This window comes from Actinacidiphila bryophytorum, from assembly GCF_016916835.1.
GTDB lineage: Bacteria > Actinomycetota > Actinomycetes > Streptomycetales > Streptomycetaceae > Actinacidiphila > Actinacidiphila bryophytorum.
In genome coordinates this window covers 1-115,343 of sequence record NZ_JAFFIX010000015.1, presented here as the reverse complement: position 1 = coordinate 115,343, position 115,343 = coordinate 1, and the positions used below count along the sequence as shown (strand labels likewise).

The window sequence follows — 115,343 nt, the reverse complement described above, 5'->3', positions numbered from 1 at the left end:
CCGGGCCGAGCGCGCGGTATCCGCCGCCGAGTGCCGCTTCTACGCCGGTGACGGAGCCGGCGCCCGCCACATGCTGGAAAAGGCGGTCTCGGACTTGCCCGCAGGGCAGCGGCGGGCCCGCGCGCTGCTGCGGCTGGCACCGGTGGTCTCCCACGACGGCGGCCCAGAGGACGCCGTCGCGGTGCTCCGCACGGCGCTGCGGGAGGCCGCGGGCGACCGGTCGCTGACCGGGATGGTGCACCTGCGCATCGCCTGGCTCGCGGACTTCGACACCGGATTGCAGCTGGCCGCCGCCGAGGCGGCCCAGCGGCTGCTGTCAGGGGAGGGCGACGCCGAGGCACGGGCCTGCGCGCAACTCGCGGCGGCCTGCTTCGGTTTCGCCGCCGGCCGGGCGCCCGACCACGCGGCGGTCGAGCGCGGACGGCGTCAGCTGCCCGCCCGGGACTTCTGCTGGGACGGCGCGTCCGCCCGTGCCGTGCTCGGCCTGTGGCAGATGGGTTCCGACCCGTCCCGCGCCCGCGCGGACCTGCTGGCCGCCTACCGGCGTGCACAGGAGGTCGGCGACGAGTCCGCGATGCCGCGTCTGCTGCTCCACCTCGCCGAGATCGAGTGCCGGCTCGGTGACACGGACCTCGCGGCCCGCCATGCGGCCGAGGCGGCGCAGACCGTCCGCCAGACGGGCCAGAGGCGCTACGCCGGCCATGCGCTCCATGCGGCGGCGCTGGTCGCGGCCTACCGTGGGGACCTGCGCCGGGCGGCGGCGGACGCCACGGAAGGCCTCGCCCTCGCGGAGGCACTGGAGGACCCGGCGGCGTCCGTCCTGCACCTGTCGGTGCTCGGCTTCGTGGAGCTGTCCCGCGGCCGTCCCGGCGACGCCGACCGGTATCTGACGCGGGCCCACGACCTGGTCGAGGCGATGGGCATGAAGGAGCCGGCGCGCTACTTCTTCTTCGCCGACCAGGTCGAGGTGTGCCTCCAGCTCGGTGAGCTGGACCGGGCCGAGGCCCTGGTCGTCCGGCTCGAACAGCGCGCGGCCAGGTCCCCTTACCCGTATCTGGAGTGCACGGCCGCACGCAGCCGCGCCCTGCTCGCGCTGGCACTGGCCGACCCCGACGGCGCCCAGGCGGCGATCGAGGCGGCCGTCCGCGCGCACGCCGAGCTGCCCATGCCGTTCGAACTGGCCAGGACGCAGCTGGTCCAGGCCCAGGTCCTGCGGCGGGTGAAGCGGAAACGGGTGGCGCACACCGCGCTGGGACAGGCCCACGCCGCCTTCGTCCGGTTCGGCGCCACGGCATGGGCGGAGCGCGCGACGGCGGAGCTGCGCAGCCTGGGAATGCGCCGCAACTCCCCGACCGAGCTGACGGCCGCCGAGGAACGGGTGGCGGACCTGGTGACGGAGGGCCGCACCAACGACGAGGTCGCCGCCGCCCTGTTCCTCAGCCGCCGCACCGTCGAAGCGCACCTGGGGCGGATCTACCGGAAGATCGGCGTCCGGTCCAGGACCGAGCTGGCCAGGGCGCTGAGCGGAGGCGGCGGGACCGGGCGGGCGCGGCGGCGGGCAACGTTAGGGGGTTACCCGGATTCCTCCGCGGCGAAGGCTCGCGAGGCTGACGCCCGTGACTGACAGCGATACCAGCCCTTCCCCGCAGCCGCCGCCGAGCGGTGACGACCCCCCGCCCGCGGTCCCCGCGGATCCGACGGGCAGTCGTCACGCGCCGCGGCCGGCGCCGTTGTGGCGGAACCGGGACTACAACCTCTGGTGGTCCGGCACCGCGGTGTCCGGTCTTGGCACCCACATCTCCGCACTGGCCTTCCCCCTGCTGATCCTGGCCGTCACCGGATCCGCGGCCGACGCCGGGATCGCGGGCACCTGCGAGGCCGCCGGCCGGGTCGCGGGCCTGCTGCCCGCCGGAGTGGCCGCCGACCGCTACCCGAGACGCGCCCTGCTGGCGGGGGCCTCACTGGTCCAGGCGGCCGCCATGGGAGGGGTCTTCTGGGCTGTGGCCGCCGGCAGCCCCGGGCTGCCGCTGATCGCCGCCCTGGCGCTGGCCCAGGGCCTGGCGGCGGCGGCCTTCACCGGCGCGGCGGCGCCGATCGTGCGGCGCATCGTCCCCGCAGGGCAGCTCAAGGCCGCCTACGCCCGGGTCCAGGCGCGCGACTACGGCGCCCAGCTGGCCGGGGCGCCGCTGGGGGCCGCGCTGTTCACGACGGCGCGGTGGGCGCCCTTCCTCGCCGACGCCCTGTCCTTCGGGGCCGTGACGCTCGCCTGCCTGTTCGTCCGCACCCCCCTGGGACCGGACACCCCCGGGCGGACCGCCGCGCGCCCCCCGGTGCTGAGCGACCTCCTCACCGGACTGGCGTACATCAGGAGCAGGGCCTTCCTGCGGTACGCGATGCTGTGGTCCGCGGTGACCAACCTGCTCCTGGCCGGGCTCGGCTTCATGTTCGTCGTGACGCTGCGCAGCCACGGCGCCTCGCCCTCGACGATCGGCGGGGCCGAGGCGCTGGCGGCCGCCTGCGCCCTGGGCGGCGCCCTCGCCGCAGGACAGGTCGTCCAGCGCGTGCCGGGCCACCGCATCGTCCTGACCGTGTCCTGGCTGCTCGCAGGCGGTGTCGGCAGCCTCGTGCTGCTGGCGTCCCGGCCGTGGCTTGCCGCCCTGTGCCTGGGCGCCAGCCTCGTCCTCGTCACGCCGCTCAACGTCGTGTTCACCACCGGCGTGACGGAGAACGTCTCGGACGCGATGACCGCGCGCGTGCTGACCACGATCGGCACGGCCGCCCAGTCCCTCGCCTGGCTCGCTCCGGCCGCGAGCGGGGCCCTGGCGGACTCCTTCGGGGTCGACGCCCCCGTTCTGGCCATCGCGGCCGGCCTGGCCCTGCTCGCGGCCGCCAACCACGCCGTCCCCGCGGTCCGCCGGCTGGGCGCGGCGTCCGCAGGAAACGGCGAAGCGGCCCCGCACGGCCAGGAGCGCTGACCGGCGGGGCCTGCGGGGTCAGGGCACGACTGTGACCTCGGCGCGGACAGCCCGTCGGTCCTGGCCCCTCCGGCGAGGTGGACCTCCCACACCCGCTGGGTCATCGGTGGATCAGCGGCCGGTCGCCGCCTTGAAGCCGGCGATGGCGTCCTCCAGCAGGCCGGTGCTGCCCGACGCGCAGCCTACGCAGATGATGCCGATCTGCGGAGGCGCGTCGACGGTCAGCTTGTTCATGGGCGCTCCTTCTGACGGTCCGTCGTACGACGGGCGGGATGCGGGGCCGCATGCCGCCCCGCTCCGTCAATAGCGTCGGGAGTTACACCCGCGAGGTGCCCGACCGCGGGGGCGGCGACGGCGGGCGTTCGCAACGGCGCATGAGTACTGCCTGCTCTAGGCGGGCCTCCGACCGCCACGTGAGAATCACCGTTCCGTGACCCCATTCGAACCGTACCGACGTGACGACGTGGACAGCTCGCCCGCCCAGTGGTCGGTGAGCCCCGTCGCGCTGTTGCGGTACGCGGGCTTCCCCTTCGCACTCCTGGAACCGCTGGCGGACCCGGAGTTGGCGGCGGACTTCGACAGACTGCTCGGCCGGAGGCGGCTGCTGGCGGAGCACGCGGCGGCGCTCAAGGCGGCGCTCCGTGCCCACGAACACGGCGTTCAGGGGGCCACCGCGTCGTACGTGGGAATGCTCAGGCCGCTCCCGGACACCGTCCTGGACACGGTGCTCACGGTGCTCCCTGAACCGCAACAGGCCGTGGCACTGCGCTACCAGGCGGCCGTCGTCCGTCTCGACGCCGCCTGGCAGGCCCGGGTCCGCGAGCACGACGCGGCACTGGATCGCGCCCGCAGCGCGGTCGTCGCACTCTTCGCGGCCCCCGAGTTGCGGGAGGTGCTGCTGCTGTCCAACGACGCCCGGTATGCCGAGTTCGAGGCGTGGCTGGACCGGGCGGAGGACAGCTCACCCGGCCATCGGCGGCGTATGACCGACCTGCTGGCCATGTACCTCCAGCGGGTCGCCACCAAGAACGAGAGCCATTCGCACTTCGGCCCGATATCGGTCGCCCGGTTCGGGCCAAGGCCGGGAGGTGCCCACTGGCGGCCAGGACCCGTGGAGCGCCGCAGCTTCTGGTCCCACTGGGCGGGCGAGGAACTGGCCGCGGTCTTCAGCCGCCGGCCGGCGGTCCGGGGCGCGGTGTGCCCGCGGCGCCGTCCCCTCGCCCTGCACCACCGCGGCGAGCTGCGGCTGTACGCCTCGACCACGGCCACCGGTACGGCCGACGGCTGGACGTTCGCCGAGCAGGACCGCCGTGTCCTGACCGACGACCACCGCTGGCTGTGGGAGCGCTGCGACGGCGCGACGAGCATCGCGGACCTGCGCAGGGCCTGGACCCTGCGCGACGGGTCGCCGTCGGCGCGGCGCTTCGACGCCGCCGTGTCAGAGCTGGCGGAGGCCGGGTGGATCGTCGACCGCTGGGAGATCCCGGTCGGCGCACCCGACCCGCTGGGTGTCCTCGACGCGCTGCTCACCGGCGCGGGTCAGGAGAACAGTCCGGAAGCGGCGACGGTCCGCCGCCTGCAGGAGGGGCTCACGGCCTTCTCACGGGCGCCGCACGCCTCGCGCGCCCGGCAGTTCGCCGCGCTCAAGGATGACTTCCAGGCCGCCACCGGCACCGCGCCCAACCGGTCCCGCGGACGGCACTACGCGGACCGCAGCGTCCTCTACGAAGAGGCACTCGGCCCGGTGCGCGAGCTGACCTTGGGCAGCGAGGTCGCCCGGGCCGTCACCACGGAGCTGTCGGCGGTGTTCGACCTGGTCCTGCTGTCCCCGCGGCTGCGGATCCGCAGGGAGACCGACATCCTCGGCCGCTGGATGACCCGGTGCTTCGGCGCCGGCACCGAAGTGCCGCTCCGGGACTTCTACGAGGGGTTCTTCGCCGACAAGCCCGCCCTGGACGAGGAGTGCCGGCAGGTCGACGCGGAGGTCGGCGCGCTCGACCGGGAGGTCACAGCCGCGCTGCTGGGGTCCGCCGACCGCGCCGTACACGAGGTCCTGATCGAGCGGGCGGACCTCGACAAGGTGATCGCCCGGTATCCGAGGACCCCTGCGGCGCTGTGCAACCCCGACGTCATGATCGCCGCGGGAAGCGCCGCCGACATCGCGGCAGGCGACTTCCGCCTCGTCGTCGGCGACTGCCACGCCGTACGGGACGTCCTCACCCACTCCAGCTTCGCACCGCTCGTCCAGGAGCTGGCCCCCGACCTGGTCAGCGGCATCCACGCGGGATACCGCTCCCTCCTGGACCCCGACGAGATCCTGCTCGACCTGTCCCGGGCGCATCTGGACAAGACGGGCGCCGCGCTCCAGCACCCCTGCCCGGACCTCGAGGTCTTCGGCCTGTCACCCAAGCCCCGCGACCAGGTGATCCAGCCCTCCGCGCTCTTCCTCGTGGTCCGCGCGGGACTCCCGCAGCTGCGGGTGCGCCCGGACGGGCGGCGGGTCCGGCTGATGGCGCCCCTGGCCGGCGGTTCCGGCCTCCGCCAGGACCCGCTGTCCCCGTTCGCCTTCCCGCGCCACTACGGGGGCGTCGGCATCGGCGCACTCGACCACGGCCACCTGCCCCGTATCCGCTGCGGCCGCGTCGTCCTGCACCGCGAGCGCTGGCGGTTCGCGCCGGGCGCACTGAGCGGCTGGAGCCCGGGGGCCGGCAGCGCGCGCGGCGCTGCGGCCGAGTTCGCCGCCGCACGCCGGCTGCGCGGCGACCTCGACCTGCCGCGGCACGGGTTCGCGAAGATCCCCGGCGAGCCCAAGCCCGTGTACGTGGACTGGGAGTCCCCGCTGCTGGTGCACCAGCTGTTCCGCCTCGCCCGCGGGGCGGCCGGCCCGGTGGAGTTCTCCGAGATGCTCCCCGGCCCCGGCGAACTCTGGCTCGACGTCGACGGCGCACCGCGCACCAGCGAGCTGCGCTGCGCGGTCTTCTCCGGAGGGACCACGCCATGACACCTGCCCGGCAAGCGGGGGATGTGTGGGGAGCCCGCGGCATCGACCTGCATCTGCACAGCACGGTCTCCGACGGGTCGCTGGCCCCGGGCCGGCTGGCCGAGACCGCGTCGGCGCACGGCGTCACCGTGGCCGCCTGCACCGACCACGACAGCTTCGCGGGAAGTGCCGAGTTCCGTGCGGCCTTCGAAGGACTCGGCGGCAGGGCGGTCACCGGCTGCGAGGTCAGCGCCACCTGGAAGGGCCACGAGGTCCACTGCCTGGTCTACGCCACGTCCGACGCGGACTTGGTGGCCCGGGTGCACTCCCACCACGCGCGCAGGCTGGCCTGGTTCCACCGGTCGGTGGACGTCGTCGCCGAGGCCGGCCTCCCCCTGACGCGCGCCGCCGTGGAGTCCGCGGTGGGACCGGACCGCGTGCCGTACTACGGCGTCTTCCTGCGGCTGTTCCTGGAAGCGGCCGCAGACGACCCGCGCTTCGCCGGTCATCGGGCCGACGACCTCATGGCCCTCCAGCGGCAGTGGTTCGAGCCCGGCCGCCCCTTTCACGTCGAGGAACCCGCCAGGCCGCACCTGGTCGACGTCCTGGGCTGGGCGCGGGACGCGGGCGGCGTCCCGGTGCTCGCCCACCCGGGGCGTGTCCTGCTGGGCGCCTTCGACCCGCGCGCCGATCTGCGCACGCTCCGGGACGCGGGCCTGGCCGGGCTCGAGGTGTGGACCACCTGGCACGACACGGCCCAGGTCGAGGCCCTGGCCGGGCTGTGCGCGGAACACCGCATGGCCGCCACCGCGGGCTCGGACTTCCACGGCACCGACGTCAAGCCGTGGGCCACCGCCCCCGGCCGCCTGCCGAGCGGCGGACCGGCTGCCGACGACCTGCTCGCCCGCCTCCTCGCCGCATGAGCGAGCGCGGGGCGGCACCGCCCCCACCCCAGGACACGAGAGAGGCACCCATGGACCACCCCGCAGCGGCGACGGCGTCGCAGTGGTCGCTCCTGCCGGTCGCGTTCCTCCGCCAGGCCGGGTATCCGCATGCGCGTCTCGACGGGCTTCGTGCCCCGTCGCTGGCCCCGGCGGTCGCCGAGTGGGAGCAGGCCGCCCGCGATCTGGCGGCGGCGCGGCAGGACCTGCTCGCCGTCCTGTCCGACGACGCCCCGTCCGACGACGCCCTTTCCGACGACGCCCCGTCGGCGCGGTTCGACGAGGCGGGCACCAGGATCGGCCAGGGACGCACGCCCCGTCCGCGCGATGTCCTGCTGCTGCGCGAACTGGCCCGCACGCGCCGCACGATGCGCGGCTGGGAGGCCGCGCAGGAGCGCTGCCGGGCGGCGCAGGCCGAATTCCGCGCCCGGTACGAGACGTCGGCCCAGGCGGGGCGGCTGGCGGTGGTCGACGCGTTCTCCGACGAGACGCTCCGCGACGCGCTGCTCCTGTCGAACGACGCCGCCCACCGCCTCTTCGTCGGCTGGCTGGACACGAAGCCCACCGACTTCTCGGGACCGGCACGCCGGCGCGTCGACACGTTGACGCGCTACCTGCAACGGGTCGCCACGAAGAACGAGACCCATGCGCACTTCGGCCCGTTCACACCCGGCCGGCTGGGACGGGGGCACGGCCTCCGCCTGGGCGCCGGCACCGGGCCGGTGCGCACCGTGTTCCTGAGCCACTGGGCCGCCCAGGCGATCGCCGACGCGGTGGCCGCGCACCCGGCGTTCCGCGACCGGGTCCGGCCCAGGCTGCACCCCTTGGTCTTCCTGGACCGGGACCGCGCCGTCCGCTACGACTTCACCTCCGGCGGGTCCGGCGGGTCCGGCGGGTCCGGCGTCTTCGAGGAGTGGAGATTCCGCCGGGTGGACGAGCGGACACTGACCGGCGCCGAGCGCTGGCTGCTCGGCCGCTGCGACGGCCGCACCCCGCTGGCAGCACTGCGGCCGGCGTTCGAGAAGTGGCTCGGGGCCGAGCAGCCGTCCGGGCCTGCCCTCCTCGACGACCTGCTGCGGGACCTGGTGCGGGGGCAGTGGGTCAGCTCCGGTTTCGAGATCCCGACGGGGACACCGTCCGCGGTGCACGACCTGCGCGAACTGCTCGCCGAGGGTCTCGCCGACGCACCCGAGGCGCGGATCCTGCTGGAGCACGTCGAACACTTCCTCACGGAATTCGCCGAGGCCGGCCCTGCCCGGCGCCCGGCGCTGCTGGACGATCTGAAGTCGCTCTTCGAGGCGTTCACCGGCCGCGCCGCCAACCGCGGCCACGGCCGTATCTACGCCGACCGCAGCATCGTGTTCGAGGAGTGCCGCAGCGGCCTGACCGGACTCACCGTCGGCACCGACATGGCGGCCTTCCTGCAGCAGGAACTGGCTCCGGCGTACGACCTGATGCTGATCGGGCCGCGCCTTCGCATGCGGCTGGAGTCCGGCATCCTCCACGACTGGTGCCGCGACCGCTACGAGGCCGGCGCCGAGATACCGCTGTTCGACTTCTACGAGCTTTTCGCCGCCGACTCCGGCTCCGTGGCCCGCGCGTGCGCACAGGTCGACCTGCGCCTGGCGCAGGTCGAAGAGCGGATCGCTGCGCAGCTGTACGGGGAGGACCTGGGCCGCCGGCGCGTGGAGGTGTCCGCCGCAAGCGTGCGCGAACTGCTCGGCGCGTACCCCTCCTGGCCGTCCGCGGTGATCAACCCGGACGTCATGTTCGCCGCCTCCGGGGCCGGGGCGCTCGCGGCCGGCGACTTCCAGGCGGTGATCGGGGACTGCCACGCCGTACGCGACCTCCTGACGCACACCAGTGTCGCCCCGCTTCTCGCCGCGGAGCAGCCGGACCTGCCGCACCTCGTCGCGGACCACTACGCCCGGGCGGCCGACCCCGACGAGGAGGTCGTCGACCTCGTCCGCGTGCACTCCTCCAAGACCTCCGCCCAGGTGCCGCTGCCCCTGGCGGACCTGGAACTCCTGGGCGTGTCCCGCAAGTCCCCGCAGGACGTGATCTCGCCCGCGGACATGTACGTCCGCGTGACGGACGAGCGGCTGGAGCTGCGCGCCCGCGGCCGCCGGCGGCGGCTGCGGCTGCTGGCCGCACCGGCCGGCTCGGCGAGCATCAGCGGCGATCCGCTGGCGGTGTTCGCCTTCCCCCGGTACTTCGGCGGCGGCGTCGTGGCACTCGGCGGGCGTACGCACCTGCCGCGCCTCACCTGCGGGCGCGTGGTGCTGGCCCGCGAGCAGTGGTGGCTGCCCGCCGCTGCGCTGGCGCCGGGCAGCGGCGGGGACGACGCCGCCGACTTCGCCCGCCTGCACAAACTGCGGCGTACGGCGAGGCTGCCCGACCAGCTCTTCGCCAAGGTCGCCGCCGAGCCGAAGCCGCTGTACGTGGACCTGGACTCCCCGCTGCTGGTCCGCCAGCTGATGCGGACGGCCCGGGCGGACGGGGGCCTGGTGCACCTCATGGAGATGCTTCCGGCGCCCGACCGGCTGTGGCTCGACGTCGGCGGCGCCCGCCACACCTCGGAACTGCGCTGCGCCCTCTTCTCCCGGGGACAGCGGTGACGGCGGAGGCCGTGCCAGGGGCGCGGCCGCGGCGCACGCAGACCGCGCTGGGCGGCGGCTTCCGGCGCACCTGGTGGGCGTCGGTCGTCTCGGCTGCCGGCACCGGCGTGCACTTCGCGAGCTTTCCGCTCCTTGCGGCGCAGATCACCCGCTCGCCCGGGGAGCTGTCCCTGGTGACCGCCGTCGGCAGCCTGCCGTGGCTGCTCCTCGCCCTGCCGGCCGGGGCCGTCGTCGACCGGGGCGACCCCCGCAAGGTCATGGTCGTCTCGGACGCGGGCCGTGCGGTCGTCGTCGTGCTGCTGGCAGCGGCGCTCGCCGGGCACCGGCTCGGACTTCCCGCGCTGGTCACGGCGTCGGGGCTGCTCGGCGTCGGGGAGGTCTTCTTCGACTGCGCCTCGCTGGCGCTCCTCCCGCGTCTGGTCGCGGCCGCGGATCTGGAGCGCGCCAACGGCCGCCTGTACTCCGGCATGCAGGCGGGGCAGAACTTCGCCGGCCAGCTCGTGGGGGGCGGCCTCTTCCGGCTGCTGCGAGCGCTGCCCTTCCTGGTGAACGCGGCGTCCTTCGTCGTCTCCGCCGTGCTGCTGCAGGGCGTACGCGGCACGGAGCCGGCGCGGGGCCGGCAGCTTCCGGGCGGCTTGCGGCAGCAGATCGTCCACGGCGTCCGCATCTGCCTGGCGAACCGGCCCTTCGTCGCCCTGACCTTGGTCTCCGCCCTGATGAACGCGGTCTACCTGGGCGAGCTGGCGCTGCTGGTGCTCTTCTCCACCCGGATACTGCACCTTCCGACCGCCTTCTACGGAACCCAGTTGACGGCCCTGGCCGTGGGGGCGCTCCTCGGCGGGGTGCTCACTCCACGGCTCCTCGACCGCTTCGGCCGGCTGCGGCTGCTGGCCGCCGCCCCCGCGGTCGTCGGCGCGACATCGGTGGCGCTGGGACTGTCCAGCACCTGGTACGCGGCGCTTGCCGCCTTCCTCGTCATGGGGGCGGCGTCCATGGTGTGGAACGTCGTCGCCGTCTCGCTCCGCCAGACCCTGATGCCGGCCGACCTGCTCGGCCGTGCCACCAGCGTCCACCGCCTCGTGTCGTGGGGGGCGATGCCCCTGGGCAGCGTCTGCTTCGGCCTCGCCGCGGACGCGTGGGGGCTGCGCGCCCCCTTCGTCGCGGGCGGAGCACTCCTCGCCCTGGCCACGCTGCCGGCCGTACCCACCTTCCGCTCGCTCCGCGTCCTGCCCGACGCGGGCTCCTACGAAAGACAGGCGGTGACATGACGGACCCCGTGCTCCTGACGCCGGTCGGTGACGGCATCATGGCCGACGACGCGCGCTGGACCTTCGGCGACGGCGTCGCCGAGCATTTCGACGGCCACGTCAGCAAGAGCATCCCGCTCTACCAGGAGGGCCACGACCTCGTCGCGCAGCTCTCCGACTTCTTCGTCAGACCGACGTCGCGGGTCTACGAGATCGGCTGCTCGACCGCGACCCTGACACTCGCGCTCGCCCGCCGCCACCGGGATCCCGGCATCCGCTTCGTGGCCGTGGACATCGAGCCGGCCATGGCCGAGGTCGCGCGGCAGCGCTGCGGCACCGATACCCGGATCGCGGTGCTGCAGGCGGACGCCTGCACGATGGGCTTCGACCGCATGGAGTTCGTCGCGCTGTACTACACGCTGCAGTTCATGCCCCAGGACCGCAGGCAGGACCTGCTCCGGCAGCTGTGCGCCGCCCTGCCCAAGGGCGGCGGCCTGGTGCTCTTCGAGAAGGTCAGATCGCCGACCCCGGTGCTCCAGGACCTCATGCAGCAGACCTACGTGGAATACAAGATGGGCCGCGGCTACAGCCCCCACGAGATCATCGGCAAGTCCCGCAGCCTGAAAGGCGTTCTCGATCCGCTGACCTCCGAGAAGAACACCGAACTGCTGCGCGCCGCGGGCTTCTCACAGGTGATGACCATTCAGAAGTACGTGTGTTTCGAAGGTTTTCTCGCCATCAAGTAAGGCGTCCCCCGAAAGGTGACCCGTGGACATGAGATTCCCCCGGCCCGACCAGTTCGTCGACTGCTCGCCCCTGCTCGGCCCGCGCAACCGCGGGCAGGCGGCGGCGGACACGGCGGCAGCCGCGGCCTCGCAGGTGGAGCGGCACGGTTTCGCCGTCTTCCGGATCGGCGCGCTGCGCCTCGACGAGCATCCGAGCCGCGACATCGCCCGCCTCCTGGTCCACGAGCTGCGCAACGCCCTGGTCGCCGCCGGAGCCCCGGAACGTCTTGAGGTCGAGATCGACAGGGCGCAGCAGACCCCGGTCGCCGCCGACTTCGCGGTCCGCTCGCTGCTCCCGCACCATGACGGCCAGCACGCCTCGTACCTCACGCCCAGCACGCTCGACGTGCCCGGCTGGACGCCCGCGCAACGGACCTTCTCCGACAGCGGGTTCACGACCACGCACGTGCACAAGCTCTACCAGGGCATCTTCGTATCCGCTCCGGGAACGGGCCTGAGCGCCACCACGTACTACGACTGGCTCCGCATCCTGGCGGACGTACGCGCCTCCCGGGGAGGCGAACGGGCCGGCTCCACACCCGAGTGGCTGGCCGCGAACCTCCGCCGGTGCCTTGCCGCCCGCGAGACGCACGGCACGGCCTACCCCACACTCGCCGGGATGCTCGGAGTCACCGAGGAGGCGCTGGTCACCACACCGCTGCTGCACTGCGAGGATCTGCTGCCGCAGGCGGCGGTGCGGCGCTTCCCCCTCCTGTCCGGTCTGGCTGCCGGGTGTGCCTGCGGACGCTGCGCGGGCCCGGTGGAGCGGGTGTTCTGCCATGCCGTCATGCTGGCCGCCGGCCTGTCCTGGCCGGACTTCAGGAACCGCTACGAGATCATCGCCCCGAGCGAGCGCTTCGACCTTCTCGTGGGAAACAACCTCACGATGCTGCACGGCGGTTTCGCCGGCGGGCGCGACCGTGTCATCGAGCCGCTGTGCCTCACCCTGGACCGGCCGGAAGGGGCCGCGTACGAACAGTGGCTCAGCCGGGCCTGGCAACGCCGGGACCGGCTCGGGTCGGACCGCCCCGCGTCGGAGCAGCTCGTCGCGGAGAGCGCATGACCGGCGGACCTGCGGGGCACGCGGCGCAGGCGTCCGCGGCAGCGGAACTGGCCGCCCGGCGCGGCTGGGAGACGCCCCGTCCGCTGGCGCAGGGCGTCGAGTTCGTGGTGTTCGAGACGACGGCACCGCAGATCGGCCGCGTCGTGCTCCGGGTCCCCCGCGTGCGCGTCTTCCGGACGGCCAACAACGTCGGCGTCAGCGCGGAAAGGCTGCTGGAGCAGGAGTACGTGCTGGGGCACTGGCTGCGTGACCGCGGTTTCCCCGCCGCGGCACCCGTCGAACTGCTCGACGGGCGGGACGGGCTTCCCGTCCTGGTCTCCCGCTTCGTGGAGTCCGACCTGTCGGCCCCGCGCTGGGACGAGTTCGGCGCCCTCCTGGCCCGGCTGCACCGGGAGAGACCGCCTGGCCTCGCGCCGGTCCTCCAGTACGGCCTGGAACTGCCCGAGTTGATCGCCCGGCGGCTTCCCGAACGCCACGCGCGACTGCGGGACCTCGATCCGGCGGTGCCGGAGATTCCCGCCGCCGAGGAGATCGCCGACCGGCTCCGGGCGGCCTCACCGGGGAGGAGCCTGCTGCACCTGGACCCCCGCCGGCAGAACCTGCTGTGCCGGTCGGGCCGCCTGGCCGCGCTGATCGACTGGTCGAACACGCTGGTCGGCGATCCCCGGATGGAACTCGCCCGGCTGACCGAATACGCCGCCGTCGAGGAGAACGGCCTCGACGCGCCGTCGGTCCTGCGCGGCTACGCGGCCGTCGCAGGACTGCCGGACCCCTCGCCCGCCGCCGACATCCTCTACCGGCTGGACACGGCGGTCATGCTCGCCCTCGTCTTCCGCTCGGTGGCACCCGACCCGCTGCTCGGCCAGGCCCAGGTGGACCGGGTCCGCGCCCTGGCCACAGAACTGGAGACGGACTGGTGACGGCCGGGGACGACAAGCGGCTGCGGGCGGGGTCCGACCGGATCACCGCCGCGTACCTGGAGGAGTTCGGCGGTCAGCCGGTCCGCCCGGTGCCGGAGACTGAGGCCGCACGCACCATGTACGGCGGCCGGTACCTGTCAAGGCCGGTCTTCCTCGGTGCTGCGGAACAGCAGCATCTGGAATCCGACCTGGGCCTGCTGCGGGAGTGCCTGACCACGCTGCCGGACCGGCTCTTCGACGGCGACACCGCCGCCTTCGCGCGCGCGATCGGCTTCGACGACTTCCAGGTCCGCTGCGCCCTGCGCAGCCGTTCCGCACGGCACCAGGCGCTGACGCGGATGGGGCGCGCCGACCTGTTCAGGGACGCCGGCGGCTTCCGCCTCCTGGAGTGGAATCTCGGCAGCAGCACGGGCGGCACCGAGAACGCGGACATGTGCCGTGCCGTGCGGGAGCAGCCGGGGATGCGCGGCTTCCTGGCCTCCCAGCGGCTGGCGTTCGCGGACACGCGCCGGGAACTGGTCCGCACCCTGCGGGAGGAGACGGGTTTCCCCGAGGGCACGGCGCCCGTCGTCGCGCTGGTGGAGTGGCCGGACAGCTACCCCTTCATGGAGCGCTACCTGCGGCGCTTCGCCGCGGACTGGGCCCGTTTCGGCTTGACCACCGTGACAGGCCACCTCGGCGAGCTGACCCGCAGCGGCGGCCGGCTGCGGCTGGGCGACCGGCCGGTCGACGTCGTGTACCGGTTCTTCATGATCGAGGACGTGGTCCGTCCCGGGGCGCAGGCGCTGCTCGAACCGCTCCTGCAGGCGGCAGAACACGACGAGGTGCAGGTCTTCACGCCCCTGGACGCGGAACTCTTCGGAAGCAAGGGCGCCTTGGCCCTGCTCTCGACGCCGCAAGGACAGGACGGGCTGACGCCCGCCCAGCGGGAGGCGTGCGGTCGGCTGCTCCCCTGGACGAGGCTGGTCAGGCCCGGCCCGGCGCTGCTGCCCGACGGCCGGGTCGGGGACCTGTTCGAATACGCCGCGGAGCACCGGCGCGGACTCGTCCTCAAGCCCACCTCGCTCCACGGGGGCAAGGGCGTCGCCCTCGGCTGGCTGCCTGACGTGACGTCAGAGGTGTGGGGCGACCGGCTGGCGGAGGCGGCCGGCGGCCCCTGGGTCGTCCAGCAGGCGGTCCAGCCGGTGCCGGAGTGGTTCCCCGACCCCGAGGGCGGCCCTGCGCTCCCGTGGGCGGTCGCCTGGGGCGTCTACTCGATGGCCGCAGGCCACGCCGGGATCCTCGTCAGGGCGCTGCCCGCCTCCGGCCCGCTGCCCGTGGTGAGCCTCGCCAACGGCGCGCACTTCGGCTGCGGATTCCACGCGTCCGCCCCAGAGCCGCCGCCTCCTTCCGGCTCGGTCACCGCCTGAGCAGTCCGGGCACCTCGCCCTCCCCCGTCACTCCGACAAAGGATCTCCATGAGCGACCGACACCTGCATCCCGCGACCGGTGATGCCTCCCACGACGAGATCCGGCTGCGCCACGCAAAGCGCGAACTCGTCGCCGGGCAGGACGGGATCACCATCGGCGGCCACGAATTCCCCCTGCACCTGGTCGACCGCGTCGTCTACCGCGCGGCGACGCGCATCAACCAGGCCAGTTACGTCATCGGCCTCGCCCAGGGCGCGCGCACGCACACCTTCGCCTTCACCGCCTACCGCAAGGGCACGGAGTTGGAGGACGCCGCGGTGACGTGGCGGCGGCTGGTGGACCTGCTGGAGAGCACGGTGTGCCCCCGCATAGCCGAGAGCGCGGTCCGTACGGTGTCCGCCGGGACGACCGTCACCTTCGGCGGCCCCAGGTCCTCCCGTGTCGACGTGAGCCCCGAAGGCGTCCGTCCCCGCCGCCCTTTCGCCAGGACGATCCCGTGGGCGCGCGTCACGACAGCCGACCTCGCCGGGGGTCTGGCCCGCGTCTGGGCCGCGGGAGCCGACGGCACGCCCGCCCGGAAGCCGGCTCTGTGCATCGACATGACCGGGTGGAACGCGGTCGTCCTGCCCAGGGTGGTCAGGCATTTCGCCGCCTGACCGGCCCGTCCGGTCCCCCGCACGCCGGGGGACCGGAACGGCGCTACAGGCTGGTACGGGTGATGATGGTGATCGTCTCGCTCCCGCACGTGTGGCCGCACGACCGGTGGGCGGCGGCGAAGGCGTCCTCCTCGGTCTCTGCGGGCAGGTGCTCGAGTGCGCTGATGTCGTTGTCCACGGCAAGTCCTCCTGGGTGTGGTCACTGTGACGGCATGGCGGCGGTGGCGATCGCGGTTGCGGCCGGCGGCTGCCCCGCCCGTCGGGTGTCGGCCTGGCCGGCCCTCACCTCCCTTCTGCTGTGAGGAGTTCGTCGGTCATCCACAGGCGCGGGCCGCCGTGCCGCAGGCGCAGCAGGAAGCCCAGCGCGCCGGCGAGACCCGTACCGTGGCCTGCGGTGACCGCGGCGCCGGACTCGTCCGGCAGGACGGTCCGGCCGTCATGCACCGCGTGCCGGGCGTACATCACCGCGGCCAGGTGGCCGGCCCACTCGCGGTAGCGCCCGTCGCCGGTGAGATCGGCGAGGTCCAGCAGGAAGTCGCCGTCCCCGGCCAGCCCGTGGCAGGCGGCGGTCGAGGCGTGCCACCGGTCCCGGTGGACCGCGGCGGCACCCGCCTGCGCCAGTTCCCTGAACCGCGCCTGGCCGGTCACCGCCCACAGGCGGACCAGGAACGTGCCGACCCCGGAGGAGCCGCTGCACCGGTGCAACTGCCCGGCCACGCCCCGGTCGGCCCCCTCGCCGGGCGGCCACCACGCCAGGCCGCCCTCCCTGTCGGCCACCTCGTCGAGCGTCCTGCCCGCGCGAAGGGCGCCGTCCAGGTACTCCGCGCGGCCCGTCGCCGTACCCGCGCAGAGCAGGAACGCGCCCACTCCCGCCACACCGTGGGCGAACCCGTAGTGCACCGAGCCGGCGAGCGCCGAGTCGAACGTCTCCGGTACCGGCCACACGTGCCGCCCTTCCCGCTCCCGCGCCGCACGCAGCACGCCGTCCGCGGCCTCGGCCGCCCGGTGCAGGAACCGCTCGTCGCCGGTCGCCTGCCAGAAGTGGAGCTGGGCCGTCCCGGCACCGGCCGCCCCGTGGCAGACGCCGGGACTCGGCCACAGGACAGGCACGCGCAGGGCCAGGTCGGCCGCCGCACGGGAGAGCGGGGCGTCGTCCAGCAGCCCGGCCGCGTCGTGCAGTGCCCACGCAGTGCCCGACCGCCCGGAGTACAGGCCTGGCAGCAGAGGCGAAGCCGCGGTGAGCCGCTCGCCGACCCACCCGGCGGTCGCGGCCACCGCGGCGCGCAGGGGAGCGCCGCCGCGCAGCCGTGCCGCGCGGGTCAGCACGCCCAGGACGCCGGCCGCACCGTGCTGGACGCTGCACGCGTCCTTGGTCGCGCCCTCGACGTCGGGCTTCCAGAGGCGCTCTCCTTGGGGTGTCATCGTGGCCACCAGATAGCCGAGACCGTCCTCGACCAGCTGCTCGACGACGGCGTCCGGCAGGGTGTCCGCGGCCGGGCGGCCGGGGCCGGCGCTGGTGCGGCCGGCGGGGAGGGCCGGGGTGTCGGGCGGCGGCGCGGCCAGGAACTCCCGCGCCCGTGCCAGTGACCAGCGCCGCCCCGGCTCGTCGCGGGTCAGCCCGAGCACCAGCGGCGAGAGCCGGCGCAGGGTCTCCATGTGCGTGCCCGCGGCGCCCACCAGGGCAGCCAGCCGCCCATGGCCGGGCCGCAGGGCGGGCTCGTCCAGGGGCAGCAGCGGATCAACACCGGTGACCAGGAAGAAGATCACCGCGCCGAGGCCGTAGAGGTCCGACGTCCGCGCGGGTGCCACCGCGAAGATCGGCGCGGACGTCTGCTCGGGGCTGGCGTAGGAGAGGGTGGACACGCGGTGGACCCGGGAGCCTTCCGCCACCGCGTGTTCCAGGCCGACCAGCCGCAGCCGGCCTTCCGGGGTGACCATCAGGTTGTCGGGCGTCAGGTCGCGCAGTACCAGGCCGTGCCCGTGCACCGCGGCCACGACGTCGACCAGCTGCCGCACTGTCCGCACGCCCTCGGCCCACGGCACGCCCGCCCCCCGCCAGGCCCCGACGGCCCGCTCCGCCGCCCAGGCGCGCAGCGTCACACCGGGGACAAGTTCCTCGGCGAGGAAGACGTTCTCCTGCTGGGTGAGCAGTGCCACCTTGCGCGGCGCAAGGCCCGTCGTGCCCAGCAGGTCGAGGACCGCCGCCTCGTGGCGCAGCGTGTCGCGCGCGTCCTTCCCGCTGAGCCACCCCATGACGTGCGGCCTGGCCTGCTTGACGACGACCTCGGCGCCGGTCTCGTGGTCGAGCGCGCGGAAGACGCCGCCCCGGTAGGAGTGGCGCACCGCCCCGCGGACGGCGAAGCGGCCCCCGAGCAGGACCGCGGACGGGGCCTGCTCGGGGGCGGGTGCGGGTCCGGGAGCGGCGAAGGGCGGTTCTGCCCAGGCCGGCGGGCTGAACCACGCCTGCCGCAGGTCCTTCTCCCGCCGGCCGTCCGGAGCGGTGAGCACCGACTGGAGGCTGCCGTCGTTGTCGAGCACCGGTTCCGCGCCGAACACCCCGAAGCGGTAGTGCACCAGGCTGCCGGGCCGCACCGCGCGGTCGGAGAGCACCTCCGGCCCCGGCAGACCGTCCGTCACCCGGTCGAGGTCCACGGCCAGTCGGCGCAGCTGGGCGTCGTCACGGGGATAAGCGGTGAGGAACTTCCCGCCGCTGCCGCGGTGGACGGAAGCCGACAGAAGCTCGCCGAGTTCGTTCAGACCGCGCGCGAACTTGAACGCGCACCCCGCGCGGACCAGGACCTCCGCGGCACGCGACAGCACCACAGGGGCGCTCAGCTGCGTCGCCGACACGTGCAGTTTCCAGCCCTGCGCCCGGCGGTCGTGCCGGGGCGGCGTCACCCTGCACCAGAACCCGTCGCCTCCCACGGTCCACTCCCCCGCGGTGGACCGTGCGAGCACGGCACGTACCACGTCGGTCAGCAGCGCGGAGTCGTCCGGCCATCCGTCCGCGTCCGGTCCAGCGGCGCCGGCGTTCACCTGCGGCCTCCTGTGTCGGTGGCTCTGCCGACGCACACCCTGCCAGGCCGGGTTCACACCTGCCGTGAGCAACCGCTACTCAAGCCGGACCCGGCCCGGGCGGGCCGGATGCCTACTTCCCGGCGCCGCCCTCCGGGCCGTGGTGCCTGGTGCCGGCCGCGGCGCTCAGGTCCTGCTGGAGCGTGGAGTACGCGGTCTTGGGCTGCAGGTGCACGTCGTAGAGCAGGCCGAAGCCCTCACCGGCGAACGTGCCGGGGATCCAGGAGTCACCGTCGTACACGCCCCAGGCCGTGAAGGAGATGCACTGGCTGACCAGCTCGCAGCCCTTGAGCAGCTCGGAGAACTCGTAGGGCTGCGCGAACTCGGCGAGCGAGTCGGTGGGCACCTGGTCGGTGGCGTTGTCGACGAAGGTACGCACGTCGGCCTCGGTGACGGCGACCTTCAGGCCCAGGTCCCCGAAGGCCTGGAGGTCGGCCTGGTAGCGCTGGGCGTCGAAGCCGAACTGGGTGTCGAGGTGGCCCTGTTCACCGATGCCGTCGATCGGGACGCCCTGCTTGCGCAGGTTCTTGACGAAGTCGTACACGGCCTGGAACTTGGCGTTCGTCCCGTCCTCGCCGGTGATGTTGAAGTCGTTGTACATCAGCAGGGCCTTGGGGTCCGCCTGGTGCGCCCAGCGGAAGACGTCGGCCAGGACGCCGGGGCCGAGGTGCTGGACCCAGAAGTCGTCGGCGTTCAGCCCGTCGGCCCGCGGGGTCTCCCAGGAGTTGGCGAAGACCTCGTTGGCCACGTCCCACTGCCACACCTTGCCCTTGAAGTGCGTGACTTCGTCGGTGACGTGCTTGCGGAGGAGGTCGCGCAGCTGCGCGTCGGTGATGGAGCCGTTCGCAACCCCGGTGGTCAGCCAGCCGGGGATCTGGTTGTGCCACATGAGGGTGTGGCCGCGGACGGCCTGCCCGTGCTGCTGGGCGAAGGCCACCAGGTCGTCTGCGGCCTTCCAGTTGTAGACGCCCCGGGTGGGCTCGACGGAGTCCCATTTCATGGCGTTCTCGGCCGTGACCGAGGAGAACTGGTCGGCGACGATCGCGGTGTAGGGCTTGTTGCTGCCCAGTTGGGCCGCGTCGACGGCCGTACCGATACGCAGCCCCTGCTTCGACGCCAGCCCCCGCAGGGAGGTGTCGGCCGCGTCCCCGCCGCGGGCGAAGGCGACTGCGGCAGGAACGAGCAGGAGGGTGGCGGCGGCACTGGCCGCGACGACAGCGGATCTGCGGCGGAGCTTCACAGGGACTCCCAGAGGTAGGAGGAGGAGGAAACCGAAAGTTTCGGTCCCACGTCCGATCGGATCGGAGTTGAAGCTAGGCCGCGCCTTCTGACCACGTCAAGGTGTCGGGAATTAGGCGGATTTATTGAGTACCTCTTACTCACGCCATCGGCGCGACCGGGCAGCACAGTCGTCCGCGTCCCACGCCACGCCATGAGGCCGGGCACTGCGAACACCGGGTATGCGCAAGGAGTTTCCCGATGCCCCATCACGAACCGCTGTGGTCCGATTCCGTCTATCCGCTGACCGCCTACCTGATCGCCCTGACCGGGTCCTCGCTCGGCTTGTCGTGCGCCCGAAGAGTGCAGCTGATGGGGCACGTGCGGGGGCGCGGCTGGCTCACAGGCGGGGCCTTCTCCCTGGGTACCGGCATATGGGGCATGCACTTCGTCGCGATGCTCGGGTACAGGTCCTCGGATGCCGGGATCCGCTACGACCCGGTCCTCACCCTGCTGAGCTGGGCGGTGGCCGTGACCTTCGTGGGAATCGGCATGCTGCTGGTCAGCCGGCATACCACCCGGCGGTCGCTGCTGTTCTCCGGACTGCTGGCCGGAGCGGGGATCGCCGCCATGCACTATCTCGGCATGGCCGCGCTGCGCATGTCCGGCCGAAGGGTGTTCGAGGGCGGGACCGTGGCGCTCTCGGTGGTGATCGCCGTGGTGGCGGCGACCGCGGCGCTGTGGGCCACCCTCCGGCTCACCAGCAGGACGGCCAGGTTCGCGGCCTCGCTCGTCATGGCCTTCGCGATCAGCGGAATGCACTACACCGGCATGATGTCCATGACGTCCGCGGGCGCTGCCGGCGCCGAACGGGCCGGCGGCCTGTCCCCCATCAGTGTCGTCGTGCCGCTCACCATCGGGCTGACCTTCATCGTCTTCGTCGTCTCCTTCGCGGTTCTCATGAATCCGGTGGGCGACCTGGCCCGCGAACTCGCCCGTCAGCAGGTTGCCCCCGCCCAGGCGGGCAACTGACCGGCGATTCCCCACGGACGCCGGGCGCCCGCATGAGTAATTCCTACTCGTGTGCTGCGCGGACCGGCCGCATAGCCTGCTCGCGACACGTCCTGAGGCGGAAGCAGCCCGGACGGGACAGCCGGCCTCGTGTGCATCGCCGAGGCCGTCGCGGCCACGAGGCGGAAAGAACTTACGCGTGCACAAGGACATGTCGACGGGGACCGCGGGCGGCGGCGAGCCCGGCCGCGGCCAGTGGGTCGTACCGGGCTGGACCCACGTACGGGAACTGGGCCGGGGGGCGGCGGGGCGGGTGGTGCTCGCCCGGGACGACCGCACGGGCCGGACCGCGGCCGTCAAGTACCTGAGCGCGGAGCTGTGCACGGACGGCCGCTTCCGCGAGGCCTTCCGCACCGAGGCCCGGTTGCTGGGCGCCCTGGACTCCCCGTACGTGGCCCGGTTGTACGAGTACGCCGAGGCCGGGCCTGGCGCGGCCATCGTCATGGAACTCGTGGACGGCATCGCACTGCACACCCTGCTGGACCAGGAGGGCGCCACCGGCCCGGAACCGGCCCTGGCCGTCCTCAAGGGCTCGCTGCTCGGCCTGGCCGCGGCGCACGCCGCCGGTGTCGTGCACCGCGACTACAAGCCCGCCAACGTCCTGGTCACCACCGACGGCCGCTCCAAACTCGTCGACTTCGGCGTCGCGGTCCGCAGCGGCCAGGGCGGCGGCATGGTCGGCACACCTTCCTACATGGCCCCCGAGCAGTGGTCGGGCGCCCCCGTCACTCCCGCCACCGACGTCTACGCCGCCACCGCCACCTTCTACGAGTGCGTCACCGGCACCAGGCCCTACACCGGAACGACAGCGGTCGAACTGGCCGTCCAGCACACCGAGGCGCCGATACCCGACGCGGACGTACCGGAGGAGCTGCGCCGGCTGGTCCGCCGCGGGCTGGCCAAGTCCCCCGCGGAACGTCCCGGGAACGCGCTGGAGTTCGTCACCGAACTGGAGTCCGCCGCCGCAGCGGCCTACGGCCAGGACTGGGAGGAGCGCGGACAGCGCAAACTCGCCGCACTCGTCGCCCTCCTGCCGCTCCTCCTCCCCTCGGCCACGGAGCCGGCTCCTGTCACGACCGTGCTGGCCGAGAGCCAGTTCGGCCCGCCCCCGCCCGGGTTCGCGGAAGGCAGCACGCAGAGCCTGCGCGGACGCGGACGGGGACGCCGCCGCAGGCTCGTCGCCGGAACCGTCGCGGGCGCCGTCCTCGTCGCCGGCGGACTCGCCGTGGTGGCCGAGGCGACCGGCGGCAGCGGCCCCCGGGAAAGCGTGTCCGCACAAGGTCCTTCGGCGCAGGGCTCCCCGGACGCCGGGGCGTCGGCGGACTCGGCGGGGACCGCCGCCCCCGCCGACCACGGGTCCGGCAAGGCTGTGCCGTCCGCGTCCGGCCGCGCCACCACCACGAACGCGCCCGGAGCGCCGCAGACCACACCGGCGGCAGCCGGGGCCGGGCAGCCCGCCCCGGGCGGGACGTCGCCGACCCCGGCCGGCACCGGCGCACCCCCCGCGAGCGGCGCACCGGCCCCCGCACCGTCGGCGCCCGGCGGCGGCACTCCACCGGGACCCGCCCCCACCTCGGCCCCGCCGCCCGCGACACTGCACGTCACCTCGGTGTCGGTCACCCAGGCCCTGTGCTCCGGCGCCGACGGCATGCAGGCCCAGGTCACCGTCGACAGCGACGGCGCCGCGGCCGGGACGCTGGTGCTCACGTGGTTCCACAACATGACACCGGACATGCAGGGCGCCACCACCGTGGCGACGGTCTCGGTACCGCTCGCCGCGGGGCAGCGGACGCTGTCGAAGACCTTCTCCCACGTCTTCGGCACGGCGGACACGTTCGACGTCTGGGGGCTCCAGGTCTCCACCAGCCCGGCGGCAGGCTCCGGGCAGAACTCCTTCCAGGTGGTCGGCGAGTGCGGCCGGGTCATCTTCTGATCCACCGCCAGGAAGCCGGAGAGAGGAGGCTGACCGTGCCGTACGAACAAGATCCGCGCCTGGCCTTCGGCCGCACACCCGAGGTCAGGGACAAGCCGCAGGAACAGCCGCTCGGGGCCGACCACAGAACGCTGCGGCTCGGCGCCCCGCGACCGCCCTGCGAAGAGGCCACCCGAGCCACCATGATGGACCCCGACGCCTGGCCCACCGATGTCGGCGCGGCCCCGACACCCGCCACCGCCTGGCACGGCACCACGGTGACCGGCGACCAGGTGGCCGCGGTCCGACCGCGCCACCGCCGCGCGCTGCGCGGCTGGCTGCTGCCCGCGGTGGTGCTCACCGCGGTGCTGGCCTACCTCGGGTGGCAGCGGCTGGGCGGCACGGTGGAGCTGACAGGGGTGGCGGCCCGCAGCACCGCAGCGCAGGTGGGCTGCCACACGACGGTGCGGATCGTCGGCACCCTGCGCACCACCGGCGGCGCCGGCACGGTCACCTACCGCTGGCGGCGCAGCGACGGCACCGTCTCGGACGTCGTGCGCCAGCACGTGCCCAAGGGCGACCACCAGACCGACGTGGTCCTCCTGTGGACCCTCGAAGGCCGGGGCACCTACACCGCAACCGCCACCCTCGACGTCCTCACCCCCCAGCAGCGCTCGGCCTCCTCCACCTTCGGCTACCGCTGCCGCTGACCGCCGCGAAGAGCGCTCGCAAACAGTGCACGGGTGCGGGATGGCCTCGCGGACCGGCGGGCGGCCGGGGCGATCGTCCTCCTGGCGTCGAGTGGCAGGCACACGCCCGCTGAGCTCAGTGAGTGCCACCACCGGCTTCGTGCGCGTGCCAAAGGTCGAACAGCAGATGCTCCACGAAAATGCCGTGCAGTTCGTCGATCTTCATCATGCGCCTCAGCACTTCGGCAGCGCGGTCCTGATCCATCTCGTGCAGGAGCTCTGCGGCTACCTCCCCCGGCTTGTCGAACATCAGCTGTGCGGCCCGCGCCGGTTCCGTCCAAGCCAGGTATTCGGCGGCATCCGTCAAGTCCAGCGCGCCGAGACTGTCCTGATCCATCCTGTCCAGCGCCTCGAAACCTGTGGCGTCTCCCATATACGACACGACACCGCCGGCCGACTCCGGGTCCATCTGTGCCAGGATCTCGGCGGCCGTGCCCGAGTCCATCCGTGCCAGGATTTCAGCAGCCGCGGAGTAGTCCATCCGGTCCAGGATCTCGGCGGCCTGACCGGGATCTGTCCGGCCCAGGATCACCACGGCCTGTTCCCGTTCGATCAGGCCCACCGCCCCAGCCGCCCACAACTCCCCGGCCAGGGCCAGACAGACCGCATCGGCCCACTCGACCGGGCGCACCACAACCTGGGGACGCAGGGCGCCAGGTGGCCACAGGGACAGCGCACGAACCCGGTGCAGCGGGTAGCCGAGCAGGCCCCCGGGCACGTGCAGCGGCTCCGGCTCCCGGAACCGGGGGCCGTCCCCCGGCGTCGGGTCGGCCGGGAGCGGGATCGGCCGGCATTCGCCGGAGGCCGCTGTCAGGGCGTGCTGGGCCAGTTGCACGTAACGGGCCTCGGACGCCCGGGCGCGGTTCTCGCTCTCCGCAACTGCCGCGTCGACCGGATCGATCGCAGCATCCGCGCGCGTCTCAGCGGTCGGAGGTCCCGGCCGGCCTCGGACCCGGTCCAGCGCATGCGCGGCAGCGGTGGCGGCGGCCCGATCGACGAGCAGTACCAGCCGGGCGTCAGCCAGAGCCGCCAGCACCTCGCCCCAGCCCGGGGCGAGCGCCTCCTCGGCCGCCAGGCGGGCCAGCGACGCAAGCACCTGCTCGGCTTCTGTGACGGGTGGTTCGGTGCCCGTGGACATGCCGTTCACGGTAGCGCCCACCTGCGGCGGGCAACAGCGGTCCGTAGCTCAACCGGCGTGACAGGAAGGGCACTTCGGCGGGACGCGGGCCGGGACGCCGGGCGAACCGAGCACACGACCTGGCCGGCGCCCCCGACATGGCGACGCGTTCGCGTCGATGACGCTGCGGGTGGACACCGCTGCGGATAGCATCACGCTGGTCGTCGGCCTGCGCCTGCCCGGCGCCGCCGCACCGTACGCGAGACGCTGCGACCTGCCGAGGAGGCGGAGCATGGCCTATCAGCCCACCCGACGGACCGTTCTGCACAGCATGGCGGCTGGCGTGGGGGTGATCGCCTTCGACCCGTCGGCCCGCTCCTGGGTCGCAGGCCCGGCCCGCCCGCACCCCGCGGACACCGCGGGCAACGGCCTGGCCGGCGTGCCGAAGCTGGACGGCACGCTGCTGACCGACCCCGCATCGCTCGCCGCCGACGCGGACGACTTCGGCCATTCCGTGCACCACCTGCCGGCCGCCGTCCTGCGGCCCGGGTCCGTCGCCGACGTCGTGGCGATGGTCCGGTTCTGCAACACCCACCGCATCCAGGTCGCCGCCCGCGGCCAGGGCCACGGCACCAACGGCCAGGCGCAGGTGGCGGACGGGCTGGTCATCGAGACCGCGCCGCTGGACGCGATCGGACCGGTACGCGCCCTCGCGGACGGCACCGGAACCGTGACGGTCGGCGCCGGCGCCGTGTGGAGCGCGGTCGTACAAGCCACCCTCGTGCACGGCCTCACCCCGCCGGTCTTCACCGACTACCTGGAGCTGTCGGTCGGCGGCACCCTGTCGGTCGGCGGGCTCGGCGGCCAGTCGCACCGGCACGGCGCCCAGGTGGACAACGTCGCCGCGCTCCAGGTCGTCACCGGCGCAGGGGAGCTGGTCAGCTGCTCCCCGACCCGCCGCCCCGACCTCTTCCGGGCGGTGCTCGCCGGACTCGGCCAGTGCGCCGTCATCGTCTCCGCAACCCTGCAGCTGGTCACCGCGCCCACGTCCGTACGGCACTTCCTGCTGCCGTACACCGACCTGGCCACGTACCTCGACGACCAGCGGCGGCTGGTGGACGACCGGCGGTTCGCCTACGTGGAGGGCTCGATCGCCCCCGACGCGACAGGGGCGTTCACCGGTTACGTCATCGAGGCGACCGCCTACGGCCCGCCCGCGGGACCCGAACCGGACGACACCGCGCTGCTGCGCGGCCTGCGCTACGACCGGTCCGGCGCGGTCACCGCCGAGACCCTGGGCTACTTCGACTTCCTCAACCGGCTGGCCCCGGGCGTCGCGGCACTGGAAGCGGCCGGCGTGTGGGCGTGGGCGCACCCCTGGCTGAACCTGCTGCTGCCCGGCGACCGCGCCGCCGCACTCGCCGGAAGCGTGCTGGACCAGATGGCCGGGCAGGACACCGGCCCCGGCGGCGTCGTCCTGCTCTACCCGCTCTCGGCCGCCCGGCTGCACACCCCGCTGCTGCGGATGCCCGACGACCCGGTTCCGTACCTGCTGGCGGTCCTGTGGACGCTGGACCCCGCCGACCCCGCGGCGGTCGCCGCACGCGGGACCGCCAACCACGCGGTGTACGAGACGGTACGTGCCGCCGGCGGCACGCAGTACCCGGTGGGCACCATTCCCATGAGCGCCGCGGACTGGCGCAGTCAGTACGGCGAGGTCTGGGCGGAGTTCGCAGCCGCCAAGCGCTGCTACGACCCGCGCGGACTGCTGACCCCCGGCCAGCACGTCTTCCCGTCCTGACCGACGGCCCCACCGGGCCGATGCGGCCCCGGAGGCGCCGGACTGCGCCTCCGGGGTGGGGCGGGCGCTCAGGGGTTCTGGGTGAGCAGGTGGGCTCTGTAGCCCTCGCCATAGGTGCTGGTGGGCGTGCCGTCCCAGTCGGTGATCAGCACGTTGCCCTGGCTGCAGCCCCAGGGGTTCCAGGTCCAGGCGGTGTAGCCGACGCCGTTCTTGTCGGCCCAGTCCACGACCTGGTCGACGTAGTCGTGGGCACAGGTGTTCTGCCCGATCTCACCGGCCTGTACGGGGACCTTGGCTGCGACGGCGCCGATCTGGCTGTCCCAGCAGGACGCCGTGACGCAGGCGTTGAAGTTGTACGAGTGCCAAGAGGCCATCAGGTTGCCCGTGGGGTCGACGGGCTTGTAGGTGAGCCACTGGGTGAGGTCGTTGGTCCAGGTCAGGCCGCCGGTCATGATGACGTTGGTGGCGCCGGTGGCACGCACCGCGTCGACCAGGGTCTGCATGCCGGCGACCTGGTAGTCGATGCCGGTGCAGGTTCCGCCGTCCCGCAGGCAGGTCCATGCCTCGGTGGCGTCGGCCCAGTTGTCCGCCGCGTCCGGGTAGGGCTCGTTGAACAGGTCGAAGACGACCGCGTCGTCGCCCTTGAAGACGGTGGCCACCTGGGTCCAGAACGTCGGGGAGTACTGCGCGTCGGGCATCGGCTTCTGGCAGGTGGCCTTGACGTCGGAGCAGCCGGCCCCAGGACCGCCGTACTGGCCGTAGTTCCAGTGCAGGTCGAGGATCACGTTGATGCCGCTTGCGACCAGCAGGTCGGCGTAGTCCTTGACCGCTTTCCGGTAGGCGGCCCCGCTGGTGCCGGCCGCGGGTACGTCGGCGGTACCGAGCCAGCACTCCTCGTTGAGGGGGATCCGAACGGTGTGGATGTTCCATGCCTTCATCGCGGTGACCGTCGCCTGGTCGGCCGGCCCGTCCCACATCCCGTTGCCCTGGATGCAGGCGAACTCCCCGCTGGAGCGGTTGACGCCCAGCATGCGGTAGGTGGCACCTGAGGCGGTGGCCAGATGGTTGCCCGCCACGTGCAGGGCGGGGGCGGGGCCGTCGGCAGGCGGGGTGGTGGGGGGTGTGGTCGGCGGGGTCGTGGGGGGTGTCGTGGTCACCGTGCCCGTGCAGGCCGTGCCGTTGAGCGTGAAGGAGGTCGGCACCGGGTTGGTGCTGCTCCAGGCGCCGTTGAAGCCGATCGCGGTGGAGCCGTTGGTGGCCAGCGAGCCGTTCCAGCTCAGGCTGGCCGCCGTCACGCTCTTGCCGGACTGCGCCCAGGTGGCGTTCCAGCCCTGCGTGACCGACTGGCCGGCCGCGGGGAAGTCGAAGCCGAGCGTCCAGCCGCTGACCGGTGCACCGAGATTGGTGATCGACACGCTGGCTCCGAAGCCGCCGGACCACTGGTTCTGCACGGTGTACGTCACCGAGCACCCGCTGCCGGCGGCGGAAGCCGTGCCTGGCAGCACCGTCGCCATCAGCCCGGCTGCCGCCACCATCCCGGCGGCACTGGCTGCCGCCAGAATTCTGCGTCTGATCATGGAGGTGTCTCCTGCGTCGTGGGGGGAATGATGCCAGGACAGCGTTGGGCACTTAACCGGGTAAGTCAATGGGCGCCCACGACAGCCGAGGCCGGGGACGGTGTCGTAGTCCTGACCGGCCGCGCGTTCGGCCCAGCGGGCTCCGCCGGAGCCCGCTATGACATCGCCGAGCCTGCCGCCGGGTGCGCAGGCGTCCGCGTGGGCGGTTCGACACGGGCCGGGCGTGTGGCGAGAGCGCGGACCGCCGTCGTGCTGCCATCATCAGAGCGCAAGGCATCGAGACCGCGGGGCCTGCCTGCGCTCCCGCATGACGGCCCCGGAACGACCCTGGCGACCGGAACGGAACAGCGGCATCCTCGGAGAGGCGGAACACCATGCCCATTGTTTCCCGCGGGTTCCACGGCAGGAAGCCCGATCCGGGCCGCAAGCTTCCGCCCGGACAGTACGAGACCTTCGACTTCCCGGTGCTGTCGGCGGGTCCCACCCCCCGGGTGAGCCGTGACGACTGGACGTTCACGGTCACCACCGAGAGCGGTACCCGGCACCAATGGGACTGGGGCCGGCTGATGGCGCTGCCCGCCGAGCACCCGACGGTGGATCTGCACTGCGTGACGAAGTGGTCCAAGTTCGACACCCACTGGGAGGGCGTCTCGCTCGACGTGCTGCTCGAAGACGTCGAGACCGAGGCGGAGTTCGCGCTCGTCCACTCCTACGGCGGCTACACCACCAACCTGCCGCTGGAGGACCTGCTCGACGGCAAGGCGTGGATCGCATACCGCTACGACGGCGAGGAACTCGCGGCCGAGCACGGCGGCCCCGCCCGGCTGCTGGTTCCGCACCTGTACCTGTGGAAGTCGGCCAAGTGGGTGAGCGGGATCCAGTTGATGCTGGAGGACGAGCCGGGATTCTGGGAGAGTGCCGGCTACCACGAGTACGGAGACCCATGGCGCGAGCAGCGGTATCAGGGCGACTAGCGGCGCGGCTGCGCTGGCAGGCCGCGGCACTGGTCGAGCGGCGGGAGGAGTCGCCCACGGCGCGGACCCTCGTCTTCGACCTCCCAGGCTGGGCCGGCCACCTGCCCGGCCAGCACGTCGACGTACGGTTGACCGCCGAGGACGGCTACAGCACCCAGCGCAGCTACTCCATCGCCTCGGCGCCCGACGCCGACCGGGTCGAACTGACCGTCCAGCGCGTGCCCGACGGCGAGGTGTCGCCGTATCTCGCGGACGACCTGAGGGTCGGCGACGCGGTGGAGATCCGCGGCCCGGTCGGCGGCTGGTTCGTCTGGCGGCCGGAACAAGCGGAGCCTGTGCTGCTGGTCGCAGGTGGCTCCGGCGTGGTCCCGCTGATGTCGATGATCCGGGTCCGCGACATGATCGGGAGCAGGGTTCCCTTCCGGCTGCTGTACTCGGTGCGCGACCCCGCCGACCGGCTGTACGGACCCGAACTCGACCGCGGCGCGCCCGGCCTGGACACGACATGGGTCTACACCCGCGGGACACCCGACGGCTGGACCCGGCCCGCCGGGCGGCTGACGCCCGACGATCTGGTGCGGTGGGGCTGGCCCGCCGACTTCGAGCCGACCTGTTACGTCTGCGGGCCCACAGGCTTCGTGGAGGCCGCCGCCGGGATGCTGGTGGCGCTCGGCCACCACCCGGACCGGATCCGTACCGAACGCTTCGGCCCCAGCGGAGGATGACATGGACCCCACCGGCGGAACAGCGGCAGACGGCGTCCAAGACGCCTACCAGGACGGCAACGTGCTCGCGGGGCCGCTCTCCGAGATCTTCGCGGTCGACCTGACCGCCGCGATGTCCCGCTGCGCACACTGCGACAGCACCGGCGCCGTCGCCACCTTGCGGGTCTACGGCCGCCCACCGGCGCTGGTGGCGCGCTGCCCCTCATGCGGCGAAGTGGTGCTGCGCATCGTGCGCTCCCCCACGAACACCTGGCTGGACCTGCGAGGCACCGTCACCCTGAACATCCCGATGGACACCCGGTAAGGCCCCCACCACATCACGCGGCACGACCGTGACAGCGGCGGCGGCGAGGCAGGGGCGGATCTACGCTGGAAGGAGCCGCTGGTAGCCGGTCGTGGCGGGCATGGCTGTCCGGATGGAGGCGTGGTGCGTGGAGATGGCCGGAATGCAGGACGCACCCGTCGCCGTTGCGGTGGTGGGCACGGACGGCGTGGTGAGCGGGTGGAGTGAGGGCGGACGGCTGCTGCTGGGCTGGACGGCGGAGGAGATCGTCGGGCGCCCGGTGACACGTCTGCTGGTCGACCCGACGCCCGGCTTCCCCGAGGACTACGACACGGTCACCGACCCCACTGGACCCGTCACCCTGCGTCACCGGGTCGGTTCCACGATGGACGGCGTGGTGACGGTTCGGCCGATGCTCGGGGCCGGCGGACAGGTGCTGGGCCACGCGATGACCGTCCAGCGCTGGGGACGCCGCCCGGTGATCGCCGACCGGGCCTTCGAGCAGTGCCCCTTCGCTCTGGGCGTCTACGATCCCGATCTGCGGTTCCAGTGGATCAACGCCTCCTCGGGCCGGGTGATCGCGCACACCGAACAGCAGGTCCTCGGCAGGAAGTACCGCGAGGTGCTCCCCGAACTCGACCGCTCGCTGTTCCCCGAGAGGGACGACAAGCCCTACACCGACGCGCTCGCCGAAGTGGCGAGGACGGGCGAGCCCGCGCGTCTCATCACTGTCTTCCGCCCGCGCGGCAGCGACTACGCCAACGCCTGGGCCACCAGCATCTGGCCCGTCCGCGACGCCGGGGGCAGGGTGTGCGCGATCGCCAACTGGGGATTCGACATGAGCGCCGAGTACTGGGCCCGGCAGCGCCTGCTCATCCTCAACGAGGCCAGCGGCGGCATCGGCCGGGCACTCGACGTGATCGGTACCGCCCAGGAACTGGCCGGAGCGCCGGTGCCGGGATTCACCGACCTCGTCACGGTCGACCTCTTCGAGGAGGTGCTGCGGGGGGAGGAACCGCCCTCCGCGTCCGCGTTCGCCCCCGGCGAGACGGTCGTGCTCGGTCGCGCCGCCCGGCACGCCGCGACCGAGGACACCGACCGGCCCGCGGAGCCCGCGACGCCGGTCAGCCACGCTGCTGATTCCGTCGTCGCCCGCTGCATGGCCGCCGGCAGGTCCACCGTCGAGCTCGCCGCCGAGCCGGGCCAGGGCGGCGAATGGGCCTTCGGACCCGGGCTCGCCGCCGATCCGGCCCACTGGCCACCGGGCAATCCGCTGATCGACGGGTCCCTCGCCGCGGAGGGGCTGACCGGCCGGATCACCGTGCCGCTGCGGGCGCGCGGCGCGCTGCTCGGCGTCGTCACCTTCTCCCGCCTCGACCGGCCCGAGGCCTTCACCGCCGACGACCTGATCCTCGCGGAAGAGCTGACCGCCAAGGCGGCCGTCGCCATCGACAACGCCCGCCGGTACTCGCGCGAGCGCACGACCGCGCTGACCTTGCAGCACAGTCTGCTGCCGCAGCGGCTGCCACGCCAGGAGGCGATCGAGGTGGCATCCGGCTACCTGCCCGCCGGGACCGGTGCGGGCGTGGGCGGCGACTGGTACGACGTCATTCCGCTGTCCGGCGCCCGGGTCGCCCTGGTCGTCGGCGATGTCGTCGGCCACGGCCTGCACGCCTCGGCCAGCATGGGCCGGCTGCGTACGGCGGTGCGCACCCTGGCAGACGTGGACCTGCCCCCGGAGGAACTGCTGACCCACCTGGACGACCTGGTCCTCCACGCCGAGGACGGGCAGCCCGCCGGCCAGGTCCAGCCGGCCGGCGAGTCCGGGGCAACCTGCCTGTACGCGGTCTACGACCCGGTCTCCCGCCGCTGCGCACTGGCCAGCGCCGGTCATCCGCTGCCACTGGTCATCGCCCCGGACGGCAGCCCGGTCCCCGTCCCGGTACAGCCGGGGCCGCCGCTGGGCATCGGCGGGCTGCCGTTCGAGGCGACCGAGCTGCAGCTGCCCGAGGGCAGCCTGCTCGCCCTCTTCACCGACGGACTGGTGGAGGGCCGGGAGCGCGACCCCGACCGGGGGATCGCCGACCTGTTCCGGGTGCTCAAGGAGCCGGCCGGCTCGCTGGAGGCCCTGTGCGGCACGGCGATGGACACCATGCTCCCCGAGCGCCGCACCGATGACGCCGCCCTGCTGCTCGCCCGCACCCACGCGCTGTCCCCTGACCGCGTCGCCGACTGGCCCATCGTGCCCGACGCCGCGCAGGTGCCGCACGCCAGGCAGTTCGCCATGGACCGGCTGGAGGCCTGGGGCCTGGGGGAGGCCGCGTTCGTCACCGAGCTGGTCGTGAGCGAGCTGGTCACCAACGCCATCCGGTACGGCGAGCCGCCGCTGAGGCTGCGGCTGATTCGTGACACCTCCCTGATCTGCGAGGTCTCCGACTGCAGCGAGACCAGCCCGCACCTGCGCCGGGCGCGCGCCTTCGACGAGGGCGGCCGCGGCCTGCTGCTCGTCGCCCAGCTCACCCAGGGCTGGGGCACCCGGTACACCACCGGCGGCAAGACGATCTGGTGCGCGCAGACCCTGGCGTGATCTGCGACGCGACGGCCGACGCACTGCCATCTGAGGGGGTGCCCTCGGGGAGCGGTGGGGGGTGTCCCGCCCGGGTCAGCGGCCACGCCGCCCGCGAAATACGGCAACCCGAATGACTCCGGCGATGACGGCAGCGACACCCCCCAGCTGACGAAGCGTCGAGCCGGCGGATGAGGAGACGCCGGAAAAGTGGACGACCGCCAATACCGCGAGGAAAACGGCACCACCGACCAGCACACCCGAAAGGATGGCGGCGCCGACCTCGACGACCTCCTGATCGCGCTCTTCCTTGGCCCGAGGCCTCATGTGAACCGAACCCCCGTCCGCACGACGTCAGGACGAACCGTCAGGCTCCCAGCCTGGGCCACGGGTAAGCCGTTCCCACGGTCCAAGGAGCGCCGCCAGTCGTCCGCGTGCACCGCCGCCCACCCCAGGGCCGCCGACCTGGCCATATGATCGTCGTGGCCTTGTGGACATGACCGGCAGGTGAGATCGTGAGTCTCCAAAAGGGGAGTTCACGACATCGAGGAGAATCATGCAGCGTTTACTTCTGACCCTATTCGGTGCCACAATTCTGGCCATAGGGGCGGGATCAGTTCCGGCCGCTGCGGCTTCCTCTCAGGCTGCGAGGGCTTCCTCCCCCGCGCAGACGACAGTCAACGAGCAGCAGTGCACCGCTGTTGACTCCTCCGGCAGCAGGGTTTGCCTGGCCTTGGTCAGCTCGACCTTCATCGGTCAGGCAACCGTCCATTCGTATCCTTCGAGCTGTGCCGGCTACCGCGTCTCCCTCTACGATCCGTACACCGGCAAGGCCGTGGTATCCACCAGCCTCAGGCCCTGCGGCGAGACCCCCTCGAAGCAGGCGACCGCGGACGCCTCGCGCTTCACGGAGTTGACGGCATACGCTGAATTCGCAATGTATGACAGCAGTGGCGCCGTGCTTGAACTCGCGTATACCGGCGAGATCACATACCCGTGAGCATGCGGGCCGAGAGCTGTCCCGCAACGGCCGGTCTCGCAAGACCGGGCGGCCAGGTCACCGTCGAGGAGCCGGGCGTCAGTCTGAGCATCACCGGCGCCGTCGCCCGCCTTGACCCATCTGCTCGGGCACTCTGAGCATGACGGTCCACAACGGCAGCAGCGTTCCCGAACACCTCTCCGCCGTCATCCCCGCCTGGTAAGGCTTCGGGCGAATCGCCGACCACGAAGCAGTCCGCTCGTTCGGCCGGCGGCGTCTGTCCCCTGGCCAAGGCTTCGGCGTGGCAGTCGCGGTCTTCGGCGGCATCTACCGGACGCTGCCCATCTGTCCGGCGAAGGCGAGTGGATCGCTGTCGAAGCCGCGGACCATCTCGCGAAGTCCCCACCCTCCGGAAGCATTCCTGGTGAACTCCGCGACGGTCGCGGCGGTGGACCCGGCGACCTGCGCCAAGTCGTCCACCAGCAACTCCTCGTAGCGCTCGACAACAACCACCTTGGCGTTCGATATGTCGCCGAAGGTCTTCCTGCCCCGATCCTGATGGATGGCCACGCCCACGACGACACGCGCCAGGGAGGATGCCATCCGGTCGAACTCCAGGACCATCACCTCGACGAACCCGAGACCCAGGCCCGTCTCACTGTGCCGGCTCATGGTGATGGTGCCGTCCGGTGACCGGCTCTCGGAATGCACCACATACAGGGGCGGCCCGTACGGTTCACCCACCGAGTAGGTCGCGGCGACGATGTCGAGATGCCGCGGCGGCTCACCAAAGGGGCTCGGATCCCACTTGAGTCGCACCTCGACCCTCGCCACCCCGTTGCTGACACCGCTCACCTGACATTGCCTCCCTCGCATCCCACAACGACCCCCGAGGGCTTCCCCCATGGCGAAGTATGGTCACCGACCAGCGCCTGGACGTTTCCCTGGCGGACCCACCGCAAACCGGATCCGCCACCCCACCCGGGAGGGAACATGGCCGACGCCGGCACCGTTTTCCGCGCCCTGCCGTGATGGTGAAGGGCGACCTGATGGCCGGCATGGAGCACCCGCTGACGGTCACGATCACCAAGGACGGCAAGCCCGTCACTGACCTTCAGCCCTACCTGGGCACCTCCGCCCACCTGACCGCGTTCCACTGCGGCGACGCCGCGTTCGCGCACTTGCATCCCGCGTCGATCTCTCCGAGGAGGTGCGGAGATCGGCACGCCGTCGGGAACCTGTTGCGAACCACGGCGTGGCCTTCTCAGCGCGCCGGCCGTAGTCCGGAGAGGGTGACGGCGACGAGGCGGTGGACGGCCTCTTCGGAGCGCAGCCCTCCGGCGGCCGACAGGGCGTGCAGGCAGTAGTCGGCCAGTTCCTCCGGGGAGACGTCTTCGCGCACCGCGCCCACCGCGGCGGCTTCGGCGACGACCTCGCGCACCAGGTCGTGCAACTGCTGCTGTGCCTGGACGACATGCCGGTCCCGATGCACGAAGGCAGCGATCTCGCCGCCCTGGGGCCGCTTGTGGGTGATGTGCGCGTACCCGAGCAGCACCGCTTCCAGCCGTTGCGACGGCCCGTCCGCGTGGTCCCGGGCCTGGGCGAGCCGCTCCAGATGTGCGGCGACGTGCCGGTCGTGCCAGGCGATCAGCACGGACTGGACGTCCGGGAAGTATTTGTACAGCGTCGCGCGCCCGATCCCGGCCTCTTTCGCGATCTGCGACATGGTCACCGACGCCAGGCCGTGTTCGGTGACGAGCGCGACGGCGGTCTCCAGGACGGCGTCCTGTACCGCGCGGCGATGCGCCTCCATCGTCTCGTCCCACAGCTTCGGCATGCACCAAGGATACACAGCGCCGATATCGTAGACGCTCTGACTTGACATAGACACAGTGTCTCGATAAAGCTGAAGTGGTCGGCCCCGGCGAGGAAGAGGGGTTCCCATGTCGGACGCACCACCCACCCATACCGCCCTCCCGGCCGATGCCGGGCAGCCGTCCCTGGACGCCCTGTACGCGGTCCCGCCGCCGTGGGACATCGGCCGGCCCCAACCGGCCCTGCTCGACATCGCCGACCGCGGAGTCCTCCGCGGCCGGGTGCTCGACGTGGGCTGCGGGACCGGCGAGCACACCCTCATGGCCGCCCGGCGGGGCCTGGAGGCGACCGGAGTCGATCTCGCCGCCACGGCCCTGGCGGCCGCCGAACGCAAAGCCCGGGAGCGGGGTCTGACCGCGCGGTTCCTGCGGTACGACGTGCTGGAACTGAGCGCTCTGGGAGAGCGCTTCGACACAGTGCTCGACTCCCTGGTCCTCCATGGGTTCCACGGCCGAGATCGCGACCGCTACGTCGACGGCCTGCATGCGGCGACCGCGCCGGGCGGGCAGTGCTTCGTGCTCTCCTTCCGCGACGAACCCCCGAACCGCTCCGGGCGCGTGCACCGGCTGACCCCGGACGAGATCCGTGGCGCTTTCGCCGACGGCTGGCTGCTCCATGCCGTCGAGCCGGTCACGGTCGACAGCTCTCTACCCGCGCCCGCGGGCGGAATCCGCGGCTGGCGCACCCGACTGACCCGCCTGTGACGCAACGCCCCAGCTGAAAGGAGTCGGTCATGCCGACCGCCGAAGCCCGGATCGCCACCGACCGCGCGAGCCGCTACATCACCCAACTGTGCCGCCACCTCGGCCAGATGAACCGGGCGAGCCACCGACCGCACGACGGGCACGGCCAAGGCCCAGGCCAGAAGATGCCCGCGGTCCAGCACGTGGACTGCACCGACACCCACGGAACGGTCCGCTTCGCCGACGGCCGGTGGACTCTGGACGCGACCCCGGACGCGCTCACCCTGCGCGTCGACGCCGACGACGACGCGGCGCTGCGGCGTCTGCAGGACGGGATCACCACACGGATCGAGAAGATCGGCCGACGAGACGGGCTCCGGGTGCGGTGGCACGCAGACCGAGCCGACTCCGGGCCTGGGCCGCAGATTGAGCGTCCCCCGGGAAGCGAAGCCCCGACCGCGGCCCCGGGCCATGGACCCCGGAAATCCACCTGGGTCCTGGCGGTGGGCGCCGCACTCGTCGTCGCCCTCCATCTCGGAATGGGCGGCGCCGCGTTGACCGACGCCAAGTGGACGTTGTGGACCGCCGACACCGTCCTGGTCCTCGTGCTGCTGAAGCTGCTCGTCACGGGCGGCCATCTGCTCCTCGGGCGTTCGGCGCTGCGTCGCGGCCTCGCGTCCCGCCGCCGGAAGCAGCGCGGCGAGCGCACAGACGCCCACACCGTGGGCTGAGCTGACACAGCCCGCGCATTCCACCAGGCACGTCGCCCGGCTCGCGGGCGCTCGCCCAGGGCGCCGAAGTGCCCACGTGCGCGGTCGGCGACACCGAGGGTCACGGTCTCCGGGACGATGTCGTCGTCGAAGCGCATGCGATACATCCGGAAGGACAGGGAGTCCGCAATGCGCGGGAGCATGGCGAGGTGGGGGCGGCGAGTTTCTTGCGGGCGTCGCCGCCCCGGCGGGGTGCGCCCATCGGTGAGTGGCGGGGGCGAGGGTGAGCAGGCCTGCGCCGTAGGACTTGCCGCGCCCGATTCCTGTCAGCAGTGCCTCGGTGAGGCCTTCGGGGTCGGTGACGATCGCGGTGCCGTCGTAGCGGACTGCGAGGTCTCTGCGGAGTGCAGCGAACATCGGGGTGAGGTCTTTGATCTGAGCGCTGCCGTTCCCCGGCGGTAGCCGATCAGGAGCCAGCGGGGTGGCCGACTGGACGAGCAGAATCCTCGTGGAGGGTGCGCTGGCGAGCGGGCAACCTGGCCGGCAGGTGTTCGGTGGTGCGGTGGAGGCGGCGTCTGGCGTGGGTGCGTCCGTGGTCACCGCGCGGTCGCCACCAGGTACGAGAAACTCGCCGTCCGCTACGAGGCAACCGTCCTCGTCGCGGCCATCAAACGGCCTAGGCGCAGGCTGGACATTCGAGCGTCGTGACGGTCCAACAGTCTTGGGTCGGCCGCGCGCAGAATGGCGGCATGACGGAACACAACGCTGACTACACGCGCGCTCTGAACAACGCCGAGAAGATCCTTGGTTTCAGCCTGGCGCCGTATGTCGATCCAAGGCCGGCGGAACCCGCCAACGCCTACGACTTCACACGGATCGCGACTGAACACGCCTTCAATGACGCATGGACTCGCAGCGAGCACCTCGACCTCCGCACCCGCGCCCTCATCTCGGTCACCATCACAGCGAGCCTGGGCATCCTCGAGCCGCTCCGGGGTCAGTTGCGTATCGCTCTGCACAACGGCGTGACCAAAGAGGAGATCGTCGAAGCCTTCATCCAGATGGCCGTCTACGCGGGTGTGGCTCGCGCGTTTGACAGCTACGCCGTCGCACGCGAGGTCTTCTCCGAACACGACGAAGCGGACTCGCCTCAGGAGAGGAGAACTGAGAACTGAGAACTGAGAACTGAAGCGCCGACGTCCGCCGCATCCGCTGGATAACGGCAGTACATAACCGGTCCTTGCCTTCGGCCGCACGGCCGTCGCGGCCGCGACCGGACCGTCGAGAGACCGAGTGCGATGCCTGAGCAGCGTCATATGACGAGGAGGGGGCACCGAGTGCGCGGTGGCACAAGATCCACTTCTGATACACGCCCTAGTTCTTGCGCAGGGATGCCGGGAGGGGAACGGGGGCCGCGGCGGCTGCGGGGACGACACTGAGATCCGGCTGCTCGCTGGGGCCCGCTTCACCGTTCGGGTGGTCGATCTTGTCCTCGACCATCTGCGCTATATCTGTGGCTAGCGCGCTGACCTCGCGGAAGTGACCTGCGGTACGCGTCAGGAGGCCCGCCCCGATCGGGGCGGGCCTCCTGACGCGTACCGCAGGTCATTGGTCACAGGCGGGTTCCAACGTACTGCGTGAGGTCGAGCAGGCGGTTGCTGTAGCCCCATTCGTTGTCGTACCAGCCGAAGATTTTCACCAGGCGGTCGTGGACCTGGGTCAGGGGTGCGTCGATGACGCAGGATGCCGGGTCGCCGATCACGTCGCGGGAGACGATGGGTGCGGTGCTGACGCGCAGGATCCCGGTGAGCGGGCCGGCCGCCGCCTGCTCGAAGGCGGCGTTCACCTCGTCGGTGGAGGTCCCGCGGCCGAGCAGGACGGTCAGGTCGGTGAGGGAGCCGTCCTCGACCGGTACCCGGACGGCGATGCCGTCCAGCGTTCCGGCGAGTGCGGGCAGCACCAGGCCCACGGCGCGGGCGGCGCCGGTGCTGGTAGGGATCATGCTCAGGGCAGCGGATCTGGCGCGCCGCAGGTCCTTGTGGGGGCCGTCGAGCAACGACTGGTCGTTGGTGTATCCGTGGATGGTCGTCATCAGGCCGCTTTCGATGCCGAACCGGTCCTGCAGCACCTTGACCATCGGCGCCACGCAGTTCGTCGTGCAGGACGCGTTGGAGACGATGTCGTGCCGCCTCGGGTCGTATGAGGCGTGGTTGACGCCCATCACGAGGGTGGCGTCGACGTCCTTGCCCGGTGCGGACAGCAGGACCTTCCTGGCGCCGGCCTTCAAATGAGCGGCGGCCTCCTCTCGGGTGCGCAGACGTCCGGTGGACTCGATCACGATGTCCACGCCGTACTCGGACCAGTCGAGAGCGGCGGGGTCGCGGTGCGCGGTCACCGCGATGCGGTGGCCGGCCACGGTGAAGCTGCGGTCGTCGTGGGTGACCGGGGCCTGGAGCCGGCCGTAGGTGGAGTCGTACTCCAGCAGGTGGGCGAGGGTGGAGACCAGGGCGATGTCGTTGACGGCGGCCACCTCGATGCTGGAGGTCTCGCGTGCCAGGAGGGCGCGCAGGTAGCTGCGGCCGATGCGGCCGAAGCCGTTGATGCCGATGCGGACGGTCATGGTTGTCGCTTCCTTTCGCCGGGTCTCCGGCGGGTTGGCAGGGGAACCGAGCGGGGCACCGCCCGGCAGGCGGTGCCCCGTGCCGCGCGGGCCGGGTGCTACTGGAGCCACTGGTGGTCGCGGACGAGGGGCAGGCGGGCCCAGATGCGGCCCAAGCCCCAGGTGGCACCGGCGGCGGTGAGGGCGAAGAGGATCATCGCGAGGGCGTAGACGATGTGGTAGTCCACGATCGGGTTGGACGACATGCTCGGGGCGCCGCCGGTCAGGTGCTGGGCGGGCGGCCATTCTGCGGCCCACATCATGGCCATCAGCACGGTGCCGGCGACGGCGGTGACCCGCAGGGCGACGCCGGCGGTGAGGGCCGCGCCGATGCCGAGCAGGGCGAGCATGAACAGCGTGTCGGTCCAGCCCTGTCCGGCTATGTGGTGGAAGAACGACTGGAGCGGGCCGGCGGAGACACCCTTGAGGAAGCCCCTGGTGGGCGAGCCGCCGTCGATCCAGCCCTTGCCGGAGCCGGTGGCGTAGTGCCAGCCGAAGGTCTTGTCGAGGAAGGCCCACAGGAAGACGAAGCCGGTCACGATCCGCAGGGTGGCCGCCGACTTGGCGGCGAGGGTGGCGCTGGTGGCGACGGCCCCCGAACCGCTCAGGCTGTCGGCGGATGCCCGGTTCCAGCTGGGCAGGTGGAAACCGGTGCGGTGGGGGGTGTGGTCGTGGACGGCCATGGTGACTCCCTGATCGGTGGGTTGCTGTTCGGTACGCCATCACTGTCCTGCTCGCGGGAGTGTCGGCGCTGGGGGCCCACGGCCCGAGCTGCGGGGCCGAACGGCCCTGCCCCCGGGTCCGGTTGGGCTTGGGCTGCTGCGGCTCGGTGATGGGCGTACACGTCGGGGCCCGCCAGGCATGCCTGGCGGGCCCCGACGTCATCCGAGCGTGCTGTGGTGTGTCAGCCTTCCCAGGTCCAGTCGGCGACCTCGGGCAGGTCGGTGCCGTGTTCGCGGATCCAGGCGTGGTGGCGCAGCCGGGTGTCCTCCATCAGCTGTCGTACGGGGGCGGCGGTCACGGCGAGGCCGGGGACGCGGTCGATGACGTCCATGACGAGGCGGTAGCGGTCGAGGTCGTTGCGTACGACCATGTCGAAGGGCGTGGTGGTGGTGCCGATCTCCTTGTAGCCGCGCACGTGCAGGTGGTGGTGGTTGGTGCGGCGGTAGGCCAGCCGGTGGATCAGCCACGGGTAGCCGTGGTAGGCGAAGATGACCGGCTTGTCGGGGGTGAGCAGGGCGTCGTACTCCGGGTCGGGCATCCCGTGCGGGTGTTCCTCCCGGGGCAGCAGCCGCGCGAGGTCGACGACGTTGACGATCCGGACGGCCAGTTGGGGCAGGTGCCGGCGGAGGAGTTGGGCAGCGGCCAGGATTTCCTGGGTGGGTACGTCGCCGGCGCAGGCGAGGACCACGTCGGGCTCGGTGCGGCCGTCCTCGGTGCCGGCCCATTCCCAGATTCCGGCGCCGCGGGCGCAGTGCGCGCGGGCGGCGTCCAGGGACAGCCAGTCGAAGCAGGGTTGCTTGCCGGCGACGACGACGTTCACGTAGTCCTTCGAGGCCAGCACGTGGTCGGCCACCGAGAGAAGGGTGTTGGTGTCCGGCGGCAAGTAGACGCGTACGACCTCGGGTGCCTTGTTGAGGACGTGGTCGACGAAGCCGGGGTCCTGGTGGGAGAAGCCGTTGTGGTCCTGCCGCCAGACGTGCGAGGTGAGCAGGTAGTTGAGCGAGGCGATGGGGCGGCGCCAGGGCAGCGTGCGGGTCGTGCGCAGCCACTTGATGTGCTGGTTGACCATCGAGTCGACGATGTGCACGAACGCCTCGTAGCAGGAGAACAGGCCGTGCCGGCCGGTGAGGAGGTAGCCCTCCAGCCAGCCTTGGCAGGTGTGCTCGGAGAGGATCTCCATCACCCGGCCGTGCGCGTCCAGGTTCTCGTCGACAGGGACGGTCTGCGCCTGCCACGCCTTGCCGGTCACCCCGTACACGGCCTGGAGCCGGTTGGAGGCGGTCTCGTCGGGGCCCACGATGCGGAAGTCGCGGCGTCCCGCGGTGTCGGCCATGACTTGTTCGAGGAGGTCGCCCAGGACCCGGGTGGGTTCGTGGAGGGTGACGCCGGGTTTGTCGACGGCCACGGCGAAGCGTTCGAGGTCCGGTACCGGCAGGTCGCGCAGCAGCAACCCGCCGTTGGCGTGCGGGTTGGCGCCGATCCGGCGCTCACCGTCCGGGACGCACGCCAGCACGTGCGGGCGCGGGCGCCCCGCGTCGTCGAAGAGCTCCTCGGGGCGGTAGGAGCGCAGCCACTCCTCCAGTTGGCGCAGGTGCCGCGGGTTGTTGCGTACTTCGGAGAGCGGGACCTGGTGGGCACGCCACGTCCCCTCCACCGGCAGACCGTCGACCTCGGCGGGCCCGGTCCATCCCTTCGGGGTGCGCAGCACGATCATCGGCCAGCTGGGTCGCTCGGTGGCGCCCTGTTCCCGGGCCGCCTCCTGGTAAGCGGCGATACGGTCCAGGACGGTGTCCATCGCCGCCGCCATCAGCTGGTGCACGGTCAGCGGGTCGTCGCCGGTGACGTGGATGGGATCGTGCCCGTATCCGCGCAGCAGCTCGTCGAGCTCGGCTTCCGGGAGCCGTGACAGGACCGTCGGGTTGGCGATCTTGTAGCCGTTCAGGTGCAGGATCGGCAGGACGGCGCCGTCGTGGACCGGGTCGAGGAACTTGTTGGAGTGCCATGAGGCGGCCAGCGGCCCTGTCTCGGCCTCGCCGTCGCCGATCACGCAGGTCACCAGCAGGCCGGGGTTGTCCAGGGCGGCGCCGTAGGCGTGCGAGAGGGAGTAGCCCAGCTCGCCGCCCTCGTGGATGGAGCCGGGCGTTTCCGGGGCGACATGGGAGGGGACCCCGCCGGGGAAGGAGAACTGCTTGAACAGCCGGCCCATGCCTTCGGCGTCCCGGCTGACGTCCGGGTAGGTCTCGGAGTAGCTGCCCTCGAGCCAGGAGTTCGCCAGCACGGCGGGCCCACCGTGTCCGGGGCCCCATATGCAGATCGCGTCCAGGTCGCGCGCCTTGATCACCCGGTTGAGGTGGGTGTGCACCAGGTTCAGGCCGGGCGAGGTGCCCCAGTGGCCCAGCAGCCGCGGCTTGACGTGCTCCGGGCGCAGCGGCTCGGTCAGCAGGGGGTTGGCCATCAGGTAGATCTGGCCGACGGCCAGGTAGTTCGCGGCACGCCAGTGGGCGTCGAGGGCCTGCAGTTCCTGGTTGCTGAGCTTGCTGGTTACCGTGACGGGGGGCATGGGGATCTCCTGGGGGTTTCGGTGGTCGCGCCTGGACCACCTTCTGCCGTTTCCACCATCTGGGGACAGGGTCGTTCGGGCGGCCGCCAGGGCCACTGGTCCCTCGTTTCGTTGCTCCTCACCGCGCAGCCGGTTCTGTGAGCCGAGAGCCGGGACGATCGCCACGGGGCAGTGCGCATGGTGCAGCAACGCAAGCGTGACCGTGCCCAGTTCTGCGCCGGTCCTGCCCCTTTGCCGGTGGGTACCGATCACCACCATGTCCGCTTCCGCGGTCGCCGCGATCAGCGCATCGCACGGTGTGGCCCTTATCACCCGGCTGTTCGGCGCCAGGTGCGGGCTGGTCTGACGCAGCGGCAAGAGGAGTCCTCCGGCCAGGGCGGCCCTGGTTCTCGCCTGCTGCTCGATCGAAACGTGCACGGGCCCGGGGCGGTCGCCACGGATGTCCAGCGGGGCCTGCCGGTAGGTCCAGGCGTGCAGGACGTCCAGTCGCGCGCCACGCAGTTCCGCCTCCTCGAAGGCGAACAGGGCAACGTCCGCGTCGGCGTCGCTCTCCATCCCGAGCAGCAGGCCGCCGACCCGACGTCGGCGCGAGAGCAGCAGCGTGCCCGCATCCGCCCCCGTGGCAGGGCCGTTCGGCTCTGCCACGGGGGCGGGTCGCACCCGGGTTGGTGAAAGCGGCGGGCGGCTGTCCGCCTCGGAGCCGAGAGGGAGGGACCGACCATGAAGCACAGCACGGTGCTGTGGCGGTTTCGGCGCAATCGGCTGCGGCGCCGTTCGTACGCGGTGGAGGGTTGGGTACTCCTGGCACTGGGCGCGGCCGCCACTGTGGGCGCGGCCCTGACCGGTCTGGCTGGACGAACGCGGCAGGCCGACTGCGAAGCCGCTCTCCCCGTCGGCCGGCCAGCTCCATGCGACCGTCACGGGATCAGTCGCGGAGCTCGGGAAGCAGGGCCGATCGGCCCGGCGACGGGGCACCGGACAGCACTGCCGTGACGGCGTGAACCGCTGGACGGTGGAACCGGCAGGCCAGGGGCACAGCGCCGATCAGCCGACCCGCCGCCCGGGCGGAGCCCTGCTCCACCGCTCTGCCCTCACCGTCCGCGCCGAGCACTCGGCCCATCCATAGGAGGCACACCATGAAGCACCGCAAGGTCGGAAACGTCATGACGAGCGACGTCGTCCGGGTCGAAGAGGCGACCTCGTTCAAGCAGGTCGCCTCCCTCCTCTCGCAGCACGGGATCAGCGGGCTGCCCGTCGTCGACGACGACGAGAAGGTGATCGGCGTCATCTCGGAGTCGGACCTGATGGCCCGTCAGGCCCGGGACGCCGGAACACCTCCGCGGGTCCGGTTGCTCCGAGGCCCGGCGTCCCGGCGCATGGTGGCGAAGGCGGAAGCCCTGACGGCCGGCCAGTTGATGTCCACCCCGCCAGTGACCGTCCACGCGCACGACTCGATCGCCTTCTCCGCCCGCACCATGGCCGAGCACAAGGTCGAGCGCCTCCCGGTCCTCGACGAAGAAGAGCGACTGGTCGGCATCGTCACCAGGCGCGACCTGCTCCAGGTGTTCCTCCGCCCCGACACCGACATCCGCGAAGAGGTCGTCCAGGAGGTGATCGTCAACACCCTGTGGCTGACCCCGCCGGCGGTGGACGTGAAGGTCCAGGACGGCGTCGTGACGCTGGAGGGCGAACTGGAACGCCGGAGCGAGGTGTCCATCGCAGGCAGCGCCACCGCCCGGATCGACGGAGTCGTCGCCGTTGACAACCGCCTCAGCAGCCAACTCGACGACTCCACGCTGCGTGCGGTCTCCTCGTCCCCGCACGGCGTCGGCGGCGAATGGCTGCGCAAGCTCTGAGCCACCCGCCTCCGCTGACGTCCGTGAGACCCAGCGGACCCTGTACACAGGTCCGTTCGGCCCTGTTGGCGAGCGGATGTCCGCGCGATGATCGGAGGTCAAGCGCGGCATCCGGCCGGCGCACGTCAGGTGAAGGTTCGCTCATGAGTGAAGTGCCGCGGTTCTCGGCAACGTCCCCGATCCGGGTCTTCCTGGTCGACGACCACGAGGTCGTGCGCCGCGGGGTGCACGACCTGCTGGACGCAGAACCCGACATCGAGGTGGTGGGCGAGGCCGAGTCCGCCGGCCACGCCCTGGCCCGCGGCCCCGCCTTGCGCCCGGACGTCGCTGTGCTGGACATCCGCCTTCCCGACGGCGACGGCATCTCGGTCTGCCGGGAACTGCGCTCGGCCATGCCCTCGCTGGCGTGCCTGATGCTGACCTCGTTCGACGACGACGACGCCCTGCTCGACGCGATCATGGCCGGCGCCGCCGGTTACGTGCTGAAGCAGATCAAGGGCTCCGACCTGGTCTCGGCGGTTCGGACGGTCGCCTCGGGCCAGTCGCTGCTCGACCCGGCCACCACCGCACGCCTGATGAACAGCCTGCGCGACGACCATTCCGGCGCGGGGTCCGAACCGGAGGCGCTGGCGGCCCTCTCGCCGCGGGAGCGCGAGATCCTGGCCCTGATCGGGGAGGGCCTGACCAACCGGCAGATCGGCAAGCAGCTGTACCTGTCGGAGAAGACCGTGAAGAACAACGTCTCACGGCTGCTGGCCAAGCTCGGCGTGGAACGCAGGGTCCAGGCCGCCGTCATCGCCTCGAACAGCGCCGCACCGCTGCCTGACGGCACCGGCCGGCGCTGAGCGCAGGGACTGTCGGCCTATCCCGTGAGGGCCTTGTACCCCTGCCCCCGCGCTCCGGTCGCCGCAAGCCTTGGAGTAGGACGGCCCAAGGAGAGCGACATGCACACCACCAGCACGTTGAACGCGGCGATTCTGGAGAAGCTGATTGCGGCCGCCGTGGCGGCCCCGTCCCTGCACAACACACAGCCCTGGCGCTACCGGCTCGACCCCGACACCACCACCATCGAGGTGCGTGCCGCCACCGAGCGGGCACTGCGACACACCGACCCGGTGGGCCGAGCCCTGCACGTGTCGGTCGGTGCGGCGGTGTTCAACCTGCGAGTCGCGGTGGCGCAGTGCGGCTGGGAACCGGTCGTGCGGCTGCTGCCCCGCCCACCCGAGCCGGACCTGCTGGCGTCGGTACGCCTGGCAGGTCCGTTGCCCGGTGACTGGCGGCACGGGCAGGACCTCTACGACGCGGTGTGGCGCCGGCACAGCAGCCGCGTCCCCTTCTCCGGCCGGGCGATCCCGGCGCGGGTGCTGGCCGAGCTCTCCGAAGCGGCGGCGGTTGAAGGAGCCGACCTGGTCGTCCCGGACGCGAACGAGACCCGGCGGATCCTCCGACTGACGGCGGAGGGCGAGTGGTTCACGGCGACCGATGCCGCCCGCCGGGCGGAGAACCGCAGTTGGGTGCGGAACGGGGCGCAGGACGGCATGTCGGGGGCGGTGCTGGGCCCGCGGGACGCGTCCGGGCACCTGCCGGTGCGCGACTTCGCTGCGCTGCGTCCCACGTACGCGCGGCCGGCGTTGGCTTTCGAAGCGCTCCCGGTGATCGCGGTACTGTCCACCCGGCACGACCGCCGTGCGGACTGGCTGCGCGCGGGTCAGGCGCTGGAGAACGTCCTGCTGACCTGCACCACGCATCAGGTGCGGGCCTCGCTGCTCCACCAGGCCCTGGAATGGCCCGACATCCGCTGGGCGCTGCGCGACCCCCGCAGCGGCACGGGACACGTCCAGATGCTCATCCGCCTCGGCTACGGCCCCGAAGGCCCCGCGAGCCCCCGCCGCCCCGTACCCGACGTTCTGGACAGCGGGCCACAGCGCTGACGCCCTGCGGCTACGGAACCGGCGCGGGCGGGAGCGGCACCCGCCACACCAGGCGGGTGCCGCCCTCCTCCCGGGCGGTCGCCGTCATGTCGCCACCCCGGTGTTCGGCTCGGTCCGCGAGGTTGCGCAGGCCGCTGCGGCGGCCCTGTGCGGGAAGCCCGGTGCCGTTATCCGTGACGCTCAGGGTCAGCAGGCCCGAGGAGACGGTCAGCGAGACCTCGGCGGCCGAGGCCCGCGCGTGGCGGGCGACGTTGGACAGCGCCTCCTCCAGTACCGCGACCACGTCCTCCGCCACGGTCTGCGGCACATCGGTGTCGATCAGGCCCTCCATCCGCAGGGACGGGGTGAAGCCGAGGGTGCGGGCCGCCGACTCTGCGGCGGTGACGGCTCGTGCGCGAAGGCTCAGGCGTTTGCGGTCCGCCTCCTTGGCTCGCAGGCCGAAGATGGCCGAACGGATGATCTTGATCGTCTCGTCGAGGTCGTCCACCGCCCGCATGACGCGTTCGTTCGCCTCGGGGTGCTCGATGAACCGCAGCGAACTCTGCAGTGTCATCCCGGTGGCGAAGAGCCGCTGGATCGCCAGGTCGTGCAGATCGCGGGCGATACGGTCGCGGTCCTCCAGCAGCGCCACCTGCTCGGCGGCCCGGCGGCGCTCGGCCAGCTCCATCGCCAGGGCGGCCTGCCCGGCAAAGGCTGCCAGCGGGGCGGTCTCGTCCTCGGTGAACGGCAGCGACTGCTCGGCGCGGCCCAGCAGCAGCACTCCGCGCGCCCGGTCCTCCGCCAGCATGGGGACGGCCACTACCGGACCGAGCCCGTTCCAGCGTGGCGGTCCCACTGTGACGCGGGAATCCTTGCGGATCTCGCTGGTGGAGATGGAGCCCCCAGCCGCCAGCGCGGCCCCCATGAAAGAACCCTCCAGCGGCAGCACCAGGCCACGGTGGTCCTCGGCGTCCACTCCGACAGCGATGACCACCTGCAGGTCCGTGCTCTCTCCCACAGGTAGGGCGATCACGCCGAGGTCGGCGTGCAGGATACGGCTGGCGAGTTCGATGATGCCCCGCAGGACCGCCTGCTCGTCAGCCCCCGACAGCAGCTCGCCCACGATCGCCGCGTTGGCCTCCAGCCACCGCTGCCGGTCGCGGGCGGCCTTGTAGAGGCGGGCGTTCTCGATGGCCACACCAGCGGCCACCGCGAGGGTCCGCAGGACCGTCTCGTCCTCGCCGTCGAACTGGGCGTCGCCGCGTTTCTCGGTGAGGTAGATGTTCCCGAACACCTCCTCGCGCACCCGGATCGGCACCCCGAGGAAGGAGTGCATCGGCGGGTGGTTGGGCGGGAATCCGTATGAGGCGGGATGATCGGAGATCTCCGTCAGCCGCAGCGGCTCCGGATGGCGGATCAGCTCGCCGAGGATGCCGTGGCCGGAGGGCAGCGGACCGATCGCCTGCGCCTGTTCGGCAGATATCCCGCTGGTGAGGAACTGCGAAAGCCCTGCGCCCTCGACGACGCCGAGAGCGCCGTACTCCGCGTCGACCAGCACCACCGCGGACTCCACGATCCGCCGTAGCACCTGGGCCAGGTCCAGATCCCCGCCCACGGACAGGACCGCTTCCAGCAGGTCGTGCACCCGGTCCCGGGTACCGCGCACCGCGTCGATACGGACCTGCAACTCCTCCAGCAGCTCGTCGAGCTGCAGCCGCGGCAGTCCGCCCGCCCCTTCGCCCACCAAGTCCTCCACTCGGGAAAGGCCAGTGCGCCCCAACGGTCGTGGCCCTGGTCACCGTAGTAGAACCCGGGATGGCGGCGGAAGCCGGACGAGTGGCTTCCCGGGGGACGCAAAGACTCCCCGTGCGACTTGCCGTCACGGTACCGGCACATCCGCCGTCCCGTATCGCGGGAAGCGCCTGGGGCGGGCGCATCAGTTCGGGTGGCGCCGCTTACTCGAGAGGGCCTGCCGGACCTCGATGCGGGCCGGTCGGCCCGTGGCCGGCAGGCGGCGGAGCCGGGAGCGTAGGCGAGGAGAGCCCGTGGTGACGGCGCCGCGGGGCCAGCGTCCAGAGGCAGGCGAGATGCAGCGGTACGCGGTAGTGGGAGTGGACGGTTCGAACGGCGGCCGGGAGGCGGCGCGCTGGGCTGCGGAGGAAGCCGAGGCGCGGGGGCTGGCGCTGAGGCTGGTCACGGTGGTGCCGCCCGAGCTGTCGCGGGTGCCTTCCGGAGCCGGATCCGGCGGCTGGGGAAGGCCGGCGTCCGGTCCGGCCGAGGTCCTCGGTGACATCACCCTGGCATACCCGGACCTCGATGCGGCCGCCCGGGAGATCACCGGGAGGCCCTCCGAAGTGCTGCCGGGTGCTGTGCGGGGCGCCGAGCTGGTGGTGGTCGGAACCCGGGGGGCAGGCGGGTTCGAAGGGCTGCGGCTCGGCTCCGTGGCACTCGCGGTGGCCGGCCGGGCACCGTGCCCGGTGGTACTCGTGCCGCCGCCGGCCACGTCAGGAGGGTGCCGGCACGAAGTGGTGGTGGGTGTCGACGCGCGGCATCCGGACCAGGGGGCGCTGGACGTCGCATTCGAGGAAGCCGCGCTGCGGAGCGCGCTGCTGCGGGCCGTGCATGCCTGGGACCTGCCGGTGCTGTACCAGGGCACGGCTTTCGGCCGGATCATCGGCGACTACCGCCGCGTCGCCCTCTACGGCACCGCACGCCTGGTCGAGGCCAAGCGCGCCGAACGCGCCCGGCTGGACCTGGAACCTTCGACCGCCGAGGTGATCCGCGACCGCGAGGAACTGGCCGAGCAGATCCGCGCACTCGGTGAACTGGCCAGGATGGCCGCCTCCTACGGCTGCGACGTCACCCGCCCGGCCGCCACCGCGCACGAGGCGGTGCAGTGGCTCTACCTCGGCTACCTCGCCGCGGTGAAGGAGCAGAACGGCGCCGCGATGTCGCTCGGCCGCACGTCGACCTTCCTGGACGTCTACCTCCAGCGCGACCTCGACACGGGGGTCGTCGACGAGACACGCGCGCAGGAGCTGATCGACGACTTCGTCATCAAGCTGCGGATCGTGCGATTCCTGCGGACCCCCGAGTACGACGCGCTGTTCTCCGGCGACCCCACCTGGGTGACCGAGTCCATCGGCGGGCTGGGCACCGACGGCCGCACCCTGGTCACCCGCACCTCCTTCCGCTTCCTGCAGACCCTGTACAACCTCGGCCCCGCACCCGAGCCGAACCTCACCGTGCTGTGGTCCCCCCGGCTCCCCGGCGGATTCAAGCAGTTCTGCGCCCAGGTCTCCATCGACACCAGCGCCATCCAGTACGAGTCCGACGACCTGATGCGGCCCCGCACCGGCGACGACACCGCCATCGCCTGCTGCGTCTCCGCCATGGCGGTCGGGCGGCAGATGCAGTTCTTCGGCGCCCGCGTCAACCTCGCCAAAGCCCTGCTCTACGCCGTCAACGGCGGCCGCGACGAGATCACCGGCGAACAGGTCGCCCCCGCCGCCGACCCGCTGAAGGGCGATTACCTGGACTACGACGAGCTGTCCGCGGCCTACGACCGCACACTGGACTGGCTCGCCGCCACCTACGTCAACGCGCTCAACGTCATCCACTTCATGCACGACAAGTACGCCTACGAGCGCCTGGAGATGGCCCTGCACGACCACCCCGTGCACCGCTTCCTCGCCTGCGGCATCGCCGGCCTGTCGGTGGCCGCCGACAGCCTCTCGGCGGTCAAGTACGGGCGGGTGCGGGTCCGCAGGGACGACACCGGCCTGGCTGTGGGCTACGAGACGCGAGGAGAGTGGCCCGCCTACGGCAACAACGACGACCGCGCCGACACCCTGGCCACCGACCTGGTCGAATCGTTCATGGCGAAGATCGCCGCCCACCCGTCCTACCGGGATGCCGAGCACACCCAGTCGGTGCTCACCATCACCTCCAACGTCGTCTACGGCCTGCACACCGGCGGGACACCCGACGGCCGCCCCGCCGGAGCCCCGTTCGCCCCTGGGGCGAACCCGATGAACGGCCGCGACCGGCACGGCATGATCGCCTCCGCCATGTCGGTCGCCAAGATCCCCTACGCCCAAGCCCGCGACGGCATCTCGCTCACCTCGACCATCACCCCCGAAGGACTCGGCCACGACCCTGACGAGCGTGCCGCGAACCTGCTCGGCATCCTCGACGCCTACACCGCCACCGGCGGATTCCACCTCAACGTCAACGTCCTGGACCGCGCCACCCTCGAAGACGCCATGGCCCATCCGGACAAATACCCGGAGCTGACCATCCGCGTCTCCGGCTACGCCGTCAACTTCATCCGCCTGACCCGCGAGCAGCAGCTCGACGTGATCAGCCGCACCTTCCACGGCGCCCGATGAAGGCCGGCACCGGCCGCACGGCGGACCGGGTACTGCCCAGCCCCTCCGTCACCGGCCGCATCCACTCCTGGGACCTGTCCACCGGCGTCGACGGGCCCGGAACCCGGTTCGTCCTGTTCCTCAGCGGCTGCCCGCTGCGCTGCCTGTACTGCGCCAACCCCGACACCTGGCACATGCGTGACGGGCGGCAGGCGACCGTCGACGAGGTCATGGCCGAGATCAGCAGGTACCAGGGATTCGTCACCGCCGCGGGCGGCGGCGTCACTCTCACCGGAGGTGAACCGCTGCTCCAGTCGGCCTTCGCCGGGCAGATCCTGCGCCGCTGCCGCGAACTGGGCCTGCACACCGCCCTGGACACCTCCGGATTCCTCGGCGCCCGCGCCACCGACGAACTCCTCGCCGACACCAGCCTTGTCCTGCTCGACATCAAGTCCTTCGAAGTGCCCACCTACCGCGCGCTCACCGGCGGCTCCCTGGCCCCCACCCTGAACTTCGCCACCCGCCTCGACCGCCTCGGAGTGCCGGTCCGCATCCGCTACGTGCTCGTGCCCGGCTGGACCGACGACGAGGCCGCCGTCGACGGCCTGGCCTCCTTCACCGCCGGCCTCGGCAACGTCGAACAGATCGACGTACTCCCCTTCCACAAACTCGGCGCCGCGAAATACGACGCCCTGGGCATCCCCTTCCCGCTGCGGGACACCCCGGTCCCGGACGCCGCTCTCGTGGACCGGGTCCGTGCACAGTTCCGCAACCACGGCCTGCGCGCGCTGTGACCGCGGAAGGGCACCAGGCGGCCCCCGTACGGGGGCGGTTCGGCCCACGACGGCCGGGCAGTACCCGTCCGACCATAAGGAAACGGAAGGCGCAGCCGCAGCGAGCGGCCTGCGACGGGCGCTGCATCAGACAACGGAGACGACCATGACGAAACTGATGACGATGACCGGGCGACTGGCCGCCCTTCCCGACGAACAACTCGACCGGCTCATGACCCTGGGGTATGAGGTGCAATTCCCCGCCGGCCGACGCATCTTCGAGGAGAACGGCAAGGCCGACCGGTTCTGGATCATCCGCGCCGGCGACATCGCACTGCACATGCACGTACCCGGCCATCCCGCCGCCACCATCGAAAGGCTCGGCCAAGGCTCCCTACTCGGCTGGTCCTGGCTGTTCCCGCCGCGCCACTGGCACATGTCGGCCCAGGCGCTGACCGACGTACGCGCCTTCGAGTTCGACGCCACCGCAGTACGGCAACTGTGCCAGGAGGACCCGGCGTTCGGCTACGCCTTCGTGCTCGCCTGCGCCGAGGTCATCGGCCACCGACTCGAAGACGCCCGCACCCGCCTGCTCGACCTCTACGGACCCTACGGCAGCGGCCTGCGCCCCTGAGGCGACCGGAGAGCCCCGGGCCGGCTCTTGCAGCGGCCCTGTGCGAGGTGGCAGACCAGAGGTGTTGCGACGTGCTTGACGGCCTGCCCCGTACGCACAGTGCGGACCAGACCCAGGCCGCAAGGCCGGTCTGTACGGTCAACGGCCCAGCGACGAACCGGACTTCGTGCGCCGTCTCGTCACCGCCGGCACCGTCTCGGTCTCGGCGACGCCGGACAGCTTCCTGCTCGTGAAGTGCAATGTCGCGTCGGCTGAGAAACGCCGGGAGCGGGAAACCGGTTTTCCCCTCGGCTCACGGGGCTGTAGGTCGTCTTCCGGTCGCGGGCCGGAGCGTCACCTCGGACAGTATCGACGCGGCCATGGCGGGGTCGAAGGGGGCTGTACCGGCGGTGAGCACCGATGCCGCGGCCACCGCCACCCCCAACGCGCACGCGGTGACCACGTCGTCTCCGGCGGCCAGCCGCAGGGCCAGCGCGGCGACCATGCTGTCGCCCGCTCCGGCGTCGCTCAGCAGATCGCCGGGCGGCGGCGCGTGCACCTCGGTGTGACCCGTTCCGGTTGAGCACAGGGCGCCCAGCGGTCCCAGGGCGGTGATCACGACGCGCGCGGCGCCCGCGTCGAGGAGTCGCGCGTTGAGCCGACGGGCGTCGTGGAAGGTGCGAACGGGCCGGCCGGCCAGGCTCGCGGCCTCGTTCTGGTTGCACCGCAGAAGGTGGACGCGTTCCGTCAGCGCGCCGCGGAGGGCAGGGCCGGAGGTGTCGAGGATCAGCCGGGCCCCGCTCTCCGAGATCCGGCGGGCGACAGTCGCGTAGAAGTTCGCAGGCAGTCCGGGCGGCAGGCTGCCGCTGGCCACCACGTAGGAGGCGTCACCGGCCGCGTGCTGAAGGGCATTCAGACAGCGCATGCCCTCGTTCACCTCCGTCCAGGGCCCACGCGGCACCAGGTGATAGCAGCGGCGCTTATCCGTCTCGTAGAGCACCAGTCCCTCGCGCGTCTCTCCGTTGATCTCCACAGACACATGGTCGATGCCTTCCTCCTCCAACAGCCGATCGAGGAGTCCACCGACCTCGCGACCCGCGGTGTGGACGGCCGTGGCCCTCCCCCCGAGTTGGACCACCCCGCGGGCGACGTTGATCCCTCCGCCGCCGGCGGTGCGTGCCCTCACCCGGGCGCGGTTCTTGCCGACGTCGGCCAGGTGTCCCAGCTCCCAGCAGACGTCCACGGCCGGGTTCAGCGTCAGGGTGACAATCCGCGGTGGGTCGGTACCGCGGGACTCCCTGCCGTCTACCGGCCCTGCTTCCGTACTCATGGCCGCTCCGCGCCCCGTCCAGCCCTCCGTGTGCGCACGGCGACAGCGTCCGCACGACCGGTTCCCGGCGCACGCCGGTTTGTCCCGAGCCGCGGATAGCCCTCGGCGCCCTGCTCGGGGGTGTGATCGTCCCCGGTGTCGCGGCGGATCCACTGAGCCGGTTCGGTGGACTGCCGGCGAACCGCCTGCCCGTCCAACCACAGGGCGCCGTCCGGCCCGAACATCCGCGGGAAGCAGTCCGGCCGGGCAGTGCCCAGCATGACGTTGGCATCGGTGACCGTGAGGGGTCCGTTGAGCTGGTAGCGCCCGCCGTCGAATGGCAGCACGGATCCGCCGTCGGCCACCGCCGTGTGGCTGTCGGGCATGGGGGCCGGCAGCCGTACACGGGCGACCTCGGCGGTCTGGACGCACTCGTACGCCTTGGCGTGGTGGCACACGTCGGTGGACGTGCCCCCATTTCGAAGCCGATCACCGTTGGCCATCACCCGGACGACGACGTTACGGAAAGGCATGCCTGTGCGCGGCGTGCTCCGCCTCGGCTTCAAGGTGGGCCTCGGGGCCGGGGAAGAAGACCGTCTCCCGGTCGTCCTCGATCCAGCGCACCGCATACGGGGGTGTGCCGTCCGGATGCCCCAGCCGTACGATCTGACCCCGGCGGCGGGGCCCGTCCAGATGCCGGGCCTCCACAACGATCCAGTCTCCGACGTGTGCGCGCATCAGCGTGCTCCTTGCGTGTGCTGCGCTACGGCGTCGTATCCGTCCTCAGCGGTGCTTCAGTCGCCTGGACGGGATGCGACGGCCCGGTGCCGCGTACATGTCCGAGGATACGGGTGCAGGTGCCCTGCTGCCTTTCCTGGTCGGTGTGAACCGCGGCCGGTAGGCCCGTCCGATGCTGCCCGGCCGTGCGACGGCGGCGGGACTGGCCATCAGCCCTTCGGCAGTGGATGCCCGCACTTTGGTGCGCTCCTCGGATCTACGACCATCCGGTTCCAGTCCAGCGCGGTGCTGGCCCGCCTCGACAGGACCCTGCAGGCGATCACCGACCGTCACCACTGGGCGCCCCGCCCGCGTCGAGCCCTTGAGCCAGGCATGGATACCTGCGATGGAGCACGGCGGGACACTCCCCGCCGCTGGTTGTCACCCCCGATCGCAAGGCCTCGCCCAAACTCGCCGTCACCCATGCAGCCCTGCCCCTTGAGGAATTCGTGCCCGCCCTCGTCGGCATCCATCCAGGCGACGGTCATGACGACATGGCCATCCTCGCCCTGCTCACGCCGGAAAGCTGACGCCCGGCCGCGCCGCTGAGTGCAACCCGCGTCTTGCCCCTCAGCCGGGCGTGTTCCGAGGGACGAAGGAGCTGACCCGCCCGGGCCCGGTCCCCGTCGCGCCGTCTGCTCTGGGCGTACCGCAACCACGGCCGGGCCGCAACCGTACGGCGCCGTCTGCGCGAGTTCGCCTTTCACTGGTCTTTCTGAGGAATGAGTCAGCGGGGGCGGCGACAGGTTACTGGAGGGAGGATGGAACCGTGTCCGGATCACTGTCGGGCGGGAAATGGGTTGCGCCTGCCGGTCACGGCCGAGGCACGTGTCGGGGCCGCCTCCTACAGGTCCTCGTAGGGAGGCGGTCATGGCGATGCTCCCGGACAGTCACCGCTCCGGCCGCCTGCGGGGCGGCCGTCGTCATGGCGGCGCTAGCGGCGCCCGACCCCGGATCGAATAGGCGAAGCACACACCCGTAGCCACCGAATCGGCACCATTTTCCCACCTGCTGGAGGTCACAATGCACCACCGGAAGGAGTCCGGGATCGGGCAGGCGAGCAGTGCCACCGGTGAGGTACAGGCGAGAGGTGAGGATGCCGGAGGCCCATCGGACAGGAGCGAATTCTCCTGGCAATGGGCGCGCCATCATCTGGACGGCCTGCCTGGTGACCGTGGGCTCAACATCGCCCACGAGGCCGTCGACCGGCACGTGGCTGCGGGTCGCGGGGACAAGGCCGCTTTGCGCTGTGTGGCAGCCGACCTCTCGGTGACCACGGTCACCTACGAGGGGTTGGCCCGACGCAGCAACCGCTTCGCCAACGCATTGCGGTCGCTCGGCGTGGGCAGGGGCGAATGCGTCGCGACGCTCCTCGGACGCTGCCCCGAACTGTATGTGACGGTCATGGGAACGCTGAAGAACACGTCCGTCTTCTGCCCTCTGTTCGCCGCGTTCGGCCCGGAGCCGGTGGAGGAACGCCTGCGGCTCGGCGACGTCCGGGTCCTGGTCACGACCCGGGAACTGTACACGCGCAAGGTCGCGGAACGGCGAGACGAACTGTCCGGCTTGCGGCATGTCTTGATCGTCGGATCGGACAGCGAGCCGACCTCCGGCACGCTCGCCTTCGACGAACTGCTCGCCCGGTCCGAGGACAGCTTCACGATTCCGCAGACGGATCCACAGGACATGGCCCTGCTGCACTTCACCAGCGGCACCACCGGTACGCCCAAGGGCGCGGTCCATGTCCACGAAGCCGTGGTGGCTCATTACGCGACCGCTGCCTCCGTATTCGACCTGCGTGCCGACGATGTCTTCTGGTGCACGGCAGACCCCGGATGGGTGACCGGTACCTCGTATGGGGTCATCGCGCCGCTGACGCACGGCGTCACGACCGTGGTGGACGCAGGCGAATACAGTGCCCGCCGCTGGTACAGCGTCCTCGCCGAGCACCGGGTGACCGTCTGGTATACCGCGCCGACGGCCATCAGGATGCTCATGCGTGCCACCCCGCGTGGCACTGCTCCGGAGCTGCCGCGTTCCTTCGACCTTTCGGCGCTGCGATTCATCGCGAGCGTGGGAGAACCGCTGAATCCCGAGGCGGTCCGCTGGGGTGAGGAGATTCTCAGTCTGCCAGTGCACGACAACTGGTGGCAGACCGAGACCGGCAGCATCATGATCGCGAACGTCCCCGGGACGCAGATCCGACCGGGATCCATGGGGCGACCGCTACCGGGCGTGGAAGCTGCGGTTCTGGAACGCGGGCCGAACGGTCGGGCTCAAGTCGTCGGCGGACGCGTGCACGTGCTGGACGGCCCGGGAGCCGAGGGCGAACTCGCGCTGCGGCCCGGCTGGCCGTCGATGTTCCGCGGGTATCTCAACGCCGAGGCGCGCTACCGGGCCTGCTTCGCCGACGGCTGGTACTTGACCGGAGACATCGCCCGGCGCGACACCGACGGCTATTACTGGTTCGTGGCACGCGCGGACGACGTCATCAAGTCGGCCGGGCATCTCATCGGCCCCTTCGAGGTCGAGAGCGCGCTGATGGAGCATAGGGCGGTTGCCGAGGCAGGGGTCATCGGCTGCCCCGACCCGGTCGCCGGCGAGGTTGTGAAGGCGTTCGTCACTCTCGAACCAGGGTTCGAGGCGGACGCGGGGCTTGCCCGGGACATCACGGCCTTCGCTAGGCGTCGACTGGGCCCGGCGATGGCTCCCCGGTCGGTTTCCTTCGATCAGCATCTGCCCAAGACCCGCAGCGGCAAGGTGATGCGACGCCTGCTGCGTGCCCGTGAACTGGGACTGCCCGAAGGGGACGTCTCTGCCCTGGAGGAGACGAAATGACTGCACGTGCCGCCAAACCCCAGTCCGCAAAAGCGCGGAGCGGCAAGGACGGCAAGGCTGCCCGGCACGCCTCGCGCAGCAAGAAGGCCGCGACCGGCAAGCGGCAGGACCCCAGCCGAGCACACGCTGGGGAACCGGCCCCCGAGCCCAGCGAAGCCGCGGGTCACCGCCACGGACTGCTGCGGGACATGCTGCTGATCCGCCGATTCGAGGAACGCTGCGTGGAGCTCTACAGCGGCGGCAAGGTCCGCGGATTCGTCCACCTGTGCATCGGCGAGGAGGCCGTCTCCGTCGGCGTACACAGAGCCCTTACCCCCCAGGACGCTGTGGTGAGCACGTACCGGGAACACGGCCACGCCCTGGCCCGGGGTCTGCCTGCCGAGGCGCTGTTCGCCGAGATGCTCGGACGGGTCACCGGATGCAGCCGGGGCCGCGGCGGATCGATGCACCTGTTCGACGCCTCGCACCGCTTCTACGGCGGTCACGCCATCGTCGCCGGCGGCTTGCCGGTGGCCACGGGCCTGGCGCTTGCCGATCGGATGCGGGGAACGGACCGGCTGGTCTGCTGCCTGTTCGGGGACGGAGCAATGGCCGAGGGCGAGTTCCACGAGACGGCCAACCTCGCCGCGCTGTGGGACCTGCCGCTGCTCTTCGTCTGCGAGAACAACCTCTATGCCATGGGCACCCCGCTCGCCCGGGAACACGCCAACATCGATCTGGCCGCCCGCGCCGCCTCGTACGGAATGACCGCCTGGGTGGTGGACGGCATGGACGTGCTGGCTGTCGAGCGGGCCGCGCACAAGGCCGTACGGGCCGTCCGCGACGGAGTGGGACCGGTCTTTCTGGAAATGCGCACCTACCGGTTCCGGGCGCATTCGATGTACGACCCCGATCTGTACCGGGACAAGGCGGAGGTCGAACACTGGAAGGAACGCGATCCCATTGCCCTGCTCCTCGGCCGGGTTCGGGCGGAGGACGGTTTCACCGACGCCGACGAGGAACGCCTCGAAGAAGAAGTGGCCCTCCAACTGGACCAGGCACTCGCCGCCGCCGAGCAGGGCGAACTGGAGCCCGTTTCCGATCTCCTGAAGTTCGTCAGCACCCCCACAGGGGAGGTGTCATGAGTCCGGACTCCACGAGCAACACCACCTACCGCGAGGAGCTCAGGGAGGCGATGCGTGAGGCCCTCGCGCGCGACGAACGGGTCTTCCTGATGGGCGAGGACGTGGGTCGCTACGGCGGTGCCTTCGGCGTCAGCCTCGGCCTGATCGACCAGTTCGGACCGGACCGCGTACGCGACACCCCGCTTTCGGAGTCCGCCTTCGTCGGCGCGGGCATCGGCGCCGCCATCGCCGGGATGCGCCCCATTGTGGAGATCATGACCGTCAACTTCAGCCTCCTGGCCCTTGACCAGATCTTGAACAACGCGGCGACTTTGCTGCACATGTCCGGCGGCCAGGTGGCTGTACCCCTGGTGATCCGCATGACGACCGGCGCCGGCCGGAGACTCGCCGCCCAGCATTCGCACAGCCTGGAGGGCTGGTACGCACACATCCCGGGAATCCGCGTTTTGGCCCCCGCGACGCTGGAAGACGCCCGCTACATGCTCGCATCCGCGCTCGCCGACCCCGACCCGGTACTGATCTTCGAGCATGGCTCCCTTTACAACCTCTCGGGCCAACTGGACACCGGCTGCGGTCCAGTGGACCTCGACACCGCCGCGATCCGCCGGCCCGGCAACGACGTAAGCCTCATCACCCACGGAGGGTCGCTCGGGAAGACACTGCAGGCGGCGGACCGGCTCGCCGAGGAGGGGATCGACGCGGAAGTGATCGACCTGCGGACGCTGCGGCCGCTGGACGACACCACGATCCTCGGATCGGTCCGGCGCACCCACCGGGCGGTCGTGATCGACGAGGGGTGGCGGACCGCCGGGCTCTCGGCGGAAGTGGCGACCAGAATCGCCGAACAAGGCTTCTACGACCTTGACGCACCGGTGGAACGGGTCTGCGGCGCGGAAGTGCCCACCCCTTACGCGGCGCAACTCGAAGAAGCAGCACTACCGCAAACTGACGGCATCGCCGCTGCGGCGCGCAGGACGGTCGGTTGAGATGGCGGAGTTCACCATGCCCTCGCTGGGCGCCGACATGACCGAAGGCACACTGATCGAGTGGCTGGTCGGTCCCGGTGACCGGGTCCGCAAGGGCGACATCGTCGCCGTCGTCGACACCACCAAATCAGCCATCGAAGTGGAATGTTTCGAAAGCGGAGTGGTCGACCGGTTGCTGGTCGAGACCGGCGCCACCGTCCCGGTCGGCACATCCCTGGCCGTCATCTCCCCGGCCGGTGAAGAAGCGGCCGGCCTCACGCCCGAAGCCCCTGAGGCAGTCAGCCGGAAGCAGCCGGCCAGCCCGCCCGCAGCGGCGACGACGCCGCCGCCGCCGTCAGCATCACCCGAGGCAGGACAATCTGGCGGGACCGTCGCGGCAACACCGCTCGTCCGCCACCAGGCCGAAGAGGCAGGGCTGGACCTGGCTGCCGTCCACGGCACCGGTCCGGGCGGACGAGTCACTCGCGCCGACGTGTCGAGGGAAGCGGCCGCCGAGCGGCCGCCCAGCACAGCGGTCAAGGAGGAGCCCGCAGGACGCGGACGGGTCAGAGCCACCCCGCTGGCCAGGCGCACCGCGGCAGAGACAGGCATCGAACTGGCCGCTGTCACCGGCACCGGCCGGGACGGCGCAGTACGCGTCGCGGACGTACGTGCTGCCGCCGCGAAGAGGGCACGAACCGCCCCCGAAAGCGTCGCGGGCCAACGGGAAGCACTCCTAGCCCGGCCGGAAGCCGCGGGCGCCGGGCCGCACAAGGCCGAGACCGGGCGGGACGCGGCGACCACCGTCCACGATGCCGCCGCCCGGCTGACCGCCATGCGGCGGACCACCGCCGATTTGATGACCCGCTCCAAACGGGAAATCCCCCATTACTACCTGTCCACCACCGTGGACCTCGGAAGAGCCGTGGCATGGCTGCGGGAGCGCAACCGCGAACTCCCTGTGCCGAAACGGCTGGTCACCACCGCGGTGCTGCTCAAGGCCACCGCCCTCGCCGCCCGGCACGTGCCACAGCTCAACGGCTTCTGGACTCCCGACGGCTTCGGCGGCGAAGCCGCCGTCCACCTCGGTGTGGCGGTGTCCCTGCGGGGCGGCGGGTTGGTGGCCCCAGCCATCCGCGACGCCGCCGATCTTCCCCTGCCCGAGGTCATGGCGCGGCTGCGGGACCTGGTCGCCCGTGCCCGCACAGGCCGCCTGCGGGCATCTGAGACGGCTTCGGCGACCATCACGGTAACCAATCTGGGCGACCAGGGCGTCGAGGCGGTGTTCGGCGTGATCTATCCGCCCCAGGTCGCGCTCGTCGGACTGGGCAAGGTCGTGGAGCGCCCGTGGGCGGTGAACGGACTGCTCGGCGTCAGACCGGTGGTCACCGCGACCTTGTCCGCCGACCACCGGGCCAGCGACGGCTCCACCGGGGCCCGCTTCCTGGCTGCACTGGACAGCTGGGCGCAGAAACCGGAGGAACTGTGAACAGTGAGCAGGCGACCGTACTCGTCAAGGACATCCTCACCGGCATCGTCCCCGACGCCGACTTCGGCCCTATCGGGCCGGACACCGACTTCCGGCAGGCACTTGAACTGGACTCGCTGGACTTCCTCAGTTTCGTCGAACAGCTCTCGGAACAGGCCCACTGCCGACTGGACGAGGACGACTACGCGCGCCTCACCACGTTGGGCAGCAGCACCGAGTTGCTCATCGAGCGCACAGCGTCCGGGGATTGAACCTCAGCCGTCGGCAGCGACGAACGGTGCGGACGAGACCGCCCGCAGTGCTGTGCCATGGTCAGGTGTCAGCCCGGTTCCATGGAGGGGCGGCGGAAAACCTGGGCCTGTCCGGTGCCGTGGGGGCGTACGACCGCAAGTGCCTGAGCGACCGCGGACTGGGCAGATAGGTGATGTCGCCGACCAGGCGCGTTCCAGGACGGGCCGCAGTGAAGTCGCGGCTGATCAGGTCCGGTGCGGGCCGCGCCCGCTTGTCTGGGCGGGTCAGCGAGTGGCGCCGGCGGCGGGTGATCCCGGTGATGCCGCGTTCGCGCATCAGCCGCTCGACCCGCTTGTGATTCACGCCGTGGCCCAGCCGCCGCAGTTCAGCATGCACGCGAGGGACGCCGTAGGCGCCCCTGGAGGCAAGGTGGACCACCGTGATCTCGAGCGCGAGCGCCTCGTCGGCCTGCTTCCTCGCATGGCGGGCCTCCTGCCCGTTGGCCCAGGCATAGAAGGAGGAGCGGGGCACGCCGAGGATGCGGCACAACAAGGTGACCGGGTAGGTGGCCTTCTCCGCCGCAATGAACCGGTAGACATCGCTCACCGGTCGCTCTCCCGCGCGAAGAAGGCCGTCGCTTTTTTCAGGACCTCGATGGTCTTCTGCTGTTCGAGGTTCTGCCGGCGCAGGCGACGCAACTCCTCGTGTTCAGCGCTGGTCAGCTCGCCCGTGGCGCCCTCACCGCGGTCGGCCTTGTCCTGCTTGACCCAGCTCCGCAGGCCCTCCGGACTCACGCCCAGGTCCCGGGCCACCTCGGTGACCGTCTTATCGGAGGACCGGGCCAACGCCACGGCGTCCCGCTTGAACTCCTCCGAGTACCGCTTGCCCTGCTTGTTGCTCACCTGGCTCTACTTCCTCTGGAACCTCACGTCCCAGTCTCCAGGTGTCCAGGTCCACGGGGAAGCTTCAGATGAGACGGCAGTACCGAGTTGTGCTGCCGCGAAACGGCTCGCGGCGCGTCCCGCCCTGCGAATGGTGCGGTGAGCGTCGATGCTGGAGGAAGGGCCGCACGCTTGCGGCAAGTGTTCCCACGGGAAAGGGCCGGGACGGGAAACCGTGGTCAGTCGGAGAGTGGTGCAGTGATCACATCGGTCCGCCTGCCGGGTCGACACTGGACCCGCTCGGCGAAGCCGGGGCCTCCCCGTGAGCCGCTGAAGCCGCCGTCGGCGTCCCCCGGCCCTTCCCTCATGCGCTGGCTGCTGCCCGTCGTAGCGCTCATCGTGCTGATCGTGGTCCTGGTCCGGACGATCCCGTCGGCGCCGGTCACCACCGTCTCGTACAGCGCCTTCACCCAGAAGGTGGGAGCCGGCCAGGTCAAGGCGGTCGACATCAACGCCAACGGCGCGGTGAGCGGAACCCTCAAAGACGGCAGAACCTTCACGACCCAGATCCCCACCGTGCTGGACACCAGCCACCTCGACCAGCTCCTGCGCACGCAGAAAGTGGAAGTCACCGGCTCCCGGACCACCAGCGGCGGGGGCGGGTGGGTGACTCTGGCATTCCTGCTCGTGCCGCTGCTGCTCATCGGCGGCCTGTTCCTGTGGACCGGCCGCCGGGCCGGACGGGCCTTGAGCGGAGGCCTCAGCGCCATGGGACGCTCCAAAGCGAAGATCATCGAGGCCGAGCGTCCGACGACCCGGTTCACCGACGTCGCCGGATACGAAGGGGTCAAGCAGGAGATCAGCGAGATCGTCGACTTCCTGCGCAACCCCGAGCGGTACGCGCTGGCCGGGGCCACCGGGCCGCGCGGCGTGCTCATGGTGGGCCCACCCGGCACCGGCAAGACCCTCATCGGGCGCGCCGTCGCCGGCGAGGCGGAGGTGCCGTTCCTGTCAGTGACCGGGTCCGCGTTCGTGGAGATGTTCGTGGGCGTCGGGGCGTCGCGGGTCCGCGATCTGTTCGGCGAAGCACGTAAACGGGCGCCCTCGATCATCTTCATCGACGAGATCGACGCCGTCGGCAGCCGCCGCGGCACCGCACGGCTGGGCGGCAACGACGAACGCGAGCAGACCCTGAACCAGCTCCTCGCGGAGATGGACGGATTCGACCAGAGCAGCGGCATCGTGGTATTGGCCGCCACCAACAGGCCCGAGTCCCTCGATCCCGCGCTTCTACGACCCGGCCGTTTCGACCGGCATGTGACCGTGCCCCTGCCCAACCAGACAGAAAGGGCCGCGATCCTCGCGGTACACGCCCACGGAAAGACCGTGGCACCCGACGTCGACTGGAACGTCATCGCCCGTGCCACGCCCGGCTTCTCCGGGGCCGACCTCGCCAACCTGCTCAACGAGGCCGCCATCAACGCCGTCCGGGCCGGAGGCACCGTCATCGACGCCCAAGGCCTCGACGACGCCCGCGACCGCGTACTGCTCGGACGCCGGGAGTCCTCCAACGCCCTGCTTCCCGAGGAACGGCACGCGGTCGCCGTCCACGAATCCGGGCATGCCCTGGTAGCGGCGCTGTGCGAGCACGCAGACCCTGTCGCGAAAGTGACCATCCTGCCATCGGGTCCGGCGCTGGGCGCCACCGAACAGCTACCCGAGGCCGAGCGGCACCTGTACACCGAGGGCTACCTGACCGACCTGCTCGCCGTACGGCTCGGCGGGCGCGCCGCGGAACTGGTCGTCTTCGGCGAGGGCTCGACCGGCGCCGCCGACGACCTCGCCGGCGCCACCCAGATCGCCGCCCGCATGATCCGTGAATTCGGCCTGTCCCCGGCCCTCGGCCCCGTGGGCTACGGGACAGGAGCACACCGGCTCGGAACCGAAACCGCCGAGGAGCCACTGCGACGGCCTTACTCGGAGCAGACCCAGCGCCTCATCGACGAAGAGACCGCCCGCCTGGTCAGACAGGCCGAAGGACAAGCGGTCGGCCTGCTGCGGGAGCACCGTTCCGCGCTGGACGCCCTGGCCGACGTGCTCGCAGCCCGCGAGACGGTCGACGGGACCGTGGTCCTTGACGTACTGAGGCGGAACAGGCGAGGCGACGACGGACTCCCCGGCACCGGGAAGGTCCAGGAAACCTGACGACCCGGCCGCGACGCCGTGACGGGCGATGCGGCCGGGCGCTCGCCGAGCACCGAGGAGGCACTTATGAGACAGCAACCGGGACCGGAGCAGCGGGAATTCATGCTTCGCACGGTCGCGGAGGTCATGCGCACCGACCCGGTGACGATCGCCGCCGGCGAAACCGTGCTCATGGCCTGGGAACTGCTGGAGCGGTCCGGCCGCCGCCACCTCCCGGTCATGCGGCCTGACGGCCGGTGCGTCGGCCTGCTGGACCGGGCAGACCTCGCGGTGGCCTGCGCAGCCCCGGCCACATCACTGACCGCGCTACGGGTGGGCGACCTGGTGCTCGGGCGCCGGCCGGCGGTCGTTCACGCCGGGGAGAGCGTCCGCCGAGCGGTCAGACGAATGTCCTCCACCGGGGCGGAGGCCCTGCCAGTGCTGGGCGACAACGGAAGTCTCGTGGGTCTGCTGACCGCCCCCGACCTGATAGCCGCCCTGGCCGGCCATGCTCCGCCCGAAGAACCCGCGCACCCGTGGGAGGTACCGTTCCCCGTGATGCCCGGCCTACCGCCCAAACGACGCAACCGCACGACCGGGGTACCGTGACCTACGCGATGCCGTGACCGGAACGACCTGGGCCGTGAGCGCTGAGGTTGTGACGTCGACCCGTCGCCACAGAACCATGCAAGCCCACTCACCCGCGCTGGCACAGGGCCGATCGGGCGCCGATGGGGCCACTCGGCCCGAGCTACCGGCCCTCCGGTCATGCCCCTGGCACGGCGGCGAAGCGGAGCCGGCGTCAAGGCCAGGGTGGCAGGAGCGTCCCCGGATCTGGACGCGAACTTTCCGGCTCCGGACGCCCGATTCGCGAGGGCGACCCGGTCGGCGCAGAGTGGAAATAGAACTGATTGCTGTCCTTCGCGGAGGTGAAGACCATGACTTTGCCCGTTCACCACAGGCCCGGCCGTTCTCCGGAGAGGCCGTTCCCCGCGGCGGCCTGGAGTGATCCCCTGACCGTCGAATTCGACGAGTTGTTCGAACGGATGAACCGGTTGCTGGAATCGACCGGTGGTCTGCCTTCACCGGCCGGAACCTGGTCGCCCTCGGCCGATGTGTACGAGAAGGACGACGCCTACGTAGTGGAGGCTGAGCTGCCCGGGATCACGCGTGAGGACATCAATGTCGAGTTCAGTGAACGGGAGTTGCGCGTCATCGGGGAGTACAAGGAACGGGAACGTGAAGGGGTGCTGCGCCGGAGCACCCGGCGGACCGGGCACTTCGAGTATCGGGCCGTGTTGCCGACCGATGTGAAAGCCGACGGAATCACGGCATCTCTTACCGATGGCGTGCTGACCGTGACTGCCCCGAAGGCAGAAGCGACCAAACCGCAGCACATCGAGATCACAGAAGGCTGACCGGCGGATTCCGAGCGCGGAAAACCGCTCCGTCCATTCTGGCCGGTGCCGTCGTCGTGGCGGCGCCGGAGCAGCCCGTTCCGTGCCGGCAGATCACCCGGGATGAAGGTGAAATGATCGAAATCTCGACAGGCACATACGCCCTTATCGCCCCCGATGAGGGCCTCGAATTCCGTGACGGCGACCCGATTGCGACGCGTGCAGCAGACGCAGCGCGAGGCCGCACCGCCGGCTTCCTCGGCCTTCCAGTGGGTGGCGGCAAGGCCATCGGTGAACCGCCGAGCCCACAGCGACGGCTCGCTCCATGGCGGCCGCCTCTCGTATCGTCGAAAGTCGGTGTGACGGTGAACGTGGGCGCCCGCCCGGACGACCGGCACGTCGGCGTCCTCACGAGGTACCGCCTTTCCACCGAGGAGTACCGCACAACGTGCCGTGGTGCATGCCCGTCCCCCGGCGGATCTTTCCTTCGGCGTAGTCGGCGCAGGTAGGGGTCGTATGCCTGCCGGGGAGCGACACGGATGCGTACGTCCACTGACAGCACCGCTTCGGGGCGTGCGACGACCGGGTTGAGGTCGGCCTCCACGAGCTGCGCAGGTCGCAGGCCAGCGCCGACAGGCGCAGCAGAAGACTTTAAGGGGGCAAGGCTTGCGATGTCAGCGGTGCGGCCCCGCTGGTCGATTGCCGACAGGTATTCCTCGTCAGGTGTCAGGGCGATGGTGATGTGCACTTCGTCGTCCTCGTGCCGGCACTGGGCGGCCAGGCCGAGGTCGGCGATGAGGCGCTGCATCAGGTGGTTGGAGGCAAGTGTGTCTGCCGTGAAGGCGGTGATGCCTGCCTGCCTGCCTGGCCGCGTCGCCGAGGTGTTCGACGAGCAGCGTGCCGACCCCGCGCTGGTGGAAGTCGTCGGCGACGGCCGACGAGATCTCCGCGACCGTGCGGCCGGAGGTGACCTCGTACTCCGCGATACCGATGATCCGGTCGCCATGGACGGCGACCAGCGCGCGGTGCCCTCGCCGTGGTGGCGCGAGCATCCAGTCGGCGGCCTCGTGCCCGGGACGGCGGCCGGCGCCGAAGAACCGCAGTCGGCGGTTCTCGGCGGACATGTCGTCGTACAGCCGCAGGAGCCCCTCGTGGTCGCCCGGCAGCGCGGACCGGATGAGCACGGTTTCACCGTCGGAGAGCAGCGCGTGCACCCCGGCCTCCGCCGCTCGTGTGCCGGCCATGGCGATCCCCTTTCTGTGTGCTCCCGTTTCTGTGTGCTCCCGTCTCTGTGTGCTCCCGCCTGCACGGTGTGGCGCGGCGCCCGCTGCGGGCGGGAGCCGTCCGGGCCTTCCGCCGGATCGGGCAGCCCCGTGGCGCTCACCGGCGCGGCCCATGGCCGCTGAGCTCGTCGTGGCCGCTTGCCAGGGGGAAGCGGAGGGTGGTGCCCGGCCGGAGTTCGGCGGTCTCGTCGCGGCAGGAGACCTTGATGGCCCGGTGCACGCCGCTGCCCGCGGTCACCTGCACGCGGTGGCCGCTGATGTGCAGTGTCAGGAGATGCTGCCGGTAGCGGACGGTGAGTTCGAGGACACCGAGCTCCTGCGGCCAGAAGGGGTTGAGGACCAGCCGGTCGGCGCGTGTCTCCAGACCGGAGAAACAGCGCTGCAGGAGGTCCACGCTGCCTGCCATGGCCGCCAGGTGGATGCCTTCGGGGGTGGTGCCGCCCTGGATGTCTGTGAGGTCGGAGCGCAGGGCGCGCCGGTAGAACTCCATCGCGCGTTCCCGGTGGGCGCGTGCCAGGACCCAGGCATGGACGACCGCGCTGAGTGTGGAGCCGTGCGAGGTCCTGGCAAGGTAGTAGTCGATGGTGCGGGGGATGGCGTCGGGCTTGAGCGGGTATCCCATGTGCCGCAGGAGCTGGCCGAGTTCGTCCGCTGACAGCAGGTAGAAGAGCATGAGGGCATCGGCCTGTTTGGACGCCTTGTAGCGGTTGACGCTCTCGCCCTCGGCCTCCAGGATCCGGTCCAGACGACGGATGTCCCCGTAGCGCTGCCGGTATGCGTCCCAGTCCAGTTCTTCCAGGTGCTCGTAACCCTCGAACTGGCTGAACACGCCGTCGTCGTGGAAGGGGACGTACATCGCGCGGGTGACGTGGCGCCAGCGCTCCAGTTCCACCGAGTGGAGTTCCAGGGTGTCGGTGAGGTCGGCGCGGGCCTGTTCGGGAAGTGCGGCCAGGGCGTCCAGGGCGCGCAGGATCACCCAGACGGCCATGACGTTGGTGTAGGCGTTGTTGTCGATGCCGCCGCTGTCGTCGGCCGTGTAGCCGGTGTGGAACTCGTCGGGGCCCATGACGCCACGGATGACGTAGCGGGCCCGGCCGGGATCCCAGGTGGCGGCGCTGGCCCAGAAGCGGGCGATCTCCAGGAGCATCTCGGCTCCGTGGTGGGTGAGGAACTCCCGGTCGCCGGTCGCCTGGTAGTACTGCCAGATGTTGTAGGCGACGGCGCTGCCGATGTGGTGCTGGCGCCAGGTGGGGTCGGGGTTCCAGCGGCCGGAGAGCGGGTTGAGGTGCAGCCGCTGGCTTTCCTCGCGGCCGTCGCTGCCGGATTGCCAGGGGAACATGGCACCCTTCAGGCCCGCCTCGCGTGCCGCCTGCCGCGCCTCGGGCAGGCGGCGGTGACGGTAGCGCAGCAGTGCCCGGGTCAGATCCGGCAGGCGCAGGTTCAGCACCGGGAAGACGAACAGCTCATCCCAGAAGACGTGTCCGCGGTAGGCCTCCCCGTGCAGGCCCCTGGCCGGCACGCCTACATCGAGGTCGGCGGTGTGCGGCGAGAGGGTCTGCAGCAGATGCAGCAGATGCAGGCGGACGACCCGCTGCGCGTCGTCGTCGCCGGTGACCGTGACGCGGAACCTTGGCCACAGGCGGCGCCAGGCCCGTACATGGTCGCGGTGCAGTGCGTCGAACCCGTCCAGCCGGCCCAGCCAGCGGGCCGCGTCGGCGGCGGGCTCGCCGATGGCGCGGTCACGGGCTGTGAAGACGGTCACCACCTTCTCCAGCCGCACCGGCTCGCCCTGCGTGACGTCCACGGCCAAGTCGTGCCCGATCCATCCCGTACCACCCAGCAGGCGGCCGTGGCCGGCGGCCGGCTCGCGCCCGCCGCAGGACACGGTGCGGGCGGCTATGGCCACCTCGATCCCGGACTGGTTGGTCCGCACCTCCAGCAGGACCGAGTCGTCGGACAGGTGCTCGGCGCGCACCGCTTCCAGATGCTGCGCCGGCAGGTCACGGTAGCGCGCGACCAGGCAGTTGCGCACCCTGCCGTCGAGCAGAGACCGGAACTCCAGTGAGCCGGACCAGTCCTCCGGTACGACAGTCACCTCGGCGGCGCACGCGTGCGCGAACGCCATGCTGGCGAATCGCCGCCAGGTGACCGCGGTCGTACGCCCCCGCTCGTCACGGAACCGCAGCCACCGGGTCAGGACTGCCTCGCGCAGGTCCAGGCACTGCCGGTAGTCCAGGAGCTGCGCGGTGCCGGCGTCGAACCACGGCCCGCCGTCGATGCGGAACGTCACCGCCGGCCAGTGCGGCAGGTTCACCAGGCTCTCGTTGGCCACGTCCTGGCCGGCGATACGGGAGGACAGCCGGTTGTAGATCCCGGCCGCGTACGTGCCCGGGTAGTGCACCCCGCCGGGCACCGCCTCCGCCGCCGCGCCACGCGTGGCGAGGTATCCGTTCCCCACCGTGCACAGCGCCTCACGCAGCGGCTCGTCCTGCGGGGCGTAGCCCTCGTAGGACAACGTCCACGCGTTCGCCGTCACGGCGCGCCCACCCGCACGGCCGTGACCTTGTACTCGGGACAGGACGTGACGGTGTCCGCGTGACCGGAGGTCAGGCTGTTGACGCCGCTGGCGGGGAAGTGGAAGGAGCAGAAGACCTGGCCGGGTGCCACCTGCTCACCGACCCGGGCGATGAGCCGTGCCCTGCCGTGCCTGCTCTCCACCGTGACCGGCGCACCGTCCCGGAGCCCGTAGCGGGCGGCGTCGTCGGCGTGCAGGTCCAGCACGTCGGCCGGGTCCAGGCTGAGGTTGCCGCCGCGCCGGGTCATGCTGCCTGAGTTGTAGTGCGCCCAGCGGCGCCCGGTGACCAGGACCAGCGGATACGCCGCGTCGGGCTGCTCACCGGGCGGGAGGTACGGGGCGGCCGACAGGTGCGCCCGGCCGTCGGGAGTGGCGAACCGCTCGCGGTACAAGGTGGCCTCCCCCGGGCGGTCGGGGCCGGGGCAGGGCCACGGCACGGCGCCCTCACGGTCCAGCCGGTCGTGGGAGATGCCCCCGAAGACGGGGGCGAGTCGCGCGCACTCGGCCAGGGCGTCGGCCGGTGTCGGACAGCCCAGGTCCACGCCCAGCACCCCGGCCAGGGCGTGCACGACCGCGAAGTCGGTCCGGGCCTGATCCGGCGGGGGTACGGCTGGGCGGACCCGCTGGAAGCGGCGGTCGAAGTTGACGAAGGTGCCGTCCTTCTCCAGCCACGATGCGACCGGCAATACCACGTCGGCGTGCCGGGCGGTCTGCGACAGGAACAGTTCACTGCAGACGACCAGGGGGCAGGCGTCCAGTGCCCGGGCCACCTGGCTGGTGTCGGGGTCGGTGGCGCAGACGTCCTCCCCGATGATCCACAGGGCGCGCAGGCGTCCGTCGCGCGCCGCGGTGAACATCTCCGGGATCCGCAGGCCCGGCCGCTGCGGAACGGGCACGCCCCAGACCTCCCGTGCCCGGGCGCGGACGGCAGCGTCGGTCACCTTCCCGTAGCCGGGCAGGACATCGGGCAGCGCGCCCATGTCGGAGGCGCCCTGGACGTTGTTCTGCCCTCGCAGCGGGTTCACCCCGAAACCCCGGCCGGTGCCGACGGCGCCGCGCAGGATCGCCAGGTTGGACAGTGCCCGGACGCCGTCGGTTCCGTGGAGGTGTTCGGTGACACCCAGACCGTAGAAGATCGCGGGGAGTTCGGCCCGCCCGTAGAGCCGGGCGGCGGTGATCAGGTCGGCTGCCGGGACACCGGTGATGTCGGCGACCCGGTCGGGCGGGTAGTCGGCGAGCAGTTCGGTGAGTTCGGGCAGCCCGGTGGCCCGCTCCCGCAGGAAGTCCGAGTCTGTCAGGCCCTCGGCGAGGAGCACGTGGGCGAGTCCGTGGAAGAGGGCGACATTGGTGCCGGGGCGGGGGCGCAGGTGGACGTCCGCGTGCTCGGCCAGGCCGACGGCCCGAGGGTCGACGACGACCAGACTGGCGCCGCGCAGGGCGCCTTGCAGGAGGCGGGCGCCGACCACCGGGTGGGCCTCGACAGGGTTGGCGCCGACGACGAGCAGACAGTCGGCGCGTTCGGCGTCGTCGAAGCTGTCGGTGCCGCCGGACAGTCCGAAGGAGGCGGTCAGCCCGGCCGCGGACGGGGAGTGGCACAGCCGTGAGCAGTTGTCGACGTTGTTGGTGCCGATGGCGACCCGCATGAACTTCTGGACGAGGTAGTTCTCCTCGTTGGTGGCGCGAGCGGAGGAGATCGCCGCCACGGCGTCAGGGCCGCCCGCCACTACGGCCGCCCGCAAGCCGTCGGCGACGCGGTCCAGCGCCTCGTCCCAGCCGGTGGGTTCGAGGCGGCCGTCGCGGCGGACCAGGGGCTGGGTGAGCCGTTCCGGGGAGGTGAGGTATCCGTGGGCGAAGCGGCCCTTGACGCAGGCGTGGCCCCGGTTGACCGAGCCGTCCCGGGCGGGCAGGACGGCGGTGACCGCACCGGCGGAGGTGAGGACGTCGAGCGTGCAGCCGACGCCGCAATAGCCGCAGGTGGTCCGGGTCAGGGCGTCGCCGGTGGCGGTGCCGGAGGTCAGTCCACGGGCCGGGCCGGGCTCGGTGATCGCGCCGGTCGGGCAGGTGTCGACGCAGCCGCCGCAGGCCACGCAGTCGGACCCGGCCCACGGCCCGCCGGTGCCGGGGGCGACGACGGTGTCCGCGCCCCGGCCGGTGAGCGTGAGGGCGAAGGTGCCCTGCACCTCGGAGCACATCCGCACGCACCGGCCGCAGGCGATGCACAGGTCGCGGTCCAGGTGGACGAACGGGTGGGAGTCGTCCCCGCCCCCGCCGCCCGCCCCTGCCGCCGTCTCGGGCCCGATGCCCAGGGACCGGCAGATGTGCGCCAGTTCAGTGGGGTTGTCGGCGGCCAGTGCCCGGGGCGGGAGGGCGGAGACGATGACCTCCACCGCGTCCCGGCGCAGCTCCCGCAGGTCCTCGGTGGCTGTTTCGACCCTGGTGCCCAGGGATGCCGGGGTGACACAGGCCGCCGCGATCCTCCCGTCCGCCCGTACCAGGCAGGTACGGCACGACCCGGCGGGGCTCAGCCGGTCGTCATGGCACAGCGCGGGCACCTCGGCCCCCGCCGCACGAGCCGCTGCCAGCAGCGAGGCTCCCTCAGGTACCTCGACAGCCGTACCGTCGACCTCGATCCCGATCACTGGTCCCACCCGGCGAGCTCCCGCCCGTAAGCACCGGCCAGGCTGCGCACCGCGGACGGGATCCGCCGCCCGAAGGCGCACAGACTCGCTTCCGCCAGGACGCGGGACAGGCGCCGGTATTCCTCGCCGGGCGGACCGTCCGGCGAGGAAGCCATCTCCAGGCCCCGCCGGGAGCCCACCCGGCAGGGTGAACAGGCACCGCAGCTCTCGGCGGCCGCGAACTCCCAGATGTGCCGCAGCACGTCGTGCGGTGCCACGGTCCGGTCGAAGGCGACCAGCCCGGCGTGGCCGAGCGCGGCGCCCCGGGCCGCCAGACCTGCCTCGGACAGCGGTACGTCCAGCGCGTCGCCGGCGAGGAACCCGCCGAGCGGCCCGCCGATCTGAAGCGCCGCCAGTTCGGCACCGTCCTTCAGGCCACCGCCCAGTCCGGTGACGATCCGCTCCACCGGGGTGCCGAGTTCGACCTCGTACGCGCCCGGCCGGGCGAACCGTTCGGACAGGCACACCAGCTTCGTCCCGGTCTCGCCCGCGGTGCCGCGCCGGGCGTACGCCGCCCCGCCGCGGCGGACGATCCACGGGACGGCCGCGAGGGTCTCGACGTTGTTCACCACCGTCGGCACGTCCCACAGACCGCGTTCGGTCGGGTACGGCGGGCGCGGCCGGGCACAGCCCCGGCCGCCTTCCAGCCCCGCGATCAGCGCGGTCTCCTCGCCCGCCACGTACGACCCGGCGCCCGCGACGACCTGGACGTCCAGTGCCGTCGCCGTCCCGTGCACGGAGGTGCCGAGGTGGCCGTCCGCATACGCCCGGTCGACGGCCTCGCGCAGCCGGACCAGCGCCCGCGGATACTCAGAACGCACCAGCACCATGCCCCGCCGGGCTCCGCAGGCGAAGCAGGCCAGCGCCAGCCCCTCCAGGACCAGCTCTGGGTCGGCCTCCATCAGCAGTCGGTCGGCGTAGGAGCCCGGATCGCCCTCGTCGCCATTGGCGATGACCATCGTGCCGGGACGGCGTCCTGCCGCCGCCCATTTCGCGGCCACATTGAAACCCGCACCGCCACGCCCCCGCAGCCCGGATGCAGCCACCTCCCGCTGCACGTCATCGGGGGTTCGGGTGGCGACCACCTCGGGCCACACCCGCCAGGCGGGCTCACCACCCAGCGCGCCACCCAGCAGAACCGGGTCGCCGGTGTCGTCGGCGGCCGGAATCTGCGGCGCGCAGGACGGCTCCCGTCCGGCGAGCTGACCGGCCAGGTCCACGCCTGTACAGGGCGTGTCGCCGTCGAGCGCCGCGGGACCCGTATAGCAGTACCCCAGGCAGCGGACGGCCTGCAGCGACGTGCCGCCGTCCGGCGAGGCCGTGCCCGCGGCGACACCCAGCGCCCGCTCGGCGCCGATGAGGTGACGGCCGCCCTGCGCGGCGAAGCACGCCGTCGCGGTACAGACACGGACGTGACGGCTGCCGTGCGGGGCGTCGAGGTCGGCGTAGAAGGAAGCCGGACCCAACCCGGCGGCGGCGGGCAATCCGGCCCGGCCCGCGACGGCCGGAGCCCACACCTCGGGACCGTGCACCGTGCCCGTCCTCGCCGCGGACAGAGAACTCGTCAGGCGCTCGCCGGGCCGTCCACGCCGGTCGGCCAGGGCGCGGAACGCATCGAAACGGTCGGTGGGGCCGACAGGGGTCATGTCCTCATCGTGAAGGCTTGCCCAATTGCCCGCAATCCAGACGATTCGCTGGCGCGACTCGGGTGCGCGGCGACGACGGCTGCGAGGCCGTCGGAGCGGCGCCCGTCGGCTGTGGCCTGCACCCCGCGAGCCGTCGGCGGGCGTTGTGCTGCCTGGCGTCCCCCGGGGCACCGCCGAGGAGTCCCGGCACGGAGGGCCGTCGGTCCCGGGGGCACAGGCCCCCGGTCGGCCGCGAGCGGAGTCCGCGCGGTCGTCGGACAGTGGAGGTGAGGCATCGTGCCGTGCTTGGAGGAGGCAGTTCATGAGGCACCGCAACGTCAGCGACCTGATGACCCACTCGGTCTTCCGGGTTCGCAGTGACACGCACTTCAAGGAGATCGCGAAAGTCCTTGCCGACCACGACATCACCGCCGTGCCCGTCGTGGACGACTCGGACCGCCCGCTGGGCATGGTCTCCGAGGCCGATCTGCTCCGCAGGGAGTCCAGCCGGCCGGACCCCGCCGGGCTGCTGAGCGACCTGGACACACCGGGTGAGGAATCCGCCGGTCCGGTGGCGACCACCGCCGGCGGTCTCATGTCCAGCCCCGCGATCATCGCCCATCCGGAATGGTCGGTGGTGCAGGCCGCCCGGGTGATGGACCGCGGCCACGTCAAGCGGCTGCCGGTGGTGGACGAGATCGGCCGTCTGATCGGCATCGTCAGCCGCGCGGACCTTCTGCGGGTCTTTCTGCGCCGCGACAATCTCATCCGTGAGGAGATCACCGGCGACATCCTCGACCGCTCGCTCGGCATCGGCCCCGACGCGGTGAGCGTCCAGGTCACCGACGGCCGCGTCCACCTGCGCGGAACCGTCGACCGGCGCAGTCTGATCGCGGTTGTCGTGCGGCTGTGCGAGGGGGTGGACGGGGTGGTCGACGTCACCACCGAGCTCGATTACCGCACTGATGAGGCGTCGGCGGTCGCCGGCCATGGGCGCGACCGGATCCAGCCGTGATCCCGGCCCGCCGACCGGACGGCCGAAACCGGTCCGCCGCGGAACCAGAGGAGGAAGGACATGTTTGCGTCTGGCAGCGCGGTCCGGGACGTCATGACCCGCACGGTCGTGGCGCTCGGACCGGAAGCGAGCTTCAAGGAGATCGCCAGGACCATGAAGCAGCGCAAGGTCAGCGCCCTGCCCGTGCTGGCGGGCGAGGACCGGGTTGTGGGTGTCGTGTCCGAGGCCGACCTGCTGGCCAAGGAGGAGTTCCGGGGCAGTGACCCCAGGGGGGCCGACGAACTGGGGGGAGTGGCCGGCCGGGACAAGGCCGGCGCGGTGACCGCCAGAGACCTGATGACGGCGCCCGCTGTGTGCGTCCACGAGGACGCCACAGTGTCGGAAGCCGCCCGGATCATGGCCCGGCGAGGGGTCAAGCGGCTGCCCGTCGTGGACGGCGAGGACAGGCTGCGCGGCATCGTCAGTCGCTGCGACCTGCTCACTGTCTTCCTCCGGGAGGACGAGGAGATCGCCGCCGACGTGCGTCGCAGCGTCCTGCACCTGCTGTTCCCCGGCGAACCGTCCGTCGCCGCCGACGTCCACGACGGCCTGGTCACGCTGCGCGGCCACGTCCGGGAACCCGCACTGATCACAGTCGCCACCCGCCTGGCCCGCACCGTCGAGGGCGTGGTCGACGTCCGCACCGAGCTGACCGGGCCGCCGGCTCCGTAGGCCGCGCACACCGATCCGTCATGGTCACCGCAACGGTGTCCTGCTCGCGCGTGACGGCGAACTCCTCGACGACCACAGCGTGGCGCCGTTCGAGGACCGCCTGCCGCCACCGGTGCGTGCGGGCGCGGGTCTGGTCCGGGTCCAAGAGACCAGGGCAGTCACATGCTGGACGGCCCACGCCGCATGCCGCACTCACCTGCTGACCACCGCGGTACGCGGACGGCATGCCCGGCTCAGGTCCGGGGGCTCGTCAGGGTGGGGTCCGGCGCTGCGGCTGGTCGAGGTCCCAGCGCACGTCGACGACACCCTCCACGGAACGCACGAGCTGGGACGCCACCGGCACCCGGGCGGTGTCCGTGACGCTGCCGCTGAGCGTAACCGCACCATCGGTGACCTGGACGCGGACAGGGGAAGGCTCGCCAGGGAACAGATAGCCGACGATTTCCCGGCGCACCTCCTCGGCGAGGTCCTCGTCCGCGCGCAAGAAGACCTTCAGGAGGTCACCGCGGCTGACGATGCCCCGCAGCCGGCCCTCGGAGTCCACCACGGGCAGCCGCTTGACCTTGGCCTCGGCCATGATCCGCGCCGCCTGCGAGAGTGTGTCGTCCGCCTCGACGGTGACCGCAGGTGCCGTCATCAGGTCGCCCGCCACCACCGACCCGGCCTTGAGAATGTCATTCAGGCGGCCCAGTTGGGTCAGCCGGCTGGGCTCGCTGTCGCGGAACTCCTCCTTGGGCAGCAGATCCGCCTCGGAGACCACGCCGACCACCACGCCGTCGGCCCGGACCACGGGTACGGCGCTGACATTCCGCTGCTGCAGGACGCGGACGATCTCCTTGAACTGCGCGTCGCGGTCCACGGACACCACTGCTGCGGTCATCACGTCACGGATGATGTGCGGGCTCCCAGTCATCGCGGGGTGCCTCCTTCGGGTGTCAAGGGACGGGGCTGCCGCCGCGCGGGCCGTACAGGTCCAGCAGCCGCATGCGGGCGCTCTGCATGCGGTGCGCGATGATCTGCGCGACCCGGCGGGCCAGGGCTTCGCCGAACTCCAGGTCGGCGCGGGACAGCGCCCGCACCGTAGTGGCGTCGAACTGGTGGGCGCGCACGTCGCTCTGGGCCTCGGCGCCCAGGTGCCAGGTGTAGGGCGGGAACAGCCAGGAGCAGCCGAGCAGGTCGCCGGGGCTGAGGATCTCCACGGGCGCGGCCGGGTTCCCGGGCACGCGGGTGTCCAGGATGACCGAACCGGTGTGGATCACCCAGAACCGGTCGGCCTGGTCGCCCTCCTCGAAGATCCGGGTACCGGCCGGGAAGAACACCTCCCGGGCGAGGTCCAGCAGTCGGTCGCGGCCCGGGGCGGGCAGCGCCGCGAACAGGTTGGTCGAAGCGGTGGCTCTCATGGCGTTTCTCCTCGTCCTTCCGTCTCACTGTGCGGTGGTGGGGCCGCCGGGCGGCAGGTCTGTCCGGGACCGTCCGGGGGTCCGTACGGCCCGCATGCCGCCGGGCCGGCCGGCTCCTGATGCCCTCCGCGGCCGGGCATGCCACGGTGAGAGGAGAGGCCGGCACGGATCATGTACCTCCGAAAGGGTGGTGCAGCCATGAGGAATCCGCTGATCGTGGGCATCGACGGCTCGGACCCCAGCCTGCTGGCGATCGACTGGGCGATCGCCGAGGCCGCGCGTCACGACCTGCCGCTGCGGCTGGTGTACGGGTCCCTGTGGGAGCGCTACGAGGCAGCGGTCCCGGAATTCGGTGCGCGGCCGCCGGCCGAGCACCTGCTGGCCGAGCACATCGTCGCCTCGGCCGCGCAGCGGGCCGGCAAGGTCGGCCCCGGTCTCGAGGTCTCCACCGCGCTGGTACCCGCGGGTCCCGTCGACGCCCTGCTGGCGGAGGGCGAAGGCGCCTTCGCGATCGTCGTCGGTACCAGGGGCCGGGGCGGGATCACCGGCATGCTGCTGGGCTCGACCAGCCTGGAGGTCGCGGCGCGGGCGAGGTGCCCGGTCGTCGTGGTCCGGGGGGCGGAGTCGAACGTGCGCGGTGAACTCTCGCGGGTGACGGTGGGCGTCCACCCTGACGGCCGGTCGGCGGCCGCCGTCGCGTTCGCCGCGCGCGAGGCACAGGTCCGCAAGGCGGAGCTGCTCGCCCTGGGCGCGTGGCGCCGCCCGGCCCGGGAACTCCCGGGAACCGGTCATCTGGCCGCGGACGCCTCCGACCCGCAAAAGCATGACGCAGAACAGGCTCTGGGGGATGCTCTGCGCACCGTGGCCCAGAAGTACCCGCAGGTCACCGTGCACGGGGAGGCGGTCGAGGGCCGGGCGCGCAACGCGCTGCTCGACGCCTCCGCGCGCAGTGATCTCCTGGTGGTCGGCGCGCGGCGGCGGTCCGGGAGCGTCGGCATGCAGCTGAGCCCGGTCAATCACGCGGTCCTGCACCACTGCGCGTGCCCCGTGGCCGTTGTTCCGCAGGAGGGCTGACGGCGCCGCCATAGGTCGGGGCGTACCGCGACGTCGCGCGCCGTGCGCTGCGCGACCGGCCGTGCGTGTGGCATGTCATGGCTTGGTCCGTTCACCTGGGCGATGGGCCTCGGGGCGGTGACCGGGGTGGTGATGGTCGGCCCGGTGACCGTGTTCGGCTGCGGTCCGGCGGGCGTGGGCGACGATCTCGGCCGCCGTGTGCTCGCTGACCCCGAGAACTTCGGTGAGACGCCTGCCCGTCCACCCGTGCCGGGCGAGCAGGACGGCCAGCGGGTGATGCCCGGTCGTGGAGGCAGGGGCAGTGGGGGCAGGGGCGGGGGCGGCAGCCGGAGGCGCGGGGGCGACCGCGGGCGGGCGGCGGCGCACCGCTGCCTTGCGTAGTTCGTCCGCGTCCCAGACCACGAACGGGAACGGCGCCACCGTCAGCAGTTCGGCGGGGCCGAGCGCCGCCGTGGTGAACAGGCCGTGCAGGGCGCGGACGTAGACGATGGCCGCGGCGAAGGCGAGCGAGAAGGCGATGCCGCCGAGCAGCGGCCGGTTGCTGAAGACGCCGACGGAGCGCAGTGAGGCCCGCTGGGTGCGTACGGCGAAGGCTGTGCCGATCTGGCAGGAGACGATGCCCAGCCAGGCCACCGTCGTTGCCTGCCGGTACACCGAGTCCAGCGCCGTGCCGCTGCCCGTGGCGTCGCCGGGGTGCCAGCCGCCTCGGGTGAGCGTCACGAGGAAGCCGGCCATGACGAGCACGGCGCAGATCACGCCGAGAAACCCCCAGGCGCGGGCGAGCATGCCGCGGTCGATGACGCCCGCGCCGCGGGTCCTGGGTGGACGTCCATCAGGCCGGGCTAGGCCGTGTTTTGGAAGTCCCGCCTGCCCCGCGACGCCTGGCACGCACGCTCGCTGCGTTGTCGGAGTCGTCCGGGTAGGCCCACTACGAGGACGACCCTCCGCCTTGCGATCGCACGCACCAGACGCCGCGGGGCCCGCCCTGTGGGCGGACGGCGCTACTTCCAAAACACGGCCTAGCTGCGTTCCCGGCCCAGGGCGAGGGCGGGGAGCATGTCGGTGCCGAGGCCGACGGCGAGGATCTGCATCACCGTCAGCGGCAGCGGAACGGCTCCGCCGGCCAGGGCGAACACCAGGAAGGGGGACCACTTCGGGGACGGCGTGGGTGAAGATGTAGACGATGAACTTCCGGATGTTGTCATAGGTGCGCCGGCCTGCCTCGACCGCGGACACGATGGTCGCGAAGTCGTCGTCGGTGAGCACCATGGTGGCGGACTCGCGGGCGACGTCGGTGCCGGAGCGGCCCATGGCCACGCCGATGTCGGAGCGCCGCAGCGCGGGGGCGTCGTTGACACCGTCCCCGGTTCGCCAGAACGCGCAGGCCCCGGTCCGCCAGCCGCCCGATCGCGTGCATCACGGCCGTCCGGTCGGCCGGTCCGAGGGGCCGTTCCTGTCCGGGCGCGTCCAGGATCGTGTCGGCCCGGGCCAGGACCTCCTCGGGTGCGCCCTTGGTGTGCAGGAGCAAGGCACCGTCGCGCTGGGAGGCGACGGTCATGAGCTTGATCCGGGGATCGAACCGGAACAGCGCCCGGCGCTCGGTGTCCCGGCGCGTTTCGGGTTCCGCCCCGGTACTGGCCGCGGCGAGGTCGAGCAGGGCGAGTTCGGTGGGGTCGCCGTGCCGGCCGCGGAGCCCGGCCGTCGTACAGTCGGCGGCCGCGTCGACCAGCAGGCGCACCCCCTGCGGTGCGGGTCCCGGGGCGTCGGCCGGGCGTTCGCCCTCGGGCGTCCACACCGTCACCGCCCGCATCCGGTTCTCGGTCAGTGTGCCGGTCTTGTCGGTGCAGACGACCGTGGTGGCCCCGAGTGTCTCCACCGCGGAGAGCCGCTTGACCACCGCTCCCCGGCGGGCCAGTTCCCGTACGCCCGTGGCCAGGGCGAGGGTGATCGTCGGCAGCAGCCCCTCGGGCACATTGGCCGCCAGCAGGCCGATGGCCCTGGCGTTCCAGCGGGCTCTGCTCGCGGTGGGTGCGCTGGCTGAGTGCCGCGATCCGGCCCAGCTCGGTGTGCATGCCCGTGGCTGTGACCACGGCGGGGGCGTGGCCGCCGGTGCAGGCCGTACCGGAGAACAGCAGGTCACGGGCGTCCAGCAGGCCACCGGCCCGGTCGGTGAACTCCGCCGAGTGGTAGACAGGCACCGACTCGCCGGTCAGCGCGGACTGGTCGACCTCGACGCCGCCGTCGACAAGCCGGGCGTCGGCCGAGACGCGGTCGCCCTCGTCGACGATCAGCACGTCACCGGGCACCAGTGTGGTCGCGGGCACCTCACGGGTCATCCCGTCGCGGATCACCGTCGTCTGCTCCGGCAGGAACGCCGACAGTGCCTCGACCGCCCGTTCGGCCTGCTGCTCCTGGGCGAAGGCCAGGCCGGCGTTGAGCACGATGACCGCCAGGATCGCCACCGCCAGGGACGACGTGCCGGTCGCCGACGCCAGCACGGCGGCCAGGGCCAGCAGCACGGCCAGCGGATGGGTGAACTGCCGGGCGAGCTCCCGCAGCCGGTGACGGCCCCGGCGCCGCGCCAGCTGTTGTGCCCGTACACCTCCTGGCGGTGTGCCGCCTCGCGTTCGGACAGGCCCGGCGGGGAGGTGCGCAGATCCCGGAACAGCAGGGTGAGCGACTCGCGCGGATCGGGCGTGGAGCGCCGCGGACGGGGCGGCGGACTTCGCCGAACAGGTACGCAGCGCCCGCCGTGCGGCTACGGCGGCTCGGCTCGCGGCCATGGGAGAGATTCATGCCGAGCTGGCCCGGCGGGTCACCGAAAGGGCGAGCGAACTGTACGGGGCCGATCCGTCGATCGCCGCCGGTCTGACCGCCAGGGCGCGGGCGCTGCTCGGGCCGGAGGCGCAGACGAGCGGACACCCCGCCGGGGGCATCCGGGCGGTGGCGGCCGACCGTCTGGTCGATCTCGGCGTGCCGGCCCTGGCGGTCAGGGCGCTGGAGTCCCACGGCGCCGCGGTGGAGGCGCTGTGGAGACGCTGAGCCCTGCGCGAATCCTGCGGGTGGCGGGCCCGCTGGTGGAGATGGCCCGCCCCGCCGACGTCGCCATGCACGACCTGGTCCTCCTGGGCCGTTCCGCCCTGCCTGCGGAGGCGCTGGCGATCGACGGCGATGTGGTGACGGCACAGGCCTACGAGTACACCGGTGGTCTGGCGCCGGGCGACCCGGCGAGCGTTCCCGGCGGTCCGCTGCGTGCGCGGCTGGGGCCATGGCTGCTGGGCGGCGTATTCGACGGACTGCTCAGGCCGCTCCCGACAGCCGGTGACCGGCTGTCCGCTGACAGTGCGGACACCGGGCGCACGGCGGGACCGGCCGGGAGCCGCGGCGGTGGCGGTTCGTACCCGGCGTGTCCGAGGGCCAGCGCTTGGAGCCGGGCGCGAGCCTCGGCCGGATCGCCGCCACATCCGTGGACCTGCGGGCACTGGATCCCCCGGCTGACGGCCGAACTGGCCGACGCCGAACTCGCCCTGGAGCAGGCAGAGCACGAGGACGCCGTACGACGCCGCCGGGCAGGTGCCGCGGCCGGGCGGGCAGGCGCCGCGGGCGTCCGTGGCGACTCCCCGTCCGACGCGGCGACCGGCCATGGCTGACGCGTCCGTCCCGCCCGCCCTGCCCCAGTCCGGCCCTCGGGGCTGTCGAGTGCGGAACCATCTCCACAGCTGGCCGAGTTCGGGCCGAACGAGGTCGCGGCGGTGCCGCGGATTCCGATGCGGTCCCGTGTCGCGGCACAGCTACGCGACCCGCTGATCATGGTCATGCTTGCCGCGCTTGTTCTCACCGTGGTGGCCGGTGACTATCCCGACGTGGTGACGCACCATGACGTACGAGCCGTCGGTTAATCCGGCATCACAACCATCAGCAGCGCTCGCGGCAGTGATCGTTTGCCACGGTCGGGGACTTCGGCCAGACGTCGTGGCTTTCACCGCGATCGAGACGGCGAGGGCCGCACTGAGCAGACCGCCTGTCGTTCCTTCCGCAGGCGGCCGATCTACTGCCGGGTGCACGGGGGGAGGAGTGCCGACGGGGCCGAGAACACCGTATGAGGACCCGAGTGCGCTGGCCCCAGTGCACCAGCCCTACGAAAGGCATCTGATTGACCCGATGAGACAGGACCGTCCGGCCTGGCCTCTGCGCACGCTGCGGACGCCCAGGCACCGGGGGTCCGAGCGGAGGGACGCCGATGACGCTTTCCCTGGATGACCAAACATCCAGCGTCCAGGTGCCGGAATCTTGGGGGTCACTCCACCGCACCTCAGCACCCGTGCGACCGATCGCCGACCGGCCGGGAGCCGCCAGCCGGCGCGGTCCCCCGCCTCCTGCGGCGCAGCAGCGAGCAGCCCGGTCGACGCGCACTCCGGCGGAGCCGCCATAACTCCCAGGCGGAGGTCCCGCGGGCGAAGTGGCCAGGCAACCGGGTACTGGCCCGGTCCTGCCGCAGGCGGGTACGACAACTTCGCCGACGCGAAGGCGGCCCCGATCACCGTCGGCGGCCAGAAGGCGTACGGCGTCTACATCGCCCCCGGCACCGGCTACCGCAACAACCACACCAGCGGCATCGCCACCGGCGACCAGCCCGAGGGCATCTACGCGGTCGTCGACGGCGCGCACTACAACCAGTGGTGCTGCTTCGACTACGGCAACGCGCAGACCGACGGCCAAGCGGACTCCCCCGCAATCATGGAGACGGTCTACTTCGGCGCCGACAAGCAGTGGGGCTGGGGATCCGGAGCCGGCCCCTGGATCATGGGCGACCTCGAATGGGGACTGTTCTCCGGAGCGAAGGCCGGCTACAACGACCTCGCGCCGATCAACCACCGCTTCGTCACGGCCATCGTCAAGGGCCAGCCGAACCACTGGGCGATCCGGGGCGGGGACGCCCAGTCGGGCAGCCTGACGACCTACTTCGACGGACAGCGCCCCAGCGGCTACAACCCGATGAAGAAGGAAGGCGCCATCGTCCTCGGCACCGGCGGCGACAACAGCACCTCCGGGCAGGGCACCTTCTTCGAGGGCGTGCTGACCTCCGGCTACCCCTCGGAGGCCACCGAAGCGGCCGTACAGGCCAATATCACCGCCGCAGGCTACGCGCCGGCCGGCGGCGGCACCCCGCAGCAGGGCGTCCAGGTCGTGGGCGGCCAGTCCGGCCGGTGCCTTGACGTGCCGAACTCCAGCACCACCAACGGCACGCAGGTGCAGATCTGGGACTGCGGGAGCGGCACCAACCAGCGGTTCACCTACACCTCCGCCAAGCAGCTTCAGGTGTACGGCAACAAGTGCCTGGACGCTTCCGGGCAGGGTACTGCCAACGGCACCCCGGTGATCATCTGGGACTGCAACGGCGGGGCCAACCAACAGTGGAACGTCAACTCGAACGGCAGCGTCACGGGCGTGCAGTCCGGGCTGTGCGTTGACGCCAACGGTGCCGGCACGGCCAACGGCACGAAGATCATCCTCTGGTCCTGCAACGGCCAATCCAACCAGCAGTGGAGCCTGCGCAGTTGACCGCTGAAACGGTTGGGGCGGGCGGCCTGATCACCGCGGTCGACCATGGACGGCAAGGGTGCGAATCGATTCGCGCGAGAAACGTTGACATGACGGAGAGGCTGGGGCAATTTCTGTCTCTGGTGCCCCGTGTACTCCCCCTGTCGCAGGACAGGACTCGCGACAAGGAAAGTGAGCGCTAACAGAAGGGGCTCAAAAGGCACCTTCTGCGGTGGCGAGGCCCCACCCACCCACCGGCGGCGAGGCCCCGGACCGGCCCTTGCCCACCCCCCACTGCAAGGAGAATCCCGCGTGAACACCCGAGATCCGCGACCGCGCAGAGACCGCATCGCGCGATATCCAGTCGGCCCGCGTCCGCCGGTAGACCTTCTTCACGTCCGAAGTGACATTGGTGAAGTAGGCGTCACGGATCGTTGCGGTGTTCTGACCGTTCGCCAGGACGGCGACCTGTCCTCCTCCAAGTCGATCAGGCTGTCGGTGTTCTCGACGCGGACGTTCTCCCACCGGACGTTGGAGATCACAGCGGTGTCGACCGCGTCGATCACCAGCGAACGTCCCGCCTTCACCACATCGAGGTTGCGGAAGGTGACGCCGTCCATCGACGTGCCCTCGTTCTTGGTGCCGATCTTCGCGCAGCCCGAGTTGCTGTAACAGACGTTGTTCTCGTGGATGATGTTCTTGGTGTTGATCGTGCCGGTGGCGTTCTCGTTCTTGGTCGCCATGTTGTCGTCACCGGTGTAGAGGAACGCGTTGGACAACAGGCCGTTGGTCGACTCGTCGAAGTCCACGCCGTCGGTCTGGTTGTACCCGCTGTTGGGCCGGTGGTTGATCACCTTGTAGTTCTTGATCGTCACCTTGTCGCTGCGGTAGATCAGCGTGTTCCAGTAGCTGGAGTCACGGGAGGTTCCGCCGGTCAGCAGGCCGTGAACCCGTCCCACGCCAAGATCCGCGCACTCGTCGAACAGGCCATGGCCACCCTCAAGAACTGGCGGCTCCTGCGCAAACTCCGATGCTCCACCACCCGGATCGCCGCCCTCGTCAAAGCCGTCCTCACCCTGCATCTGCCAGCTCAGCCCGATGACGGAAAGGGCTCACAGTCCCTGAGTGGTACCCGGCTACTGACCCGGCATCAGACGGAAATCGTTCTCATCTCACGCGAGAGGCCCGCTGACCTGGCAAAATGCCAGGTCAGCGGGCCTCTGTGCACCGTCGGGACGACAGGATTTGAACCTGCGACCCCCTGACCCCCAGTCGCGAAGATCAAGGGGATTTCCCCGTCAAACGGGACTAACTCTCCGGGCATTATGACCACTTACGCGAATAGCGCTCGCAAACGCGCACACCGCGTGGTCCCCAGATGGTCCCTGACAGGTCACGGGATCGTCCTCCTTCAGCTCTGCTATTCCAGCATTGCGCTGTTGGCAGGAATACACAACCCCGACATTCGTTCGACTGCACCGGGTACGCACGGGGACCCGCCCGCAACTAGACCGGAGCCACATCTTGGGATCAGCGCCACCCCGCTCAATGTCCCGCGCGAGTCCGAACAATTCTACGCCGGGCACCGCCCGGCCCCGAGCTTCGTCGCCGTGAGGCCACTGCTCCGGTTGCCACCGCGAATCGCGGGCCCAGCGAACATCTCCCGCCTCCCGGTACAGAATCGCGACCAACACGACGGCGTCTACGAGTATCAACATGCCACGTGACCTGCCGGGATGAGGTTTTCGGCACCCGCAACGTCTTCGCCGTCATCGAGCACTCCACCCGGCGCATCCGAATCCTGGGCGCAACCGCACACCCCACCGCGCAATGGGTGGTACAGCTCGGACGCAACCTCGTCATGGACCTCGAAGACGCAGGCAGCACGGTCAGGTTCCTGATCCGGGACCGCGACTCCAAGTTCACGGCCGCCTTCGACGCCGTACTCGCCGACGCCGGACTCGGGATCGTCAAAAGTGGTATCCGCATGCCGCGCATGAACTCCATCATGGAGCGCTGGGTACAGACCTGCCGGCGCGAACTCCTCGACAGGACGCTGATCTGGAACCAGAGCCACCTTCTCCACGCGCTTCGTGAGTTCGAGTCCTTCTACAACGAGCACCGACCGCACCGCACCCTGAAGCAAGCCGCTCCGCTCCGCCCACTACCCGAACCGAGCAGCGTGCCAAGGCAGATCAGGCACCAGGAGGTCCGCCGAAGAGACCGACTGGGCGGAACACTTCACGAGTACCAGCACGCCGCCTGACCAGTCCGGATGATTAATCGGCACCCGCAGGGTCGGCAGCCGCATCACTCCGGCCGCCCTAGGCGACCACGACGTGCCCCGACTCAAGCGGTTCCCAGACGGTTGTGTTGTGCCTCACTTGCAGGCCACGAGCGACCGGGCTGCAGGAGCCGACTTGCTAGGGGACGGCCTGGCCGCGTTCGTCGGGCCAGCCCGGCCGCCACTTTGCCAGGTACTCGTCGAAGTCGTCGGTCACGAACTGCGGATCGACGGCCTTGAGACGGACCTGCTGCCGCTCGTCTGCCCACCAGAGCTCGAACTCCGTGACCGTCCCCTCGGTCGGCCAGCGGTCGGCGGTCTCCGGCAGGAGACGGGCGTCCACGAAGCCCCCGACTGGGAGCCCGATGTCGACGAAGATCCCGATCACGCCGGGGTTGGGAACGCGAGTCACGGTTCCCCGGAAGCGCTGACCGAAGCTGATGTCGCTGCGGATGCGGTCCCATTCGTCTGCGGTCACCACCTGGGAATACTCCCACGCCGGAGCATGATCAACCAGAGCTCGCCTGGCAACGGGCTCACCGTCCGAGAGTGGGGCCAGCGGCACGGCTGCCGCCTCCGAAGAGAGTCCATCCTCCCTGGCCTGCTACTCGTTCAGCTCCAGCCCGAGGTCAAACGCCAGCTTCTTGGCGGCGTCCAGAGCCTCCGCCTGTGCGTTCTTGCGCAGCGCGAGGGCGATCGGGACGTCCGAGTTGTCCAGCGTCGGAATCATCACGCCGACGCCGACGAACGGAGTGGAATCCGGCAGCAGGTCGGCCAGGCAGGTCGCCCAGACTTGCGGCGACCGCATCCAGGCCAGACCGGTTCGCGCCATGTCGATGAGAAGGATCGTGGGCCGAGCCTCTGCCTGATTGATCTTCTGCTCGTCGGCCAGCACCGCCAGCACCTCCGCCGAGACATCCTGAAGATGACCGGACAGTTCGAAGCCGTTCTCGACGACGACGCGGGACCCCGCTCCGAAGGGGCCGGCGTCGAACAGGCGAATGCCGAGATCCAGCACGGGAGTGGCCGCCCACCGCTGCTCCAGCCGGGTGATCGCCGTCCCACGCTGGCCGCTCTGCACGCGGTCGACCGTCTCCTTGATGATGGCCTCGCGGACGGGCTTCTTGATCACGAGTGGACGCTCGGTGCAGAAGAGATGGACGATCACGGGGGCGTCGATCTCGTCCAGCGCGGCCTCCAGTTCCTGCTCCAGGTCTTTAAGGCCGTTGAGCCGGCGCGCCTTGACCTCGACGCCCAGATTCGCACTCCGGAGGATCAAGTCCGGCTCAGGGCTCCCGTTGCGGGGTCCGAAGTCGAAGGCGACGCCGGCCCTGGCGAGCTTCGCGCCGGCAACGAGTTCCGCCCGCACAATCGCGACGTCGTCGTCCGTCCTGGCCTTGACGAAGTCGCGCTTCGGACCGGCGAGGCGCATCGGCTGGGCCTCCTCCAGGGTCCTGATCACGTCGTCGAACGCCTGCAGGATGGAACGGCGGAAGCTGGTGGGGTGATCGCTCTCGTCCGCGGCGTCGAAGAGGTCGCGCAGCGGATGGGCAGCGGGAGTCGCAGCCATCCAGGCCGCGAGCGAAGGGAAGAGGCTGGGCTGGGTCATCTGACGTCCTTCGGAAATATGGAGATCATGCCGCAGGTTCGGTCACTCCACGGCAACTACTCCAGGCTACTTCGAACATGCAGACAGTCACAGCGAATTCTTTCGAACCCAGATGCACCATCAGCATGCGCGAATCGCCCGCCACTTCGTGCACTGGAGCCTGAGTGGCTGTTGTCGTTCCGATCTTGAGTGGTGCTGATCGAACAGGGGTCTCGTTCGGCTGATCGCGGCGGCCGCCAGACATGAAAGCAGGGCCTCTTCGTAGCCCATTCGGTGTCTACGCCAATTAGCGTTCCAGGCGGCCCTGTTGTCGCAGTTCTACGCCCTGGCTTCGGCTGGGTCCAGCCCGGCCACTCCGTCGTGTGACTGCCTGGCGCACCGGTTCGGAAACGCCGCCGACAACGGAACGCGCGAGCGCCGCTACCCCACTGACATGACGGACGCCCAGTGGGCAGCGATCCGTCCGCTGCTACCAGTGCCGGGCTGGCTGCAGGGACGCGGCGGGCAGCCGGAGGCGTACTGCCACCGGGCGATACTGGACCAATGCCACGAAGTTAAGCGCTCGGCGGCGGCGTCAAGGGTGAGAGAGATGTGGGAGGAGCCTCTGCTATCCAGGGGATCGACCAAGATCTTCCTGAGAGAGCAGAGGCCCAGTGGCCCAGTTTGTCACGGGCGGAACCGATGACGTGTTCGCGCCTGGTCATATCGGTGAGTTAACGCAGGTCATCCCGCCCGAGTTGGTGGACGCGGTGCTGGACGAGAGCAGGGCTCGCGAGCGTCGGCTGCGGAGCCTCCCATCGCGCGTGGAGGTGTACTTCGTGCTCGCGCTCGGGCTGTACGGGCATCTGGGCACCGGACTGGTGTGGGGCAAGCTCGTGGCCGGACTGACCGCCAAAGTGCCGCAGCCTTCGGAGAAGGCACTTCGCGATCTGCGTCGGCGGGTCGGTGTGGCCCCGTTCAAGCGGCTGTTCGACGTCCTTGCCGGCCCGTTGGCCCAGCCGTCCACGCCCGGAGTGCGCTACCGCCGCTGGCGCACGGTCGCCTTCGACGGCTGCGGGAGCCTGAACGTCCCCGACCACGAGCGCAACCGGTCCTGGCTCGGCCGCACCGAACGCCGCCACGGTCCGGCAGGCTACCCGCGACTGATGCTCATGACCCTATGTGAAACAGGCACCCGCGGCCTGATCCCCGCCGTCTTCGGCTCTGCCTCCAAGGGCGAGACCGACTACGCCCACGACCTGGTCGGCCACCTGACCCCGGACATGCTCCTCCTGGCGGACCGCGCCTTCGACAGCAACGATCTACTCGCAGACATCGCAGCTCAGGGAGCGCAGTTCCTGATACGTGCCACCAGTACCCGACGACCACCGGTGCTGGCGCTGCTGCCCGACGGCTCCTACCTCACCCGGATCGGGGGCCTGGCGCTGCGGGTGATCGAGGCCGAGATCCACTCCCGCACCGCCGACGGCAGGGACATCGGCGGAACATACCGCCTGCTCACCACCCTCAGCGATCACCGCACCGATCCAGCAGACCACCTGGTGCGCCTCTACCACGAGCGCTGGGAGATCGAGATCACCTACCTGGCGCTACGCCATACCCTGCTCAAAGGCCGAGTCCTACGGTCGAAAGACCCGGTGGGCCTCAACCAGGAAATGTGGGGACTGCTCACCCTCTACCAGGCACTGCGCTCAGTGATGGTGACCGCGGTGGAGACGGTGCCCGGCTGCGATCCCGACCGGGCCGGCTTCACCGCCGCCTTGGAGGCCGCCCGCGACACAGTCGTCAGCCTCATCGGAACGACCGCAGCCTCAGGGCCGAGCGACCGCCCCGACCTGGTAGGACACATCGGCGCCCGCGTCCTTCACGCACTGCTGCCCGAGCGCCGGATGCGACTGTCCGCCCGCATCGTCAAGTGCGGAACCTCCCGCTACAACATCTGGAACCGCGACGAACGCTCCCGCGTCACCACCCCGGTCACCGCGATCGAGATCACCGTGCACCCACCAGCCCTGCCCAGCGCGCAGGACCCGACCCGAGCCCTCTCCGGCCGCTGGGGCCAGGTCTGCCGACTCCTGGCTGCCAACTCCAACCAGGCCATGCACACCCGGGACATTGCCCGGCATCTCGGACTCCCTACCTCGGGACGCCCCCTCAGCAGTCTTACCGCGCAGCTCTGCTACTGGGCCCGCAACGACCGACTCATCCGGACCGCTCCGAGCACCTACAAGATCACCCTCCCGGACACCTTGACGCCGCCGCCGAGCGCTTAACTTCGTGGCATTGGATACTGGACGCGGTCCACTACCTGGTCGACAACGGAACCAAATGGCGCGTCCTGCCTGCGGACTTCCCGCCGTGGGACCGGGTCTACGCCTTCTTCCGCCGCTGGCGCGACCATGGCCTGGTCACCGAGTTCCACGACCGGCTGCGCGGGAAGGTTCGTGAGAAGGCGGGCCGGTGCCCGGAGCCCAGCGCCGGGGTGATCGATTCCCAGTCGATCAAGGCCGACGCCGTCGTCGGTTCCGACAGCCGGGGCTTCGACGGCGGCAAGCTGATCAACGGACGCAAGCGCCACGCCGTGGTCGACACCCTCGGCCTGCTGCTCGCCGTGATGGTCACCCCCGCGGACACCGGCGACCGCGCCGCCGCGCAGACCCTGCTCGCGCGGGTCGCCGAGGCACACCACCGGCTGGAACTGGTCTGGGCTGACGGCGGCTACACCGGCAGCCTCATCACCCGCTGCCTCACCGCACTCGCCCTGGTCCTGGCGATCGTCAAACGCAGCGACGACATGCGCGGCTTCGTGGCGCTGCCCAAGCGATGGATCGTTGAGCGATTCTTCGCCCACCTGATGCGCACCCGACGCCTGGTGCGCGACTTCGAGCGAACTACCAGCAGCGCCGAGGCGATGATCTACTGGTCGATGACTCTCCTCATGACCCGCCGCCTTGCCCGGCCACGCCCTTCGCGAGCGTGAACCGGTCCTGGCCCGGGGCTTGTGACCAAATCCATCTAGCGCCTGCGATCATTCGCACATGAGCTACGACCTGGCCGTCTGGCATGGAGAGCAACCGAGCGACGAAGCCGGCGCTGTCTTCGACGAGCTCTACGACCGCTACTTCGACTCGGAAGACGTGATCATCGAACCGTCGCCGCACATCGAGGCCTACGTCGAGGCACTCGTCGAGCGGTATCCCGACGATGTCGCTGGCAGCCCCTGGGCGTCACCGCCCGTCATCGACGAGGCATCGGGCCCGATCGTCTATCTGCTCATGTCCTACAGCAGAGCAGAGGAAGTCTCCGAGTACGCAGCCGCCCTGGCACGCGAGCACGGACTCGTCTGCTACGACCCCCAGGCTGAAACGCTGCGGGTCTGACCGTCGCCGTACACCATCCCTCGCCCTGCCCGGCCACACCCTGCGAGAGCGAGAACCGACCAGGCACCGGCTCGACCAGCCATCCTCGGGCCACCATCCGCTTCGCCTTCGACCGCAGCACCTCCACCTCCGCCGGCACCACCTCCAGGCCGAAGCAGACGGCCATCTCCTGGCACGAAAGCGGACCTTGGACATCTCGATCGCGGTCGACGACGACTCGCAGACGGCGTTGGTAATCCACCGACAGCGCCGACCAGGCCAGCCCCGCACGCCACATCGGCACTACCGACTTCGGCTTCGCCGATTCCGCAGCCTTCGCCATCACCGGCTGTTCACCCACACCCGGCACGTCCACAGCCAGATCAGGACCGGTGACGCCACCGTCGCCAGGGGCCAGTACTTCGCCGACGCGCGAGCAAGCAACGACCCACTCGTTCCAATCCCGCTCGGCCACAGCCAACTCGGCCTGGATCCGATCGGCCTCCTCCCGCAGTTCGTCCACACGACGGCGAGCGGCGTGCTCGCGCTGTTCCAGCAGTCCCACGACCGACGGCATCCCTGACCTCCACCGGAGCGACGACACGACAGATCACCACTGCCACAGAACCGCCGACTCTATGCCTGACCAGCGCAAACGCAGTCCTCAAGCTCGGAAAGACAACAACATCTCAGGCATCGACATGATCCGCCGGACACGCCCTAGGCACGGCGAAGGCGTGAGTGGCGCCGTCGTCGCAGGCGGCGGCGACCAGGCCGCCCGAGAGGGGGCTTGGTCGCGCTCGGCTGCCGGGCTCCGCGAGGGCGCCAGAAGTCGGGATGTTGCTGGTTGCCCGGTCCGCCTGCCGACGCCAGGCCTCGAATGGGGACATCGAGCGCAGATGCCCCACGCCAAGGCCCGTTCCGGGGGCTGCCACCGCATGCGCCGGGACATAACTTCGTGCAGCCTCCCCACGAAGCGGCCGCCGGCTCCACAACGGCACAGCTACACTCGCCGCCACCAAGCCGCTGACCAGGACACACGGAGAACTTTCGCTGGAGTAACAGCTCCATGACCGGCCGGCTGGGCGCCGCGCGTCACCAGTTTGGCTGGCCGAATATCTATTCCGTGGCGAACCGATATTGCCTTGCTTCTCTCCCGTCGCTATCGTCACCGGCGACGTCAGTAGCGGAGCCAGGCCTCCTGCCGCCGCCCGAGCCCGTACGGCGCCGGACTCATCGTCCGTTCCCGTAAGCGGCCCCGGCGCCGGTCAGGCAGGTCTATCCCGGGACGGCACGCACGATCTCTTGCGGAAACTGCCCCCCACGGCGGTCCCCCACGACACCTCCAGAGAGAGGTCCACGCATGATCACGCAAACCTCGGCGGCCCGACCCGGGCGGCACAAAGCCAGCAGCGCGGCACGACGGAAAGCTCTTGCCGCGGTGGCGGTTGCGGCTCTCGCGTCCGCGGGCGCGCTCGTCGCGCTGGAATCACCCGCCTCGCAGGCCGCGACGCCGGCCGTGACGCCCGCGCTGAACAGCAATGCGCTGTACGTCTCGGCGTCCGGCAGCGCGAGTGCGCCGGGAACACTGTCCTCCCCGACGACGCTGGCCGCAGCCGTCACCAAGATCACCGCCGGCGGCACGATCTACATGCGGGGCGGCACGTACAACCTCTCCTCCCCGATCGAGATCCAGACCGGCAACAGCGGCAGCTCCGGAGCGCTCAAGGAGATCTCCGCCTACCCCGGCGAGAAACCGGTGCTCGACTTCTCGGGCGAGGACGCGGCCTCCTCCGACCGCGGGATCCAGCTCAACGGCAACTACTGGCACCTGTACGGCCTGACCGTCCAGCACGCCGCCGACAACGGGATCTTCGTCGGCGGCAGCAACAACGTCGTCGAGCGCGTCGTGACCGCCTACAACCGCGACACCGGCCTGCAGATCTCCCGGCCCGGTTCCAGCACCCCGCAGAGCCAGTGGCCGGCCAACAACCTGATCGTCAGCTCCGAGTCGCACGACAACCGCGACGCGACCGGTGAGAACGCCGACGGGTTCGCCGCCAAGCTCACCGTCGGCTCCGGGAACGTCTTCCGCTACGACGTGTCGCACAACAACGTCGACGACGGCTGGGACCTCTTCACCAAACCCGATACCGGCCCCATCGGGGCCGTCACCATCGAGAACTCCCTCTCCTACAGCCAGGGCACCCTCTCCGACGGCAGCGGGAGCTCGAACGGCGACAAGAACGGCTTCAAGCTCGGCGGGGACGGCATCCCGGTCAACCACATCTTCCGCAACAACATCGCCTACGGCAACGGCGCCAAGGGGATCACCTACAACGACAACCCCGGCACCATGTCGATCTCCAACAACGTCAGCATCAACAACGCCAACCGCAACTTCTCCTTCGACGCCGGCACCTCTGTGTTCAGGAACAACACCTCCTGCCGCTTCAACAGCGGCAGCACCACCGACAAGATCGTCGGCAACTCCGACAGCTCCAACCAGTTCTGGTCCGGCAGCAACGGCTCCCGCTGCCCCTCCTACAGCGGAGCACTGGGCTGGTCCTTCGCCTCCGACGGCAGCCTCATCGTGACCTTCGGCGGCACGAACGTGACCGGCGGCACCACCACCGGAGGATCAACCACGGGCGGGTCGACCACCAGCGGCACCACCACAACCGGCGGAACCACCACCGGCGGCACCACCGGCGGCACCGGCAGCTCCTCGTGCAAGGTCACGTACACCCCGAGCACCTGGCCCGGCGGGTTCACCACCAACATCACGGTGGCCAACACCGGCTCCACCGCCGTCAACGGCTGGAAAGTCGCCTTCACCCTGCCCTCCGGACAAGCCATCACCAGCACCTGGAGCGCCACCATCAGCCCGTCCTCAGGTGCGGTGACCGCCACCAACGTCGACTACAACGCCCAGATACCCGCCGGCGGCAGCCAGTCCTTCGGCTTCCAGGGCACCTACACCGGCAGCACCTTCACCCAACCCACCGCCTTCACCCTCAACGGCACCACCTGCACCACAGGCTGACCCCCGCGGCCGGGAACCCCTGCGGATCCCGGCCACCACCGGCTGACCCCACGGCCGGGATCCGCTCCGGATCCCGGCCGCCTCCACGACCCGCCCACGGGTCGACGAGAAGGAGCAGAACCGTATGAGACCCACACCAAGGCCGGGAGCGCCGGTCTCCTGGCGGCGGCGCGGAGCCGTCGCCGTGACGTCACTCGCCCTTGTCTGCACCGCCGCCGTCACCGTCGCCCCCCAGGCCGACGCTGCGGGCGCGGTGAGCTGGGCCGCGCCCACCGCCATCAGCGGTGCGGCCGACGTCAGCACCAGCGGCTCGCTGGTCCGTGCCGCCAGTCTGACCGCGAACGGCGGGACGTACGACGTGGACGCCACCGTCAACGGCGTCACATTCCGCCACTCCCCCTACACCGGCTCCACCACGACCTTCCCCAACGGCGACATCCTGACCATGAGCGACAGCAGCAGGATCGGCTCGTACGAGGGCTTCGGCGGCAGCACCAGTCCGTTCAGCACGCTGCCGGCGGGCTACCAGACGCTGCTGCGCTCCGGTGACTACAACGACGGTGACACGGCCGGCGCCGGCACCACCGCCCGCGAGACGCTGACGCTCCGCAACCTCACGCCCGGCGCGCAGTACCTGTTCCAGGTGTGGGTCAACGACTACCGCGTGAAGAACCTCGGGCAGGACAACCCGGGCCTGGTGACGGTCGTGTCCGACGGGGCCGGCAGCACGACCCTCGAGCACAACGTGAACAACGCCCTGGGAGGAGTCGGCCAGTACGTCAGCGGCTCCTTCACCGCCGACGCCGCCAGCAAGGCGTTCACCTTCACCGGGGGCAACACCGGAGTCGACACCTCGTCGCCGAGTGCCACGGCGATCGTCAACGCTTACCAGCTCAGGCGACTCGACGGTGGGAGCACGGCGCCGGTCATCACCAGGCAGCCGGTGAGCCAGTCCGTGCAGGCGGGTGGTACTGCCACATTCAGCGTCACGGCCGACGGGACAGCCCCGCTGAGCTACCAGTGGCGCAGGAACGGCCAGGACGTTTCTGGCGCGACGGGCAGCAGCTTGACCGTCTCCGGTGTGCAGACCGCGGACGCCGGCACCTACACGGTGACGGTGACCAATGCGGCCGGTTCCGTCACCAGCGGTCCGGCGACCCTGACGGTAGGGGCGACGGCCCAGACCAGGCCCCGGGTCATCGTCCTGACCGACGGTGAGGTCGACGACCGCAGCTCCATGATCCGGTTCCTGCACTACACCTCCGACTTCGACGTCGCGGGCATCGTGCAGGTCAACTCCAGGTACCAGAAGAGCGGGCACAGCGGCGAGAAGTGGCTTGAGGCGGAGCTGGCGAACTACGCCAAGGTCCTGCCGAACCTGAGGGTCCACAACCCGAACTTCCCGGACGCCGCGTATCTGCAGGGCGTGTCCCGGGTGGGAAACGAGAACCCCAACGACCTCACCACGGCGCCGCCTGACATGCAGACGAAGGACACGCCCGGTGAACAGCTCATCATCAACACGCTGCTCGACAACGATCCCCGTCCGGTGCACATCGCGGTGTGGGGTGGTGCCAACACCATGGCCTCCGCACTGTGGAGGCTGAAGACCTCCTACTCCTCCGCCGACTTCGCACGGGCTGCCGCCAAAGCGCGCATCTACTGCATCTGGTACCAGGACGGCGGCGGCCAGTGGATCGAGGACAACATCCACGAAGCGCGCATCAACGAGGCATACCGCTGGGACAACGTCTGGGACTACCAGAGCCTGACCGGTCCCAGCCCGGACTACGTCAAGGCCTACATGACGAGCTCGTGGCTGGACGCGAACGTCAAGACCGGCCACGGCCCGCTCGGCGCCATGTATCCGCAGAGCTTCGTGAGCGAGGGCGACACCCCCTCCTTCCTCCACGAGATCGCCAACGGCCTGCACGCCGACGACGACTTCACCCTCGGCGGCTGGGGCGGCAGGTCGGCCTACGACGATCCGGCCAAGCCCAACCACCTCACCGACACCGGCATCAGTGACGACGGTGACAGCAACAAGATGTACTGGCGCTGGATACCCGCGGCGCAGAACGACTTCGCCGCCCGGATGCGCTGGGACACCGCCTCCTCCTACGGCGCCGCCAACCACCAGCCGATCGCCGCGGTCACCGGGAGCCTGCGGCAGAACGTGTCCCCCGGCCAGCTGATCTCCCTGGACGGATCGCCGTCCAGCGACCCGGACAGAAACGCACTGAGCTACCAGTGGTGGCAGTACAGCGACGCCGACTCGGTGGCGGCCAAGGTCTCGATCAGCAACGCCGGCTCGCAGAAGGGCGCCGGTTTCGTCGTGCCGAACGAGCCCGGCAAGCAGATCCAGATCATCCTTGAGGTGACGGACAACGGAACGCCGGCGCTCACCTCGTACGCGCGGATCATCTACACGATCGTCTAGCCCACACCGAACTGGAGGCGCAACCGGCCGAGGGAGCGCCGCTCCTCACGCTCGTACGTGACGGTGCCCTCCGACCGGCAGATCGCCGGTCGGAGGGCACCGTCACGTGGGCTGCCGGCGACGCGTCGCGGGCAGCGCGCCGGTCACGGACTGGCGCAGGTGAGCGGCGGTGCTGTCGCCGTCTCTGGGAGTACCGCCGACCGCCCCGCAGTCACCTCACGGTGGCAATGACGCGCTGGTAGCCGGTCAGCGGCGGAGCGCCTGCGTCCGTCACCTGGAGGACGAGGTGCATCGTCTGACCGAGCCGGGCGTCGGCCGGCACGGTGAAGGAGGGGTGGAGCGTTTCGGCGTCGGTGAGGGTGACCGCTCCGGGGTAGGTTCCGGCCTCGCGGTACTGCCACCAGCTGCAGGTGTACGCGTCCCCGTCCGGGTCCGCCGCGATGCCGTCGAGGTGCACGGTCTGCCCCGGCCTGACGCTGATGTCGAGCCGGCCTGGCGGTACGAACGCGACCGGTGCGTGGTTCGCCTGCCCGTAGTCGGTGGCGGTCGTCCAGGCGACCCGGGCGGCGAAGTCGTTCTGGATCGCGCCGGTCCAGCGGGCCTGGGGATAGGCCCGGTCGTTCGCCCCGGTGTACGGGTTGACGTCGCGCACCTGGTCACCCGGCTTGCCCAGGTACGACGGGAGGTCGGTCCACAGGTGCGGCCCCACCTGGGCGAACCGGCCGCCCCATCCGCCATAGGCCGGGTCGTCCGCGCTGCGCAGGCCGTTCGGTATCTCGTTGATGAAGGACGGGGAATCGCCCTCGGAGATGAACTCACCCGGACCGAAGTCACTGCCGCCGCCGTGGTAGGGACCCACCCCGTAGTCCTGCTCCAGCGGTCCCTTCACGATGTTCTGCGTCATCCACGGACCCTGGAGATAGGTCTGCAGCGGCGTGGGGACACGGCTCTTCCACTTGTAGGCCATCGGCTGGAACTGGTCGTTGTTCATGACCACCCGGACATCGGGCCAGTTCGTGGCGATGTAGTCCTTGTAGGTGGTGTCCTGGTCGAGGATGACGTAGATCACGGCCTTCTGGGAGACCTTGCGGTAGATGTCCGGCCAGACGGCCGTGCCGCCGTACTCGTCCTGGATGGACTTCAGTGCCCGGGCGATGGTGTTGGTCCCTCCCCATGTCTGGAGCCACAGTGGCCCGGGCCGGTCGTCGAGCAGCTTCTCCTTGATGAGATCTGACCCCGGGGTGTCCGCCGCCATGTCGCCGACGTTCTCGATGTTGCCGACCCGCACCACGCCCGCCAGACGCTCCGGCGAGGGATAACGGGGGTCGTGGTGAACGAGGTTGGGGTACACCTGCGCATACCCGCCGTTGATCACGTCCGTGAGCCAGGTGGTTCCGGCCCAGTGGCCGTGCGAGGGGATCGTGCTCCCGTTCCCGGCCCAGTGGAACTTCGAACTGTTGTAGACGAGTCCCTCCACGTCGAAGTCGTCCGCGTAGAGCAGGAAGCGGTGGAACGACGCCTTGTCGTCGATCTCGCCGTCGGTGGTGACGATCACCCGGGGCCGGGGGGCCATCGGCTCGGCCGCTCGCGCCGGCGCGGCGCCCGCGGCGGTCGTGCGGGGTCCGCAGCCGTCGGCGTGCGGTGTGTCCGCGTGGGCGGAGTTCGCCGACAGCAGGGCCGCAAACGTGGCCAGGGCCGCGGGCAGCGCCGCCCGGGTTCTGCGCGGACGCCGGGCGCCCAGGGCGCCGGCGGCAGCATGAGGGTGCTTCTGGCGGCCGGACGTGACATGCATGCGAGCACCTTTCGTGGTGGCTGTCGGACGGTGTTCCCGAACGTGACCGTCTCCCTGCGCCGCCGGTCATGATGGCGGGGGACACCGGCAGGGACAATGGAGAATCACCATTGAATGAATATTCGTCGAGGCCAGGAAAGAGGCCCTGAAAGGCCCCTGCCCGCCGCGTCGCCGGTTACGGGAGGGCGGCGACACGGCGGGCAGGGGGAACGTGGGTCACCCGGTCCGCCCGGAGGCGGCGGGACGGCCCTCAGCCGTGCGGACCACCCGTGACGTGGACCATGACCCGTGCATAGCGGGTCAGCGGGAAGTGGCCGTCGTCCGTGCCCTGGACGATCAGTGAGATCGTCTGACCCGGCCGGGCGTCCGCCGGCACGGTGACGGTGGCGTCCGCGGAGTCGGCGTTGTTCACCGCCACCCTGCCGGGATAGGTACCCTCCTCGGCGTACTGCCACCAGTGCATGGCCACGCCGTCACCGTCCGGATCGGCGGCCAGACCACGGAGCCTGAGTGTCTGTCCGGGAGCGGCATGGATGTCGCTGCCCGACCGGACGCCGACATACGGGGCGTGGTTCGCCTGGCGGTAGCCGGGAGTCAGCGTCCACTGCATGCGTGCGGCGAAGTCGTTCTGCGCGGCGGCTTCCCAGCGGTTCGTGGTGTAGTTTGGCCGGCTGGTGCTGTTCGCGTCGGTCTCCGTGGGGACCATGGTCCACAGGTTGGACGTCGTCGAGGCCCTGACCGCCCGTCCGCCCCAGCTTCCCAGGTTCGGGTCCTGCGGATCCTGGATGCCGGTGTCCAGAAGGGGCATGTAGGCCACGTCGTCACCCTCGGACAGGAAGTCGTACGGGCTCAGTGGCGGGCACCACCCGGTCTTGGCCAGCTCCGGGTCGCCGAAGATGTCGGCCGGGTCGCCCGGCATCGCCTGGCCGTCGAGCCAGGAGCGGTAGAGCGAGCCGAGCGGGCCGATCTGGATGTTCTGCCTGGTCCAGTCACCCTCGAAGTACTTGCCGTCACCGGGGAGCCCACGTCCGTTGCCGGTGCCCGACCAGTTGCAGTTGTAGCCCCAGGTGGCGTAGCCGGCGGAGAGCTCTTCGGTGCGTATGCCGGGCCAGTTGGGCGCGATGTAGTCGGCGTAGGTGTGGTCCTGGAGTCCGCTCGCCAGGATGACGGCCTTCTTCGAGACCGTCTCGTGGATCTTCGTCCACTGGGGGGTCCCCGCGTACTGGTCCTGGATCGACTTCAGTGCCCGCGCGATCGTGTTCGGTCCACCCCACACCTGCAGGTAGACCGGACGGGGGTCGTGGTCGAGGAGCAGTTTTTTGATGAGGTTCGAGCCGTCGGTGTCGTGGCCCATGTCGTCCTCGAAGGCGATGTTTCCCGTCTTCACCTTGGCCAGGAGCGCGGCAGGTGTCGGGTAGCCGCTGTCGTGCCTCCTGAGGTTGGGATAGACCTGGGCGTAGGCCTTCAGGACGATGTCCTGGATGGTGCGCGTCCCGGTCCAGCGCATGGCGTTGCCCGAGCCGTCGCCTGCCCAGTGCCACATCGAGCTCGTGTAGACGATGCCCTCGGTGTCGAGGTCGTTGGTGTACAGCAGGTACCGGATGAGCGAGGCGAGGTCGTCCTGCTCCATGTCGGTGGTGACCACGGTGCGCGGCTTGGCCCCGCCGCTCGGGTGGAACGCCGCAGGCAGCGAGGAGCCGCTCTGGGCCGTGCCGGTTCCGGCGTTCGGTGGCGCGGCGTTCGCCGACTGCGTCCCGAGGCTCACCGTCGCCGTGACCAGGACAGCCAGCCCGGCGATCGCCGTGCGACGGCGGTTCGGCCGCCCGGCGTTTCTACGCGTGATACGCATGCTTGCTCACTTTCTCAGCTGAAGGACCTGTTCTCGTCGTTCCGCGCGCGTCCGGGCCGGACGGAAGGCCGTTCGGCCGCGGCAGTGGCAGCGGTCAGCGGACGTCCACGATGAGTCGGCGGTAACTGGTGAGGCCGGGGCTGCCGTCGTCGGTGACTTCGAGCACGACGTCGACGCGCGTGCCGGGTACGTCGGGGAGGACGAGTTCGGCCCTCTTGCTCGTGCTGCCGGTGATGGTCGCTCCTGCTGTGGTGGGGTACTGGTACCACCGGTAGGACAGGGTGTTGCCGTCCGGGTCCGTGGAGCCGTCAGCCCGCAGCCGCACGGTCGATCCGGCCGCCGCGCGCAGGTGGACGACGTCGTCGCCGCCGTGGCCGTTGAGGCGGGCGACGGGGTTGTGGTTCGCCTGCTCGTAGGGCTTGACGGCCCAGTCCATGCGGTTGGCGAAGTCCTGGTTGCGGGCGTCCTCCCAGCGGGAGATGGCGGCCCCGCCTTCGGGGGCGCAGCTCCACTGGCGAGGGGCGTCCTGCTGGAAGCGGCCGCCCCACCCGCCGAGTGCGGGGTCGTCGAGATCGCTGAGGCCCTGGGTCCCGCTGAGGAGGTAGAGGAAGTCGGGGCTGTCGCCTTCGTAGACGCCCTGGTCGTTGTAGGTCCAGTGGGACAGGGGGTAGTCCGCGCCCAGGGCTCCGTGGCCGGTGGTGACGTTGTTCTTGAGCCAGGTGCCGTCGTAGGGGCCGGTGTTGGCCATACCCCAGTAGCACTTGTTGGTGATGACGAACAGACCGGGGAACGTGTTGCGCATCCAGGCGGCGCTGCCGTCCTGGTCGTCGATGAAGTAGGCGCGGATCTTGGACACGAAGGTGTTCAGCTCGGCGGCGCTGCGGGTGTTCTGGACCTTCCACAGGGCCTGGCCGAGTTCGCGGGGGCCGCCGCCGCTGACGAACCACACCGGGGTGGTGGCGTTGTCGATGACGCTGATGATGTAGTCCGAGGCCTCGCTGTCCTTGCCGGCCCCGAGGACGTTGGTGGCGGACTGGCCCCAGGTGCCGTCGCGGCCCTGCTTGGTGACCGCGCGCAGGGAGTCGGGGGTGGGGTAGTTCGCGTCGTGGAGCTTGAGGTTGGGATAGACCTGGCCGTAGGCGTTGATCACATCCAGGATGTTCTGCTTGTTCGCGTAGTTCGCGAACGTCCCCGACGAGGCGATCAGGCCGTCGACGTGGAAGTCGTCGGCGTAGGCCAGGAACCGGACCATCGTCTGCACGTCGTCCAGGTCCGACTTCTGGTCCGCCGCACCGGCCTCACCGCCGGGGATGCCGTTCACCGGCGGCATATCGGTCGACAAGATGACGTGCGGCCGGTCACCGCTGTTGCCGTGGTGGGCGGCCGGGGCGGGCTTGACCGCGCTGTGGCCCTCCGAGGCATAGGCCACGGTCCCGCCGGTGGTGAGAGCGAGAGCCGTCGCCAGAGCGAGCGTTCCCTTCCGCAGCCGGGCGTTGTGTCTCATACGAGCTCCTTGTCTCGCCACGCCCGCTGCGCGGTCGTGGCGCGTGTGCGCCGGGGAGCCTCGACACCGAGGGCGGCCCGTGAGGATCGCCGCTGCTCTCCCGGTTCGCGAAGGGCCAGAGCCTGCTCCGCGTACATCGACGGTCATCCTGGCGAGCCGGGACGCCTCCATCAATACTTCTTCGCAGATGAATGGATATTCACGCCCATCCGCCCGTTCGCGCCGACCCCGGCCGGCGGCACCCGCTCGACCTGCCCGACATCCGCAGGACACCCGGCCCGCTCGCGCATCGAACACCACCGGCGGGCCGAGGAGAAGGGTGCACGCAGCGCCTTGACAAGCCACCGGGGCGTAGCTCAGCATCACTGACACGAAAACAATTCAGGGCTGAATGGATATTCAATGCTAACCGCAGACACCCCCACCGCGGCGCGGTATCGCGATGCACGGCGGGCCTTGCAGGGCAGCGAACAGGACGACGTGGTCCGTTGGCTGCAGTCCGTGTCGGCCGAGATCCGCATCAAGATCATCCGCATGATCGACACCGCGCAACTGGGGCATGTCGGGGGCGATCTGTCCGTGACCGACATCCTGGTGACCCTGTTCGGCGCAGTGCTGGAGGTCGACCCGGAGGACCCGCGGGCACCGGACCGCGACCGGTTCATCCTGAGCAAGGGGCACTGCGCCGCTGCCCTCTACTCGACCCTCGCCTGGTGCGGTTACTTCCCCGAGGCCGAGCTCGGCTCCTTCATGGCCCCCCTTTCCCCGCTCAACGGGCACCCCAACCGGCGCAAGGTTCCGGGCGTGGAGACCAACACCGGGCCGCTGGGCCACGGCTTTCCCGTCGCGGTGGGCTGTGCGCTCGCCGCACGGCTGCGCGGCTCCGCCAGCCGCACGGTGGTGGTCCTGGGAGACGGCGAGATGCAGGAAGGCAGCAACTGGGAGGCCGCCATGACCGCCGGTCACTACGGCCTGTCCTCGCTGACGGCGATCGTGGACCGCAACCGGCTGCAGCAGGGCGCACGTACGGAGGAGACCAAGGCCCTGGAGCCACTCGACGCGAAGTGGGCCGCCTTCGGGTGGGAGGTGCGAGTGGTGGACGGCCACGATCACGCGGCGCTGCTCATGGCCCTGCTGCCCTCCGCCACGGGCAGGCCGGTCGCTGTGGTGGCCAATACGATCAAGGGCAGGGGCGTGTCGTTCATGGAGGACCGGGTCGAGTGGCACCACAAGGTCCCCACGGCCGACCAGGTCCGCGCGGCAATCGAGGAGCTGTCCCGATGACGTCTGTATCCGTTCCTGTCGTCGCCCCGGCCTACGACTGCCGGCAGGTGTTCGCCGAAGAGCTGATCGCTCTGGCTCGGGCCGACGAACGCGTCGTGGCCGTGTGCAACGACTCCGTCGGCTCCAGCAACCTGGTGGAGTTCCGCAACGAGTTCCCGGACCGTCTGATCAACGTGGGCATAGCCGAGCAGGATCTCGTCGGGGTGGGTGCGGGCCTGGCCAACGGCGGTCTGATCCCCTTCGTCTCCGCGGCGGGGCCGTTCCTGACCGGCCGTGCCCTGGAGCAGATCAAGGCCGACTGCGCGTACAGCGGTCACAAGGTGATCCTGTGCGGGCAGAGTCCGGGCATGGCCTACGGTGAGCTGGGTCCCACCCACCACTCCGTGGAGGATCTGTCGTGGCTGCGCGCGATCGCCGATCTCCCGGTCCTCGTGCCCACCGACCGGGCGCAGACCCGTGCCGCGATACGCTGGGCATATGCCGCGGACGGGCCATGTTACCTGCGCATCCCGCGCTTCAGGGTTCCGGACACCATTCCTGCCGACGCCCTCTTCGAACCGGGCCGGGCCGTGACCCTGCGTGAGGGCAGCGACGTCACGATCATAGCGATCGGCACCATGGTGTCCCGTGCCCTGCAGGCTGCCGAAGTCCTGGAGAGCGAGGGCGTGTCGGCCCGCGTGATCAACACTCCGTTCGTGGATCCGCTGGACGAGGACACCGTGGTGCGTGCGGCAGTAGAGACCCGCGGCATCGTGACGGTGGAGGAAGCCACGATCAGCGGCGGTCTGGGGGCCGCGGTCGCCTCCGTGGTCAGCCAGCGGCACCCGGTGCCCATGCGGCTGCTGGGCGTCAACGGGTTCGCACCCACCGGGGACGCCGCCTACCTGCTCAACCACTTCGGGCTGACCGCCGATGGTATCCACACGGCTGTCGTCGACGTACTGGAGTCAGTGGGCGCATGAGCAGCACACCTCAGCACGGCCCCGAACTGCTCCTGGCGATCGACCAGGGGACCTCCGCCACGAAGGCCCTCCTCGTCGACGCCCACGGCATGGTGGTCGCCTCCGCCAGTGCTCCTGTGACGGCGTCGCATCCCCTTCCGGGATGGGTGGAGCAGTCCCCGGCGGAGATCTGGCGAAGCGTCCGGGAGGCGGTACGCACCTGCGTGGCGCTGAGCCCGAGCCGGCGGATCGCCGGGGTCGGGCTCAGCACTCAGCGCGAGTCGGTCATGATGTGGGAGCGGGCGACCGGAGCGCCGGTCGGGCCGTTGCTGGGGTGGCAGGACCGTCGTACGGCCGACCTGTGCGGCCGTCTGACCGGCCAGGGAGCCGGAGCGCAGGTCCGGGCCGTGACCGGTCTGCCCCTGGACCCCATGTTCAGCGCCCTCAAGGCACGCTGGCTGCTGGACACGTACGATCCCGGCCGGCTGCGCAGCAAACGCGGCGAACTGTGCCTGGGCACCGTGGACTCCTGGCTGGTATGGCAGCTGAGCGGCGGCGCGGGCCATACCGTGGAGGTCGGCAACGCCGCGCGCACACAACTGCTCGACATCCGGCGCCGCCAGTGGGACACGGAACTGCTGGCGCTGTTCGGGGTTCCGGCGCAGGTACTGCCGGCGGTCACCCCGTCCGTCGGTCCCTTCCCGCCGCTGCGGGACTTCGCGCCGGTGCCCGACGGGACACCGGTCACGGCGGTGCTGGGCGACTCGCACGCGGCCCTGTTCGGTCACGGGGTGTTCGTGCCCGGCAGGGTCAAGGCCACCTACGGCACGGGCTCGTCCATCATGGGGCTCGTCGCCGACCCGGAGAGCGCGGCGAAGGACACACGGCTGTGCCTGACCGTCGCCTGGGACGACGGAAGCCCCGCCTACGCGGTGGAGGGCAACATCCGCTCCTCCGGAGACACCCTGCGCTGGCTGTCCCGCGTCGTCGGCCGCACGGAAGGGGAACTCGCCGCCCTGGCCGCCCCCGACGCGGGTGGCACGCATCTGGTGCCCGCTTTCGGCGGACTGGCCGCACCGTGGTGGGACAACGACGCGCAGGGCCTCATCAGCGGCCTGTCGTTCGGCACCGGTCTGCCGGAACTGGCCTGCGCGGCACTGGAGTCCGTCGCCTTCCAGGTCGAGGACGTGATCGCGGCCGTGGACGACGTCACCGGACCGGTCTCGGTGATCCTGGCCGACGGCGGTCCGACCGACAACACGAGCTTGATGCAGCTCCAGGCAGACACCTCCGAGCGTGTCGTCGAGCGCCCCCACGCCCGTGATCTGTCGGCCCTGGGCGCCGCTCATATGGCAGGTCGCGCCGTCGGGTTGTTCACCGGCGACCAGTTGGCCGGCATGCACCGGGACAGTGACGTCTACCGCCCGCGGCGTTCGCAGGCGGACAACCGCGTGCGGATCGCGGCGTGGCACGAGGCCGTTCTGCGTGCCCGTGCCCGGCCGGAAGGCGGGAAAGGGGTCTCGTGAACCGCATGCGGTCCACGCCCCGCACAGCCGTCCCTGTGCTGTCCACCGCAAGCCCCTGGGAGGGCCGCCGCATGTCCCACGTCGGCCACGATCAGGTGGACAAACTCCGGCTGATCGTGCGCGTCGCCCGCATGTATCACGAGCGGGGCCTGCGGCAGAACCAGATCGCGCAGCAGCTGAACCTGTCCCAGGCAGGTGTCTCGCGTCTGCTGCGCGCGGCCGGCGACCTGGGAATCGTCCGTACGGTGGTCGTCTCGCCGGGCGGGATCCACAGCGAACTGGAGGACGAGGTCGCCGCGAGGTATCACCTCGCCGATGCGGTCGTCACGGACAGCGACGACCTTCTCGACCACCCCAAGATCATGATGCGGGCGCTGGGCTCGGCTGCCGCCAGCTATCTGGAGACGGCGTTCCGCGCGGGTGACCGGATCGGGGTCTCGACCTGGAGCGAGACGCTGCTGGCGGCGGTGGATGCCATGCCGCCCCTCAAACAACCGGTCGGCGGCAGGATCGTGCAGCTGATGGGCGGCATCGGCGACCCCCAGGGCCAAGTGCAGGCGACCCGGCTGACCGCCCGCCTCGCCGACCTGGTGGGTGCCACTCCCCTCTTCGTCCGGTCGCCCGGCCTGGTCGGCTCCGCCGAGGCACGGGTGTCCCTCCTCAGCGATCCCTTCATCCGGGAGGTCAGCCACTCCTGGCAGCAGCTGACCGCCGTACTCGTGGGCATCGGGAGTGTGGAGCCCTCCCCGTTGCTCCAGCTCTCCGGCAACGCCGTGCCGGAGGAGGAGCTGATCCGGCTGCGCAGCCTCGGCGCGGTCGGCGACATCTGCCAGCGCTTCTTCGACGCGAGCGGTGCGCATCTCGACGCGGGGCTCGGTGAGCGCACCATAGGCGTGTCGCCCGACCAGCTGCGCTCCGTACCCCGCAGGATCGCCGTTGCGGGCGGAGCCAGGAAGTACGCCGCGGTCCGCGCGGCGGTGCGGGGCCGGTGGATCACCACGCTGATCACCGACCTGCACACCGCGCGTCGCCTCGTCGACGAGCCCTGACCGCGCGACCCCGCGCGGTGACACCACCCCGAAGAACGGAAATGCACAGCATGCCCCCCATCCACGCCTCCGCATGGCGGCAGGTCGAAATCACCCTCCAGGCCCGGACCGACCATCCCGCGCCGTACAACGGGGTGGAGGTGTGGGCCGATTTCACCCACACCTCCGGGCTCACGATGCGCCGCCCCGCGTTCTGGGACGGCGGAAACGTCTGGAGGATCCGCTTCGCCTCGCCCCTGCCCGAGGGCCGGTGGAGCTGGCGCAGCGGAGCCTCGGTCGTCGACGAGGGCCTCGCCGGCGCCGAGGGACAGGTGACGATGGACCCGGTCCAGGAGGGGGAGGGCGTCTTCCGGCAGCACGGGTTCTGGCGGATGTCGCCGGGCGGCCGCAACCTGGTGCATGCGGACGGGACCCCCGCCCTGCTCGTGGCGGACACCGCCTGGGCGCTCCCCTGGCGTGCCACCGAAGAACACGTGCGCGTCTACGCCGCGGACCGCCGGGCCAAGGGCTTCAACGCCGTCCTCATGATGAGCGTCCAGCCCGACATGCATGCCCGCGGGCCGCGTGACCGCACCGCCGACGAAGGGTTCGACGTCGCCTTCGAGGACCTCCCGTCCGGCCGCCTCGGCGATCTGGTGCCGGCCTACTTCCAGCAGCTCGACCGGCTCCTGGCCGTCCTGGACGAGTACGGAATCGTCCCGGTGCTGCAACCGGTCTTCCAGGGCTGGGGCTGGAAGGGCCTGTCGGCCGCCGGCGGCATCGTCCCGCCCGAGGAGTACGCACGCTACTGCCGCTATCTGGTCGCGCGGTACGGCGCCGCTCCGGCGATCTGGCTGGTCGGCGCCGACGGCACCGGCGAGGAACCGCAGGTGGAGGCCGGCGGGCGCGAGATCCAGCAGTGGGACGCCTACGGGCAGCCGTGCGGGATCCACTACCAGCCCGACTCGCTGTCCCGCGCGCACCAGGACGCGGACTGGCTGGACTTCCAGTGGTGCCAAACCGGCCACCGCGGCGAGCACGTGCCCGAGCGCGTCGCCGACCTGTGGCGCAACCTGCCGGCGAAGGCGGTCGCCAACGGCGAACCGACCTACGAGCACTCCGGGCGCCGCGGCAAGGCCGAGGGCTGGTGGCAGGGCCACGAGGCGTGGAGCAACCTGTGCGCCGGCGGGACCATGGGCGTCGTCTACGGGGCCGGAAGTCTGTGGCAGTGGCGGCTGCACGCCCAGGAGCAGGGGCATGAGGACTACTTCGTCGTCACCGACGCGGGATGGCGCGAGGCGCTGGACTTCGACGGTTCGACGTACGTCGGGCTGGTCGGCAGGATCCTGGCCAGCCTGCCGATTTCCGACATGCGGCCCAGCTGGGAGCTTGCTCTCGCCCCGCGGGGCCTGCTCGTCCCGGGCCTGCTGTACATCGGCTACGCCGAGAACGGCGGCCGCCTGCAGTTCCGGCAGGACGGTGCCGACCTGATCCCGCGTACCTACCGCATCGTCGATCCCCGCACCGGACAGCTGCTGGCCTCGGGCCGGCGCTCCGGAGCCGACGCCACCATCGAATGGGACGAAGGCGCCCCGGCGGTGTACATCTGCTGCGACGAGTGACCTGTCCACTCAGCCGGGCGGCGGCTCGGTGTCCGGCCCCGACCGCTCTAGCGTGCCGGGGCTGGACACCGAGCCGCCGAGTCGTCAGCCGCGGCTGACCAGGGCGCGCGCGACCTCCACATCGGTGACCAGCACGTTGATCCACCCGCCGAGCGCCGCACCGCGGATCGCGGCGATCTTCGACGTGCCCCCCGCCACACCGATGCGCCGGTCCACTGCGCGCAACTGTTCGGGCGAGATCCCGATGATGTGGTCGTCGAAGTCGGCCTTGACGACCCGGCCCTCCGCATCGAAGTAGCGCGTGCAGACGTCGCCCACCGCCCCGAGCGCCTCCAGCTGGCGCTGGTCCCCGGGTGCGATCGCGTTACCGGAGCGGCGCAGCATCGGTGAGGGCTCCAGCGTTCCGATACCGACCAGTGCCATGGTGAGCCGGGACCAGGCCTTCACCACCTCCGCCACAGCCGGTTCCTGCCACAGCAGGTCACGCAGTTCCCTGCTGCCCACCAGCGCCGCGGACGGAGCGAACACCGGCCGCGCGCCGGTCAGCTCGGCAAGGCGGCTGGTGAGCCGGGTGGCGTGCAGTTGCACCTCAGGGCTTCCGGATCCCCCGACGATCTGCACGACCTCCTGGGCCACCGGTGTCGTCTTGGCACGCATGACGTTCACCGACTCCAGCAGGGTGGCGCTCCACGAGGAGATGCCGATGACGTCCCCGCCCTTGAGGGTGGCGTCCAGGTAGACGGCCGTGGCAGCAGCCAGCGCCGGGATGACCTCGGTACCGGCTCCCTCGGCGTCGACGACGACGGCGTCACGCAGCCCGTACTGCTCGGCGAGTGCATCCTCCAGCTCCGCATGGATACCGTCGGGCGAGACCACGACGGTCCGTACCACGTCACGGTCTGCCGCCTCCTTCAGCAGACGGGAGACACGCGCCTGGGACATGCCCAGATGCGCCGCGATCTCCGGCTGGCGCATGCCGCGTTCGTGGTACATCCTGGCTACCTTCACCAGCAGCCGCAGATGGTCGACACTGGGACTCGACGCGAGGACCAACGGCCTACCCTTGTCTCTCGTACCGCGACAGTCGGGCACCGCAGTATCTGGCGTGCAGTTTATCCATGCGGCCGGGAGGCGGCGAGCGTGACGTCGTCTCGCCGCCTCCCGGCCCGGGACGGTTCAGGAAATCTGCGCGAAGTTCTCGAAGTGATCCGCGTTCTGCTTGTTGACGAGCACGCAGTCGATCGTCTGCTTCTCCGGCTGGCCGGTCTTGCCGGTCTTGATGAACTGGTCGGCCTGCGTCACGGCCATCTGGGCGCCCAGCGCAGCGGGCTGCAGAGCGGTCGCAGCCATCGTCCCGGCCTTGATCTGGGCAACGGCGTCGGGGCTGCCGTCGAAGCCGACCACGACGACTCCGGTCTTGTGCGCGGACTTCAGCGCGGCGACCACACCGAGGGCCATCGTGTCGTTTCCGGTGATCACGCCCTGGATGTTCGGATTGCGCTGCAGGATCGTCTCCATCTTGGTGAAGGCCTCCTGCTGGTCCCAGTTGGCGGTCTGCTGGGCCACCTTCTTCATTCCGGGGTACTGGGAGATGACGTCCGAGTATCCCTTGGACCGCACGCCCGCGTTGGTGTCCGATTCCTTTCCGGTCAGTTCGACGTAGTTGCCCTTCTCCTTCATCGCGGCGACGAATGCCTGACCGGCGATCTGGGCACCCTGGGAGTTGTTCGAGACGATCTGCGCCTTGGCCACGCCGACCTTGTTGATTTCGCGGTCGATCAGGAACACCGGGATGCCGGCGTCCGTCGCCTTCTGGACCGCGCCGATCGACGCGTCGGCGCCGGCGTTGTCGAGGATGATGGCAGCCGCCTTGCGGGAGATGGCTGCGTCGATGAGTTCGCTCTGCTTGTTGGGGTCGTCGTCATGCGAGGCGACGGACGTCTGGTAGCCCAGGCTTTCCGCCTTCTGCTTCGCAGCGTCCTCCTCCGCCTTGAAGAAGGGGTTGTCGGGCGAGGGGGTGATGATGGCGATCAGGTTGCTGCCCTTCGCGTGGCTCCCCGAGGGCTTCGGCTTGTCCGCGGAGTCGGACGAACCGCTGCCGGACGAGGAGCAGGCGGACAGCGACAGCGCCAGGGCGCAGAAGAGCGCGGTGGCGGTCGCGCGGAAGGCAGGTGCTCTGAGAGGGGACATAGGGACCTCCTGTGGGTACTCGCGCAGGACTGAGCGAGTGGAATGGAAAGGGGATTCGGGCACGGTCCCGGCCGGGAGTGAACCGGCCGACCCCTGTACTCCGGGAAAGCGGCGAACGCCGTTCTCAGGCTTTCGAGGCGACCCTGACCGGTTCGTCACCGGCCGGTTCGACAGTGACGGCTGCCGCGGACGCCGCGACACCGCGCTTCTTGAAGCGCTGCTGACTCTGGTCGAGGATGACCGCGACGATGATCACAGCGCCCTTGATGAACGTCTGCCAGAAGGTGGAGACGCCCACGATCACCAGGCCGTCGGCAAGGAACCCGATGACGAACGCGCCGACCAGAGTGCCGCGGACGTTGCCGCGTCCTCCGGTCAGGGCCGCACCGCCGATGACGACGGCGGCGATGGCGTTCAGCTCGAAGCTCTCGCCGGCCTGGGGGGCCGCCGACGTCAGCTCGGAGGCGATGATGATGCCGGACAGAGCGGCGCATGCACCCGAGATCATGTAGACGGTCATCTTCACCCGCTGCACGGGGACGCCCGTCAGTTCCGCGGCGCGCTCGTTGCCGCCCGTGGCGTACAGCCACCGGCCGTACGGCGTGGAGCGCAGCACGACCGCCACCACGGCCGCCAGGACGATCATGATCCACACGGCGACGGGCAGCCCGAGGGGGCGGCCGGACCCGATCCAGCCGAAGCCGGTGTTGTGCGTGCGCGGGTCACCTGCCAGGTTCGGAAACGTCGTACCGTCGGATATCAGCAGGGCGGCGCCGCGGGCCACGTACATCATGCCGAGCGTGGCGATGAAGGGTGCAACGTTCATCCTGGTGACCAGGAAACCGTTGACCAGGCCGACCAGGGTGCCCATCGCCATGCACAGGATCACCACGGCCCACACCTGCGGGTAGGCGACGAAGCTGCCGATGTGCACGCCCTTGAGCAGCTCGCCGGCGATGACCCCGGACAGTCCGACACTGGAGCCGACCGACAGGTCGATGCCGCCCTTGAGGATGACCAGCAGCATGCCGAGGGCCAGGACCGCGTTGATGGCCACGTGCTTCGTCATCGTGATCATGTTGTCCGTGGTGAGGAACGACCCGGACATCAGGCTGAAGATGACGATGAGGACGCCCAGGGCGATGAAGGCCCGCAGCTCGAATATCGAGTCGAGCGTCTTCAGCCGCCTGGCCTGGACGGCAGCCTTGCGGCGCTGCGCCTCGATCGCCGCGTGGTCGTCGGTTGTGGTGTCAGTCATCATGAGCCTTTTCAGTGGATTCGGCGCCGTCGGCGAGACTCATCAACCGGTCGCGGGTGACCTCGCCGGCCCGCAGGTCGGCCACCAGCCGGCCGCGGACCAGGACGAGGAGGCGGTCGGGGATGTGCAGCGCCTCTTCTGCCTCGGAAGTGGTGAACAGCACGGCCAGGCCGCGTTCGGCCTGCCGTGCCATCAGGGCGAAGACGTCCGCCTTCGCGCCGACGTCGACGCCGCGCGAGGGCTCGTCGAGCAGCAGCACCCGAGGGCCGGTCATGAGCATCTTGCCGATGACCACCTTCTGCTGGTTTCCGCCGCTCAAGGAGCCGATCGGAGCCTCGGGCCCGGACGTCTTGACGGTCACGTCGCCGATCATCGAGGCGACGGCGGAGCGCTCCGCCCCGCGATCGACCACGAGCCGCCGGACGAATCCCGACAGCGCGGCCAGCGAGAGGTTCTGCCCCACGGACATGGTCTGCACGAGGCCGTCACGCTGACGGTCCTCGGGCACCAGCGCCAGGCCCGCGCGGATGCGGCTGCGCACGCTGCCGGTCACGGGGCTGCCGTGCAGGTACACCTTGCCCGCAGCAACCGGGATCCTTCCGGCCAGGCACTCCAGGAGTTCGGTACGGCCGCTGCCCATCAGGCCGTAGATCCCGACGGTCTCGCCCGCGCGAACGCTCAGGGATATCGAGTCGACGGCGAGCCGGTCCGGATTCGCCGGGTCGGCCACCGACAGTTCGACGGTTTCCAGTGCCACCGCACCGGCATCCGTCTCGCGGCTGGGGAACAGCCCGTCCTGCTCGCGGCCGACCATCGTACGCACCACCCAGGCGAGATCCACGTCCTCGGCGCGGGCAGTGGCCACCATGGAGCCGTCCCGCAGGACCGCGACGTCGTCGGCGATCTCGAGGGCTTCCTCCAGGTGGTGGGATATGTAGACGACCGCGACTCCCTGCGCGGTGAGTTCGCGGATGACCTTGAACAGGACGTCCACTTCGGGGGCGCTCAGCGCCGAGGTGGGCTCGTCCATGATCAGGACCCGGGCGTTCTGCAGCAGTGCCCTGGCGATCTCGACCAGCTGCTGCTGCCCGAGGCGCAGTTCACCGACCGGCGTGGCCGCGTCGATGGTGCCGTCCAGGCGTTGCAGCACCTTCCGGGCGAGGTCGCGCTGTGCGGCCGCGTCCACCAGGATTCCGCGCCGGGTGCGTTCCCTTCCGAGGAAGAGGTTGTCCTGGATGCTCAGGTTCGCGCACAGGCTCAGTTCCTGGTGGATGATCGAGATGCCGCTGTCAGCGGCGTCCCGGGCGCTGCCGAAGCGGACCACCCGGTCGTCGAGTTCGATCAGGCCCGTCGTGGGCGACTCGACGGCGCTGAGGATCTTCATCAACGTCGACTTGCCAGCCCCGTTCTCCCCGAACAGCACGGTGACACGGCCCGGGGCGATGTCCAGCGACACCCCTTTGAGTGCGTGCGTGCCGCCGTAGACCTTGGTGACCTCCACCGCCCGCAGCACGGGAGCGACCGGTGCTTCCCCGCCAGCGGCCGATGTCATGACGCCGCCTGGAAGGACACCGGGGTGACGGTGAAGAGATCACTGGTGAGCGGTGTCATCGCCCCCACGACGGTGACCTGCTTGCCCTTGAGGGCTGCGACGTCGAGAGACGACAGCACCTTGCTCTTCATCTCGGTGTTCAGCGCGGTGCCCGCGTCGGCGTAGTCCACCTGGTTCGTGAACTGGCCGAACTTGATGAAGCCCGCCGCGTCCCGCAGGGCGGTGCCGTTGATGGCGGGACCGACCTGGATGTTGACGTGGGTGTTCGCGATCCCGGGCACCGTGACCGCGAGCAGGCCGCTGGTCACCGTGCCCGCGGTTCCTGTCAGTTTGACGGCGTAGCTGTACGGGCTGGTGCCTTCCCGTGTGCCGTACCGGGCGCCCGCGGCGCCGGTGTCCGCGGCGATCGCGCGCTGCAGCGTGACGATGTCGACCGCGCGCTTCTCGATCGCCGGTACGACCTTCGGCTGGTAGGTGGCGGCTCCGTACTTCGCCGCGTCGAACTTCGCCGGCCCGGCTGCGGCAGCCGAATCGGCCGAGCGGTATGTGGTCGTTGCGGCAATCGCGATGACCAGCAGCGCGAGCCCGATGAGGCTGACGCGGCCGAGCGTGAACCACCGGTCCCGTCCGGCGCCCCAGCCGTCATGCGAATCCTGGACAGTTGTCACGACGTCCCTCTTGTTCCTGCGTACGCCGGCGCATGAGTGCGACCGGTACCGAATCCCGTTGCGTGCGAACCGTTCGCCGCAGACTGCGATCGGTCGATCAGTGCAGTGGCTCCGCGCCCTGGCCCGAGCGGGTCTGTGCCCTGGTGCCGCCTGCGGATTGCCGTGGGCGGAAGGCGAGCCCGACCCGCCGTCCCGCACTTCGTGCGAGTGGCCCTGCCTTCCCGTCTCAGACGGTTTCGCTCTCCGCGAGCGCCCGGTAGAGGGCACGCTTGGCGATGCTCTGGGCGGCGAGGGCGTCCTGCCGGGCCTGCGCGGCCGCAAGCTCTGCCCGGTCCAGGTAGTCGAGCGCGTAATGGAAGGCCCGCATCGTGCGGACACCGGTCCGGGCGGCCTCGACCGGATCCTCCCGGAAGGGGAACTGGTCGAGCTGCCAGACACCCTCCCAGCCCGCGTCACGCAGGGCGAAGAAGAACTCGAAGGTCTCCAGCAGGTGGACCGATCCGACGACCATGTCGTCGTCCCACCCGCGGAAGTTGTCGTTCACGTCGATGGCGAACAGCTTGTTCCGGTTGATCGCCATGCGGGCGGCCTCGGCCGGTGTCTCACCGCCGTACAGGGAGTGCCCGAAGTCCAGCAGGACCCCGACGTTGTCGACCCCCATGTCCTCGATCGCCAGCAGGGTGCGGGCGACGGAGGAGAACACCATCCGGTTGCGCGGCTCCCGGGGCTTGTACTCGATCGCGAACTTCATGTCCGGGAACTGCTGGGCGAGCTCCCGCACCGCGCCGACCGACTTGTCCCACAGATCGGTGTAGTCGGCCTGGAACGGGTAGTCGTACCCGTCCTGGCCGGGCCACAGCTTGACGTAGTCGACGCCCAGCTCACGGCCGACCTCGGCACTCGCCGCGACCAGCTCGATGGCGTCCTGCCGGATGGCGGCATCGGGGTTGGTGAACCCCCCCTTGGCGAACTTCCCGGTGTAGAACTCGGGCGTCACCGCGATGGCGCGCAGCCCCTCTTCGGCCAGGGCCGCCTTCACCTCGGCGGTACTGATGTCCCCCGGCGGGAAAGGCCAGTTCAGGTCGACGACGGACAGGTCCCCGACCTTGCCGGCGAGCTTGATCGCATCCAGCACCGTCCGGGGCTCGCCGTAGCCGTCCGTGGCATACCGGTCCACGTACGTGGCGAAGTGCCAGATGCCGGCTCCGTAGGTGGGCTCGTTCTCGTTCTGCATTTCTATGCGCCCTTGATCAGACATGCGGCGATGTTAAGTGGGGGTGACTGGGGTGTCAATCACTTGGGAAATCACATCTGGGGAGCGATGCCGCCGATCCGCCCGCAAGGGCACGTAAGGCACTTCCGGGGGCCGATGGCGCCGCAGGCGGCCCGCGTCGCGCGCACCCCACCAGCCCAGGACCAGCCGCCCACGGGCACAGCGCCCTTGCCTCTCCAACGCTCAGGCGAGGCCCGACGGCAGCCAGGATCCGCACTGCAGCGCGAACCCCCGGCGGATCCAGTCCACGGCCAACACCCGCCGCGGCCGATCGGCACACGGCACGGCGGCCGCACCCCGCACAGGAAGGTGCGCGGAGGCGTCTGCCACGAAGGCACCGTCGCGGCCCGCGGCCCCGGGGTGACCACCACCGCGCCAGGAGCAGTGTCCATCCGCTTCACCCACTGAACCCTGGTGCACACATGGCATAAACCATGAAAAAGAGGCATAACCCATGAAGGGGGATTTACCATACTCCAGCCACGATGCAGGCGCACCTCGCCGACAGCGGATCGCTCTCCGACCCACCCCGGCGCCTGCCCGGCCGCGGCTGCCGGACACAGGCCGGCGGACCGCCCGCCGCGGGGCTCTCGCACCCGTAGGCGGTCGCGGACGGAGTCCGCGACCGCCTCGCCCACGGATCGCGA

Annotated in this window: 94 protein-coding genes and 6 pseudogenes (1 of these 100 running past the window's edge); 58 read left to right on the top strand and 42 right to left on the bottom strand. The window is 70.9% G+C overall.

What is annotated here, in order from left to right; genetic code table 11:
• Positions 1–1,624: the 3' portion of a helix-turn-helix transcriptional regulator gene (locus tag JT723_RS36215; protein ID WP_205046414.1), read on the top strand. It extends 1,322 nt beyond the left edge of the window; the window shows 1,624 of its 2,946 coding nt (coding positions 1,323–2,946); its start codon lies off the left edge, out of view; the stop codon is at positions 1,622–1,624.
• The gene (locus tag JT723_RS21760) at positions 1,617–2,975 is read left to right on the top strand and encodes an MFS transporter (protein ID WP_205046413.1); all 1,359 of its coding nucleotides are present in this window, start codon (positions 1,617–1,619) and stop codon (positions 2,973–2,975) included. The genes JT723_RS36215 and JT723_RS21760 overlap by 8 nt, the downstream gene beginning before the upstream one ends.
• 111 nt (positions 2,976–3,086) lie before the next feature.
• On the opposite strand, the gene JT723_RS35880 is transcribed toward JT723_RS21760, so the two are convergent.
• The gene (locus JT723_RS35880; protein ID WP_265749745.1) at positions 3,087–3,209 is read right to left on the bottom strand and encodes a hypothetical protein; all 123 of its coding nucleotides are present in this window, start codon (positions 3,207–3,209) and stop codon (positions 3,087–3,089) included.
• Positions 3,210–3,405: 196 nt separating this feature from the next.
• On the opposite strand from JT723_RS35880, the gene JT723_RS21755 reads away from it, so the two are divergent.
• From JT723_RS21755 to JT723_RS21715, 9 genes are read left to right on the top strand one after another with little or no spacing between them, the layout of a single operon-like run.
• Positions 3,406–5,976, top strand: coding sequence for a lantibiotic dehydratase (locus JT723_RS21755; protein WP_205046412.1), 2,571 nt, complete (start codon positions 3,406–3,408; stop codon positions 5,974–5,976).
• Complete coding sequence (locus tag JT723_RS21750; RefSeq protein ID WP_205046411.1) at positions 5,973–6,878, top strand: PHP domain-containing protein; 906 nt, start codon at positions 5,973–5,975, stop codon at positions 6,876–6,878. The genes JT723_RS21755 and JT723_RS21750 overlap by 4 nt, the downstream gene beginning before the upstream one ends.
• Before the next feature lie 50 nt (positions 6,879–6,928).
• Positions 6,929–9,514 carry a lantibiotic dehydratase gene (locus JT723_RS21745; RefSeq protein ID WP_205046410.1) on the top strand — a complete coding sequence of 862 codons (2,586 nt, stop codon included), beginning with the start codon at positions 6,929–6,931 and terminating at the stop codon, positions 9,512–9,514.
• On the top strand, positions 9,511–10,782 hold the full coding sequence (locus JT723_RS21740; protein ID WP_205046409.1) for an MFS transporter: 1,272 nt from the start codon (positions 9,511–9,513) through the stop codon (positions 10,780–10,782). The genes JT723_RS21745 and JT723_RS21740 overlap by 4 nt, the downstream gene beginning before the upstream one ends.
• A complete protein-coding gene (locus JT723_RS21735) occupies positions 10,779–11,507 on the top strand; it encodes a methyltransferase domain-containing protein (RefSeq protein ID WP_205046408.1) in 729 nt (242 codons plus the stop codon). The genes JT723_RS21740 and JT723_RS21735 overlap by 4 nt, the downstream gene beginning before the upstream one ends.
• 28 nt (positions 11,508–11,535) lie before the next feature.
• The gene (locus JT723_RS21730; RefSeq protein WP_205046407.1) at positions 11,536–12,609 is read left to right on the top strand and encodes a hypothetical protein; all 1,074 of its coding nucleotides are present in this window, start codon (positions 11,536–11,538) and stop codon (positions 12,607–12,609) included.
• A complete protein-coding gene (locus JT723_RS21725; RefSeq protein WP_205046406.1) occupies positions 12,606–13,529 on the top strand; it encodes a phosphotransferase family protein in 924 nt (307 codons plus the stop codon). The genes JT723_RS21730 and JT723_RS21725 overlap by 4 nt, the downstream gene beginning before the upstream one ends.
• Entirely contained in the window at positions 13,526–14,938 is a 1,413-nt protein-coding gene (locus JT723_RS21720) for a glutathionylspermidine synthase family protein (RefSeq protein WP_205046405.1), read from the top strand. The genes JT723_RS21725 and JT723_RS21720 overlap by 4 nt, the downstream gene beginning before the upstream one ends.
• 48 nt (positions 14,939–14,986) lie before the next feature.
• Complete coding sequence (locus JT723_RS21715) at positions 14,987–15,595, top strand: hypothetical protein (protein ID WP_205046404.1); 609 nt, start codon at positions 14,987–14,989, stop codon at positions 15,593–15,595.
• A 43-nt stretch (positions 15,596–15,638) separates the two neighbouring features.
• Here the strand turns inward: JT723_RS21715 and JT723_RS35875 are convergent, their stop codons facing one another.
• From JT723_RS35875 to JT723_RS21705, 3 genes are all read right to left on the bottom strand, one after another.
• Entirely contained in the window at positions 15,639–15,773 is a 135-nt protein-coding gene (locus JT723_RS35875; RefSeq protein WP_265749743.1) for a hypothetical protein, read from the bottom strand.
• A 104-nt stretch (positions 15,774–15,877) separates the two neighbouring features.
• Positions 15,878–18,631 (bottom strand): class IV lanthionine synthetase LanL, encoded by a 2,754-nt coding sequence (gene lanL / locus JT723_RS21710; protein ID WP_205046403.1) that lies wholly within the window; start codon positions 18,629–18,631, stop codon positions 15,878–15,880.
• 112 nt (positions 18,632–18,743) lie between these two features.
• A complete protein-coding gene (locus tag JT723_RS21705; protein WP_205046402.1) occupies positions 18,744–19,910 on the bottom strand; it encodes an endo-1,4-beta-xylanase in 1,167 nt (388 codons plus the stop codon).
• A gap of 239 nt (positions 19,911–20,149) precedes the next feature.
• On the opposite strand from JT723_RS21705, the gene JT723_RS21700 reads away from it, so the two are divergent.
• The 3 genes from JT723_RS21700 (at position 20,150) to JT723_RS21690 (ending at position 23,581) form a co-directional block, all read left to right on the top strand.
• Positions 20,150–20,920 (top strand): MHYT domain-containing protein, encoded by a 771-nt coding sequence (locus tag JT723_RS21700; protein ID WP_205046401.1) that lies wholly within the window; start codon positions 20,150–20,152, stop codon positions 20,918–20,920.
• 178 nt (positions 20,921–21,098) lie between these two features.
• Complete coding sequence (locus JT723_RS21695; RefSeq protein WP_307864011.1) at positions 21,099–22,892, top strand: serine/threonine-protein kinase; 1,794 nt, start codon at positions 21,099–21,101, stop codon at positions 22,890–22,892.
• Between the two features lie 35 nt (positions 22,893–22,927).
• Positions 22,928–23,581 carry a hypothetical protein gene (locus tag JT723_RS21690; RefSeq protein WP_205046400.1) on the top strand — a complete coding sequence of 218 codons (654 nt, stop codon included), beginning with the start codon at positions 22,928–22,930 and terminating at the stop codon, positions 23,579–23,581.
• A gap of 115 nt (positions 23,582–23,696) precedes the next feature.
• Here JT723_RS21690 and JT723_RS21685 read toward each other — a convergent pair whose 3' ends face one another.
• Complete coding sequence (locus JT723_RS21685; RefSeq protein WP_205046399.1) at positions 23,697–24,758, bottom strand: magnesium transporter MgtE N-terminal domain-containing protein; 1,062 nt, start codon at positions 24,756–24,758, stop codon at positions 23,697–23,699.
• Between the two features lie 271 nt (positions 24,759–25,029).
• Between JT723_RS21685 and JT723_RS21680 the strand changes: the two genes are divergently transcribed.
• Positions 25,030–26,538, top strand: coding sequence for an FAD-binding protein (locus JT723_RS21680; RefSeq protein WP_205046398.1), 1,509 nt, complete (start codon positions 25,030–25,032; stop codon positions 26,536–26,538).
• A 68-nt stretch (positions 26,539–26,606) separates the two neighbouring features.
• Here JT723_RS21680 and JT723_RS21675 read toward each other — a convergent pair whose 3' ends face one another.
• Positions 26,607–28,115 (bottom strand): cellulase family glycosylhydrolase, encoded by a 1,509-nt coding sequence (locus JT723_RS21675; protein WP_205046397.1) that lies wholly within the window; start codon positions 28,113–28,115, stop codon positions 26,607–26,609.
• Between the two features lie 374 nt (positions 28,116–28,489).
• On the opposite strand from JT723_RS21675, the gene JT723_RS21670 reads away from it, so the two are divergent.
• From JT723_RS21670 to JT723_RS21655, 4 genes are all read left to right on the top strand, one after another.
• A complete protein-coding gene (locus JT723_RS21670; RefSeq protein WP_205046396.1) occupies positions 28,490–29,089 on the top strand; it encodes a sulfite oxidase-like oxidoreductase in 600 nt (199 codons plus the stop codon).
• Positions 29,059–29,814: a ferredoxin reductase gene (locus tag JT723_RS21665; protein ID WP_205046395.1), complete on the top strand. Its 756-nt coding sequence runs from the start codon at positions 29,059–29,061 to the stop codon at positions 29,812–29,814. Before JT723_RS21670 ends, JT723_RS21665 begins: the two co-directional genes overlap by 31 nt.
• 1 nt (position 29,815) lies before the next feature.
• Positions 29,816–30,118, top strand: a complete 303-nt coding sequence (locus JT723_RS21660; protein ID WP_205046394.1) for a DUF6510 family protein — start codon at positions 29,816–29,818, stop codon at positions 30,116–30,118.
• A 100-nt stretch (positions 30,119–30,218) separates the two neighbouring features.
• Complete coding sequence (locus JT723_RS21655) at positions 30,219–32,684, top strand: SpoIIE family protein phosphatase (protein WP_240165981.1); 2,466 nt, start codon at positions 30,219–30,221, stop codon at positions 32,682–32,684.
• Positions 32,685–32,759: 75 nt separating this feature from the next.
• Here JT723_RS21655 and JT723_RS21650 read toward each other — a convergent pair whose 3' ends face one another.
• Complete coding sequence (locus tag JT723_RS21650) at positions 32,760–32,990, bottom strand: DUF6332 family protein (protein WP_205046393.1); 231 nt, start codon at positions 32,988–32,990, stop codon at positions 32,760–32,762.
• A 229-nt stretch (positions 32,991–33,219) separates the two neighbouring features.
• On the opposite strand from JT723_RS21650, the gene JT723_RS21645 reads away from it, so the two are divergent.
• Entirely contained in the window at positions 33,220–33,663 is a 444-nt protein-coding gene (locus JT723_RS21645) for a hypothetical protein (protein WP_205046392.1), read from the top strand.
• Between the two features lie 306 nt (positions 33,664–33,969).
• Here JT723_RS21645 and JT723_RS21640 read toward each other — a convergent pair whose 3' ends face one another.
• Positions 33,970–34,518 (bottom strand): TerD family protein, encoded by a 549-nt coding sequence (locus JT723_RS21640; protein ID WP_205046467.1) that lies wholly within the window; start codon positions 34,516–34,518, stop codon positions 33,970–33,972.
• 38 nt (positions 34,519–34,556) lie between these two features.
• Here JT723_RS21640 and JT723_RS36615 point away from each other — a divergent pair, with 38 nt between their 5' ends.
• Positions 34,557–35,009, top strand: a complete 453-nt coding sequence (locus JT723_RS36615; protein WP_504818407.1) for a DUF8832 domain-containing protein — start codon at positions 34,557–34,559, stop codon at positions 35,007–35,009.
• On the opposite strand, the gene JT723_RS21635 is transcribed toward JT723_RS36615, so the two are convergent.
• Complete coding sequence (locus JT723_RS21635; protein ID WP_205046391.1) at positions 34,907–35,479, bottom strand: TetR/AcrR family transcriptional regulator; 573 nt, start codon at positions 35,477–35,479, stop codon at positions 34,907–34,909. The two genes, JT723_RS36615 and JT723_RS21635, sit on opposite strands and share 103 nt — an antisense overlap.
• A 106-nt stretch (positions 35,480–35,585) precedes the next feature.
• Between JT723_RS21635 and JT723_RS21630 the strand changes: the two genes are divergently transcribed.
• Positions 35,586–36,221, top strand: coding sequence for a class I SAM-dependent methyltransferase (locus tag JT723_RS21630; protein ID WP_205046390.1), 636 nt, complete (start codon positions 35,586–35,588; stop codon positions 36,219–36,221).
• Positions 36,222–36,250: 29 nt separating this feature from the next.
• Positions 36,251–36,931 (top strand): DUF2218 domain-containing protein, encoded by a 681-nt coding sequence (locus JT723_RS21625; RefSeq protein WP_205046389.1) that lies wholly within the window; start codon positions 36,251–36,253, stop codon positions 36,929–36,931.
• Between the two features lie 264 nt (positions 36,932–37,195).
• Here the strand turns inward: JT723_RS21625 and JT723_RS35340 are convergent.
• Positions 37,196–37,327 (bottom strand): annotated as a pseudogene (locus tag JT723_RS35340) (type I-E CRISPR-associated protein Cas6/Cse3/CasE); the annotation flags it as partial.
• A 332-nt stretch (positions 37,328–37,659) separates the two neighbouring features.
• On the opposite strand from JT723_RS35340, the gene JT723_RS21615 reads away from it, so the two are divergent.
• Positions 37,660–38,085, top strand: a complete 426-nt coding sequence (locus JT723_RS21615; RefSeq protein WP_205046388.1) for a carboxymuconolactone decarboxylase family protein — start codon at positions 37,660–37,662, stop codon at positions 38,083–38,085.
• Between the two features lie 437 nt (positions 38,086–38,522).
• On the opposite strand, the gene gap is transcribed toward JT723_RS21615, so the two are convergent.
• The 4 genes and pseudogenes from gap to JT723_RS35335 all read right to left on the bottom strand — a co-directional run.
• Positions 38,523–39,530 (bottom strand): type I glyceraldehyde-3-phosphate dehydrogenase, encoded by a 1,008-nt coding sequence (gap, locus tag JT723_RS21610; protein ID WP_205046387.1) that lies wholly within the window; start codon positions 39,528–39,530, stop codon positions 38,523–38,525.
• A gap of 98 nt (positions 39,531–39,628) precedes the next feature.
• Entirely contained in the window at positions 39,629–40,252 is a 624-nt protein-coding gene (locus JT723_RS21605; RefSeq protein WP_205046386.1) for a hypothetical protein, read from the bottom strand.
• A gap of 221 nt (positions 40,253–40,473) precedes the next feature.
• A complete protein-coding gene (locus JT723_RS21600) occupies positions 40,474–42,852 on the bottom strand; it encodes a phosphoketolase family protein (RefSeq protein WP_240165998.1) in 2,379 nt (792 codons plus the stop codon).
• A 162-nt stretch (positions 42,853–43,014) separates the two neighbouring features.
• Positions 43,015–43,407 (bottom strand): annotated as a pseudogene (locus JT723_RS35335) (universal stress protein); the annotation flags it as partial.
• Positions 43,408–43,988: 581 nt separating this feature from the next.
• Here JT723_RS35335 and JT723_RS21595 point away from each other — a divergent pair.
• The 3 genes from JT723_RS21595 to JT723_RS21585 all read left to right on the top strand — a co-directional run bounded on the left by JT723_RS21595 (position 43,989) and on the right by JT723_RS21585 (position 46,639).
• The gene (locus tag JT723_RS21595; RefSeq protein WP_205046384.1) at positions 43,989–44,708 is read left to right on the top strand and encodes a CBS domain-containing protein; all 720 of its coding nucleotides are present in this window, start codon (positions 43,989–43,991) and stop codon (positions 44,706–44,708) included.
• A 143-nt stretch (positions 44,709–44,851) separates the two neighbouring features.
• The gene (locus JT723_RS21590; RefSeq protein WP_205046383.1) at positions 44,852–45,553 is read left to right on the top strand and encodes a response regulator; all 702 of its coding nucleotides are present in this window, start codon (positions 44,852–44,854) and stop codon (positions 45,551–45,553) included.
• 99 nt (positions 45,554–45,652) lie between these two features.
• The gene (locus tag JT723_RS21585) at positions 45,653–46,639 is read left to right on the top strand and encodes an Acg family FMN-binding oxidoreductase (RefSeq protein ID WP_205046382.1); all 987 of its coding nucleotides are present in this window, start codon (positions 45,653–45,655) and stop codon (positions 46,637–46,639) included.
• Between the two features lie 10 nt (positions 46,640–46,649).
• Here the strand turns inward: JT723_RS21585 and JT723_RS21580 are convergent, their stop codons facing one another.
• Entirely contained in the window at positions 46,650–48,374 is a 1,725-nt protein-coding gene (locus tag JT723_RS21580; protein WP_251512571.1) for a sensor histidine kinase, read from the bottom strand.
• A 355-nt stretch (positions 48,375–48,729) separates the two neighbouring features.
• On the opposite strand from JT723_RS21580, the gene JT723_RS21575 reads away from it, so the two are divergent.
• The 3 genes from JT723_RS21575 to JT723_RS21565 all read left to right on the top strand — a co-directional run bounded on the left by JT723_RS21575 (position 48,730) and on the right by JT723_RS21565 (position 52,395).
• The gene (locus tag JT723_RS21575) at positions 48,730–51,009 is read left to right on the top strand and encodes a pyruvate formate lyase family protein (protein ID WP_205046381.1); all 2,280 of its coding nucleotides are present in this window, start codon (positions 48,730–48,732) and stop codon (positions 51,007–51,009) included.
• On the top strand, positions 51,006–51,782 hold the full coding sequence (gene pflA / locus JT723_RS21570) for a pyruvate formate-lyase-activating protein (protein WP_205046380.1): 777 nt from the start codon (positions 51,006–51,008) through the stop codon (positions 51,780–51,782). The genes JT723_RS21575 and pflA overlap by 4 nt, the downstream gene beginning before the upstream one ends.
• Before the next feature lie 145 nt (positions 51,783–51,927).
• A complete protein-coding gene (locus tag JT723_RS21565) occupies positions 51,928–52,395 on the top strand; it encodes a Crp/Fnr family transcriptional regulator (RefSeq protein WP_240165980.1) in 468 nt (155 codons plus the stop codon).
• A gap of 292 nt (positions 52,396–52,687) precedes the next feature.
• Here the strand turns inward: JT723_RS21565 and JT723_RS21560 are convergent, their stop codons facing one another.
• Genes JT723_RS21560 through JT723_RS21550 form a run of 3 tightly spaced genes read right to left on the bottom strand, consistent with a single transcriptional unit; the run spans position 52,688 to position 54,421 of the window.
• Entirely contained in the window at positions 52,688–53,704 is a 1,017-nt protein-coding gene (locus JT723_RS21560) for a 1-phosphofructokinase family hexose kinase (protein ID WP_206247523.1), read from the bottom strand.
• Positions 53,701–54,186, bottom strand: coding sequence for a hydantoinase/oxoprolinase family protein (locus tag JT723_RS21555; RefSeq protein ID WP_240165997.1), 486 nt, complete (start codon positions 54,184–54,186; stop codon positions 53,701–53,703). The genes JT723_RS21560 and JT723_RS21555 overlap by 4 nt, the downstream gene beginning before the upstream one ends.
• Positions 54,187–54,202: 16 nt before the next feature.
• On the bottom strand, positions 54,203–54,421 hold the full coding sequence (locus JT723_RS21550; protein WP_205046378.1) for a DUF1918 domain-containing protein: 219 nt from the start codon (positions 54,419–54,421) through the stop codon (positions 54,203–54,205).
• Positions 54,422–55,483: 1,062 nt separating this feature from the next.
• On the opposite strand from JT723_RS21550, the gene acsA reads away from it, so the two are divergent.
• From acsA to JT723_RS35870, 5 genes are all read left to right on the top strand, one after another.
• On the top strand, positions 55,484–57,298 hold the full coding sequence (gene acsA / locus JT723_RS21545; RefSeq protein WP_205046377.1) for an acetate--CoA ligase: 1,815 nt from the start codon (positions 55,484–55,486) through the stop codon (positions 57,296–57,298).
• A 188-nt stretch (positions 57,299–57,486) separates the two neighbouring features.
• Positions 57,487–58,422 carry a pyruvate dehydrogenase (acetyl-transferring) E1 component subunit alpha gene (pdhA, locus tag JT723_RS21540; protein ID WP_205046376.1) on the top strand — a complete coding sequence of 312 codons (936 nt, stop codon included), beginning with the start codon at positions 57,487–57,489 and terminating at the stop codon, positions 58,420–58,422.
• The gene (locus tag JT723_RS21535) at positions 58,419–59,408 is read left to right on the top strand and encodes an alpha-ketoacid dehydrogenase subunit beta (protein WP_205046375.1); all 990 of its coding nucleotides are present in this window, start codon (positions 58,419–58,421) and stop codon (positions 59,406–59,408) included. The genes pdhA and JT723_RS21535 overlap by 4 nt, the downstream gene beginning before the upstream one ends.
• A 1-nt stretch (position 59,409) precedes the next feature.
• Positions 59,410–60,876 (top strand): dihydrolipoamide acetyltransferase family protein, encoded by a 1,467-nt coding sequence (locus JT723_RS21530; protein WP_205046374.1) that lies wholly within the window; start codon positions 59,410–59,412, stop codon positions 60,874–60,876.
• A complete protein-coding gene (locus JT723_RS35870; RefSeq protein ID WP_205046373.1) occupies positions 60,873–61,127 on the top strand; it encodes an acyl carrier protein in 255 nt (84 codons plus the stop codon). Before JT723_RS21530 ends, JT723_RS35870 begins: the two co-directional genes overlap by 4 nt.
• 61 nt (positions 61,128–61,188) lie before the next feature.
• Here the strand turns inward: JT723_RS35870 and JT723_RS36485 are convergent, their stop codons facing one another.
• Entirely contained in the window at positions 61,189–61,713 is a 525-nt protein-coding gene (locus tag JT723_RS36485) for an IS3 family transposase (protein ID WP_205046372.1), read from the bottom strand.
• Positions 61,710–62,009, bottom strand: coding sequence for a transposase (locus tag JT723_RS21515; RefSeq protein WP_205046371.1), 300 nt, complete (start codon positions 62,007–62,009; stop codon positions 61,710–61,712). Before JT723_RS21515 ends, JT723_RS36485 begins: the two co-directional genes overlap by 4 nt.
• Positions 62,010–62,354: 345 nt before the next feature.
• Here JT723_RS21515 and ftsH point away from each other — a divergent pair, with 345 nt between their 5' ends.
• The 3 genes from ftsH to JT723_RS21500 all read left to right on the top strand — a co-directional run bounded on the left by ftsH (position 62,355) and on the right by JT723_RS21500 (position 65,590).
• Positions 62,355–64,193, top strand: coding sequence for an ATP-dependent zinc metalloprotease FtsH (gene ftsH, locus JT723_RS21510; RefSeq protein ID WP_240165979.1), 1,839 nt, complete (start codon positions 62,355–62,357; stop codon positions 64,191–64,193).
• A gap of 66 nt (positions 64,194–64,259) precedes the next feature.
• On the top strand, positions 64,260–64,781 hold the full coding sequence (locus JT723_RS21505) for a CBS domain-containing protein (RefSeq protein ID WP_205046369.1): 522 nt from the start codon (positions 64,260–64,262) through the stop codon (positions 64,779–64,781).
• Between the two features lie 329 nt (positions 64,782–65,110).
• Positions 65,111–65,590, top strand: a complete 480-nt coding sequence (locus JT723_RS21500; RefSeq protein WP_205046464.1) for an Hsp20/alpha crystallin family protein — start codon at positions 65,111–65,113, stop codon at positions 65,588–65,590.
• A gap of 698 nt (positions 65,591–66,288) precedes the next feature.
• Here the strand turns inward: JT723_RS21500 and JT723_RS21495 are convergent.
• The 4 genes from JT723_RS21495 to JT723_RS21480 form a co-directional block, all read right to left on the bottom strand.
• Positions 66,289–66,783 carry a GNAT family N-acetyltransferase gene (locus JT723_RS21495; protein ID WP_205046368.1) on the bottom strand — a complete coding sequence of 165 codons (495 nt, stop codon included), beginning with the start codon at positions 66,781–66,783 and terminating at the stop codon, positions 66,289–66,291.
• A gap of 166 nt (positions 66,784–66,949) precedes the next feature.
• Positions 66,950–69,388 carry a glycoside hydrolase family 65 protein gene (locus JT723_RS21490; protein WP_205046367.1) on the bottom strand — a complete coding sequence of 813 codons (2,439 nt, stop codon included), beginning with the start codon at positions 69,386–69,388 and terminating at the stop codon, positions 66,950–66,952.
• Complete coding sequence (fdhF, locus tag JT723_RS21485) at positions 69,385–72,075, bottom strand: formate dehydrogenase subunit alpha (protein ID WP_265934414.1); 2,691 nt, start codon at positions 72,073–72,075, stop codon at positions 69,385–69,387. Before fdhF ends, JT723_RS21490 begins: the two co-directional genes overlap by 4 nt.
• Entirely contained in the window at positions 72,063–73,751 is a 1,689-nt protein-coding gene (locus tag JT723_RS21480) for an NAD(P)H-dependent oxidoreductase subunit E (protein ID WP_205046366.1), read from the bottom strand. Before JT723_RS21480 ends, fdhF begins: the two co-directional genes overlap by 13 nt.
• 301 nt (positions 73,752–74,052) lie before the next feature.
• On the opposite strand from JT723_RS21480, the gene JT723_RS21475 reads away from it, so the two are divergent.
• Positions 74,053–74,745 (top strand): CBS domain-containing protein, encoded by a 693-nt coding sequence (locus JT723_RS21475; protein ID WP_205046365.1) that lies wholly within the window; start codon positions 74,053–74,055, stop codon positions 74,743–74,745.
• A gap of 60 nt (positions 74,746–74,805) precedes the next feature.
• Positions 74,806–75,456 carry a CBS domain-containing protein gene (locus JT723_RS21470; protein WP_205046364.1) on the top strand — a complete coding sequence of 217 codons (651 nt, stop codon included), beginning with the start codon at positions 74,806–74,808 and terminating at the stop codon, positions 75,454–75,456.
• A 250-nt stretch (positions 75,457–75,706) separates the two neighbouring features.
• On the opposite strand, the gene JT723_RS21465 is transcribed toward JT723_RS21470, so the two are convergent.
• On the bottom strand, positions 75,707–76,369 hold the full coding sequence (locus JT723_RS21465; protein ID WP_205046363.1) for a CBS domain-containing protein: 663 nt from the start codon (positions 76,367–76,369) through the stop codon (positions 75,707–75,709).
• A gap of 22 nt (positions 76,370–76,391) precedes the next feature.
• Positions 76,392–76,856: a Crp/Fnr family transcriptional regulator gene (locus tag JT723_RS21460; protein WP_205046362.1), complete on the bottom strand. Its 465-nt coding sequence runs from the start codon at positions 76,854–76,856 to the stop codon at positions 76,392–76,394.
• A 198-nt stretch (positions 76,857–77,054) separates the two neighbouring features.
• Here JT723_RS21460 and JT723_RS21455 point away from each other — a divergent pair, with 198 nt between their 5' ends.
• Positions 77,055–77,930: a universal stress protein gene (locus JT723_RS21455; protein ID WP_205046361.1), complete on the top strand. Its 876-nt coding sequence runs from the start codon at positions 77,055–77,057 to the stop codon at positions 77,928–77,930.
• Positions 77,931–78,005: 75 nt separating this feature from the next.
• Here JT723_RS21455 and JT723_RS36610 read toward each other — a convergent pair whose 3' ends face one another.
• The 3 genes and pseudogenes from JT723_RS36610 to JT723_RS36205 form a co-directional block, all read right to left on the bottom strand.
• Entirely contained in the window at positions 78,006–79,241 is a 1,236-nt protein-coding gene (locus JT723_RS36610; protein WP_307864010.1) for a cation transporting ATPase C-terminal domain-containing protein, read from the bottom strand.
• Positions 79,132–79,902, bottom strand: a complete 771-nt coding sequence (locus JT723_RS36605; RefSeq protein ID WP_307794137.1) for a cation-translocating P-type ATPase — start codon at positions 79,900–79,902, stop codon at positions 79,132–79,134. The genes JT723_RS36610 and JT723_RS36605 overlap by 110 nt, the downstream gene beginning before the upstream one ends.
• A gap of 124 nt (positions 79,903–80,026) precedes the next feature.
• Positions 80,027–80,371 (bottom strand): annotated as a pseudogene (locus JT723_RS36205) (HAD-IC family P-type ATPase); the annotation flags it as partial.
• Between JT723_RS36205 and JT723_RS35860 the strand changes: the two are divergent.
• The 5 genes from JT723_RS35860 (at position 80,364) to JT723_RS21420 (ending at position 83,492) form a co-directional block, all read left to right on the top strand.
• The gene (locus tag JT723_RS35860; RefSeq protein WP_265749765.1) at positions 80,364–80,495 is read left to right on the top strand and encodes a hypothetical protein; all 132 of its coding nucleotides are present in this window, start codon (positions 80,364–80,366) and stop codon (positions 80,493–80,495) included. The pseudogene JT723_RS36205 and the gene JT723_RS35860 sit on opposite strands and share 8 nt — an antisense overlap.
• Before the next feature lie 216 nt (positions 80,496–80,711).
• The gene (locus JT723_RS21435) at positions 80,712–80,972 is read left to right on the top strand and encodes a hypothetical protein (RefSeq protein ID WP_205046359.1); all 261 of its coding nucleotides are present in this window, start codon (positions 80,712–80,714) and stop codon (positions 80,970–80,972) included.
• Positions 80,960–81,580, top strand: coding sequence for a hypothetical protein (locus tag JT723_RS21430; protein WP_205046479.1), 621 nt, complete (start codon positions 80,960–80,962; stop codon positions 81,578–81,580). Before JT723_RS21435 ends, JT723_RS21430 begins: the two co-directional genes overlap by 13 nt.
• A 42-nt stretch (positions 81,581–81,622) precedes the next feature.
• Positions 81,623–81,829, top strand: coding sequence for a cation-transporting P-type ATPase (locus tag JT723_RS21425; protein WP_205046462.1), 207 nt, complete (start codon positions 81,623–81,625; stop codon positions 81,827–81,829).
• Positions 81,830–82,220: 391 nt separating this feature from the next.
• A complete protein-coding gene (locus JT723_RS21420) occupies positions 82,221–83,492 on the top strand; it encodes an arabinofuranosidase catalytic domain-containing protein (protein ID WP_240165977.1) in 1,272 nt (423 codons plus the stop codon).
• Between the two features lie 371 nt (positions 83,493–83,863).
• On the opposite strand, the gene JT723_RS21415 is transcribed toward JT723_RS21420, so the two are convergent.
• A complete protein-coding gene (locus JT723_RS21415) occupies positions 83,864–84,346 on the bottom strand; it encodes a glycosyl hydrolase family 28 protein (protein WP_372441348.1) in 483 nt (160 codons plus the stop codon).
• A 51-nt stretch (positions 84,347–84,397) separates the two neighbouring features.
• On the opposite strand from JT723_RS21415, the pseudogene JT723_RS21410 reads away from it, so the two are divergent.
• Both JT723_RS21410 and JT723_RS21405 read left to right on the top strand, forming a co-directional pair.
• Positions 84,398–84,556, top strand: a pseudogene (locus tag JT723_RS21410) (transposase family protein); the annotation flags it as partial.
• 674 nt (positions 84,557–85,230) lie between these two features.
• Positions 85,231–85,737 (top strand): annotated as a pseudogene (locus JT723_RS21405) (integrase core domain-containing protein); the annotation flags it as partial.
• 157 nt (positions 85,738–85,894) lie between these two features.
• Here JT723_RS21405 and JT723_RS21400 read toward each other — a convergent pair.
• Together JT723_RS21400 and JT723_RS21395 are read right to left on the bottom strand one after the other, a co-directional pair.
• Positions 85,895–86,236, bottom strand: a complete 342-nt coding sequence (locus tag JT723_RS21400; protein WP_205046356.1) for a S1 domain-containing protein — start codon at positions 86,234–86,236, stop codon at positions 85,895–85,897.
• Positions 86,237–86,359: 123 nt separating this feature from the next.
• Positions 86,360–87,364, bottom strand: coding sequence for a hypothetical protein (locus tag JT723_RS21395; protein ID WP_205046355.1), 1,005 nt, complete (start codon positions 87,362–87,364; stop codon positions 86,360–86,362).
• A 653-nt stretch (positions 87,365–88,017) separates the two neighbouring features.
• Between JT723_RS21395 and JT723_RS21390 the strand changes: the two genes are divergently transcribed.
• Genes JT723_RS21390 through JT723_RS21380 form a run of 3 tightly spaced genes read left to right on the top strand, consistent with a single transcriptional unit; the run spans position 88,018 to position 90,744 of the window.
• A complete protein-coding gene (locus JT723_RS21390) occupies positions 88,018–89,637 on the top strand; it encodes an IS4 family transposase (RefSeq protein WP_251512573.1) in 1,620 nt (539 codons plus the stop codon).
• Positions 89,541–90,344, top strand: a complete 804-nt coding sequence (locus JT723_RS21385; RefSeq protein WP_307864012.1) for an IS5 family transposase — start codon at positions 89,541–89,543, stop codon at positions 90,342–90,344. Before JT723_RS21390 ends, JT723_RS21385 begins: the two co-directional genes overlap by 97 nt.
• Positions 90,345–90,402: 58 nt before the next feature.
• Entirely contained in the window at positions 90,403–90,744 is a 342-nt protein-coding gene (locus JT723_RS21380) for a hypothetical protein (RefSeq protein WP_205046353.1), read from the top strand.
• A 28-nt stretch (positions 90,745–90,772) separates the two neighbouring features.
• Here the strand turns inward: JT723_RS21380 and JT723_RS35305 are convergent.
• A pseudogene (locus JT723_RS35305) lies at positions 90,773–91,300 on the bottom strand (hypothetical protein); the annotation flags it as partial.
• Positions 91,301–92,086: 786 nt separating this feature from the next.
• Here JT723_RS35305 and JT723_RS36200 point away from each other — a divergent pair.
• Both JT723_RS36200 and JT723_RS21365 read left to right on the top strand, forming a co-directional pair.
• Complete coding sequence (locus JT723_RS36200; RefSeq protein WP_307794027.1) at positions 92,087–93,769, top strand: cellulose-binding domain-containing protein; 1,683 nt, start codon at positions 92,087–92,089, stop codon at positions 93,767–93,769.
• Positions 93,770–93,893: 124 nt separating this feature from the next.
• A complete protein-coding gene (locus tag JT723_RS21365) occupies positions 93,894–96,209 on the top strand; it encodes a nucleoside hydrolase-like domain-containing protein (protein ID WP_205046351.1) in 2,316 nt (771 codons plus the stop codon).
• 211 nt (positions 96,210–96,420) lie between these two features.
• Here JT723_RS21365 and JT723_RS21360 read toward each other — a convergent pair whose 3' ends face one another.
• The 3 genes from JT723_RS21360 to JT723_RS21350 form a co-directional block, all read right to left on the bottom strand.
• Positions 96,421–98,001 (bottom strand): DUF1593 domain-containing protein, encoded by a 1,581-nt coding sequence (locus tag JT723_RS21360; RefSeq protein WP_205046350.1) that lies wholly within the window; start codon positions 97,999–98,001, stop codon positions 96,421–96,423.
• 250 nt (positions 98,002–98,251) lie between these two features.
• Positions 98,252–99,850 (bottom strand): DUF1593 domain-containing protein, encoded by a 1,599-nt coding sequence (locus JT723_RS21355; protein ID WP_205046349.1) that lies wholly within the window; start codon positions 99,848–99,850, stop codon positions 98,252–98,254.
• A gap of 94 nt (positions 99,851–99,944) precedes the next feature.
• Positions 99,945–101,354 (bottom strand): DUF1593 domain-containing protein, encoded by a 1,410-nt coding sequence (locus JT723_RS21350; RefSeq protein ID WP_205046348.1) that lies wholly within the window; start codon positions 101,352–101,354, stop codon positions 99,945–99,947.
• 402 nt (positions 101,355–101,756) lie between these two features.
• On the opposite strand from JT723_RS21350, the gene JT723_RS21345 reads away from it, so the two are divergent.
• From JT723_RS21345 to JT723_RS21325, 5 genes are all read left to right on the top strand, one after another.
• Positions 101,757–102,638, top strand: a complete 882-nt coding sequence (locus tag JT723_RS21345; protein ID WP_205046347.1) for a transketolase — start codon at positions 101,757–101,759, stop codon at positions 102,636–102,638.
• A complete protein-coding gene (locus JT723_RS21340; protein WP_205046346.1) occupies positions 102,635–103,600 on the top strand; it encodes a transketolase family protein in 966 nt (321 codons plus the stop codon). Before JT723_RS21345 ends, JT723_RS21340 begins: the two co-directional genes overlap by 4 nt.
• Complete coding sequence (locus tag JT723_RS21335) at positions 103,597–105,105, top strand: FGGY-family carbohydrate kinase (protein WP_205046345.1); 1,509 nt, start codon at positions 103,597–103,599, stop codon at positions 105,103–105,105. Before JT723_RS21340 ends, JT723_RS21335 begins: the two co-directional genes overlap by 4 nt.
• Before the next feature lie 71 nt (positions 105,106–105,176).
• A complete protein-coding gene (locus tag JT723_RS21330) occupies positions 105,177–106,154 on the top strand; it encodes a sugar-binding transcriptional regulator (protein WP_205046344.1) in 978 nt (325 codons plus the stop codon).
• 50 nt (positions 106,155–106,204) lie between these two features.
• Positions 106,205–107,755: a glycoside hydrolase family 140 protein gene (locus JT723_RS21325; protein ID WP_205046343.1), complete on the top strand. Its 1,551-nt coding sequence runs from the start codon at positions 106,205–106,207 to the stop codon at positions 107,753–107,755.
• Positions 107,756–107,839: 84 nt separating this feature from the next.
• Here the strand turns inward: JT723_RS21325 and JT723_RS21320 are convergent, their stop codons facing one another.
• From JT723_RS21320 to JT723_RS21295, 6 genes are all read right to left on the bottom strand, one after another.
• Positions 107,840–108,748, bottom strand: coding sequence for a sugar-binding transcriptional regulator (locus JT723_RS21320; RefSeq protein WP_205046342.1), 909 nt, complete (start codon positions 108,746–108,748; stop codon positions 107,840–107,842).
• Positions 108,749–108,931: 183 nt separating this feature from the next.
• Positions 108,932–109,945 carry a D-ribose ABC transporter substrate-binding protein gene (locus JT723_RS21315; protein WP_205046341.1) on the bottom strand — a complete coding sequence of 338 codons (1,014 nt, stop codon included), beginning with the start codon at positions 109,943–109,945 and terminating at the stop codon, positions 108,932–108,934.
• A gap of 124 nt (positions 109,946–110,069) precedes the next feature.
• Positions 110,070–111,203, bottom strand: a complete 1,134-nt coding sequence (locus JT723_RS21310) for an ABC transporter permease (protein WP_205046340.1) — start codon at positions 111,201–111,203, stop codon at positions 110,070–110,072.
• Positions 111,196–112,755: a sugar ABC transporter ATP-binding protein gene (locus tag JT723_RS21305; RefSeq protein WP_205046339.1), complete on the bottom strand. Its 1,560-nt coding sequence runs from the start codon at positions 112,753–112,755 to the stop codon at positions 111,196–111,198. The genes JT723_RS21310 and JT723_RS21305 overlap by 8 nt, the downstream gene beginning before the upstream one ends.
• Positions 112,752–113,423 (bottom strand): DUF2291 family protein, encoded by a 672-nt coding sequence (locus JT723_RS21300; protein ID WP_205046338.1) that lies wholly within the window; start codon positions 113,421–113,423, stop codon positions 112,752–112,754. The genes JT723_RS21305 and JT723_RS21300 overlap by 4 nt, the downstream gene beginning before the upstream one ends.
• 226 nt (positions 113,424–113,649) lie before the next feature.
• The gene (locus tag JT723_RS21295) at positions 113,650–114,681 is read right to left on the bottom strand and encodes a TIM barrel protein (RefSeq protein WP_205046337.1); all 1,032 of its coding nucleotides are present in this window, start codon (positions 114,679–114,681) and stop codon (positions 113,650–113,652) included.
• Positions 114,682–115,343 lie beyond the last annotated feature (662 nt).

Bases quoted from the DNA above. Each gene is read 5' to 3' on its own strand.
- JT723_RS35880 (WP_265749745.1), bottom strand. From the start codon at position 3,209: ATGAACAAGCTGACCGTCGACGCGCCTCCGCAGATCGGCATCATCTGC.
- JT723_RS21750 (WP_205046411.1), top strand. From the start codon at position 5,973: ATGACACCTGCCCGGCAAGCGGGGGATGTGTGGGGAGCCCGCGGCATC.
- JT723_RS21745 (WP_205046410.1), top strand. From the start codon at position 6,929: ATGGACCACCCCGCAGCGGCGACGGCGTCGCAGTGGTCGCTCCTGCCG.
- JT723_RS21735 (WP_205046408.1), top strand. From the start codon at position 10,779: ATGACGGACCCCGTGCTCCTGACGCCGGTCGGTGACGGCATCATGGCC.
- JT723_RS21730 (WP_205046407.1), top strand. From the start codon at position 11,536: ATGAGATTCCCCCGGCCCGACCAGTTCGTCGACTGCTCGCCCCTGCTC.
- JT723_RS21725 (WP_205046406.1), top strand. From the start codon at position 12,606: ATGACCGGCGGACCTGCGGGGCACGCGGCGCAGGCGTCCGCGGCAGCG.
- JT723_RS21715 (WP_205046404.1), top strand. From the start codon at position 14,987: ATGAGCGACCGACACCTGCATCCCGCGACCGGTGATGCCTCCCACGAC.
- JT723_RS21700 (WP_205046401.1), top strand. From the start codon at position 20,150: ATGCCCCATCACGAACCGCTGTGGTCCGATTCCGTCTATCCGCTGACC.
- JT723_RS21685 (WP_205046399.1), bottom strand. From the start codon at position 24,758: ATGTCCACGGGCACCGAACCACCCGTCACAGAAGCCGAGCAGGTGCTT.
- JT723_RS21680 (WP_205046398.1), top strand. From the start codon at position 25,030: ATGGCCTATCAGCCCACCCGACGGACCGTTCTGCACAGCATGGCGGCT.
- JT723_RS21675 (WP_205046397.1), bottom strand. From the start codon at position 28,115: ATGATCAGACGCAGAATTCTGGCGGCAGCCAGTGCCGCCGGGATGGTG.
- JT723_RS21670 (WP_205046396.1), top strand. From the start codon at position 28,490: ATGCCCATTGTTTCCCGCGGGTTCCACGGCAGGAAGCCCGATCCGGGC.
- JT723_RS21665 (WP_205046395.1), top strand. From the start codon at position 29,059: ATGGCGCGAGCAGCGGTATCAGGGCGACTAGCGGCGCGGCTGCGCTGG.
- JT723_RS21660 (WP_205046394.1), top strand. From the start codon at position 29,816: ATGGACCCCACCGGCGGAACAGCGGCAGACGGCGTCCAAGACGCCTAC.
- JT723_RS21655 (WP_240165981.1), top strand. From the start codon at position 30,219: ATGGCTGTCCGGATGGAGGCGTGGTGCGTGGAGATGGCCGGAATGCAG.
- JT723_RS21650 (WP_205046393.1), bottom strand. From the start codon at position 32,990: ATGAGGCCTCGGGCCAAGGAAGAGCGCGATCAGGAGGTCGTCGAGGTC.
- JT723_RS21645 (WP_205046392.1), top strand. From the start codon at position 33,220: ATGCAGCGTTTACTTCTGACCCTATTCGGTGCCACAATTCTGGCCATA.
- JT723_RS21640 (WP_205046467.1), bottom strand. From the start codon at position 34,518: ATGCGAGGGAGGCAATGTCAGGTGAGCGGTGTCAGCAACGGGGTGGCG.
- JT723_RS36615 (WP_504818407.1), top strand. From the start codon at position 34,557: ATGGTCACCGACCAGCGCCTGGACGTTTCCCTGGCGGACCCACCGCAA.
- JT723_RS21635 (WP_205046391.1), bottom strand. From the start codon at position 35,479: ATGCCGAAGCTGTGGGACGAGACGATGGAGGCGCATCGCCGCGCGGTA.
- JT723_RS21630 (WP_205046390.1), top strand. From the start codon at position 35,586: ATGTCGGACGCACCACCCACCCATACCGCCCTCCCGGCCGATGCCGGG.
- JT723_RS21625 (WP_205046389.1), top strand. From the start codon at position 36,251: ATGCCGACCGCCGAAGCCCGGATCGCCACCGACCGCGCGAGCCGCTAC.
- JT723_RS21615 (WP_205046388.1), top strand. From the start codon at position 37,660: ATGACGGAACACAACGCTGACTACACGCGCGCTCTGAACAACGCCGAG.
- gap (WP_205046387.1), bottom strand. From the start codon at position 39,530: ATGACCGTCCGCATCGGCATCAACGGCTTCGGCCGCATCGGCCGCAGC.
- JT723_RS21605 (WP_205046386.1), bottom strand. From the start codon at position 40,252: ATGGCCGTCCACGACCACACCCCCCACCGCACCGGTTTCCACCTGCCC.
- JT723_RS21600 (WP_240165998.1), bottom strand. From the start codon at position 42,852: ATGCCCCCCGTCACGGTAACCAGCAAGCTCAGCAACCAGGAACTGCAG.
- JT723_RS21595 (WP_205046384.1), top strand. From the start codon at position 43,989: ATGAAGCACCGCAAGGTCGGAAACGTCATGACGAGCGACGTCGTCCGG.
- JT723_RS21590 (WP_205046383.1), top strand. From the start codon at position 44,852: ATGAGTGAAGTGCCGCGGTTCTCGGCAACGTCCCCGATCCGGGTCTTC.
- JT723_RS21585 (WP_205046382.1), top strand. From the start codon at position 45,653: ATGCACACCACCAGCACGTTGAACGCGGCGATTCTGGAGAAGCTGATT.
- pflA (WP_205046380.1), top strand. From the start codon at position 51,006: ATGAAGGCCGGCACCGGCCGCACGGCGGACCGGGTACTGCCCAGCCCC.
- JT723_RS21565 (WP_240165980.1), top strand. From the start codon at position 51,928: ATGACGAAACTGATGACGATGACCGGGCGACTGGCCGCCCTTCCCGAC.
- JT723_RS21560 (WP_206247523.1), bottom strand. From the start codon at position 53,704: ATGAGTACGGAAGCAGGGCCGGTAGACGGCAGGGAGTCCCGCGGTACC.
- JT723_RS21555 (WP_240165997.1), bottom strand. From the start codon at position 54,186: ATGGCCAACGGTGATCGGCTTCGAAATGGGGGCACGTCCACCGACGTG.
- JT723_RS21550 (WP_205046378.1), bottom strand. From the start codon at position 54,421: ATGCGCGCACACGTCGGAGACTGGATCGTTGTGGAGGCCCGGCATCTG.
- acsA (WP_205046377.1), top strand. From the start codon at position 55,484: ATGCACCACCGGAAGGAGTCCGGGATCGGGCAGGCGAGCAGTGCCACC.
- pdhA (WP_205046376.1), top strand. From the start codon at position 57,487: ATGCTGCTGATCCGCCGATTCGAGGAACGCTGCGTGGAGCTCTACAGC.
- JT723_RS21535 (WP_205046375.1), top strand. From the start codon at position 58,419: ATGAGTCCGGACTCCACGAGCAACACCACCTACCGCGAGGAGCTCAGG.
- JT723_RS21530 (WP_205046374.1), top strand. From the start codon at position 59,410: ATGGCGGAGTTCACCATGCCCTCGCTGGGCGCCGACATGACCGAAGGC.
- ftsH (WP_240165979.1), top strand. From the start codon at position 62,355: ATGCGCTGGCTGCTGCCCGTCGTAGCGCTCATCGTGCTGATCGTGGTC.
- JT723_RS21505 (WP_205046369.1), top strand. From the start codon at position 64,260: ATGAGACAGCAACCGGGACCGGAGCAGCGGGAATTCATGCTTCGCACG.
- JT723_RS21500 (WP_205046464.1), top strand. From the start codon at position 65,111: ATGACTTTGCCCGTTCACCACAGGCCCGGCCGTTCTCCGGAGAGGCCG.
- JT723_RS21480 (WP_205046366.1), bottom strand. From the start codon at position 73,751: ATGACCCCTGTCGGCCCCACCGACCGTTTCGATGCGTTCCGCGCCCTG.
- JT723_RS21475 (WP_205046365.1), top strand. From the start codon at position 74,053: ATGAGGCACCGCAACGTCAGCGACCTGATGACCCACTCGGTCTTCCGG.
- JT723_RS21470 (WP_205046364.1), top strand. From the start codon at position 74,806: ATGTTTGCGTCTGGCAGCGCGGTCCGGGACGTCATGACCCGCACGGTC.
- JT723_RS21465 (WP_205046363.1), bottom strand. From the start codon at position 76,369: ATGACTGGGAGCCCGCACATCATCCGTGACGTGATGACCGCAGCAGTG.
- JT723_RS21460 (WP_205046362.1), bottom strand. From the start codon at position 76,856: ATGAGAGCCACCGCTTCGACCAACCTGTTCGCGGCGCTGCCCGCCCCG.
- JT723_RS21455 (WP_205046361.1), top strand. From the start codon at position 77,055: ATGAGGAATCCGCTGATCGTGGGCATCGACGGCTCGGACCCCAGCCTG.
- JT723_RS36610 (WP_307864010.1), bottom strand. From the start codon at position 79,241: ATGGGCCGCTCCGGCACCGACGTCGCCCGCGAGTCCGCCACCATGGTG.
- JT723_RS21435 (WP_205046359.1), top strand. From the start codon at position 80,712: ATGGGAGAGATTCATGCCGAGCTGGCCCGGCGGGTCACCGAAAGGGCG.
- JT723_RS21395 (WP_205046355.1), bottom strand. From the start codon at position 87,364: ATGACCCAGCCCAGCCTCTTCCCTTCGCTCGCGGCCTGGATGGCTGCG.
- JT723_RS21380 (WP_205046353.1), top strand. From the start codon at position 90,403: ATGAGCTACGACCTGGCCGTCTGGCATGGAGAGCAACCGAGCGACGAA.
- JT723_RS36200 (WP_307794027.1), top strand. From the start codon at position 92,087: ATGATCACGCAAACCTCGGCGGCCCGACCCGGGCGGCACAAAGCCAGC.
- JT723_RS21365 (WP_205046351.1), top strand. From the start codon at position 93,894: ATGAGACCCACACCAAGGCCGGGAGCGCCGGTCTCCTGGCGGCGGCGC.
- JT723_RS21360 (WP_205046350.1), bottom strand. From the start codon at position 98,001: ATGCATGTCACGTCCGGCCGCCAGAAGCACCCTCATGCTGCCGCCGGC.
- JT723_RS21355 (WP_205046349.1), bottom strand. From the start codon at position 99,850: ATGCGTATCACGCGTAGAAACGCCGGGCGGCCGAACCGCCGTCGCACG.
- JT723_RS21350 (WP_205046348.1), bottom strand. From the start codon at position 101,354: ATGAGACACAACGCCCGGCTGCGGAAGGGAACGCTCGCTCTGGCGACG.
- JT723_RS21345 (WP_205046347.1), top strand. From the start codon at position 101,757: ATGCTAACCGCAGACACCCCCACCGCGGCGCGGTATCGCGATGCACGG.
- JT723_RS21340 (WP_205046346.1), top strand. From the start codon at position 102,635: ATGACGTCTGTATCCGTTCCTGTCGTCGCCCCGGCCTACGACTGCCGG.
- JT723_RS21335 (WP_205046345.1), top strand. From the start codon at position 103,597: ATGAGCAGCACACCTCAGCACGGCCCCGAACTGCTCCTGGCGATCGAC.
- JT723_RS21330 (WP_205046344.1), top strand. From the start codon at position 105,177: ATGTCCCACGTCGGCCACGATCAGGTGGACAAACTCCGGCTGATCGTG.
- JT723_RS21325 (WP_205046343.1), top strand. From the start codon at position 106,205: ATGCCCCCCATCCACGCCTCCGCATGGCGGCAGGTCGAAATCACCCTC.
- JT723_RS21320 (WP_205046342.1), bottom strand. From the start codon at position 108,748: ATGTACCACGAACGCGGCATGCGCCAGCCGGAGATCGCGGCGCATCTG.
- JT723_RS21315 (WP_205046341.1), bottom strand. From the start codon at position 109,945: ATGTCCCCTCTCAGAGCACCTGCCTTCCGCGCGACCGCCACCGCGCTC.
- JT723_RS21310 (WP_205046340.1), bottom strand. From the start codon at position 111,203: ATGACTGACACCACAACCGACGACCACGCGGCGATCGAGGCGCAGCGC.
- JT723_RS21305 (WP_205046339.1), bottom strand. From the start codon at position 112,755: ATGACATCGGCCGCTGGCGGGGAAGCACCGGTCGCTCCCGTGCTGCGG.
- JT723_RS21295 (WP_205046337.1), bottom strand. From the start codon at position 114,681: ATGTCTGATCAAGGGCGCATAGAAATGCAGAACGAGAACGAGCCCACC.